General features: G+C 68.9%; 82 protein-coding genes, 2 tRNA genes and 2 pseudogenes. 44 read left to right on the forward strand and 42 right to left on the reverse strand.

What is annotated here, in order from left to right; all coding sequences use genetic code 11:
* From AC1RRW_RS18635 to AC1RRW_RS18680, 10 genes are all read right to left on the reverse strand, one after another.
* A partial coding sequence (locus AC1RRW_RS18635) for a leukotoxin LktA family filamentous adhesin (RefSeq protein WP_492902662.1) occupies nucleotides 1–15,913 on the reverse strand: 15,913 nt, incomplete at its 3' end.
* A gap of 338 nt (nucleotides 15,914–16,251) precedes the next feature.
* Nucleotides 16,252–17,358, reverse strand: coding sequence for a 5-methyltetrahydropteroyltriglutamate--homocysteine S-methyltransferase (locus tag AC1RRW_RS18640; RefSeq protein WP_492902664.1), 1,107 nt, complete (start codon nucleotides 17,356–17,358; stop codon nucleotides 16,252–16,254).
* A gap of 31 nt (nucleotides 17,359–17,389) precedes the next feature.
* Nucleotides 17,390–18,142, reverse strand: coding sequence for an ABC transporter ATP-binding protein (locus tag AC1RRW_RS18645; protein ID WP_492902666.1), 753 nt, complete (start codon nucleotides 18,140–18,142; stop codon nucleotides 17,390–17,392).
* Nucleotides 18,135–18,887 (reverse strand): ABC transporter ATP-binding protein, encoded by a 753-nt coding sequence (locus tag AC1RRW_RS18650; RefSeq protein ID WP_492902668.1) that lies wholly within the window; start codon nucleotides 18,885–18,887, stop codon nucleotides 18,135–18,137. Before AC1RRW_RS18650 ends, AC1RRW_RS18645 begins: the two co-directional genes overlap by 8 nt.
* Nucleotides 18,884–19,930: a branched-chain amino acid ABC transporter permease gene (locus AC1RRW_RS18655; protein ID WP_492902670.1), complete on the reverse strand. Its 1,047-nt coding sequence runs from the start codon at nucleotides 19,928–19,930 to the stop codon at nucleotides 18,884–18,886. The genes AC1RRW_RS18650 and AC1RRW_RS18655 overlap by 4 nt, the downstream gene beginning before the upstream one ends.
* A 1-nt stretch (nucleotide 19,931) precedes the next feature.
* Entirely contained in the window at nucleotides 19,932–20,786 is an 855-nt protein-coding gene (locus AC1RRW_RS18660) for a branched-chain amino acid ABC transporter permease (RefSeq protein WP_492902672.1), read from the reverse strand.
* 83 nt (nucleotides 20,787–20,869) lie between these two features.
* Complete coding sequence (locus AC1RRW_RS18665; RefSeq protein ID WP_492902673.1) at nucleotides 20,870–22,069, reverse strand: ABC transporter substrate-binding protein; 1,200 nt, start codon at nucleotides 22,067–22,069, stop codon at nucleotides 20,870–20,872.
* A 77-nt stretch (nucleotides 22,070–22,146) separates the two neighbouring features.
* The gene (locus AC1RRW_RS18670; RefSeq protein WP_492902675.1) at nucleotides 22,147–23,121 is read right to left on the reverse strand and encodes a PDR/VanB family oxidoreductase; all 975 of its coding nucleotides are present in this window, start codon (nucleotides 23,119–23,121) and stop codon (nucleotides 22,147–22,149) included.
* An 11-nt stretch (nucleotides 23,122–23,132) separates the two neighbouring features.
* Nucleotides 23,133–23,897 (reverse strand): GntR family transcriptional regulator, encoded by a 765-nt coding sequence (locus AC1RRW_RS18675; RefSeq protein ID WP_492902677.1) that lies wholly within the window; start codon nucleotides 23,895–23,897, stop codon nucleotides 23,133–23,135.
* Between the two features lie 3 nt (nucleotides 23,898–23,900).
* Nucleotides 23,901–24,956 (reverse strand): aromatic ring-hydroxylating dioxygenase subunit alpha, encoded by a 1,056-nt coding sequence (locus tag AC1RRW_RS18680; protein WP_492902679.1) that lies wholly within the window; start codon nucleotides 24,954–24,956, stop codon nucleotides 23,901–23,903.
* Between the two features lie 199 nt (nucleotides 24,957–25,155).
* Between AC1RRW_RS18680 and AC1RRW_RS18685 the strand changes: the two genes are divergently transcribed.
* The 4 genes from AC1RRW_RS18685 to cysN all read left to right on the forward strand — a co-directional run bounded on the left by AC1RRW_RS18685 (nucleotide 25,156) and on the right by cysN (nucleotide 29,482).
* The gene (locus AC1RRW_RS18685) at nucleotides 25,156–25,941 is read left to right on the forward strand and encodes an SDR family oxidoreductase (RefSeq protein ID WP_492902681.1); all 786 of its coding nucleotides are present in this window, start codon (nucleotides 25,156–25,158) and stop codon (nucleotides 25,939–25,941) included.
* A gap of 208 nt (nucleotides 25,942–26,149) precedes the next feature.
* Nucleotides 26,150–26,938, forward strand: coding sequence for a phosphoadenylyl-sulfate reductase (locus tag AC1RRW_RS18690; RefSeq protein WP_492902683.1), 789 nt, complete (start codon nucleotides 26,150–26,152; stop codon nucleotides 26,936–26,938).
* Nucleotides 26,935–27,837, forward strand: a complete 903-nt coding sequence (cysD, locus tag AC1RRW_RS18695) for a sulfate adenylyltransferase subunit CysD (protein WP_492902685.1) — start codon at nucleotides 26,935–26,937, stop codon at nucleotides 27,835–27,837. Before AC1RRW_RS18690 ends, cysD begins: the two co-directional genes overlap by 4 nt.
* Nucleotides 27,838–27,853: 16 nt before the next feature.
* Entirely contained in the window at nucleotides 27,854–29,482 is a 1,629-nt protein-coding gene (cysN, locus tag AC1RRW_RS18700) for a sulfate adenylyltransferase subunit CysN (RefSeq protein ID WP_492902687.1), read from the forward strand.
* 53 nt (nucleotides 29,483–29,535) lie between these two features.
* Here cysN and AC1RRW_RS18705 read toward each other — a convergent pair whose 3' ends face one another.
* The 7 genes from AC1RRW_RS18705 to AC1RRW_RS18735 form a co-directional block, all read right to left on the reverse strand.
* Complete coding sequence (locus tag AC1RRW_RS18705) at nucleotides 29,536–29,883, reverse strand: hypothetical protein (protein ID WP_492902689.1); 348 nt, start codon at nucleotides 29,881–29,883, stop codon at nucleotides 29,536–29,538.
* Between the two features lie 182 nt (nucleotides 29,884–30,065).
* Nucleotides 30,066–30,488, reverse strand: a complete 423-nt coding sequence (locus tag AC1RRW_RS18710; RefSeq protein ID WP_492902691.1) for a RidA family protein — start codon at nucleotides 30,486–30,488, stop codon at nucleotides 30,066–30,068.
* 45 nt (nucleotides 30,489–30,533) lie between these two features.
* Nucleotides 30,534–32,171, reverse strand: coding sequence for a benzoate-CoA ligase family protein (locus AC1RRW_RS18715; protein ID WP_492902693.1), 1,638 nt, complete (start codon nucleotides 32,169–32,171; stop codon nucleotides 30,534–30,536).
* Nucleotides 32,172–32,173: 2 nt separating this feature from the next.
* On the reverse strand, nucleotides 32,174–33,382 hold the full coding sequence (locus AC1RRW_RS18720; RefSeq protein ID WP_492902695.1) for an acyl-CoA dehydrogenase family protein: 1,209 nt from the start codon (nucleotides 33,380–33,382) through the stop codon (nucleotides 32,174–32,176).
* 1 nt (nucleotide 33,383) lies between these two features.
* Nucleotides 33,384–34,232 (reverse strand): enoyl-CoA hydratase family protein, encoded by an 849-nt coding sequence (locus AC1RRW_RS18725; RefSeq protein WP_492902697.1) that lies wholly within the window; start codon nucleotides 34,230–34,232, stop codon nucleotides 33,384–33,386.
* A complete protein-coding gene (locus AC1RRW_RS18730) occupies nucleotides 34,229–34,768 on the reverse strand; it encodes a MarR family winged helix-turn-helix transcriptional regulator (RefSeq protein WP_492902699.1) in 540 nt (179 codons plus the stop codon). The genes AC1RRW_RS18725 and AC1RRW_RS18730 overlap by 4 nt, the downstream gene beginning before the upstream one ends.
* 131 nt (nucleotides 34,769–34,899) lie before the next feature.
* Nucleotides 34,900–35,655, reverse strand: a complete 756-nt coding sequence (locus AC1RRW_RS18735; protein WP_492902701.1) for an SDR family NAD(P)-dependent oxidoreductase — start codon at nucleotides 35,653–35,655, stop codon at nucleotides 34,900–34,902.
* A gap of 231 nt (nucleotides 35,656–35,886) precedes the next feature.
* Here AC1RRW_RS18735 and AC1RRW_RS18740 point away from each other — a divergent pair, with 231 nt between their 5' ends.
* The 4 genes from AC1RRW_RS18740 to AC1RRW_RS18755 all read left to right on the forward strand — a co-directional run bounded on the left by AC1RRW_RS18740 (nucleotide 35,887) and on the right by AC1RRW_RS18755 (nucleotide 40,587).
* The gene (locus AC1RRW_RS18740) at nucleotides 35,887–38,211 is read left to right on the forward strand and encodes a bifunctional salicylyl-CoA 5-hydroxylase/oxidoreductase (RefSeq protein ID WP_492902703.1); all 2,325 of its coding nucleotides are present in this window, start codon (nucleotides 35,887–35,889) and stop codon (nucleotides 38,209–38,211) included.
* A gap of 55 nt (nucleotides 38,212–38,266) precedes the next feature.
* Nucleotides 38,267–39,034, forward strand: a complete 768-nt coding sequence (locus tag AC1RRW_RS18745; RefSeq protein WP_492902704.1) for a metallophosphoesterase — start codon at nucleotides 38,267–38,269, stop codon at nucleotides 39,032–39,034.
* 91 nt (nucleotides 39,035–39,125) lie between these two features.
* A complete protein-coding gene (locus AC1RRW_RS18750; protein WP_492902706.1) occupies nucleotides 39,126–39,485 on the forward strand; it encodes a hypothetical protein in 360 nt (119 codons plus the stop codon).
* Nucleotides 39,486–39,639: 154 nt separating this feature from the next.
* Nucleotides 39,640–40,587 (forward strand): ring-cleaving dioxygenase, encoded by a 948-nt coding sequence (locus tag AC1RRW_RS18755; RefSeq protein WP_492902708.1) that lies wholly within the window; start codon nucleotides 39,640–39,642, stop codon nucleotides 40,585–40,587.
* A 26-nt stretch (nucleotides 40,588–40,613) separates the two neighbouring features.
* Here AC1RRW_RS18755 and topA read toward each other — a convergent pair whose 3' ends face one another.
* Nucleotides 40,614–43,274, reverse strand: a complete 2,661-nt coding sequence (gene topA / locus AC1RRW_RS18760) for a type I DNA topoisomerase (protein ID WP_492902710.1) — start codon at nucleotides 43,272–43,274, stop codon at nucleotides 40,614–40,616.
* A 216-nt stretch (nucleotides 43,275–43,490) separates the two neighbouring features.
* On the opposite strand from topA, the gene AC1RRW_RS18765 reads away from it, so the two are divergent.
* The 7 genes and pseudogenes from AC1RRW_RS18765 to dprA all read left to right on the forward strand — a co-directional run bounded on the left by AC1RRW_RS18765 (nucleotide 43,491) and on the right by dprA (nucleotide 48,586).
* Nucleotides 43,491–43,733, forward strand: coding sequence for a FitA-like ribbon-helix-helix domain-containing protein (locus AC1RRW_RS18765; RefSeq protein ID WP_492902712.1), 243 nt, complete (start codon nucleotides 43,491–43,493; stop codon nucleotides 43,731–43,733).
* 68 nt (nucleotides 43,734–43,801) lie between these two features.
* Nucleotides 43,802–44,032, forward strand: a pseudogene (locus tag AC1RRW_RS18770) (type II toxin-antitoxin system VapC family toxin); the annotation flags it as partial.
* Between the two features lie 193 nt (nucleotides 44,033–44,225).
* Complete coding sequence (locus AC1RRW_RS18775) at nucleotides 44,226–45,170, forward strand: aspartate carbamoyltransferase catalytic subunit (protein ID WP_492902713.1); 945 nt, start codon at nucleotides 44,226–44,228, stop codon at nucleotides 45,168–45,170.
* 5 nt (nucleotides 45,171–45,175) lie between these two features.
* Nucleotides 45,176–45,418: a hypothetical protein gene (locus AC1RRW_RS18780; RefSeq protein ID WP_492902714.1), complete on the forward strand. Its 243-nt coding sequence runs from the start codon at nucleotides 45,176–45,178 to the stop codon at nucleotides 45,416–45,418.
* A complete protein-coding gene (gene pyrC / locus AC1RRW_RS18785; protein ID WP_492902715.1) occupies nucleotides 45,411–46,712 on the forward strand; it encodes a dihydroorotase in 1,302 nt (433 codons plus the stop codon). Before AC1RRW_RS18780 ends, pyrC begins: the two co-directional genes overlap by 8 nt.
* A gap of 36 nt (nucleotides 46,713–46,748) precedes the next feature.
* The gene (plsY, locus tag AC1RRW_RS18790) at nucleotides 46,749–47,372 is read left to right on the forward strand and encodes a glycerol-3-phosphate 1-O-acyltransferase PlsY (RefSeq protein ID WP_492902717.1); all 624 of its coding nucleotides are present in this window, start codon (nucleotides 46,749–46,751) and stop codon (nucleotides 47,370–47,372) included.
* 14 nt (nucleotides 47,373–47,386) lie between these two features.
* Nucleotides 47,387–48,586 (forward strand): DNA-processing protein DprA, encoded by a 1,200-nt coding sequence (gene dprA / locus AC1RRW_RS18795; protein ID WP_492902800.1) that lies wholly within the window; start codon nucleotides 47,387–47,389, stop codon nucleotides 48,584–48,586.
* Between the two features lie 8 nt (nucleotides 48,587–48,594).
* Here the strand turns inward: dprA and AC1RRW_RS18800 are convergent, their stop codons facing one another.
* The 3 genes from AC1RRW_RS18800 to AC1RRW_RS18810 all read right to left on the reverse strand — a co-directional run bounded on the left by AC1RRW_RS18800 (nucleotide 48,595) and on the right by AC1RRW_RS18810 (nucleotide 50,297).
* The gene (locus AC1RRW_RS18800; RefSeq protein ID WP_492902719.1) at nucleotides 48,595–48,867 is read right to left on the reverse strand and encodes a hypothetical protein; all 273 of its coding nucleotides are present in this window, start codon (nucleotides 48,865–48,867) and stop codon (nucleotides 48,595–48,597) included.
* A gap of 91 nt (nucleotides 48,868–48,958) precedes the next feature.
* Nucleotides 48,959–49,282, reverse strand: coding sequence for a hypothetical protein (locus AC1RRW_RS18805; RefSeq protein ID WP_492902721.1), 324 nt, complete (start codon nucleotides 49,280–49,282; stop codon nucleotides 48,959–48,961).
* A gap of 100 nt (nucleotides 49,283–49,382) precedes the next feature.
* A complete protein-coding gene (locus AC1RRW_RS18810; RefSeq protein WP_492902723.1) occupies nucleotides 49,383–50,297 on the reverse strand; it encodes an AEC family transporter in 915 nt (304 codons plus the stop codon).
* A 258-nt stretch (nucleotides 50,298–50,555) separates the two neighbouring features.
* Between AC1RRW_RS18810 and AC1RRW_RS18815 the strand changes: the two genes are divergently transcribed.
* A complete protein-coding gene (locus tag AC1RRW_RS18815; protein WP_492902725.1) occupies nucleotides 50,556–50,942 on the forward strand; it encodes a hypothetical protein in 387 nt (128 codons plus the stop codon).
* Between the two features lie 52 nt (nucleotides 50,943–50,994).
* Here AC1RRW_RS18815 and ruvX read toward each other — a convergent pair whose 3' ends face one another.
* The 3 genes from ruvX to AC1RRW_RS18830 all read right to left on the reverse strand — a co-directional run bounded on the left by ruvX (nucleotide 50,995) and on the right by AC1RRW_RS18830 (nucleotide 53,389).
* Nucleotides 50,995–51,498 (reverse strand): Holliday junction resolvase RuvX, encoded by a 504-nt coding sequence (gene ruvX, locus AC1RRW_RS18820; RefSeq protein WP_492902727.1) that lies wholly within the window; start codon nucleotides 51,496–51,498, stop codon nucleotides 50,995–50,997.
* Between the two features lie 56 nt (nucleotides 51,499–51,554).
* On the reverse strand, nucleotides 51,555–52,538 hold the full coding sequence (locus tag AC1RRW_RS18825; RefSeq protein WP_492902729.1) for a tripartite tricarboxylate transporter substrate-binding protein: 984 nt from the start codon (nucleotides 52,536–52,538) through the stop codon (nucleotides 51,555–51,557).
* Nucleotides 52,539–52,624: 86 nt separating this feature from the next.
* The gene (locus AC1RRW_RS18830; protein WP_492902731.1) at nucleotides 52,625–53,389 is read right to left on the reverse strand and encodes a GntR family transcriptional regulator; all 765 of its coding nucleotides are present in this window, start codon (nucleotides 53,387–53,389) and stop codon (nucleotides 52,625–52,627) included.
* A gap of 85 nt (nucleotides 53,390–53,474) precedes the next feature.
* On the opposite strand from AC1RRW_RS18830, the gene AC1RRW_RS18835 reads away from it, so the two are divergent.
* From AC1RRW_RS18835 to AC1RRW_RS18855, 5 genes are all read left to right on the forward strand, one after another.
* Nucleotides 53,475–53,762 (forward strand): UxaA family hydrolase, encoded by a 288-nt coding sequence (locus tag AC1RRW_RS18835; protein ID WP_492902732.1) that lies wholly within the window; start codon nucleotides 53,475–53,477, stop codon nucleotides 53,760–53,762.
* A 245-nt stretch (nucleotides 53,763–54,007) separates the two neighbouring features.
* Complete coding sequence (locus tag AC1RRW_RS18840; protein ID WP_492902802.1) at nucleotides 54,008–55,159, forward strand: UxaA family hydrolase; 1,152 nt, start codon at nucleotides 54,008–54,010, stop codon at nucleotides 55,157–55,159.
* Between the two features lie 25 nt (nucleotides 55,160–55,184).
* Nucleotides 55,185–56,237 carry a YeiH family protein gene (locus tag AC1RRW_RS18845; protein ID WP_492902734.1) on the forward strand — a complete coding sequence of 351 codons (1,053 nt, stop codon included), beginning with the start codon at nucleotides 55,185–55,187 and terminating at the stop codon, nucleotides 56,235–56,237.
* 14 nt (nucleotides 56,238–56,251) lie between these two features.
* Nucleotides 56,252–57,181, forward strand: coding sequence for a hydroxyacid dehydrogenase (locus AC1RRW_RS18850; RefSeq protein WP_492902736.1), 930 nt, complete (start codon nucleotides 56,252–56,254; stop codon nucleotides 57,179–57,181).
* The gene (locus AC1RRW_RS18855) at nucleotides 57,178–58,146 is read left to right on the forward strand and encodes an Ldh family oxidoreductase (protein ID WP_492902737.1); all 969 of its coding nucleotides are present in this window, start codon (nucleotides 57,178–57,180) and stop codon (nucleotides 58,144–58,146) included. Before AC1RRW_RS18850 ends, AC1RRW_RS18855 begins: the two co-directional genes overlap by 4 nt.
* A 135-nt stretch (nucleotides 58,147–58,281) precedes the next feature.
* Here the strand turns inward: AC1RRW_RS18855 and AC1RRW_RS18860 are convergent, their stop codons facing one another.
* From AC1RRW_RS18860 to ade, 3 genes are all read right to left on the reverse strand, one after another.
* Nucleotides 58,282–58,458, reverse strand: coding sequence for a type II toxin-antitoxin system RelE/ParE family toxin (locus AC1RRW_RS18860; protein WP_492902739.1), 177 nt, complete (start codon nucleotides 58,456–58,458; stop codon nucleotides 58,282–58,284).
* A gap of 33 nt (nucleotides 58,459–58,491) precedes the next feature.
* Nucleotides 58,492–58,620 (reverse strand): antitoxin PaaA2 family protein, encoded by a 129-nt coding sequence (locus AC1RRW_RS18865; protein WP_492902741.1) that lies wholly within the window; start codon nucleotides 58,618–58,620, stop codon nucleotides 58,492–58,494.
* 158 nt (nucleotides 58,621–58,778) lie between these two features.
* Entirely contained in the window at nucleotides 58,779–60,494 is a 1,716-nt protein-coding gene (ade, locus tag AC1RRW_RS18870) for an adenine deaminase (protein ID WP_492902743.1), read from the reverse strand.
* Nucleotides 60,495–60,658: 164 nt separating this feature from the next.
* On the opposite strand from ade, the gene gatC reads away from it, so the two are divergent.
* Entirely contained in the window at nucleotides 60,659–60,946 is a 288-nt protein-coding gene (gene gatC / locus AC1RRW_RS18875; RefSeq protein WP_492902744.1) for an Asp-tRNA(Asn)/Glu-tRNA(Gln) amidotransferase subunit GatC, read from the forward strand.
* A gap of 124 nt (nucleotides 60,947–61,070) precedes the next feature.
* Entirely contained in the window at nucleotides 61,071–62,582 is a 1,512-nt protein-coding gene (gene gatA, locus AC1RRW_RS18880; RefSeq protein WP_492902746.1) for an Asp-tRNA(Asn)/Glu-tRNA(Gln) amidotransferase subunit GatA, read from the forward strand.
* Nucleotides 62,583–62,616: 34 nt separating this feature from the next.
* On the opposite strand, the gene AC1RRW_RS18885 is transcribed toward gatA, so the two are convergent.
* Together AC1RRW_RS18885 and AC1RRW_RS18890 are read right to left on the reverse strand one after the other, a co-directional pair.
* A complete protein-coding gene (locus AC1RRW_RS18885) occupies nucleotides 62,617–65,802 on the reverse strand; it encodes an efflux RND transporter permease subunit (protein ID WP_492902748.1) in 3,186 nt (1,061 codons plus the stop codon).
* An 80-nt stretch (nucleotides 65,803–65,882) separates the two neighbouring features.
* The gene (locus AC1RRW_RS18890) at nucleotides 65,883–67,040 is read right to left on the reverse strand and encodes an efflux RND transporter periplasmic adaptor subunit (RefSeq protein WP_492902750.1); all 1,158 of its coding nucleotides are present in this window, start codon (nucleotides 67,038–67,040) and stop codon (nucleotides 65,883–65,885) included.
* A gap of 229 nt (nucleotides 67,041–67,269) precedes the next feature.
* On the opposite strand from AC1RRW_RS18890, the gene gatB reads away from it, so the two are divergent.
* From gatB to AC1RRW_RS18905, 3 genes are all read left to right on the forward strand, one after another.
* On the forward strand, nucleotides 67,270–68,751 hold the full coding sequence (gene gatB, locus AC1RRW_RS18895) for an Asp-tRNA(Asn)/Glu-tRNA(Gln) amidotransferase subunit GatB (protein WP_492902752.1): 1,482 nt from the start codon (nucleotides 67,270–67,272) through the stop codon (nucleotides 68,749–68,751).
* Nucleotides 68,748–69,254 (forward strand): GNAT family N-acetyltransferase, encoded by a 507-nt coding sequence (locus AC1RRW_RS18900; protein ID WP_492902754.1) that lies wholly within the window; start codon nucleotides 68,748–68,750, stop codon nucleotides 69,252–69,254. Before gatB ends, AC1RRW_RS18900 begins: the two co-directional genes overlap by 4 nt.
* A gap of 108 nt (nucleotides 69,255–69,362) precedes the next feature.
* Nucleotides 69,363–69,848, forward strand: coding sequence for a GNAT family N-acetyltransferase (locus AC1RRW_RS18905; RefSeq protein ID WP_492902756.1), 486 nt, complete (start codon nucleotides 69,363–69,365; stop codon nucleotides 69,846–69,848).
* 35 nt (nucleotides 69,849–69,883) lie between these two features.
* On the opposite strand, the gene AC1RRW_RS18910 is transcribed toward AC1RRW_RS18905, so the two are convergent.
* Nucleotides 69,884–70,201: a hypothetical protein gene (locus AC1RRW_RS18910; protein WP_492902757.1), complete on the reverse strand. Its 318-nt coding sequence runs from the start codon at nucleotides 70,199–70,201 to the stop codon at nucleotides 69,884–69,886.
* Nucleotides 70,202–70,420: 219 nt separating this feature from the next.
* Between AC1RRW_RS18910 and AC1RRW_RS18915 the strand changes: the two genes are divergently transcribed.
* Complete coding sequence (locus AC1RRW_RS18915) at nucleotides 70,421–71,125, forward strand: glutathione S-transferase N-terminal domain-containing protein (protein WP_492902758.1); 705 nt, start codon at nucleotides 70,421–70,423, stop codon at nucleotides 71,123–71,125.
* A 67-nt stretch (nucleotides 71,126–71,192) separates the two neighbouring features.
* Here the strand turns inward: AC1RRW_RS18915 and AC1RRW_RS18920 are convergent, their stop codons facing one another.
* A complete protein-coding gene (locus tag AC1RRW_RS18920; RefSeq protein ID WP_492902759.1) occupies nucleotides 71,193–71,585 on the reverse strand; it encodes a DUF2147 domain-containing protein in 393 nt (130 codons plus the stop codon).
* Between the two features lie 356 nt (nucleotides 71,586–71,941).
* Between AC1RRW_RS18920 and AC1RRW_RS18925 the strand changes: the two genes are divergently transcribed.
* Both AC1RRW_RS18925 and ndk read left to right on the forward strand, forming a co-directional pair.
* Entirely contained in the window at nucleotides 71,942–72,211 is a 270-nt protein-coding gene (locus AC1RRW_RS18925; RefSeq protein WP_492902760.1) for a sel1 repeat family protein, read from the forward strand.
* Nucleotides 72,212–72,317: 106 nt separating this feature from the next.
* Nucleotides 72,318–72,740 (forward strand): nucleoside-diphosphate kinase, encoded by a 423-nt coding sequence (ndk, locus tag AC1RRW_RS18930; RefSeq protein ID WP_492902762.1) that lies wholly within the window; start codon nucleotides 72,318–72,320, stop codon nucleotides 72,738–72,740.
* A 66-nt stretch (nucleotides 72,741–72,806) separates the two neighbouring features.
* Here the strand turns inward: ndk and AC1RRW_RS18935 are convergent, their stop codons facing one another.
* Complete coding sequence (locus AC1RRW_RS18935; protein WP_492902764.1) at nucleotides 72,807–73,631, reverse strand: MipA/OmpV family protein; 825 nt, start codon at nucleotides 73,629–73,631, stop codon at nucleotides 72,807–72,809.
* Nucleotides 73,632–73,779: 148 nt separating this feature from the next.
* On the opposite strand from AC1RRW_RS18935, the gene AC1RRW_RS18940 reads away from it, so the two are divergent.
* A complete protein-coding gene (locus AC1RRW_RS18940; protein WP_492902765.1) occupies nucleotides 73,780–75,867 on the forward strand; it encodes a molybdopterin-containing oxidoreductase family protein in 2,088 nt (695 codons plus the stop codon).
* A 109-nt stretch (nucleotides 75,868–75,976) separates the two neighbouring features.
* On the forward strand, nucleotides 75,977–76,339 hold the full coding sequence (locus tag AC1RRW_RS18945; RefSeq protein ID WP_492902766.1) for a hypothetical protein: 363 nt from the start codon (nucleotides 75,977–75,979) through the stop codon (nucleotides 76,337–76,339).
* Here the strand turns inward: AC1RRW_RS18945 and AC1RRW_RS18950 are convergent.
* Nucleotides 76,323–77,048, reverse strand: coding sequence for a glutathione S-transferase family protein (locus AC1RRW_RS18950; RefSeq protein ID WP_492902768.1), 726 nt, complete (start codon nucleotides 77,046–77,048; stop codon nucleotides 76,323–76,325). The two genes, AC1RRW_RS18945 and AC1RRW_RS18950, sit on opposite strands and share 17 nt — an antisense overlap.
* Nucleotides 77,049–77,162: 114 nt before the next feature.
* Between AC1RRW_RS18950 and AC1RRW_RS18955 the strand changes: the two genes are divergently transcribed.
* Nucleotides 77,163–77,939, forward strand: a complete 777-nt coding sequence (locus AC1RRW_RS18955) for a helix-turn-helix transcriptional regulator (protein WP_492902770.1) — start codon at nucleotides 77,163–77,165, stop codon at nucleotides 77,937–77,939.
* Here the strand turns inward: AC1RRW_RS18955 and purN are convergent.
* On the reverse strand, nucleotides 77,873–78,496 hold the full coding sequence (gene purN, locus AC1RRW_RS18960; RefSeq protein ID WP_492902771.1) for a phosphoribosylglycinamide formyltransferase: 624 nt from the start codon (nucleotides 78,494–78,496) through the stop codon (nucleotides 77,873–77,875). The genes AC1RRW_RS18955 and purN overlap by 67 nt on opposite strands.
* Nucleotides 78,493–79,566, reverse strand: coding sequence for a phosphoribosylformylglycinamidine cyclo-ligase (gene purM, locus AC1RRW_RS18965; protein ID WP_492902773.1), 1,074 nt, complete (start codon nucleotides 79,564–79,566; stop codon nucleotides 78,493–78,495). Before purM ends, purN begins: the two co-directional genes overlap by 4 nt.
* A 137-nt stretch (nucleotides 79,567–79,703) precedes the next feature.
* On the opposite strand from purM, the gene AC1RRW_RS18970 reads away from it, so the two are divergent.
* The 3 genes from AC1RRW_RS18970 to AC1RRW_RS18980 all read left to right on the forward strand — a co-directional run bounded on the left by AC1RRW_RS18970 (nucleotide 79,704) and on the right by AC1RRW_RS18980 (nucleotide 82,137).
* Entirely contained in the window at nucleotides 79,704–80,234 is a 531-nt protein-coding gene (locus AC1RRW_RS18970; protein WP_492902775.1) for a CDP-alcohol phosphatidyltransferase family protein, read from the forward strand.
* Between the two features lie 97 nt (nucleotides 80,235–80,331).
* Nucleotides 80,332–81,441 carry an AI-2E family transporter gene (locus AC1RRW_RS18975; protein ID WP_492902777.1) on the forward strand — a complete coding sequence of 370 codons (1,110 nt, stop codon included), beginning with the start codon at nucleotides 80,332–80,334 and terminating at the stop codon, nucleotides 81,439–81,441.
* A gap of 3 nt (nucleotides 81,442–81,444) precedes the next feature.
* Nucleotides 81,445–82,137, forward strand: coding sequence for a P-loop NTPase family protein (locus AC1RRW_RS18980; protein ID WP_492902779.1), 693 nt, complete (start codon nucleotides 81,445–81,447; stop codon nucleotides 82,135–82,137).
* On the opposite strand, the gene AC1RRW_RS18985 is transcribed toward AC1RRW_RS18980, so the two are convergent.
* Entirely contained in the window at nucleotides 82,138–83,391 is a 1,254-nt protein-coding gene (locus tag AC1RRW_RS18985; protein WP_492902781.1) for an acyl-CoA desaturase, read from the reverse strand.
* Between the two features lie 207 nt (nucleotides 83,392–83,598).
* Between AC1RRW_RS18985 and AC1RRW_RS18990 the strand changes: the two genes are divergently transcribed.
* Nucleotides 83,599–85,857, forward strand: coding sequence for an RNA degradosome polyphosphate kinase (locus tag AC1RRW_RS18990; protein WP_492902783.1), 2,259 nt, complete (start codon nucleotides 83,599–83,601; stop codon nucleotides 85,855–85,857).
* Between the two features lie 7 nt (nucleotides 85,858–85,864).
* A complete protein-coding gene (gene ppx, locus AC1RRW_RS18995; protein ID WP_492902785.1) occupies nucleotides 85,865–87,379 on the forward strand; it encodes an exopolyphosphatase in 1,515 nt (504 codons plus the stop codon).
* A 6-nt stretch (nucleotides 87,380–87,385) separates the two neighbouring features.
* Here ppx and rnd read toward each other — a convergent pair whose 3' ends face one another.
* Nucleotides 87,386–88,525: a ribonuclease D gene (rnd, locus tag AC1RRW_RS19000; RefSeq protein WP_492902787.1), complete on the reverse strand. Its 1,140-nt coding sequence runs from the start codon at nucleotides 88,523–88,525 to the stop codon at nucleotides 87,386–87,388.
* Nucleotides 88,526–88,667: 142 nt separating this feature from the next.
* On the opposite strand from rnd, the gene aspS reads away from it, so the two are divergent.
* From aspS to AC1RRW_RS19015, 3 genes are all read left to right on the forward strand, one after another.
* The gene (gene aspS, locus AC1RRW_RS19005) at nucleotides 88,668–90,446 is read left to right on the forward strand and encodes an aspartate--tRNA ligase (protein ID WP_492902804.1); all 1,779 of its coding nucleotides are present in this window, start codon (nucleotides 88,668–88,670) and stop codon (nucleotides 90,444–90,446) included.
* A 245-nt stretch (nucleotides 90,447–90,691) separates the two neighbouring features.
* Nucleotides 90,692–90,985: a hypothetical protein gene (locus tag AC1RRW_RS19010; protein WP_492902788.1), complete on the forward strand. Its 294-nt coding sequence runs from the start codon at nucleotides 90,692–90,694 to the stop codon at nucleotides 90,983–90,985.
* 43 nt (nucleotides 90,986–91,028) lie between these two features.
* Entirely contained in the window at nucleotides 91,029–91,937 is a 909-nt protein-coding gene (locus AC1RRW_RS19015; RefSeq protein ID WP_492902790.1) for a glycosyltransferase family 2 protein, read from the forward strand.
* On the opposite strand, the gene AC1RRW_RS19020 is transcribed toward AC1RRW_RS19015, so the two are convergent.
* Both AC1RRW_RS19020 and AC1RRW_RS19025 read right to left on the reverse strand, forming a co-directional pair.
* Nucleotides 91,891–92,535: a CatB-related O-acetyltransferase gene (locus AC1RRW_RS19020; protein WP_492902806.1), complete on the reverse strand. Its 645-nt coding sequence runs from the start codon at nucleotides 92,533–92,535 to the stop codon at nucleotides 91,891–91,893. The genes AC1RRW_RS19015 and AC1RRW_RS19020 overlap by 47 nt on opposite strands.
* 92 nt (nucleotides 92,536–92,627) lie before the next feature.
* On the reverse strand, nucleotides 92,628–94,532 hold the full coding sequence (locus AC1RRW_RS19025) for an aq_1923 C-terminal domain (RefSeq protein ID WP_492902792.1): 1,905 nt from the start codon (nucleotides 94,530–94,532) through the stop codon (nucleotides 92,628–92,630).
* A gap of 156 nt (nucleotides 94,533–94,688) precedes the next feature.
* On the opposite strand from AC1RRW_RS19025, the gene AC1RRW_RS19030 reads away from it, so the two are divergent.
* The 4 genes from AC1RRW_RS19030 to AC1RRW_RS19045 all read left to right on the forward strand — a co-directional run bounded on the left by AC1RRW_RS19030 (nucleotide 94,689) and on the right by AC1RRW_RS19045 (nucleotide 95,887).
* Nucleotides 94,689–95,159, forward strand: a complete 471-nt coding sequence (locus AC1RRW_RS19030; RefSeq protein ID WP_492902794.1) for a DUF192 domain-containing protein — start codon at nucleotides 94,689–94,691, stop codon at nucleotides 95,157–95,159.
* Nucleotides 95,160–95,290: 131 nt separating this feature from the next.
* Nucleotides 95,291–95,367, forward strand: a tRNA-Pro gene (locus AC1RRW_RS19035).
* Between the two features lie 57 nt (nucleotides 95,368–95,424).
* Nucleotides 95,425–95,730, forward strand: coding sequence for an ETC complex I subunit (locus AC1RRW_RS19040; RefSeq protein ID WP_492902795.1), 306 nt, complete (start codon nucleotides 95,425–95,427; stop codon nucleotides 95,728–95,730).
* An 80-nt stretch (nucleotides 95,731–95,810) separates the two neighbouring features.
* A tRNA-Arg gene (locus AC1RRW_RS19045) sits at nucleotides 95,811–95,887 on the forward strand.
* A 49-nt stretch (nucleotides 95,888–95,936) separates the two neighbouring features.
* Here AC1RRW_RS19045 and AC1RRW_RS19050 read toward each other — a convergent pair.
* The 3 genes and pseudogenes from AC1RRW_RS19050 to AC1RRW_RS19060 form a co-directional block, all read right to left on the reverse strand.
* Entirely contained in the window at nucleotides 95,937–96,251 is a 315-nt protein-coding gene (locus AC1RRW_RS19050; RefSeq protein WP_492902797.1) for a hypothetical protein, read from the reverse strand.
* A gap of 115 nt (nucleotides 96,252–96,366) precedes the next feature.
* Nucleotides 96,367–96,660 (reverse strand): hypothetical protein, encoded by a 294-nt coding sequence (locus AC1RRW_RS19055; protein ID WP_492902799.1) that lies wholly within the window; start codon nucleotides 96,658–96,660, stop codon nucleotides 96,367–96,369.
* Between the two features lie 185 nt (nucleotides 96,661–96,845).
* Nucleotides 96,846–96,932: pseudogene (locus AC1RRW_RS19060) on the reverse strand (amino acid ABC transporter ATP-binding protein); the annotation flags it as partial.

Here is a 96,932-nt window from a genome sequence, read left to right on the forward strand (position 1 = left end):
GTGAGGTCGTGACCGAGACCGCGCCGGTTCCCGTCAGAGCGGCCGCGCCGGCTGCGCTGAGCGTCGCGGCCGTGATCCCGGCATGGCTGGAGCCGACCGTCAGATCGCCCGCCGTCGTGGCGCTGCCGAGCGTGACGCCGTTGCGGCCGGCGAGCGTCGCCGCGCCGCCGGAGGTCAGCGTCGTGATCGCCAGCGTGTCGCCGGACGAGGCCGCCTGCGTGGTCGCGCCGCTGGTCGCGGTCGTAACAGTGATCGCGCCGGGCGCGTTCAGCGCGAGCGCGCCGGCCGCGTCGAGCGTCGTCGCCGTGATGCCAGCGGCGGTCGAGGTGACGACGAGATCGCCTGCCGTCGTCCTCGCGCCGCCGATGGTGACGAGGCCGGCGGCGGCGAGATTGGTGGTTCCGCCGGCGTTCAGCGTCGTGACGGTGAGCGTGCTGCCGGTGGAGGTCGCGCTCGCCGCGCCGCCGCTGGTCAGCGCATCGACCGTCAGCGCGCCGTCCGCGGCGACGGTGGCGACGCCGGTATCCGCCGTGAGGCTGGTGACGCGGGTGGTCGAGGCCGTGCGCAGGTTGACGTTGCCCTGCAGGCTGCGGGCCGAGAGGCTCGGCGCGGCGAAGCTGACGGCGGCGAGCGGCGCGCCGATGCCGTTTCCGGCATTGAGCGCGATCACGCCGCCGGCCTGGGCCGCGTTCAGGTTGACCACGCCGGCATTGCCGGTGATGGCGCCGGTGGCCGTCACGACGATCGAAGCCGTGCCTTGCGGCGCGACGAGCGCGCTGCTGACGCGGCCGAGCGTAACGCCCGTGGCGGATGCGAGGGTGAGCCGGCCCGCCGCCGTCGCGGTCGCGCCCGTTTCCATCACGATCGAGCCGGCTGTGGCGCCGAGCGCGCCCGTCGTCGCGGTCAGGCTGCGCAGCACGCGCAGCTCGGCGTCTGCCGTGAGCGTCAGGCTGTTTGCGGCGGCGAGCGCGCCGATGCGCTGCGCGACCGCCGTCTGCGTCGCCAGCGTCGGGGTCGAGATCCAGCCCGAGCCGCCGATCTGGCCGGAGATCTCTCCGTCGCTCGCGGACTGCACCGCGAACGGCGTCGCCTGGCTGCCGACATTGCCGGAGGCGTTGAGCAGGACGTTCCGCGCCGAGATCGCGACGCCGGGCAGATAGCTCGTGATCGAGCCGGCATTGGCCCTGATCGAGGCCGTGCCCTGCGCGAAGATGCGGCCGATGTCGGCATTGCCGGTCGGCTTGACGAGATAGGCGTCGCCGGCGCCGGCCGAGGCCGAGATCAGCCGGCCGCCGATCTGGTAGGTGAGGGGCGTCGCGGCCGAGCCGATGCCGCCGCCGGCGGCCGAGAGCGTCAGGTCGCCGCCGGTCTCGATCTGGACCGCATTGAGCGGCGTCGAGCTGTTCGGCGCGGTCGTGACCGTGATCGCCTGCGGGGCCTGCAGGTTGATCGCGCCGGTCGCGGTGACGCGGCCGAGATGCAGCGAGCCGCCGCCGGCCTGCCCGACGGTGGTCGACTGCAGATAGATGTCGCCCTGGGCCGAGCCGGAGAAGGTTCCGGTCGCGCTGATGAAGAGCGGCGCGGTCTGGGCGATGTCGACGGAGGTCAGCGTGACGCCGTTCGGGACCGTGTTGATGCTCGAGACGGCGACGCGCTGGTTGCTCGCATTCGTGCCGAACAGCTTGACCGAGCCCGGCGTCGTCGCGACCGCTAGCGCCTGGAGCTCCGCGGTCGAGAGCGTGCCGTTGCGGATGGCGTCGAGATTGACCGTGACGTCAGGGGCGAGCGAGCCGATGCTGCCGCCGATGTTCAGCGTCACGTCCCGGCCGACAATGATCGGCGTGCCGTTGCCGACGACGCCCGAGGCCGGCTGCAGCGCCGCCTGGTCGATCGCGGCGACGAGCTGGCCGGACTGCCAGACCGAATTGGCGGTGATGCTGGAGGCGAGGCCCGGGCGAGCGTCCGCGGAACTCGCGCTGAAAGTCTGGCTGACCTGGCTCGCCCAGCCGCTGCCATAGGCCGCGCTGAAGGTGGCGGCGTAGCTGGCGTAGCGGCTGGCGGCGTAGGCGCTGACCTCGGCCGAGGTCGCGGTCCGGCCGAGCGAGGCGTTCGCCGCGGCCTGATAGCCGCCGATGGCGGCCTGGTTCAGCGTGAAGACGCCGTTCGCCACGGTTCCGCTGCCGATCAGAGCGTTGTAGAGCCCGTAGGTCTCGTTGACATTGCGCTCGAAGACCGTGACGCCGAGTTGCGTGACCGTCGTGCTGGTGGCCAGGCCCGGCCGCGCGTCGGGCGCGGAGACGCTGAAGCTGTAATTGCTTTCCAGCGTGGCTGGCTGGAAGCGCGCCTGGCTGCTCCAGTTGTCACCATAGGCGCTGGCGAAGGTGGCCGCGTAGCTGGCGTAGAGACCAGCCGCATAGGTGCGCACCTCGGTTTCGTTCGCGGTCCGGCCGAGCGCGGCGTTCGCGGCGGACTGATAGGCCGCGACCGCCGGCTGGTTCAGCGTGAAGACGCCGTTCGTCACGGTGCCGTTGGCGATAAGCCCGCTGTAAAGGCCGTAGGTCGTGGTGACGTTGCGCTCGAAGGTGGTCACGCCGAGCTGGCGAACGGTGTTGCTGGCGGCGAGACCGGGCGCCGCGTTCTGCGCGGTCACGCTGAAGCTGTAGCCGTTCTCCAGCGAAGCCGCCTGGAAGCGAGACGTGCTGGCCCAGCCGGCGCCATAGGCCTTGTCGAAGACGCCAGCGTAACCGGCATAGCGCTCGGCGGCGTAGGCGCGCACCTCGTCGGCATTCGCGGTTCGGCCGAGCGCGAGATTGGCGAGCGCCTGATAGAGCGGGATCGCGGCGTCGCTGAGCCGGAAGACGCCGTTGGTCACGGTGCCGTTGCGGACGAGCGAGGTGTAGAGGGTGTAGGTCTCGTTGACGCTGCGCTCGAAGGCGGCGACGCTCGCCTGCGCCGCGGCGTCCGCGCCGTCGGCCTGCGTCAGCTTCAGCTTGCCCGAGATCGCCGAGAGCTGCTCTGTCGAGAGCGATTGCGCCGCGGTCTGGGCCGAGGCCGATTTGAGCGTGCCGCTGACGACGTCGACGCGGATATTGCCGCCCGTGCTGGCGATCTGGCCGATGCGCAGGTTGCCGGAGAGCTGGCGGATGCCGATGTCGCCCTGCGCCGAGATGTTGACCACGCCGCCGGTCTGGCTGCCATTGGCCAGGGTCGTCGCCATCGCCTGGATGCGCAGCGGCGTGTTGATGCCGCCGACAGCGCCGTCGCGGCTGCGGATGGTGATGTTGTTGCCGAGCGCGTGGATGTAGTTCGGATCGGCCCAGCTCGCGACTTCGAGGCCGCCGGCGGCGCGGACATTGATGTCGCCGTAGCGGCCCGAGCCCGCGTCGAGATCGGCGTTGAAGCGCCAGACCTTGGCGTCGGAATCGATGTTCAGGTGGATGCCGCCGGCGCCGGAATAGGCCGCGATCGCCGCGCCCGAGGTCAGCGAGGCCTGGATCGGCGCATCCGCCGTGCCGACCGAATCGCGCCCGATGATGGTGAGATGGTTCGACAGGATCGAGACGTTGGGCGCCTGCGTGAAGCTGCCGGAATAGGCGCTGATCCTGGTCTCGCCGCTCGGATTGACGATGTTGCCCTGTTGGCGGATGCCGGCGTTGGAGGCGATCGTGACGAGGCCGGACGCATTGCCGGCGAAGCTGATCGCGAACGGATTGTCCGCCTTCACCGAAGCCGTGACCTGCACATAGGCCTTGGTGACGTAGTTGTAGTTCCAGAAGCTGTTCGCCGTGCTGCCGGGGGTTCCGCGGAAATCCTCCGAGCAGAAGCTCGGATTGCCGCCGTTGCAGTTCCCATAGGTCTGCATGGCGTTGATGACTTCGGTATGCCCGCCATAGATGCGCTGCTGGAAGGGGATATTCGTCGCCCCGGTGTCGCTGACGATCCTGCCCTGCGGGTTCATCGTGCCGCCGGTCTGGGCGCTGCGGGCCCATTCGCTGAGGCCAGGCGAGCCCGGCGTCGGGGAACTGACGAACTCCCACGGATTGTTCGCGGTGCCGGACGAATAGCGCCAGACGCCCTGCGCGCTGGCGTTGTTGACGATCAGCCCGTCCTTCTGGAGCGTGGCTTGCTGGGTCCACTCGTAGCGCGTGCCGTAGACGGGGTTGTAGCTCGTCCTGTCGCCCGCGACGAAGCTGTACACGGCTGTCGCGTTGGCCCCGCTCAGGATGGGCTGCGCGCCATTCTGCGTCTTGTAGATCGCGATGCCGGAGCCCGGCGTATAGGCGTAGACGGTCGTGTTCGGCCCCGAGGTCACCAGCCTGTCGACGACGGTGATCTTGCTGACGGCGGCGTTGGCTCCGGCGGCCGTGCCGGTGTTGATGCGATTGACGACGAGCTCGCGCCCGCTCTGGTTGTCGACCGTCACGCGGCCGAAACCGCCGTTGACCTTCACGCTGCCCAGCAGGTTCGTGCTGATGATCTGGCCGTCGAGGAGCACCGAGCCGCCGCCCGAGGAGGCGTTGGTGTCGTCGAGGATGAAGAGCTGGTTCACGAAGTCGTAGGAGACCTGCACCGCGTTGCGCGACTTCCAGACCGGCTGGTCCGGAAAGAGCTGCGACATCGCGACGGTGCTGTAGCCATCGCGCAGATAGGCGGCGCGGCTCCCGTCGAGGCTCTGCGCCACCTCCTGGCTGATGGTGATGGACCTGTCGGTGACGCGCCCGGCCTCGATCGAGGCATTCACGTTGATCGTCGTCGCCTTGATGGCGACCTGCGCTCCGTAGATCTGCACGCCTCCGCCCTGCGCCGTGCCGTAGCTCTCGCGGTAGAGCGGCACGGTCGGGATCTGGGCGAAGAAGATGTTGTTGTCGCTGAAGCGATAGCCGCCGACGCAGTTGTAGCCGACATCGCCGACGCGGCCGATGCAGTTGCCGAAATAGACGATGCTCGTGCGCCGGTCCGGTCCGTCGGACTGGCGGCCGTAGAGGTAGAGGCTGGGATCGGCGACCCCGCCCGTCGCGGCGTTGGCCGCCGCATAGACGGTGTTGTTGATGACATACTGGCCCTGCGGCGTGCCGGGAGCGCCGCCGGGATAGCTGATCGCGTAGTCCCACTCGGAGATCGGCGAGGCGCCGGCGTTGTACATGCCGTTGGGCCCGTTCGAGGCGATGGCGACCGCCCCGTTGGGCACCGTGACGTTGAACTGCAGCGCGTCGATGCGCTGGCCCGAGAAGCCGAACGAGCCCTGCGTGTTGTTGATCGAGACAAGCCCGCCGAGATTGGTGATGTCGCCGCCGATCAGCAGCGCGGGGCCGTAGCCGCCGATGTCGTCTCGGGTATAGGCGTTGCTGATGATGACGCTGGCGGTGCCGGTTGGGTTGACGAAGTTGCGGGTCAGGTTGGTCTGGCCCTGCGCCGCGCCGGTGAACAGGATCTGCCCGGTCGAGAGGTCGGGAATATAGGCGCCGCCATCGAGGATCAGATAGGCGGCGCTGTTGTTCCTGACGGAGATGGTCGGACCGCCATTGGCGGTCAGCGAGCCGCTGCCCTGGATGGTGTCGCCATTGACGAAGACGTTGCCGCCTGCCGCGTAGAGCTGGCTGATGCGATAGGCCCAGAGATTTCCTGGCGCGATGCCGCCGACCAGCGTATCGGCGACGGTCGTGTCGGGCAGAGTGCCGGTATAGGTCGTATAGTTGTCGCGGACATATTGCGTCGCGTTGAAGAATTGATCGAAGGCGACCGTGACGGGCGCGCCGCCCGCCTTGACGTAGACGGTCGGCCGCTCGTTCAGCCCGCAGATCGAGGCTCCGGACGCGCCGCAGCCGATGACGATGTCCTGCTCGCGGAAGACGCCGCCGACGGCGCGGCCGTTCATGGCCACCGTCGAGGTCGACGCGGAACCCGGCGATTCGTCGCGCTGCGTCACCGGGATGAAGTAGAGCTGGAAGCCGTGCCCGGCGCCGTCGGTGTTCGGCGTCACCGTGCCGTTATAGGCTCCGAGGGTGACGTTCTGGGCGCTCAGCAGCGCCGCGCCCGTGTTGACGTTGAGCCGGGCATGGTTCTGCAGGTCGGTCGCCGCATCGGCGTCGGGGATGGCGATCAGGCCGCGGACATAGCCGATCGCGGTCGCGTCGCCGTAGATCGCCGTGGTGGCGAGACCGGACGCGTCGCGCCCGGCCGTGACGTTGACGTTGTCGAGGCCGGTCAGGGTGCTGTTGGCGCCGATCGTCACGGTCTGGTCGGTGCGGATGTCGGTGTCGGCCTCGGCGACGCCGACCGCGGCGAGGCCATAGGTGGTGACGAGGGCGTTCGTCTTGACGCGAGCCGTCGTATAGGTGCCGACATTGATCGTTCCGGCCGAGGTCAGCGTGTCGCCGGTCCCGAGCGTGACCTCGTTGTCGACATCGGCGCGGTATTGCGAGGTGACGCCCGCGCCCTGCAGCAGGCCGCCCGTCGTCAGCGTGACCGTGTCGTCAGCCCCGAGTTCCGTGATCGCCTGGATCGCGATCGGGCCCGGCGAGGAGATGGCGTTGCCGCCGCTGGAGAAGACGACGTCGTTGCCGAGCACGACCCGCGAGTTGCCGTCGATGCCGATCGTCGATTTCGCGCCGACGCCGTTGACGCCGCCGCCCGCGCCGGCGCTGATCGTGTCGCCGAGCGAAAGCTGGCGGAAGATGTTGCGGCTTTCGAGCTCGATGCCCTGGATGCAGCTCGTGACGTAGCAGCCGCGCGTGCCGTTGCCGATGGCGGCGAATGTCGCCGTGGCGCCGATATCGACCAGCACGTTCGAGGTCGCGTTGTGGCTGGCGAGCGAGGCGCTTGCGCCGAGCGCCGCCGCCTGCACCGCATCGACCAGGTTGGCGTAGGAATCCGTGTGCTGAGCGTTGACCAGGATTGTGTTGGCGGCGATCTGCGCGCGGGCGCCGACGCGGGCCGTCACCGTCGCCGTGTTGGCGGTGTCGGCCTGCGCGCCCGCGCCGGCGATCAGGCCGCCGCTGCCGGACACCGCCTTGGCGATCTGGGTGTCGCTGCCGGTCGCGGTCAGGCTGAAGCTGCTCGCGCCGGCTCCCGCCATCCGTGCGTCGGAGCCGAGCGTCGCGCTCGTCGTCGCGGTCGAGCGCGCATCGGCCAGCACCGCCCCGACCGAATATTTGCCGGCGATCGAGAAGCCGGTCGACGAGGCGATCTGGCGGGTGGTGTTGGTGGCGCTGATCGCGACGACAGCGTTGGGCAGGCGGACATTGTCGCCGGCCGAGGCGGTCACGGTCGAGGTCGTGCTCGCGGCGGCGTCCGAGCCGACGGCGCTGGCGTAGTAGGCGCCCGAACCTGCGAAGGACCAGGCGGCCGCGCCCGTGCCGCCGCGGCTGAACTGATGCGTCTTGCCGGGCGAGCCGCCGATCGAGGTGACCGGCGTGCCGAAGATCGAGCTGGTGGCCAGGATCGAGAGCGTGCCGGCCGTCAGCGCCCGCTGGGCCGCCGCGCCGCCGTCCATCGCCGCGATCACGGTCTGGTTCACCGTGGCGCGCGACTTGGCCGCGCCGACCGCGAGCCCGCCGGTCACCGAGACGCCGTAAGCTGCGGCCTTGGCGTCGGGCGTCGCGGTCGCCGAAACGGTGATCGCGCCGGTCCCGACATTGACGCTCGCATTGTCGCCGAGGCGGGCCTCGACGCGCGAGGTGTCGGTGGCGCGCGCATCCGCGCCGACCCCGGCGGCCAGCAGGCCACCCGCGCCGGCGGTCGCGGAGGCATAGGAAATGCCGTTGCTGCTGGCGGTGACCGACAGCGATGTCCCGCCGGACAGGGTGGCGTTGCTGGCGAGATTTGCGGTGGCCGTGCCGCTCAGGCTGCTGCTGGCGAGCGAGACGCCGAGCGCGCCGCCGCCGGCCGCGGCCGCGCCGAGCGCATCGGCGCGCGAGCCCTGCGTCGTGCTGGCGCTGACCGTCGTCGCGCCGGTCACCGTCAGCGTGCCGCCGAGCCGGGCCGTGAGCGTGTTCGAGACCGAGCCTTGCGCCACGGCCGCGCCGGCCGCCGCCGTGCCCGCGCCCGCGCCGGCCTCGACCGCGATCCGGGAGGCCGCGCCGGCCGCGCCGTCGATCGCCGCGGCGTTGACGGTGATCGAGCCCGTCGTGACGGTCATCTGGTCGAGCCGGGCGCTGATCGCGTCGGCGACCGTGGTGTAGCCGAGCGCCGCGCCGACGCCGATGCCGCCGACGCCGACGCCGAGCGCGGTGTTGTCGGTCGAGGTCTTCGAGGTCGAGGTGACCGAGACCGATGTCGCCGTGATCGCGCCGCCGAGCGCGGTCGCGCCGGTCTGCGCGCCGGTCGAATCGAGCAGGGCGGTGGCGCTGATCGCGCTCGGCGTCGCCGTGCGGGCGCGGTTGCTGACGAACCAGGCGTATTGCGAGGCGGCGTAGGCGCTCACCTCGCCGAAGGTCGCGGTGCGGCCGAGCTCGGCGTCGGCGGCGGCCTGGTAGACGGCCTGGCCGGACCCGCGCAACGAGTAGAGCCCGTTCACCGGGACGCCGTTGGCCAGGAGCGTGGCGAAGGCGTCGTCGGCCGCGATCTTGACCTGCGCGTCCGTGAGGTTCGGCGTCGCGGCTTCGAGAACCTGCCGGTAGGAGTTCAGCCCGGCCTCGCCGATGACATATTGCAGGTTGGCGGCCTTCAGCGCGGTGTAGCGCGCGGCGGCGTAGTCGCGCACCTGCTGGTCCGTCGCGGGCGTCCCCTGGAACAGCGAGATTGCGGCGTTGGCGCGCAGCGCCTGCACCCCGCTGTCGGTCAGCGTCAGGACGCCGTTGACCACGACGCCGTTCTGGATCAGGGCGAGATATTCGGCGCTGGCCGTGGCGCGGAGCTGGTCGTCGGTCGCGCCCGAGGCATAGGCCCCGCGCAGGGCGCGGTAGGTCGCAAGTCCGCTCGTGCTGAGCAGGAAGCCGGGATCGACGGCGGTGAGCTGGTTGACGCGCGAGAGCGTGCCGTCGCCGCCGATGTTGAGGTCCGCGCCGGCCGGCGCCCCCGTGCCGACGGTGATGACGTTGACCGCCGCGCCAAGGCCGAGCGAGCCGCCCTGGCCGATGGTGAAGGCGTTGGCGTCGACGCTGCGGTCGCTGATCGCCTGGACCACGACCGCGCCTGTCGTATTGACCGTGCTGTTGGTCAGATCGGCGAGCACGCTCGAATCGAGGCTGGCGACATTGGTCGCCGAACCCAGGCCGATGCCGGAACCGCCGATGGCGGCGACGCCCGTCTCCGGCGTGATCGTCGTCGTCTCGCGGGCGATGACGTTCAGCGAGGCGTCGACGGTCTGGCCGGCCAGTTCCTGGATCGAGGTGCGCCGCTGGATCGCGTTCACGCCGTAGAGCCCGGCGCGGGTCGTGTTGGCGACGTCGATCAGGTTGACCATGCCGGCGACGCCGACGATACCCGCGGCGGAGCCGCCCGCCGCCAGCGCGGTGAAGCTGTTGGTGCTCGTCGCCAGCACGTCGACCCGGCCGAAGATGCTCATCGTGGTGACGTTCGCGCCGCCGCCGATCGTCGCCAGCGTCGTGTTCTGGCTGCGGGCCACGACGAAGGCGCTGCCGAGCGCGACGCCGCCGCCGGCGCCGACGCCCGCGACGCCGTAGAAGCCGTTCGTGCTGTCGGCCGTCACGCGCAGCGAGGCGGCGTTGAGGATGCCCTGATCGACCGTGGCGGTCGTGACCGCCTCGAAGCTGTTGACGAGGCCGGTCGCGGCCGCGCCCGCGATGCCCGCCGCGAAGCCGATCGTCTTGCCGGTCGAGGATTGCGAGGACACCGCCGAAACCTGGACCGCGCCGACGCCGCCGAGACCGGCCTGGCTGGTCGAGATCGTGCCGGTGATCGAGTTCGTCAGCGAGGCGCTGGTGCGGCGCTTCAGCGTGGTCTGCGCGTCGGCGCCCGCGCCGGCCGCGCCGCCGATCGCGCCGACGACGATGTAGCTGCCGGCATAGGAATGGCTCGCCGCGTCGACCACGACCGCGGTCGGGTTCTGGCCGCCGGCGAGCCGCGTGTCGATGGTGCTGCCGTCGATCGAGGCCCGTGTCTCGCCGCCGAGGCTGTTGCGGATGGTGACGTAGCCGACCGCGCCGCTGATCGGATAGACGGCGATGCCGGCCGTCACGGCGTTGGCCATCACGGCCTGCCGCGAGGTCGCGATCACGGCCAGGCCGCGCACGCTGCGCGTCGCCATCGCCAGCTCGGGCAGGGTGGTCGAGGGGCCGGTCGGGCTGGAGAGGCTCGGCGGGCTGACGACCGCGCCGCTGCTGATCGCGAGCGAGCCGGTCCCGTTGGCGCGCGCATCGACCGAGCTGGCTTCGCCGATCGAGGCGACCGTGCCGCCGCCGATGCTGTTGCTGACGATCGAGAGGCCGCCGGCGACGCTGGGCGAGCCGCCGGCCGCGCCGAGCGCGCCGGCCGAGACGGCGATGCCGTCATGGTTCGTCGCGATCACGCCGACATTGTTCTCGGCGATGATGTCGGCGCGCTTCACGGTCGCGGCGACGTCGGTGTCGACGCTGCTGGTGGCGACGGAGCCGGCGAGGCCGACCTGGCGCGAGATCGCGATGCCGATGGCGAGCGTATTGATGCGCCCGCTCGACTCCGCCTTAGCCACGACGTCGCGCGAGGACCGCAGCCGCGCATCCTCGATCGTGGCGCCGACGGTGTTGTCGATGCTGTTCTGGACGACCGAGAGGCCGAGTGCGGCCGAGCCGAAACCGAGCCCGAGCGAGCCCGCCGTGCCGCGGATCGTCGCGGTCGTGCTGCCGTTCAGCAGGATGTCGCGGGCGGTGACGATCGTGCCCGTGCCGGTGATCCCGGCGCGCACCACGTTGTCGACCGACTGCAGCGCGACCGAGGCGACGCCGGCGAACTGGCCTGTGGCCCCGCCGAGGCCGATCGCGACGCCGGTGATGCTCGCGCCGTCCTGCGCCCTGACCGAGACGTCGCCGGATGCGGTCAGGACGACGTTGTCGATCGCGGCGATGTGGGACTGCGCCACCTCGTTGCTGAGGAAGGAGATGCCGACATTGTTGCGGCCGACCTGCACGGCGCCGGTGATGGCGACGATCGCCGCCCCGTTCGGGTTGGCGTCGCCGCCGTTGGCGACGGCGCCGCTGAACTCGACCTGGGAGGCGTCGGCCTGCGAGAAAGTCTGGCGGCCGGCGATGATGGCGTCGAAGGTCGCGTCGCGGCTGCTGTCGGAGGTGAGGACGACATTGCCCGCGACCGTGATCGTCGGCGGCGCGGCGGCCGTCCCGGCGATCTCGGCCCTCGTCGAGGTCTTGACCTTGTTGAAGACGAATGCGCCGGAAAGGCCGTTGCCGCCGAGGCCGGCGCTGATCGCGCCGGAGACGATGCGGCTCGAATTCGAGGCGACGACGTTGAGACCGTCGAGATTGACGAGGCTCGAATTGCGGATCGTCGCGCTGACGGCGTCCTGCCCGCTCGGATCGCCGATGCTGGCATAGCTCAGCGACAGGCCGACGCCGGACTGCGCGCCGCCATAGGCCGCGCCGCCGCCGATGCCGATATCGGTGGTCTGGTAGGCGTTGACGCTGGCGATCTGCGAGGCGGACAGGCCCGAGATCGCGGTCAGCGCCGAATTGACGATCGAGGCGTTGACCCGGTTGGTGACGAGCCCGACCGCCGCCGAGATCGCCGCGGCGCCGTTGCCGCCCGCCGAGACGGCGAGGCCGACGCCGACGATCGTCGCCCGGCCGCCGGCGATGGCCTGGACCGAGGTGTCATGGACGCCGGTCAGGCTCGAGCCGCTGATGCGGGAATCGGTGCTGTTGTCGAGGATGCCGATCGCGACCGCGCCGGCGATCGCCCCGCTCGCGCCGGAGGTGCCGGCGAGGTTCGCGGCGGCCGCGCCGGCGCCGACCTCGATGATGGTCGAGTTCAGCGCCCTGACGGAGGTCGTCAGGCCCGCGCCGGCCTTCTCCTGCAGCCGCGCATTGTCGATCCAGGCCGAGGTGCCCATCGTCGTCAGCGCGACGGCCGCCGTGCCGGCGGCCGAGAGGCTGGGCCCGCTGCTCGATGTCTTGGCGAAGGCCGCGGCCATGTCCCTGACGACCTGGCTGGTGCCGGGCGGCAGGGTGATGGCGACGGTGCCGTCCGCGGCTGCGGCGGCCACCGAAGCGGCCGTGATGCGGCCGGTCGTCTCGGCCGCGACGGCGATCGAGCCGGTGGTGATCAGTCCTTGTGGAGCCGTGCCCGCGAGCCGGCCGTCCGACAGGTCGTTGGAATTGTCGCCGACATAGGCGCGCGTCACAGAGCCGGCGTCGAGCACCGCGACCGAGATGCCGATGCCGTTGCCGCCGCCGATCACCAGCGCGCCGCTGAGCGCGAAGACGGAGACGAACTGGTCGGCCTTCACCGAAACCGAGTTGGCCGTGACGATCGCCTTGTTGCTGATCGAGGCGAGCGTCTGGTTCTGGATGCCCGACAGCGAGACCATGCCGTTGAGCGCGATCGTGCCGGCCGAGCGGCCGGACGTGGTCGCGATCACGAACATCTTGTCGGAGGTGTCGGCGGTGACCGACAGGTCGGTTGCGTTGATGGTCGCTCCGGCCGCGACGGCGGCGACCGTCTTGCTGCTGCGCCCGATATCGAGCAGCGAACCCCCCGCGGCAGAGCCCGTGCCGCCGTTGACGCCGCCGGTGAAGCCGAAATTGCCGCCGACATCGATCGAGTGCTGGTCGGTGTCGGCGACGATGCTGACGCCCTGCGACCAGTTCTGGAGATAGTTGTTGGCGAGAGTCGTCGACCAGCTTCCCGTGCCCGTGGTCTGGTTCAGGGTCGCGCCGCTGGCGATGTAGGCGGAGGTGTTGTTGCTGACCCGGAAATAGTCGACCGCGCCGGCGAGTCCGAGATCCGTCGAGGACGAGGAGGCGTTGGCGTAGCTCGTCAGGATGTTGTTGACGATGCCGAGATTGCCGTTGAGGTGCGACAGGACCTCGCCGAGTCCGGACCAGTTGGTCCAGGTGTTGGAGATCGGGATCTCGTTCAGCGCGGCGACGCCGATCCGGTTGGCGTTGATCGTCACGCCGGAACCGACCGAGGCGCTGGCGTCGTGCTTGTAGTTGCCCACCGCGATGCCGAAGGAGAGCGAGATCTGCGCCTCCGGATTGGAGCCGGTCGGATCCTTCGAATTCGAGTTGGTCGACGAGTCGGCGATCATGCGCACGCCGAAATCGCGCTGGCGCGCGGCGACGACGACATTGCCAGAGGCGTTGATGGTCGGCGGCGTGCCGCCGGGATCGGCCGCGATCGCGGCCCTGGCGCTGAGGTCGCTGCTAACGATGGTGACGGCGCTGCCGACCTTGATCGGCACGCCCGAGGACGCGTTCGACAGGCTCCCGAGCAGCTTGCTCAGCAGGTTGGACACGGTCGAGCCGGCAGGCCCCGCGTTGAAGAGCACGTTGTCGCCGGTCGTCGCGGTCGCGCTCGTGGCGTTCTTGCCCGTGTCGGAGACGGCCTGGACGGTGACGTCCTGGACCTTGCTGGCGCTCGTTCCCAGCGATGCGCCGAGCAGCGCGTCGGCCTCCGCCCTGTAGTCGGCATAGGCGACCGAGATGCCGGCGACGCCGCCCGACGCCGCGACCGCCGTCGACGAGGTCGAGAAGGAGTTGGTGTTCTTGGCCGTGACGCTGACGGACCCGATCCCGGCGACGCTGCCGGCCTCGACCGTCGCGCCGGAGTGGACCTTCGCCGCGGTGGTGACGTCGACGAAGCCATAGGCGACGGTCGCGGCCACGAGGCCCGTGCCGACCGAGATGGAGACCGCCGAGACGGCGAGCTTGACGTCGTTCTCGGCCTGGACCGCGAGGTTGCGGCCGACCTTGATCGTCGCGCCAGAGGCGATATCGGCCGTGACCGTTCCGAAGATCTCGCCGATCGACACCGCCGCCGCGAACGGGTTGCCGCCGCTGAGCGTGATCGCCGGCAGCGAGGCCTCCTGCCGGGCCTTGGCGACGAGGGAGACGTCGCGCGCCGCCTCGATCGTCGCGCCGTCGACGACGCGGATGCGGCTCAGAACCCGGCTGCCGACATAGCCGCCGTTCAGGCCGAAGAGGGCGCCGCCGACGCTCTGCGCCGCCAGCGCAGACAGCGGCCCGGCCGACGAGTCGGCATAGGAGGCGACAGCCGTCGCATCGGCCTTCAGCGTGATGTCCCGTCCCGTGACCGTGCCGTGGACGTCGATCGTCGAGGTCGCGCTCGCCATCCCGGCGATGCGGATGTCCGATGTCGTCGCGTCGAGCGTGACGTTGCCGGCGGCAAACGCGCTGCCCGCGCTGACGCCGGCGAGCAGCGAGCCGAACACGGCGATGTTGGGCGCCGTCAGCGTGATCGCGCCCGAATCGCCGGTCGAGGGATTGGACGACGAGAGCACGCCGCCGTTGGCCGAGCGGTTGAACTGACGGGTGTCGATGATGCCGTCGGCCGCGATCGTGATGCTGCTGGTCGCTTCCAGCGACACATTCGTGCCGTTGGTGATCATGTTGGCGCTGCCGCCGGCGCCGATGATCAGGTCCGTCGGGTCGATATAGAGCAGGCCGGCCTTGCCGCCGCGGGCCGAGAGATCGACATCGACCGCGCCGAGCGTCACCGTCTGCCTGGCGCTGAGTTCGGTGAAGCCGCCATCGCCGGTCAGGCCGCCCTTGCCCCGGAAGATCGCGCCGGATTCGACATCGAGATTGGTGCCGGCGAGGACCTTGATCTCGCCGCCCCTGCCGGCCGCGCTCTGGACAGCGCCGACGTCGAGCCTCGCGCCGCGTGCGATCGCGATCGTCGTATCGGAGGTCAGCGAGACCTTGCCGCCGTCGCCGGTGTTGACGGCGGGCCCTCCGGCGCTCGTGTCGGCCGCGCCGCGCGATGAGGAGGCCGTCCCCTGCGCGCTGATCCGCGCCGTGCCGGCGATGACGGTGCCCTTGCCGGAATGGACGGTGATCGTCCCGGCCGGGCGCCGCCCGGTGGCGTTGGCGCTGAGCGTGCCGGAGATCCGCGCCGTGCCGGCCGCGACGATCTCGATGCCGCCGCCGCGCCGCGCCACCATCGCGCCGCCATGGCGGACGCCGGAGGTGTTGACGCTGGCCGCGAACGCGGTCTGGTGCCGCCGCCGGCGTTCGCCAACATCGACCGGCGCCGCGTTGGCGATGATCTGGCCGCTGACGCTGACCGAATTCCCGTGCAGCGTGACGCCGCGCCTGGCGTTGATGCGGCCCTCGATCGAGATCGCGCCATCGGGCGAGATCGGCACGTCGTTGGCGCGAAGCCGCGCGGCAAGCGTCTCGTTGACCACGCCGCCGGGGCTGATCACGCCTTCGAGGAACTCGCGCGTCGGCGTGTTGACCGTCAGCCGGCCGGTGTTGATCGCGCCGGACGGGCCGACGGTGAATCCCGAGGAATCAGAGAAGTAGACGTGGCCGCCGATCGAGCCGTTCTTGTAGGAGTTCAGGATGCCGTTGACGACGACCGGGCCGTTGCGGACGATGTTGACCAGCGCGCCGGTATTCTGCGGCAGCTGCATGTTGACGGTCGAGCCGGCGCCCTGCTCGAAGCGGTTGAACGAGTTGTAGCCGGCGCCGCCGGAGATCGTCCGCGTCGTGATCGTGGTGGTCGCGCCCTCGACCGTGATCGCCGTCTGCGTCCGGCCGTCCGGGGTGATCACGTTTTGCGCGAAGGCCGGCGCGTTCCACAGCGCCAGCGCCATCACGTGACCCACGAAGACCTGGCCGACGAGGCAGCGGTTGCGCAGGGCCCAGACCGTCGCGCCCGGCTCGCGGGCCGGGATCTCGCGCTGCCGCAGCAGGGCAAGCGCCGGCTTAGGCCCACGCCTGTCGCGCGCGGCTGCGGTCGTCGGGCGGGCGGGCTTGCGACGGGCGATGGGCAAAGGCTCGGTCCTCGGGCTCCGACGTCGGCAGCCGGATTGCCGGTCCACCGGCCGGAACCCGGATCGTCACCCTGTCCGCGTCACGAAACGGGACAGGGCGGGCGACCCGACTTCACCATTGGTAAACCTGAGCCTCTTTAGCAAAGCCGCGGAGCCTGTGTGCAACCCCGGGCGAACGCATTGCGAACGATCGTTCGCATTCGAGCCTTCTCGGGCCGAAAGCGCCCGTTCATACGTCATTTACTTTAACAGGCGGGCGCCGCCGACGCTGCGAACCGGCGACGGCGCTGTATCTGGACGCCTTGGAAAAGGCGGTCTTCCGGCCTGTCGGCGCGGGCTCAGCCCCAGACTTCGCGGGCCGTCTCGACGATCAGTTCGAGCTTCTTCCACTGTTCGTCCTCGGCCAGCGTGTTGCCTTCCTCGGTCGAGGCGAAACCGCATTGCGGCGACAGGCAGAGCTGGTCGAGCGAGACGAATTTCGAGGCTTCGTCGATCCGGCGCTTGAGGTCGTCCTTGCTCTCGATCGTGCCGGTCTTGGAGGTGACGAGGCCGAGCACGACATGCTTGCCCTTGGGCAGGAAGCGCAGGGGCTCGAAGCCGCCCGAGCGGTCGTTGTCCCATTCCATGAAATAGCCGTCGACCGGCATGGAGTTGAACAGCACCTCGGCGACCGGCTCGTAGCCGCCCGACGCGATGAAGGTCGAGCGGAAATTGCCGCGGCAGAGATGCATGGTGACGGCGAGGTCGGCCGGCTTGTCCTTCAGCGCCTCGCGGACCATGCCGGCGTAGATCTCGGGCTGATGCGCCGGATCGTCGCCGCGCGCCCGCAGCATCTCGCGCTGCTCGGGGTCGCAGAGATAGGCGAACGAGATGTCGTCGAGCTGCAGATAGCGGCAGCCGGCGTCGTAGAAGGCGTGGACCGCCTTGTTGTAGGCGGAGCCGACATCGGCATAAAAGGCGTCCATCTCCGGATAGACGCCCATGTTGATCATCTTCCGGCCGCCCCGGTAGTGCAGCATGCTCGGGCCGGGAATGGTCATCTTAGGCGTCGAGCCGGGCGAGACGTTGTCGCGCAGGAAGGTGAAGTGCCCGATCATCGGGTGGCCCGAGAAGCCGACCTTGCCGGTGATGCGCAGCGACTTCGAGATCGTCACGCCGCCCTGGAAGTTCATGCCCGAATCGGCCGTGATCGCGTCGATCCCGTCGAGTTCCTCCATGAAGTCGAAATGCCAGAAGGCGCGGCGGAACTCGCCGTCGGTGACGCCCTTGAGCCCGACCGCCTCCTGCCTGGCGATCAGCTTGCGGATCTCGGTGTCCTCGACCGCCTTCAGCGCGGCGGCGTCGATCTCGCCTCTGGCGCGCCTGGCGCGCGCGTCCGAGACCGCCTGCGAGCGCAGCAGGCTGCCGACCATGTCGGCGCGGAAGGGTGGGGTTGTCCTCGTCATGATCGGCATCCTCTGGTCGTTTTCGGCTCGGTCAGGTGTGGTGGGTGGAGGCGCGCGCGCCGCGCCGGGGGCGGACGGGGCGGTCGGCGACGGCGAGATGGGCCGCCATCGCGGCGTCGTCATCGAGCAGGTCGGTCGAACTCGACCGATGCACGATCGCGCCCCGGTCGAGGATGATCGCGTGGTCGGTGAAGGGCAGGATCTTGCGCGCCTTCTGCTCGACCAGGATGGTGGTCAGCCCGGCCTCGCGGTTGAGTTTCGCGATCGCGGCCAGCAATTCGTCGACGATGATCGGGGCGAGCCCTTCCAGCGGCTCGTCGAGCAGCAGGAGCTTCGGGTCGAGCATCAGGGCGCGCGCCACCGCCAGCATCTGCTGCTCGCCGCCCGAGAGCTGGTTGCCGAGATTGCGCCGCCGCTCGGCGAGGCGCGGGAACAGTTCGTAGGCGCGCGCCACGCTCCAGCCGGCGCCGCGCTGCACGGCGGTGAGGTTCTCCTCCACGCTGAGCGAACGGAAAATGTTGCGCTCCTGCGGCACCCAGCCGATTCCGGCCGCCGCCCGCTTCTCCGGCGCGAGCCGCGTGATGTCGGCTCCGTCGAAGCGGATGGCGCCGGCGACATGGCGCGTCAGCCCCATGATCGTGTCGATCAGCGTGGTCTTGCCGACGCCGTTGCGCCCGAGCAGCGCCAGCGCCTGGCCCTGGGCCAGCGACAGCGACAGCCCGTTGATGACGACGGCGTCGCGATAGCCGGCGACCAGAGCGTCGATTTCGAGGAGATCAGACATGGGTGTCCTCCCCGAGATAGACGGCTTTCACGCGCGGATCGGTCGAGATCTCGTCGACCGATCCCTCTGCGAAGAGCTGGCCCTGGACCAGCACCGAGATCCGGTCGGCGAAGGAGAAGACAAGCTCCATGTCGTGCTCGATCAGCAGCACGGTGACGTCGTCGGGCAGCGCCGCGACGCTGTCGAGCACGTCGTGGCGCTCGTCCTCGGGCACGCCGGCGGCCGGTTCGTCGAGCAGCAGCAGTTTCGGCCTGCAGGCCATGCCGAGCGCGAGTTCGAGCAGGCGCTGCTTGCCGTAGGGCAGGGTGTTGGTCGGCCGCGTCATCAGCGCGCCGAGCCGCATGCGCTTCAGCAGCGCCTCGGCCTCGTCGACAACGGCGCTGTCGGCTCCGACGCGGCTCCACCAGCGCGCGCCGGAGCCCTCGCGCTCGGCGATGGCGAGGCTGATCGCCTCGATCGGCGTCAACTGCATGAAGAGCTGGTTGATCTGGTAGGTCCGCGCCATGCCGCGCCGGACCCGGCCCTGCTGGCTGACGCCGGTGACGTCCTCGCCATGCAGCGCGATCGTGCCCGAGGTGACGGGCAGGACGCCGGTGAGCAGGTTGATGAAGGTGGTCTTGCCGGCGCCGTTGGGGCCGATCAGCGCGTGGCGCGCGCCCGGCGCCACGGTCAGCGAGACGTCCGTGTTCGCCTTGAAGCCGCCGAAGGACTTGCTCAGGCCGGTGGTCTGGAGCGCCGCCGTCATGATCTGCGCTCTTCCGGCTTGCGCGCTCCAAGCCGGCTCAACAGCGGCGCGAAGGGGCGGGCGAGCTGCTCCATCAGCCGGTCGCGGCCGATCAGCACGAGGATGACGAGGATCGCGCCCATCCAGAATATCCAGTAGGCCGGCGTGATCGCCGAGAGCGTGTCCTTCATCAGCTTGAAGGCGATCGCGCCGATCAGGCCGCCATAGAGATAGCCCGAGCCGCCGATGACCAGCACGAGCAGCGTGTCGGCCGAGCGGGCGAAGTCGAGCACCTCGAGCGAGACGAACTGGGTCGTCTGGGTCAGCAGCGCCCCGGCCATGCCGGCATAGACCGCCGCGACCGTGTAGATCGCGACGATGCGGCGGGCCGGCGCGATGCCGATCGTGGCGGCCCGCAGCGGGTTCTCCTTCAGCGCCTTGAGGGACAGGCCGAAGGGCGAGTGCACCAGCCGCCGCGCCAGCAGGAAGAGCAGGAAGGTCACGGTGAGGCTGTAGGAATACGCAGCGGTGCCGGCGAAATCGAACGCGAAGCGGCCGAGGATCGGGCCGAGCGAGATGCCGAGCAGGCCGTCCGCGCCGCCGGTCAGCCAGTCGAGCCGGTTGGCGAGCTCGTGGAAGATCAGCGCGACGCCGAGCGTCACCATCAGCCGGGTCAGGTCCGTGCCGCGCAGGATCATGAAGCTCGCCGCGAAGCCGACCGCGCCCGCGATCGCGCCCGAAAGCACGAGCCCGGTCACAGGCTCGGAGATGCCGTTCTTGGCGAGCAGGCCGGCGGCATAGGCGCCGACGCCGAAGAAGGCGGCATGCCCGAGCGAGACGATGCCGGCATAGCCGAGGATCAGGTCGAGCGAGAGCGCGAACAGGCCGAGGATCGCGATCTCGTTGAGCAGGAGATGGCGATTCGGCAACAGAAGAAGCAGCGCGAAGGCACTGCCCCAGAACAGGAATTCGGGCCAGCGCCAGGCCGCCTTGCGACGCAGGAACTCACTTGGCGAGAGGGCCGCGCCGGACTGGACGGCGTCTGGTTCGACGGGCGCGTTCATCTCAGCGCCCCCTCGCGAACAGGCCGTGCGGGCGCAGCATCAGCACCGTGATCATGGTCGCGTAGATGATGAAGGCGCCGAACTGCGGCACGAGGTATTTGCCCATCACGTCGGCGACGCCGAGCAGGAGCGCGGCGAGAAAGGGGCCGGTCAGGCTCGACGTGCCGCCTACCGTGACGACGATCAGGAAGTAGAGCATGAACTTGAGCGGAAAGGTCGGATCGAGCCCGACGATCTCGGTCGCGAGCGCGCCGCCGAGTCCGGCGAGCCCCGAGCCGACCGCGAAAGTGACAGCGAAGACGGTCGGGACCGGGATGCCGAGGCCGCGCGCCACCCGGCCGTCGTCGACGGCGGCGCGGAGCTGGCTGCCGAAGCGCGTCGAGGCCAGGACCCATTGCAGCGCCAGCGCCAAGAGGCCGCAGATCAGCATGATCATCAGGCGGTAGCGGCCGATGCCGACGCCGAAGACCTGGATCTGGCCCTTCAGGAAGTCCGGCAGCTTCAGGAACTGCTGCTGCGAGCCCATCAGATAGTCCGTCGCCGCGATCGACATGAAGACGAGGCCGATCGAGAACAGCACCTGGTCGAGATGCTCGCGGCCATACATCCGGCTGTAGAGCGTCCGCTCGAAGATCAGGCCGAGCGCCGCGCTGGCGAGGAACGCCAGCGGCAGCGCGGCGAGGAAGGGGATGCCGAGCCGGTTCACCAGGATGACCGTGGCGTAGCCGCCGGCCATGGCGAAGGCGCCATGGGCCAGGTTGACGAAGTTCATCAGGCCGAGCGTGATCGAGAGGCCGCAGGCCAGCACGAACAGCAGCATGCCATAGGCGATCCCGTCGAGCAGGATGGTGGCCATGACGAGAATTGTCCCGGGGCGAGGAGGGGTTGGTCGAAGCCGGCAAGGCGCGGCTTCGACCTCGGGTCGGATGACGCCGCCGCTTACTTGCGGCCGGCCTTCACCGGGTCCTTGACGTTTTCGACCGTCGCGAACTCGACATTGTAGAGTTCGCCGTCGATTTTCTCGACCTTGCGGATATAGATGTTCTGGACGATCTCGCGGGTCGCGGCGTCGATCGAGATCGGCCCGCGCGGGCTCTCCCACGCCATGCCCTTCATCGCCTCGATCAGGCCGGCGCCGTCGGTCGCGCCGCCGGTCTTCTTCAGCGCCTCGTAGATCAGGTGCATGCCGTCATAGCCCCCGACCGACATGAAGTTCGGCCGCATGTTGTTGTTGGCCTTCTTGAAGGCCTCGACATAGGCCTTGTTCATCGCGCTCGGATGGGCGGCGGAATAGAGATGCGCCGTGATCGTGCCGAGCGCGGCGTCGCCGTAGCCGTTCAGGATGTCGTCGTCGACGATGTCGCCGGGGCCGATCAGCTTGATGCCGGACTTGTCGAGGCCGCGCTCGACGAACTGCTTCATCAGCACCGCGCCGACGCCCGACGGCACGAAGACGAACATCGCCTCGGGCGCGGCGTCCTTCACGCGCTGCAGGAAGGGCGCGAAATCCGGGTTCTGCAGCGGCACGCGCAGCGACTGCACGACCTCGCCGCCATCGGCCTTGAAGGCCTCGGCGAAGAACTTTTCGCTGTCGTGGCCGGGCGCATAGTCGGAGACGAGGCTGACGACCTTCTTGATGCCGTTCTTGGCCGCCCAGTTCGCCATCGTCACGGCCGACTGAGCCTGGGTGAAGCTGGTCCGCGTGACGAAGGGCGAGGCGTCGACGATGCTCGACGTGCCCGCCGCCATCACCACCATCGGGATCCTGGCCTGGTTCGCGACCGGCGCGGTCGCCATGGCCAGCGGGGTCAGGCCGAAACCGGCGATGACGCTGACCTTGTCGTTGAGGATCAGCTCCTGCGCCAGCCGGCGCGTCACGTCGGGCGCGCCGGTGTCGTCCTTGACCACGAGCTCCAGCGTCTTGCCGGCGACGCTCGCGCCCTTCTGGGCGACGTAGAGCTTGGCCGCGGCCTCGATCTGCCGCCCGGTCGAGGCGAAGGGGCCGGTCATCGGCAGGATCAGGCCGACCTTGACCACCTGCTGCGCCTGCGCCGGCGCGCCGGCGAGGCCGAGCGCCAGCGCCGAGCCGCCGAGGGCGAGCGCCGCGCGACGCGAAAATCCGGATGTCGTCTTCGTCATGATGATCCTCCCAAATTGTGCGATTATCGCACTATTATTCTGAATTCGCACAGTTTTCGGCTGCGCGTCGAAACCTGTCAATCCGGCCGATAGGCGGTGTCGATGGTCAGCGTGCCGTGCGCCCGCGAGACGCAGGCGCAGAGCTTGCGGTTCTCCTGCTTCTGGTGCGCGCTGAAGAAGACGTCGCGATGATCGACCGCGCCGTCGCAGGCGAGGATGTCGACCGCGCAAAGCCCGCACTCGCCGCGCCGGCAATCGGAGATCACGTCGAGCCCGGCCTCCTCCAGCGCCTCCAGCAGGCTGCGCGAGGCCGGCACCGTGATCTCGCGGCCGAAGCGCGGGAGCCTGACCACGAAGGGCTCGGTCGCGAGGTTGCCGCTGGAGCCAAAGGTTTCCCAGCGCAGGTCGGAGGCGGGCCGGCCTTGCGCGTCCCAGGCCCGCTTGGCGGCGTCCAGCATCGGCATCGGCCCGCAGATCGCCGCGAGCCCGCCGGGCGCGAGGCCGGCGAAAGCCGCGGCCAGATCGAGCCGGCCGCCCTGCGCCGACGCATGGAGCCGGTAACGTTCGCCGAGGCAGGATCGCAGCCGCCGCGCATAGGCGGCCTCTTCGCGCTGCCGGACGGCGTGGACCAGGGAGACGTCCGCCCCCTTCGCGACGAGTTCCTCGGCCATGCCGACCAGCGGCGTGATGCCGATGCCCCCGGCGATCAGCAGATAGGCGCCGCGGCCGGGCTCGACCGAGAAGCTGTCGATCGGTTCGCAGATGCTGAGCCTTGCGCCCGGCCGCATCCGCCACATCGCCAGCGAGCCGCCGCGGCTGTCGGCGCGGCGCTTCACCGCGATGCGGTAGCAGGGCTCGCCCGTCCGGCCGACCAGCGAGTAGGAGCGGGTGTCGGGCCGCTCGCCGATGACGAGCGCGATGTCGAGATGCGCGCCCGGCCGGAACCGCGCGACCGGGCGGCCGAGCGGGGCGATCGCGATCTCGCGGACGCCGTCCGCAACCTCGGCGACCGCCGCGATCTCCGCCTCTCCCCAGATCGTCGCGAAGCGCATCGGTCCGCCCCTCAACCGTCGCTCAGGGTGCGGATCAGCGCCGCGCCCGGCACCAGCGCCAGCGCCTCGCGATGGCGCAGCGCCCGGCTGAGATTGCGGCCGGCGAGACGCGAGTGCTCGCGCATCACCTGCTCGGCCCTGGCCCCTTCGCCGGCCGTCAGCGCCTCGAGGATGCAGCGATGCTGGTCCTGAGCCACGATCAGGACCGTGCCGGCGCCGGGCATGTCTGCCTGCGCCATCACGAAGGCGCTGGGCGAGGCGAACGGAAGCGTCATCACCCGCTCGATCTGCCGCTCCAGCGTGCCGCTGCCCGCGAGGGCGACCACCTGCCGGTGGAAGGCGGCGTTGAGGTCGACATAGGCCGAGAAGGCGGCGAGCGAGGTCATGGCCTCCTCGACGACCGCGTCGATCCGGTCGAGCCCGCGCCTGATCTGGTCGAGCGCATGCGGGCTCGGGCCGCGTTCGGCGGCGAGGCGGGCCGCCAGTCCTTCCAGCGCGCCACGCATCTCGATCGAATCCAGCACCTCGCGCTCGCTGAAGGCGCGGGCCGTGAAGCCGCCGTTGGGAAGCGGCTCCAGCAGGCCTTCCTCCGCGAGCAGCAGCAGCGCGGCGCGGATCGGCGTGCGCGAGACGCCGAGCCGCTCGACCATGCCCTGCTCGGTCAGGCGCTCGCCGGCCGAGACCGCGCCGCCGAGCACGAGCTCGCGCAGGGCGAGCTGGGCCTTGACGGTCTGCGAGCCGGCCTTGTCCGCGTCCCGGTCGAGCGCGAGCGACATGGGCTATTCCGCCGCCTGGAGCTGGCTCGGCGCTGTCTCCGCCGCGATCGCCCGCTCGATCAGCCGGCGCGCCCACATCGAGCCTGAATCGATGTTGAGGTTGTAGAAGACCCGGCCCGGATTGGCTTCCATCGCGATCTGCTGCGCCTCCAGGATCTCCTCGTCCTCCTTGAAGATGCTCGAGACGCCCTCGCGCAACTGCGTCGTCAGGGCCTGGTCCCTGAGGCGGTAGTTGCGGGCGAAGGCCCAGAAATAATGGCAGGTTCCGTCGGTCTCGGGCGTGATCGTGTTCAGCACATAGCCGTTGACGCCCTGCGAGCGGTCGCCGGCGGGCGCGCCGGCGCCCGCCGGCGCGACGCCGACGTCGATCGCGATGGTGCAGGGCTGCTCGAAGCGGATGATCTGCCAGCGGTCGACCGGGCCGGGCTTGCCGAGCTGGCCGGCCCAGAACGGCGGCGGCTCGATGCCCTCCATCCAGCGCGTCACCGTGACGGTGCGCTCGCCATGGGTCGTCTCGAACGGGGCTTCGGCGACCGCGCTGTTGCCGATGCTGGAGCCGTGGACATAGGTCTCGTGGGTCAGGTCCATCAGGTTGTCGAGCACGAGACGATAGTCGCATTTCACATGGATCGTGCCGCCGTCGCCGGCCCAGTCCGGATCCTGGTTCCAGTGCAGATCGGGGATCAGGGCGGGGTCGGCGAGCGCCGGATCGCCGGGCCAGACCCAGACGAAGCGGTGCTTCTCGGCGACGGGGTAGGCGCGCACGCAGGCCGACGGATTGATCGTCTCCTGCGACGGCATGAAGGTGCAGCGCCCCTGCGCGTTGAAGGCGAGCCCGTGATAGCCGCAGATCACCGTGTCGCCGTCGAGCCGGCCGCGCGAGAGCGGCGCCAGCCTATGCCAGCAGGCGTCCTCCAGCGCCGCGACCGCGCCGTCGCCCTTGCGATAGAAGACGATGTGCCGGCCGGCGATGGTGCGCGGGAACAGGGCGCGCTTGATCTCGACGTCCCAGGCGGAGGCATACCAGGCATTGAGCGGAAAGCGTGGCGCTTGCGTCATGGCGTGAACCCCATTTCTGTATACCAGAAATGACCATGGACCGATTTTAGTCAATAAAATTCGATATTGCGCCGCACAAACAGGCGCATCTGTATACAGGATAGTCTTGCGGCGGCCAGCCATTCCCTTAAGCCCAGCCAGCCGCTATCAGGCGTGCGGAGGGCAGCGCGGTCGCGCCGCCGAACCGACAGGGCACATCATGGATCTCGGCCTTCACAACAAGCGCGCTCTGGTCCTTGGCGCGAGTCGCGGCCTCGGCGCGGCCATCGCCCGCACTTTGGCGACCGAAGGCGCGTCCGTGATCGCGGCCGCCCGCAATGTCGCAGCCACCGACGCCTGGGTCGCCGAGCTGCCCGAGGAGGCGAGGGGCCGGGTCTTCGCGGCCAGCCTCGACCTGTCGGATCTGGCCTCGGTCGATTCCCTCGTCGGCGTGCTGAAGGATGCCGGCGGCGTCGACATCCTGATCGGCAATTCCGGCGGCCCGCCGCCGGCCGAGGCGCGCGAGGCCGGCCGCGACGACTGGCTCAAGCATTTCGAGGCGATGGCGGCGAACCTGTTCCATCTCGCGCAGGGCCTGCTGCCCGGCATGGCCGAGCGCGGCTTCGGCCGGATCATCACCATCGCCTCGTCCGGCGTCGAGCAGCCGATCCCGCGGCTGGCGCTCTCCAACGGCATACGCTCGGCCGTGATCGGCTGGTCCAAGACGCTCTCGGCCGAGGTGGCGAGCCAGGGCGTCACCGTCAACGTCGTGCTGCCCGGCCGCATCCACACCGAGCGCGTCGACCAGCTCGACAAGGCCGCCGCCGACCGCACCGGCGTCACGCCGGAAGAGGCGGCCAGGGCCTCGCGCGCCACGATCCCGGCCGGGCGCTACGGCACGGCCCAGGAATTCGCCGACGTCGTGACCTTCCTCGCCAGCGAGCGCGCGAGCTACGTCACCGGCGCGAAGATCCGCATCGACGGCGGCGCGACGCGGGGGATTTGATTAGCTCGTCATTGCGAGCGAAGCGAAGCAATGGAAGAGCGTAAAGCGAGGGTTCTGGATCGCTTCGCCGCGCTCGCAATGACAGGTAAAGAAACATTTTTCTCCCTTTGAAGTGAAATAAGAAAAACCACGCTACGGCCTGTGAATTGATCATTCATGCCTTCGGGGCTACGTGAAGCGTTCGATTTACCGAACGCCCGGAGCAGCCATGGCCGCAAGCATTCCGGCCACCATCCCGCCGTCCGCCCCACACCGGCCGAGCGCGGCCGGACTGGCGCAGGCGTTCGCCGGAACGGATGCCGCCGGCCGTCTCGAAGCTCTGCGCGAGGCCGCGCCCGGCCGCATCGTCTTCACCACCAGCTTCGGGCTGGAGGATCAGGTTCTGACCCATCTGATCGTCGAGTCCGGACTGCCGGTCGAGTTCGTCACGCTCGACACCGGCCGGCTGTTTCCGGAGGTCTATGCGCTTTGGGCTGAGACCGAGGCGCGCTACGGCATCGTGATCGCGCCGTTCTATCCGCGCCACGACGCGCTCGAGCTCTTCGTCCGCCAGAACGGGATCAACGGCTTCTACGGCTCGCGCGACGCCCGCAAGGGCTGCTGCGTCATCCGCAAGGTCGAGCCGCTCGGCCGCGCTTTGGCCGGCGCCGACATCTGGATCACCGGCCTGCGCGCCGACCAGTCGGCCGCGCGCGGCGGCGCGGCCTTCGCCGAGGACGACGCGGCGCGCGGCCTGAGCAAGGTCAACCCGCTGCTCGACTGGTCGCGCGAGGAGGCGCTCGCCTTCGCGAAAGGCAACGACGTGCCGCTGAACCCGCTGCACGAGCGCGGTTTCGTCTCGATCGGCTGCCAGCCCTGCACCCGCGCCGTCCAGCCGGGCGAGTCCGAGCGGGCCGGGCGCTGGTGGTGGGAGGACGACGCGGCCAGGGAATGCGGGCTGCATGTCGGGGCCGACGGCAAGCTCCAGCGCAGGACGCTGGCTGAGGCGCACGCATGATCCAGCTCAGCCATCTCCAGAAGCTCGAGGCCGAGGCGATCTTCATCATCCGCGAGGTGGTGGCGACCTGCGACAGGCCGGTGCTGCTCTATTCGATCGGCAAGGATTCCGCCGTCCTGCTGCATCTGGCGATGAAGGCCTTCCATCCCGCAAAACCGCCATTCCCGCTGCTCCATGTCGACACGACCTGGAAGTTCCGCGAGATGATCGCCTTCCGCGACGAAACGGCGGCGCGGCTCGGGATCGACCTGATCGTCCATATCAACCAGGACGGCGTGAAGGCCGGCATTTCGCCCTTCGCCTCGGGCTCGCGCGTCCATACCGACGTGATGAAGACGCAGGGGCTGAAGCAGGCGCTCGACCTGCACGGTTTCGACGCGGCCTTCGGCGGGGCGCGCCGCGACGAGGAGAAGAGCCGGGCCAAGGAGCGCGTCTTCTCGCTGCGTTCGACGGAGCATCGCTGGGACCCCAAGAACCAGCGCCCCGAGCCCTGGCAATTGTTCAACACCCGCAAGCACAAGGGCGAGAGCTTTCGCGTGTTTCCGCTCTCGAACTGGACCGAGCGCGACGTCTGGGACTACATCGCGCTGGAGAACATTCCCGTCGTGCCGCTCTACTTCGCCGCCCCGCGCCCGGTCGTCAGGCGGGGCGAGGCCTGGATCATGCGCGACGACGAGCGCATGGCGCTTCTGCCCGGCGAGGTCGCCGAGACCCGCATGGTCCGCTTCCGCACGCTCGGCTGCTATCCGCTGACCGGCGCGGTCGAGAGCGACGCGACGAACCTCACCGACATCATCGCCGAGATGAGGGCCTCGCGCTCGTCGGAGCGGCAGGGCCGCGTCATCGACCATGACGGCGCCGGCTCGATGGAGCAGAAGAAGCAGGAAGGCTATTTCTGATGCGGGCCTATCTCCCATGAGCGCGCTCGCCGAAGACCGGCGCGTCAAGCCGGCTGCCGCCGCCCCCGCCAATGACAGCACGCAGTCCGGCTCGCTCGGCCGGCCCTCGCTGCTGCGCTTCATCACCTGCGGCTCGGTCGACGACGGCAAGTCGACCCTGATCGGTCGCATGCTCTACGAGGCCGGCGCCGTGCTCGACGACCAGCTCACCGCGCTCGACGCGGAGTCGCGCAAGTTCGGCACGCAAGGAGCGCGGCCCGATTTCGCGCTGCTGGTCGACGGGCTTTCGGCCGAGCGCGAGCAGGGAATCACCATCGACGTCGCCTACCGCTATTTCGCCACCGAAAGGCGCAGCTTCATCGTCGCCGACACGCCCGGTCACGAGCAGTATACCCGCAACATGGCGACCGGGGCCTCGACCGCAGACCTCGCCATCATCCTGATCGATGCGCGCAAGGGCCTGCTGCCGCAGACGCGGCGGCACTCCTTCATCGTCTCGCTGGTCGGCGTGCGCCATGTCGTGGTCGCGATCAACAAGATGGATCTCGTCGGCTACGACGAGGCGGTGTTCGAGGCCATCGCCTCCGACTATCGCGCCGCCGTCGCCGGTCTCGGCTTCGCCTCGATCGCCTTCGTGCCGGTCTCGGCCCGCGACGGCGAGAACGTGCTGCGCCGCTCGGCGCTGACGCCCTGGCATGGCGGGCCGGCGCTGCTGCCGCTGCTGGAGACGGTCGCGGTCGACGAGGCGCAGGCCGACGCGGCCGGCTTCGTGCTGCCGGTGCAATGGGTCAACCGGCCCGATCTCGACTTTCGCGGCTATGCCGGCACGCCGGCGGCCGGACGCGCCCGCGTCGGCGATGCCGTCACCGTGCTGCCGTCGGGCCGCGCCAGCACGATCGCGCGGGTGATCGGTGCGTCGGGCGAAGCGCGGCAGGCGGTGGCCGGGCAGGCGGTGACGCTGACGCTCGCGGACGAGGTCGACATCTCGCGCGGAGACGTCATCGTCTCGGCCGACAGCGATATCGTCGCGACGCGCGAACTGCGCGCGCGCCTGCTCTGGACCGGCGAGCGCGCGCTGATCGAAGGCGGCCAGTTCCTGGTCAAACTGGCGACGCAAAGCGGAAACGCGACGCTCGACAGCCTGCATCACAGCATCGACATCGAGGGTTTTCGCCCCGTGCCGGCCCAGAGCCTGCGCATGAACGGCATCGGGCTCGTGACGCTGCGGCTCGACCGGCCGCTGGTCGCCTTGCCCTATGCGCGGAGCCGCGAACTCGGCGGCTTCATCCTGATCGACCGGATCAGCAACGAGACGGTGGCCTTCGGTTTCGTCGAGCCTGATGAGCGCGCCCCGGAGGGCCTGCCGGCCGGTGAAGACGTTCCGGCGCGGATCGGCCGCCTTGCGCTGCGCCTCGTCGGCCGGCGCGGGACGCCCGATCGCAGGCGCTGGCTCGAGGGCGTGAGCTGGCGGCTGGCGAGCACGGCCGGCCTGTTCTGCGCCGCGCTCGTGCTGACCGGACGGGTTGGCCTCGCCGCCGCATTGGCGCTCGGCGACATCGCGCTGCGGCCGATCTTCCGCCAGCTTCATGCCAGGCTCTGGCGCGCGCCGGCGCGCGACCGGCTTCAGGACGGCGCGGGAATCTGAGGCGCCGGGGCGGCTTCTGCCGGCCGGCGCTCGTGGCGTTCGCAGCCGGCGGCTCAGGCCGCCTGCGCGTAGCTGCCGCTTGTCGCCTGGAGCCGGCCGGCGAGCTGAGAGCCGCTGCCATAGGCCTGCGAGGCTTCCATCGCGATGCGCGAGGGCGGCGGGCCCCGGTCCTGCGCCGCCTTCCGGAAGGCCTGCTGCTCGTTCTTGCCGATCGCGCCGCTGGAATCGGCATCGATCGACTTGAACAGCGCCTCGCTTCTGGCGCTGTCGGCGCCCCTGGGAGCGCCGCTCTTGAACTCGTCGAGGCTCAAGGCCCCGTCGCTGTTGCCGTCGAGTTTCTCGGAACTCGGCGGCTTGCCCGGCGGCGGCCGAAAGCCGCCGACGCTCCCGATGCTGGACATGGATCTACCCTCCTGAACTGGCGCAATGGCCGCCGCCGGACTGGCGGCGGGAGGAGTGTCGCGGGAGCGCGCGGGTAGAAGCCTTAAACGCCAAAGCCGATTTGGTTGCGTTTTGTATCGTCGGCAAAATGGAGACAGCAGGAAACACGATTTCCGACTGGCTTTGCGTCAGACCAGCAGGTTCAGCCCGCGATGACCGCCGTCGCCTCGATCTCGACCAGCGCCTCGCGCTCGACCAGCGCCACCACCTGAACCACCGCCATGGCCGGGAAATGCCGGCCCATCACGGCGCGGTAGACCGGGCCCATCTCCTTCAGGCTGGCGCGATAGGCGTCGATGTCGGTGACGTACCAGGTCAGCCGGACGATGTCCTCGATCCGCCCGCCGCCGGCCTCGACCACCGCCCTTATGTTGGACAGCGTCTGGCGAAGCTGCGGCAGGAAGCCCTCGGCGAACACGCCGGCCGCGTCCCAGCCGACGAGCCCGCCCGTGACCAGCACGCGGCCTTCGGCGACCATGCCGTTGGCGTAGCCGCGCGGGACCGGCCAGCCTTCCGGATTGATCGCGCGGGCAAGCGCCTTGTTGGATTTGGCGTCGTTCGACATGGCGTCGCCTCGGTTTGGCCGTTCCGGCCCGTATCGACTGGGATCTCAGGCCTCGCCTTGCGCCATCTGGCGCAGCGCGAAGCGCTGCAGCTTGCCGGTCGGCGTCTTCGGCAGGGCGGAGACGAACGCGATGGCGCGGGGATATTTGTAGGGCGCGATAGCCGCCTTGACGTGATCCTGCAACGCCTTCACCAGCGCCGCGTCGCCGTGATGGCCATCGCGCAGCACGACGTAGGCCTTCACGATGTTGCCGCGCTCGGGGCAGGGCGCCGCGACGACGCCGCATTCCGCCACCGCCGGATGGGTCAGAAGGCAGATCTCGACCTCGGGACCGGCGATGTTGTAGCCCGAGGAGATGATCATGTCGTCGGAGCGGGCCTGGTACCAGAAATAACCGTCCGCATCGCGCAGATAGGTGTCGCCGGTGACGTTCCAGCCCTCGGTGACGTATTTGCCCTGCCGCGGATCGGCGAGATAGCGGCAGCCGGTCGGGCCGCGCACGGCGAGCCGGCCGGGCGTGCCGTCGGGCACGTCGCGTCCGTCCTCGTCGACGATCTTCGCCTCGTAGCCCGGCACCGGCAGGCCGGTCGCGCCTGGGCGGATCGCCTCGCGCGGGGCGGCGATGAAGATGTGCAGCATCTCGGTCGCGCCGATGCCGTCCATCAGCGGCAGCCCGGTCTTCGCCCGCCAGGCGTCGAAGGTCGGCTTCGGCAGCGCCTCACCGGCCGAGACGCAGATGCGCAGCGAGGAGATGTCGCGTCCGTCGAGCCGGTCGAGCATGGCCCGATAGGCGGTCGGCGCGGTGAAGCAGACCGTGGCGCGCGATTGCTCGATCGCCGCGATCAGGTCCGGCGGGGCGGTCCTGTCGGGCAGGACCATCGCCGCCCCGATCCGCATCGGAAACAGCACGAGGCCGCCGAGGCCGAAGGTGAAGGCGAGCGGCGGCGAGCCGATGAAGCGGTCGTCGGGCGAGGCCTTCAGCACGCGCGCGCCATAGCAGTCGCAGATCGCCAGCAGGTCGCGCTGGAAATGCATCGTGCCCTTCGGCTCGCCGGTGGTGCCGGAGGTGAAGCCGATCAGGCAGACGTCGTCGGACGCGGTGTCGGCGGCGTCGAAGTGCTCGTAGCCGGGCCGACGCATCAGCGCGTCGAGACCGTCTTCGGCATCGCCGCCCCAAATGACGATGCGGGCAAGCTCCGGAGCCTGTGCCCGCGCCGCTTCGAGATCGGCTGCCAGCGCCTCGTCGCAGAGCGCCAGCGCGATCCTCGCTTTCCGGATCGGATAGGCCAGTTCGCCGGCGCGCAGCATCGGCATGGTCGCGACCGCGACGCCCCCGGTCTTGAGCACGGCGAGATAGGCCGCGACCATCATCGGCGTGTTGGCGGCGCGCAGCAGCACGCGGTTGCCCGAGACCATGCCGAGATCGCGGGTCAGCACATTGGCGATGCGGTTAACCCGCTCCGCCAGATCGGCATAGCTCCAGCGCAACTCGCCGGAGATGATCGCGGTCCGCCCGCCGCGACCCTCCGCGACATGGCTGTCGAGCAGTTCGGTGACGACGTTGAGGCGCTCGGGATAGGCGAGCCCCGCCGCCGCGAGATCGAGCGCCGGCCAGCTCTCGACCGGGGGCAGGCTTTCGCGGGAAAATCCGTCCGCATGGCCGGAGCGCAGAAAAGCGGTCATCGTCACCTCCCGGCCCGCTCGCTCCCGGCCTTCAGCAGGTCGCGCGCGATCACGACCTTCTGGACCTCGCTCGCGCCCTCGTAGATGCGCAGCGCCCTGATTTCCCGGTACAGTTCCTCCACCTTGACGCCCTTGGTCACGCCGAGGCCGCCGAAGATCTGGACGGCGCGGTCGATGACCTTCTGGGCGTTCTCCGTCGCGGCGAGTTTGGCCAGCGCCGCCTCGCGGGTGACGCGCGCCGCGCCCTTGTCCTTGGTCCAGGCGGCCCGGTAGACCAAGAGCGCCGCCGCATCGACCTCGCAGGCGCTGTCGGCGATGGCGGCTTGGGAAAGCTGCAGATCGCCGAGCGTGCCGCCGAACAGCTTGCGTCCGTTCGCATGCGAGACCGTCTCGAACAGCGCCCGCCGCGCGAAGCCGAGCGCCGCCGCGCCGACCGTCGAGCGAAAGATGTCGAGCGTCGCCATCGCGACCCTGAAGCCGTCGCCGGGAGCGCCGATGCGGTTTTCCGCCGGAATGCGGCAGGCCTCGAAGCGCAGGGTCGCGAGCGGGTGCGGCGCGATCACGTCGATGCGCTCGGTGACGCTCAGGCCCGGATTGTCGGCCTCGACCAGATAGGCCGACAGCCCGCGCGCGCCGGACGCCTCGCCCGAGCGGGCGAAGACGACGTAGTGATCGGCGATGCCGCCATTCGAGATCCAGCTCTTCTCGCCGTCGATGCGGACATGGTCGTTGCCGTCGGGCACGGCCGTCGTCGCCATCGCCGCGACGTCGGAGCCCGCTTCCTTCTCCGACAGCGCGAAGGCGGCGATCCGCGTGCCGGCGCGGACGCCCGGCAGGATGCGCGCCTTCATCTCCTCCGAGCCGGCGATCGTGATCGAGCCGGTGCCGAGCCCCTGCATGGCGAAGGCGAAATCGGCGAGCCCGTCGCGGCTGCTGAGGATATCGCGGGCGAGGCAGAGCGTGCGCACGTCGAGCGTCTTGCCCGAGCCGCCATAGGCCTCCGGCACGACTGCTTTGAGGAAGCCGGCCTGGCCCAGCGCCGCGACGCGGGCGCGGCAGGCGGCGTCGACTTCCGTATGGGGCAGGTCGGGCAGATAGGAATCGGCCCAGGTGGTCAGCTCGGCGGCGAAGGCGCGGTGGCGCTCCTCGAAGAAGGGCCAGGCGAGCGTATCGCCGAGAATGCCGATGCCGAGGGCAGCAGAGCCAGCCATCTCAGTTGCCCTCGAAGACCGGCTTACGCTTGTCGGCGAAGGCATGGTAGGCGCGGGCGAAATCCTCGGTCCGCATGCACAGCGCCTGCGCCACGGCCTCGGCCTCGATCGCGCTCTCGACCGACATCGCCCACTCCATCTCGAGCATGCGCTTGGTCATGGCGTTGGCGAAGGTCGGTCCGTCTGCGAGTTCCGCCGCGAGCGCCTGCGCCTCCGTCAGAACGGCCTCGGGCGCGCAGAGCCGGTTCAAAAAGCCCCAGCGCTCGGCCTCCTCGCCCTTGAGGATGCGGCCGGTGTAGAGCAACTCGGCCGCGCGGCCCTGGCCGACGATGCGCGGCAGCATCGCGCAGGCCCCCATGTCGCAGCCGGCGAGCCCGACGCGGTTGAACAGGAAGGCGATCTTCGTCCCCGCCGTGCCGAACCTGAGATCCGAGGCCATCGCCATGATCGCGCCGGCGCCGGCGCAGATGCCGTCGATCGCCGCGATCACCGGCTGCGGGCAGGCGCGGATCGCCTTGACCAGTTCGCCGGTCATGCGGGTGAATTTCAGGAGATCCCCGGTGTCCATCGCGACCAGCGGCCCGATGATCTCGAAGACGTCGCCGCCCGACGAGAAATTGCCGCCGGCGCCGGTGATGACGATCGCCTTGACGGCTTCCTCCTTCTGCGCGGCGAGGAAGAAATCCGTGAGTTCCCGGTAGCTTTCGAAGGTCAGCGGATTCTTCTTCTCGGGCCGGTTCAGCGTCACGGTCGCGACCTTGCCGCTGACCGAAAGCTGGAAATGCGCCGGCGTGAAGCCGGCCAGGGGAAGCGCGGTGGCGTTGGCGATCGACTGGACGGAAAGGCTCACGGCGTCTCTCCACGGCTGGCGTCGTCGGCCCGCTGCGCGATCGCCTTGTGCAGCGAGATCTTGGTCTGGCCGAGCAGGCGGAAGAGCTGGACGGTGTCGACTCCGCTCAGGCCGGCGAACAGTTCGGCGATCCAGCCCTCATGGCGCTCGGCCATCGCCCTGAAGGCGCGCCGCCCTTGCGCCGTCAGCGTCAGAACCTGCACGCGCCGGTCCTGCGTCGCGGCGCGCTTGTCGACCAGCCCGTCGGCGAGCAGCCCGGCGACCACGGCCGTGACGTTGCCGTTGGAAACCATCAGGCGCTGCGAGACCTCGCCGACCGTCATGCCGGTGGTCGATTTCTCGAGCTGCGCCATCAGGTCGAAGCGCGGCAGCGTCGTCCTGAACTCCTCGCGCAAACGGTTGCGGATATCGGTTTCGATCAGCGTCGAGCAGGTCAGCAGCCGGAGCCAGAGCCTGAGCTCGTCCTTGTGGTCGCCGGGGCGTTCGCTGGCCTTGGTCTCGCGGTCGAGCACCAGCGCAGGCGAGGAGTCTTCCATGGGACTATCGCGCCTTCCGTCGGCCTTGCGCGTCATCGCTAGCGCAGCGGAGCAATCCGGAGGTCTCGCGCAACCCTCTGGATTGCTTCGCCATGCTCGCAAGGACGGCCGGGGTTGCATCGACCATGGCTTCAGAACTCCCCGCCATTGATCAGGAGCGATTGCCCCGTGACCGAGCCGCTGTTGGGGCCGCAGAGATGCAGCACGGCCTGCGCGATCTCGTCCGGCGAAATCAGCCTCCCCTGCGGGTTGGCCTTGACCAGTTCGGTGAGCGCCTGCTCGCGCGAGATGCCGGTCTTGGCCGTGATGGCGTCGACGCTGTCGGAGACCATGCCGGTCTCGGTATAGCCGGGGCAGACGGCGTTGACGGTGACGCCCGAGCGCGCCGTCTCCAGCGCCAGCGAGCGCACGAGCCCGACGACCGCGTGCTTGGCCGCGACATAGGCCGAGACGTAGGGGTAGCCGCGATGGCCCGCCGTCGAGGCGATGGCGATCAGCCGGCCATGGCCGCGCGCGACCATCCCGGGCAAAGCCGGGCGGAAGGCGTTGATCGTGCCGATCAGGTTGATCTCATGCATGCGCCGGAAGCGCTCGGCGTCGCTGCGCTGGAACGGCCCGGTCTCGACCGCGCCGGCATTGGCGACGACGATGTCGAAGGGTTTTTCAGCGGCGAGCCTGTCGAGGCAGGCCGCCATGGCGGCCTCGTCGCGCACGTCGCAAGGCGCAAAGCCGTCGGCGGCGCCGGCGGCGACGGCATCCGCCAGCACGGCGTCGTCGCGCCCGACGATGCTGACGCGCGCGCCGGCGGCCCGCAGCGCGACCGCGACAGCGCGCCCGATGCCGCGTCCGCCGCCCGTCACCACCGCATGCCGCCCGGCCAGGACCATCCCGCATCGCCTCCCGATGAAGCCAATATATTTTAGGTCTAAAGCATTTGGCAAGTGTGCTTGCGCGGCGGGGAGACCATGGAAAAACATCACCAAAATCGCGGATGAGAGGGCAAAATCCGCATTCGGCGCTTCGCCATGTGAGCCAACGGGAGCCGGGCGCATGCCACTTGAGATAAAATTATTTCAGACCTAAAATAATTTCTCGACGGTTCGGACAGGAGCTTCCAGATGCGCATCGCGGTGGTCGGCGGCGGGCCCGCCGGGCTCTATTTCGCGCTCCTGATGAAGCGTGACTGGCCGATGCTCGACGTCACGGTGTTCGAGCGCAACCAGGCCGACGACACCTTCGGCTTCGGCGTCGTCTTCTCCGACCAGACGCTCGACACCTTCAAGGCGGCCGACGCGGCGAGCTATGCCGCGATCCGCGACAATTTCGCATATTGGGACGATGTCGAGGTCCATTTCAAGGACAGCGTCCATCGCGTCTCCGGCAACGGCTTCTGCGGCTGCTCGCGCCGCTCGCTGCTGCTGCTCGTGCAGGCCCGCGCCCGCGAACTCGGCGTCGCCTTGCGCTTCAGCGAGGAGGCGCCGGACGTCGAGACTCTGAAGGCCGATTACGACCTCGTCGTCGCCGCCGACGGCATCAACAGCCGCATCCGCGAGGGCTGGCGCGAGCGCTTCGAGCCGCGGACCGATCTCAGGCCGAACCATTTCACCTGGATGGGCTCGACCCGGCCGTTCGCGGCCTTCACCTTCTTCTTCAAGGAGACCGAGTTCGGTCTCTTCATCGCCCATTGCTACCAGTACGAGGCCGGGCGCTCGACCTGGGTGCTGGAGACCGATCCCGAGACCTTCGCGCGCGCCGGCCTGGGCGCGACGACGGAGGCCGAGTCCGCCGCGTTCCTGGAGGGCATCTTCGCCGACGAGCTGCAGGGCCACCGGCTCTTCACCAACCGCTCGCTCTGGCGCAATTTTCCGATGATCCGCTGCGGGAACTGGGTCGTCGACAACGTCGTGCTGATCGGCGACGCCAAGGCGACGGCGCATTTCTCGATCGGCTCCGGCACCAAGCTCGCCATGGAGGACGCGATCGCGCTGCACGCGGCGATGGGCAAGGCGAAGCTCGACGTCGCGGAGGGGCTGGCGCTGTTCGAGCGCACCCGGCGCGAGGAGGTCGAGAAGACGCAGCACGCGGCCGACGTCTCGCTGGTCTGGTTCGAGCAGCTGCGCCGCTTCTGGGACTTCGATCCGCTGCGCTTCGCCTTCGGACTGATGACCCGCTCCAAGGCCATCACCTACGACAATCTCGCTCTGCGCGCCCCTGCCTTCGTCGCCGCGATCGACCGGCTCGTCGCCGACGAACTCGGCTCCGAGGCGCGGCGGCGCAAGGACGGCTCGCCCGTGCCGCCGGCCTTCCAGCCGTTACGCCTGCGCGCGATGCGGGTCGAGAACCGCATGGTGCTGTCGCCGATGTGCCAGTATTCGGCGCAACAAGGCCTGCCGGGCGACTGGCACCTGATGCATTACGGTTCGCGCGCCATCGGCGGCCCGGGCCTGATCGTCACCGAGATGACCTGTGTTTCGGCCGACGCCCGCATCACGCCGGGCTGCGCCGGGCTCTATGACGACGCGCAGGAGGCGGCCTGGAGCCGCATCGTCGATTTCGTCCACGCCCATTCGGCGGCGAAATTCTGCCTCCAGCTCGGCCATGCCGGTCGCAAGGGCGCGACCAGGCTCATGTGGGACGGCATGGATCGGCCGCTGGAGCAAGACGCCTGGCCGATTCTCTCGGCCTCGCCGCTGCCCTACTATCCGGAGAGCCAGATTCCGCGCGAGATGGACCGCGCCGACATGGAGCGGGTCAAGGCGCAGTTCGTCGAGGCGGCGCGGCGCGGCGAGCGCGCCGGCTTCGACATGCTCGAACTGCACTGCGCCCATGGCTATCTCCTGGCGAGCTTCCTCTCGCCGCTGACGAACCGGCGCAGCGACGACCATGGCGGCAGCGTCGAGAACCGCCTGCGCTATCCGCTCGAAATCTTCCGTGCGCTCCGCGAAACCTGGCCGCGCGAAAAGCCGATGTCGGTGCGCATCTCGGCGACCGACTGGAAGGCCGGCGGCGTGACGCCCGACGACATGGTCGCGATCTCCCGCGCCTTCGCGGAGGAGGGCTGCGACCTGATCGACGTCTCGACCGGCCAGACCGTCAACGACAGCCGCCCGGTCTATGGCCGCATGTTCCAGACGCCGTTTTCCGACCAGATCCGCAACGAGGCGAGGGTCGCGACGATGTGCGTCGGCAACATCACCTCGGCCGACCAGGTCAACACCATCGTCGCCTCGGGCCGGGCCGATCTCGTCGCGCTCGGGCGCCCGCATCTCGCCGACCCGTCCTTCGTGCTGCGCGCCGCCGCCTGGTATGGCGTCGATGTCGCCCAGCCGGTGCAGTATGCGCCGGGCCAGGACCAGCTCATGCGCAATATGCCGCGCGAACGGCAGGATGTGGAAGAACTCAGGCTCAAGGCCAAGCCGAGCCGCCACGCCGCGGCGTCATGAACGGCGCGCAGCGGCGCGGCTTGCGCGGGGCCGGGCGACGCGTCACAAGCGCCCGATGGATACCGCTTCCGCCTTGCCGCCGCTCGCCGGCCGCAGGCCCGTCATTCCCGACGGCATTCGCATCTATGCCGTCGGCGACGTCCATGGCCGGCTCGATCTCCTGCGCGAACTCGAGGCGATGATCGCCGCGGATGCGGCCTCCGCCGGCGATCGCCGCGTCATCCAGGTCATGCTCGGCGACTACGTCGATCGCGGCCCCGACTCGCGCGGCGTCATCGCTCACCTGATCGCACGCGCCGGCGAATGCGAACTCGTGACACTGCGCGGCAATCACGAGGCCTACATGCTCGACGCGCCCGATATGCCGGCGACCTTCGCGGACTGGTGCCGGTTCGGCGGCCGCGCGACGCTGTTGTCCTATGGGCTCGATCTGTCCGACGTCGACGATCCGACCCTGGAGACGGACAGGCTGTCCTTGAGCCGCCTTGCGCTCGACGTGCTCCCGCCCGAGCACGCCGCCTTCCTGGCCGGGACGAGGCTGCACTGGTCCTGCGGCGACTATCTCTTCGTCCATGCCGGCATCAGGCCGGGCGTCCCGCTGGCGGAGCAGGCGGAGCGGGACCTGATCTGGATCCGCCGCGACTTCCTCGACAGCGATGCCGATCACGGCTGCGTCGTCGTGCATGGCCACACCCCGGCCGATGCGCCCGAAATCCGCGCCAACCGCATCGGCATCGACACGCGCGCCTTCGCCTCAGGCGTGCTGACCTGCCTGGTTCTCGAAGGGACGAGCCATCGCTTCCTCGCGACGGGGCGCGGCTGAAGGCGGAACAACCGGGCCCGCGGCCTGTTCTCATTGCTGTCAGTTCTCATGCGCGCCGTCCGCCGGGACGCACCGCCGAAAGGTTTCAACGATGACGAGCCTCGCGACCGCCTCCAGCCTGCTGCGCGCGCCCCTCGCGGCGACCCTTCTGTCGCTGGCCGCGACCGGCGCGCTGGCGCAGGCGACGCCGACCCCGCCGCAATCGCCGCCTGCCGCCGCGCCGCAGTCGAACACCGGGCTTGGCCCGACGACGACCGATCCCGCCCAGATCGACAAAGGGCAGAACATGATCCTGCCCTCGGCCGGGCAATCCGGGCCGTCGGCCGCGCCGACCATGGTCTATGACTGCAAGGCCAAGCCGCAAGACTGCACCACGCCGGCGACGCCGGCCGACAAGGCGACCGCGCCGGACGTCTCGGCTCCGCCGGCGACATCCACGCCCAAGCCCTGATCCGGCGAATGGCCAGATGCGTCTCGTCGACCGGATCATTGCAGAATTGCAAGGGTCCGGTTGGCGAGGCAGGGCTGTCATGGCGGCGCGGGCTCTCTATCTGAGGCTTTGAAAGCGGACCATAGGCCACCGCTTGCGATCGAAAGCCCAGAAAATGACCCTGACCGGCATCCACCACGTCACCGCCATCACCGCCAATGCAGCCGGGAACCACCGCTTCTACACGCAGGTTCTCGGCATGCGCATGGTCAAGAAGACGGTCAACCAGGACGACGTGTCGGCCTATCACCTGTTCTATGCCGACGGCGCCGGCTCGCCCGGCACGGACCTGACCTTCTTCGACTGGCCGGCCCAGCCGGCGCGGCGCGGCACGAACGCCATCACCCGCACATCGCTGCGCGTCGCGAACGAGGCCTCGCTTGGGTGGTGGCGCGCGCGCCTGCTCGCCGCGGGCGCAAGACCCTCCGCGATCCGCGAGGTCAACGGCCGGATGGCGCTCGACGTCGAGGATCCGGAAGGCCAGCGCCTGACGCTGCTGGCCGACGGCGGCGCGATCCCTTTCACCGTATGGGAGAAGAGCGGGGTTCCCGCCGAGCACCAGATCCACGGGCTCGGGCCGGTGACCATCTCGGCGCCGGCGCTGGAGCGGACGGAGGTCGTGCTGACGCAACTGCTTGGACTGGAGCGCGTCGGTCGCTATCGCGACGAAGCTCATGCCACCGGCGAGATTCATGTGTTCAGGATCGGCGAGGGCGGCCCGGCGGCCGAACTCCATGTCGCGGTCGAGCCCGGATTGCCGCAGGCGCGCGAAGGGGCGGGCGGGGTGCATCACCTGGCGCTGCGCACGCCGACCTTCGCCGACTACGACGCCTGGGCGGAGCGGCTGAAAGCGGCCGGCTATCCCAACAGCGGCAAGGTCGACCGCTTCTATTTCCGCTCGCTCTATCTGCGCGAGCCGAATGGCATCCTGATCGAGATCGCGACCGACGGGCCGGGCTTCTCCGCCGACGAGCCGGCCGAGACGATGGGCGAGAAGCTGGCCCTGCCGCCGTTCCTGGAGGGCAGGCGGGCCGCGATCGAGGCCGGACTCAAGCCGCTTTAGCCGGCATCGAACGGCCGTCGCCGGAGTCAGCTCCCGGCGGCGGCCTTCCTTGCCGCGACCTTGGGCTTGCCCGCCGCCTTGGCCGCGGCCTTCGGCTTCGAGGCGGCCTTCGCCTTGGCCGGAGCCTTGGCCTTCGCCTTGGCCGGAGCCTTGATCCCGCTCGATTCCGCCTTGGCGTTGACGAGTGCGACCGCCTGTTCGAGCGTGATCGCCTCCTGCGTCAGCGTCTTGGGCAGGGTCGCGTTGACCTTGCCCCAGTTGACGTAAGGCCCGTATTTGCCGGCGCGGACCACGAGCTTGCCGCCGGACGGGTGCTCGCCGAGATCGCGGCCGGGCGCCGTCGATCCGCGGCCGAAGCGGCTGCCGCCGCCGCCGTTCTCCTTGGCGACGATCAGGTCGATGGCGCGGTTGCCGCCGATCTGCAGGATGTCGTCGTCCTTGTCGATGTTGGCGTAGGTCCTGCCATGCTGGACGTAAGGACCGTAGCGGCCGATGCCGGCGAGGATCGGCTCGCCGCTCTCGGGATGCCTGGCGACCTCCTTGGGCAGCGAGAGCAGCAGTAGCGCCTTGTCGAGGTCGACGCTGCCGGCGCTCATGCCCTTGGGCAGGCTGGAGCGCTTGGGCTTCTCGCCCTCGCCGAGCTGGACGTAAGGACCGAAGCGGCCGTCGCGGATCGTCACGTCCTGGCCGCTCGCAGGGTCCTTGCCGAGGACGCGCACGCCCGGAGCGCCCTGACCGCCCTCGGCCGTCGCCTCGCCATCGGCAGCCGAGACGGTGAGGGGCCGCGTATAGCGGCATTCGGGATAGTTCGAGCAGCCGACGAAGGCGCCGAACTTGCCGAGCTTGAGCGAGAGCGTGCCGGCGCCGCAGACCTGGCAGGCGCGCGGGTCGCCGCCGTCCTCGCGCGCCGGGAACACATGCGCGCCGAGCACGCCGTTCAGCGCCTCCAGCACCTCGGTGACGCGCAATTCCTTGGTGTCGCCGATCGACCTGGCGAACTCATCCCAGAACTCGCGCAGCAGCGCCTTCCAGTCGATCTCGGCATTGGAGACGCGGTCGAGCTTCTCCTCGAGATTTGCGGTGAAGTCGAACTCGACATAGCGTTTGAAGAAGCTCTCCAGGAACGCCGTCACCAGCATGCCCTTGTCCTCGGGGACGAGGCGCTTCTTCTCGATGCGGACGTATTCGCGGTCGCGCAGGGTCGAGAGCGTCGCGGCATAGGTCGAGGGCCGGCCGATGCCGAGCTCCTCCATGCGCTTGACGAGGCTCGCTTCCGAATAGCGCGGCGGCGGCTCGGTGAAGTGCTGGTCGGCCGCGACCGCGCGCTTCTCCAGCGCGTCGCCGGCCTTCATCGCAGGCAGCTTCTTGCTGTCCTCGTCCTCTTCGTCGTCGCGGCTTTCCTGGTAGAGCGTCAGGAATCCGTCGAAGAGGGTGACCTGCCCGGTTGCGCGCAGTTCGAGGTTTCGACCCGCCACGGTCGCGGCGATGTCGACCGTGGTGCGTTCCAGCGAGGCCGATTCCATCTGGCTCGCGATGGTGCGCTTCCAGATCAGCTCGTAGAGCCTGGCCTGGTCGGGTTCGAGATGGCGCGCGACCATGGCGGGCAGCCGGCCGAGATCGGTCGGGCGGATCGCCTCGTGCGCCTCCTGGGCGTTCTTGGCCTTGACCGTATATTTGCGCGGGACGCCGGGCACATAGGCTTCGCCGAACTCCCGGCCGATGACGCGGCGGGCGGCGGCGATGGCGGAGCCGTCCATGTCGACGCCGTCGGTCCGCATATAGGTGATCAGGCCGACCGTCTCGCCGCCGATGTCGACGCCCTCGTAGAGCCGCTGCGCCAGCTGCATGGCGCGGGCAGGCGCGAGGCCGAGCTTGCGCGAGGCCTCCTGCTGCAGCGTCGAGGTCTGGAAGGGCGGGTAGGGGTGGCGCTTGACCGGCCTGGCCTCGACCTCCGCTACCGAGAATGCGGCGGTGTCAAGCGCGGCCTTGAAGGCATGCGCCTGCTCGCCGGCGCCGATATCGAGCCGGGCGATCTTCCTGCCGTCGGCGCCGGTCAGCCGCGCCTCGAAGACGCCGCCGGCCTTCGTCGCCAGCGTCGCGACCAGCGACCAGTATTCGCGGGCGCGAAAGGCCTCGATCTCGCGCTCGCGGTCGCAGACGATGCGCAGCGCCACCGACTGGACGCGCCCGGCCGAGCGCGCCCCGGGCAGCTTGCGCCAGAGCACCGGCGAGAGCGTGAAGCCGACGAGATAATCGAGCGCCCGGCGCGCCAGATAGGCGTCGACCAGCGCCTGGTCGACCTGGCGCGGATTGGCCAGCGCCGTCTGCACCGCGTCCCTGGTGACGGCGTTGAAGGTGACGCGCTCGACCGGAATGCCCTTCAGCGCGCGCCTGGCGTTCAGCGCCTCCAGCACATGCCAGGAGATCGCCTCGCCCTCGCGGTCCGGGTCGGTCGCCAGGATCAGCTTGTCGGCGCCCTTCACGGCGCGCGCGATCTCGGCGACCTGCTTGGCGCCGCGCCCCTCGATCTCCCACTTCATCGCGAAGTCGTGCTCGGGCTCGACCGAGCCGTCCTTGGCCGGCAGGTCGCGGATATGCCCGAACGAGGCGATGACCTCGTAATCGGAGCCGAGATATTTGTTGATCGTCTTGGCCTTGGCCGGCGACTCGACGACGAGGAGCTTCATGGGGCTGATCAATCTCAAAATGGCGAAATCTGCGCAGGCACGAGTTGTGCCGGCCGAAACGGCCCGACGCGGAGGCAGGTGATAACGGGAAGGGCGCGGCGGCGAAAGTGGGGAGAGCGCGCCGGGATGTCAAACGGCGCCGGCTGTTGCGCCGATGTCGACGGGCGGCAAGGCTCGTGCTAGCACTGCTAGCGCTTCTTGCGAGGGAGAAGCGGGATGGTCACCGGCCTTCACGTCCGCAAACTGGACGAAGAGATAGTCAGACGCCTGAAGCGTCGCGCCGCGGCCAACAACCGTTCCATGGAAGCGGAGCATCGGGCGATCCTCGCCGAGGTGCTGACGCCCGAGCCGACGACATCCTTTGAAGAAATGGCCGCCGAGCTTCGAGCCAAAACCGCTGATCGAAAGCATACTCCTTCGGAGGTTTTGTTGCGCATGTCGCGCGAGGAAGCGCGTTGAGGCGTTTTGTCGTCGATGCCAGCGTGGCGATGAAATGGCTGATCAATGAACCGGAAACGCCGCAGGCTATGGACCTCGCGACGAGCAACCGTCTGATCGCGCCAGAACTTCTCGTTGCTGAATGCGCGAAGGTGTTGCGCACCAAGATCCGCGCTGGCGAATTCGATCTGGATCTGGTCGATGAAGCCGCCGAAGTTCCATCGCGCGCCAACGTATCGTTCAAGCCGATGGAGCCCTTGTGCACTGATGCAGTCAGTATTGCGACCAAGCTCCGGCATCCGGCTTACGACTGCTTCTATCTGGCGCTCGCCCTGACCGAGGCATGTCCGCTCGTCACAGTCGACGAGCGCTTTCTTCAGGCTGTGGCGCGCCATGGCGATTCCGAACACCGCTCCGCTGTATTCCGCTCGCTGCTGCCGTCATTGCGAAACCGAAAGGCGACTGACTTGGCCTTGCGCGCGCCGCAACTCACGCCTACACACCCGTCTTCAAATGACAGCGCCGGCCCCGCATTATCCGCACCGCCACCTCCTCGGCATCGAGGGGTTGTCCCATCTGGATATCGAGGCGCTGCTCGACCGGGCGGACGCCTATGTCGCGCTTTCGCGACAGGTCGAGAAGAAGACCGCGACGCTGCGCGGGCGCACCCAGATCAACCTGTTCTTCGAGCCCTCGACGCGCACCCAGGCTTCCTTCGAGCTCGCCGGCAAGCGGCTCGGCGCCGACGTCATGAACATGTCGGTCGCCTCCTCGTCCGTAAAGAAGGGCGAGACGCTGATCGACACGGCGGCCACGCTCTATGCGATGCGTCCCGACATCCTCGTGGTGCGCCATCACGCCGCCGGCGCGGTCAATCTGCTGGCGCGAAAAGTCGGCTGCTCGGTGGTCAATGCCGGCGACGGCGCGCATGAACACCCGACCCAGGCGCTGCTCGACGCGCTGACGATCCGCCGCAACAAGGGTGCGATCATGGGGCTGACGGTCGCGATCTGCGGCGACATCCTGCATTCGCGCGTCGCGCGTTCCAACATCATCCTGCTCAACGCGCTCGGCGCGAAGGTCCGGCTGATCGCCCCGTCCACGCTGCTGCCGGCCGGCATCGGGCGCATGGGCGTCGACGTCTTCACCGACATGAAGAAGGGTCTGGAAGGCGCCGACATCGTGATGATGCTGCGTCTCCAGCTCGAGCGGATGCATGGCGCCTTCGTGCCGTCATCGAAGGAGTATTTCCGCTATTACGGCCTCGATCGCGCCAAGCTCGACCTCGCGGCGCGGGACGCGCTGGTGATGCATCCCGGGCCGATGAACCGCGGCGTCGAGATATCCTCGGACGTCGCCGACAGCGCCCAGTCGCTGATCCGCGAGCAGGTGGAGATGGGCGTCGCCGTCCGCATGGCCGTGCTCGATGCGCTCGCGCAGCACTTGCCCAATGGGTGAGCGCGGTGGACACCGTCATCGCCGTGCTTCTCGGGCTGATGCGACGGGCGCGCTTCGTCTTCGTGGCGGTGTATCTGGTGGTCGCGGCGGGCTTCCTCCTTGCCGATCCGCGCGCCGGCTGGACCTGGTTCATCGTCGTCGCCGGAGCGCTGCTCTGCATGGTGTTCTGGGCGCTGGTTGCGTTCTGGACGCATGTCTTCACGCAGAAGCAGGGCCGTGACGGCGCGGGCGGGAACGGGCATGGCTGACCTCATCGACCTCGCGATCCTCGACGCACGGCTCGTCGATCCGGCCAGCGGGCGCGACGGGCGCGGTTCCGTCCTGATCCGCGAGGAGGCGATCGCCGACATCGTCTGGGGCGCCGCGCCGACGCCGGGCGAGGGCGTGCGCCTCATCGACGGACGCGATCTCGTCCTGGCGCCCGGCCTCGTCGATCTGCGCGCCTTCCTCGGCGAGCCGGGCGCGGAATTCCGCGAGACGCTCGGCAGCGGCTCGCAGGCGGCGGCGGCCGGCGGCGTCACCACCGTCGTGTGCCGGCCCGATACCGACCCGCCGATCGACGACCCCGCGATCATCGACTTCATCAAGCGCCGCGCCCGCGACAAGGCGGTCGTCAACGTCCTGCCCTGCGCCGCCCTGACCAAGGGCATTCTGGGCAAGGAGATCACCGAGTTCGGGCTCTTGCTTGAGGCCGGCGCCGTCGCCTTCGGGGACGGCGCGAAGGCGGTGCGCAATCCGCAACTCATGCGTCGCGCCATGATTTATGCGCGCGATTTCGACGCGCTGCTGATGAACCATGTCGAGGACCCGGAGCTGCGCGGATCCGGCGTGATGAACGAGGGCGAGTTCGCCAGCCGCAAGGGCCTGCCGGGCATTCCGCGGGAAGCCGAGACGGTGATGCTGGAGCGCGACATCCGCCTCGCGCGGGCGACCGGCGCGCGTTACCACGCCGCGATGATCTCCTGCGCGGAGTCGGCCGACCTGGTGCGCCGCGCCAAGGCCGACGGGGTCCGCATCACCTGCGGCGTCTCGATCAACAACCTGACCCTGAACGAGAACGATGTCGGCGAATACCGGACCTTCTGCAAGGTTTCGCCGCCCTTGCGTCACGAGGACGAACGCCTCGCCATGATCGCCGCGCTGGCCGAAGGCGTCATCGACGTCGTCGTCTCCGACCACGATCCGCAGGATGTCGAGACCAAGCGCCAGCCCTTCGCCGAGGCCGCCGACGGCGCGCTCGGCATCGAAACTTTGCTGCCGGCGGCCTTGCGCATGGTCCATGCCGATCAGATCGGGCTGCCTGTGCTGCTGGCTGCGCTGTCGACGCGTCCGGCCGGACTGATCGGCCTGTCCTGCGGGCGGCTCGCCATCGGCGCGCCGGCGGACCTGATGCTGCTCGATCCCGACGCGCCCCATGTCGTCGACAAGCGCAAGCTGAAATCGCGCGCCAAGAACTCGCCTTTCGACGAGGCGCGCCTCGCGGGACTGGTCCGGATGACGCTGGTCGCGGGCCGGGTGGTCTATGATGCGCAAGACGGCTAGGCTCGCTTCACGGGTGGGTTGGGCACGAGGGGCGGCATGCCGGAATTGACGACTCTGGGCCTGTCATGGCCCGCGATCCTGGCGGCCCTGTCGATCGGCTATCTGCTCGGCTCGATTCCCTTTGGCGTCGTGCTGACGCGCCTGACCGGCGGGCCGGACCTGCGCAGCATCGGCTCCGGCAATATCGGCGCGACCAACGTGCTGCGCACCGGCAACAAGACGCTCGCGGCGGCGACGCTGGCCGGCGACATGCTCAAGGGCACCGCCGCGGTCCTGGTCGGGGCCTTCCTGCTCGGCGGGCGGGAGGCGGCGTTGCTGGCGGGGCTTGGGGCCTTCGTCGGGCACTTGTTTCCAGTCTGGCTCGGCTTCAGGGGCGGCAAGGGCGTCGCGACCTATCTCGGCGTGCTGATCGGCCTGAAGTTCTCGATCGCGATCGTCTTCGCCGCCCTCTGGCTCGGCGTCGCCTATCTCAGCCGCTATTCCTCGCTCTCGGCGCTGCTGGCGAGCCTGCTGACGCCGCTGCTGCTCTGGTTCTGGGTCGGCGATCCGAGGGCGGCGCTGCTGATGGCCGCGCTCACCGTCCTGCTCTGGCTCACGCATCGCGGGAACATCGCCCGGCTGCTGAAGGGCAGCGAGGGCAAGATCGGCCAGAAGGGCTGAACCACATGGCCGGCATCGTCCTCAGCGATCGCCAGCGCCTCGACTGGCTCCGGCTGATCCGCAGCGAAAGCGTCGGCCCGCGCACCTTCCGCAGCCTGATGAACCGCTTCGGCGGCGCAGCCGCCGCGCTCGACGCACTTCCGGATATCGGCCGTCAGGCCGGCCGCCAGCTGAAGCTGTGCTCGCCGTCCGAGGCCGAGCGGGAGTTCGTCGCCACGCAGAGGCTGGGCGCGCGCTTCATCGCACTCGGCGAGGCCGGTTATCCGAAGCCCCTCCAGGCGATCGATTCGGCTCCGCCGCTCCTGACCGTGGTCGGCGCGGCCGAGGTGCTGCTGCGCCCCTGCGTCGCGCTGGTCGGCTCGCGCAACGCCTCCGCCGGCGGCCAGAAATTCACCGCCAGGCTGGCGCGCGATCTTGGCGACGCCGGCTTCGCCATCGTCTCGGGGCTGGCGCGCGGCATCGACACAGCCGCCCATCAGGCGAGCATCGAGTCCGGCACCGTCGCGGTCCTGGCCGGCGGCCTCGACGAAATCTATCCGCCGCAGAACCTGCCGCTGCTACGGGCGCTGATCGGGCGCGGCGCGGCCGTGACCGAGATGCCGCTGGGCTGGGCCCCGCGCGGGCGCGATTTTCCGCGCCGCAACCGGCTGGTCTCGGGTCTTTCGCTCGGCACGGTCGTGGTCGAGGCGGCGCGCAAGTCCGGCTCGCTGATCACCGCCCGCTTCGCCAACGAGCAGGGGCGGCAGGTTTTCGCCGTGCCCGGCTCGCCGCTCGATCCGCGCGCCGAGGGCGGCAACCATCTGATTCGCGAGGGCGCCACGCTTGTCAGCGAGGCCGCCCATGTCATCGAGGCGCTGCGGCCCTTGCTCGGCCACGGGATCGCCTCCCCGGATTTCGGCGGAGCTCGCGAAGAGAGCGGGCCAAGCGGGTCGGAATCGCTCTGGGACGAGCTCGATCTGCCAGACGTGGCGCCGGCTCCGGAACTCGACCTTTCGCCGGCGTTCGCTCCGTCGCAGCCTCCGGCCCCACCGGGCGCCAGCGAGGATGCCCGCTCCGCCTTGCTGCGACTGATGGGAACCGCGCCGATCTCGCTCGACGATCTCGTCCGCGCCAGCGGCATGCCGGCGCGCGACGTCAGCCGCGCCGTGCTTGAACTGGAGCTGTCGTCGGCCGTGCTGCGCCATCCCGGCGGCCTGCTGAGCCGGCAGGCCTGACCGCCCTCTCAACCGTCGGCCTGGCAGCGCTTCGTCTGGTCGCGGGCTTCCTGGCGCGTGAGCTCGATGAAGTAGCGCAGATGTTTCAGCTCGGCGGCCTTGGCCATGGTCGCGAGTTCGCCGAGCAGAAGCTCGATATAGCGCGAAACCTCGAACTGGAGCTGGCGATGCTGAGCCCGGCAGGCGGCAGCGGAAGCGCTGTCGAAAACGGCGTCGAGCATGGCTGGATCACCCGGCGATGCGTCGGGGCGAAGTTCGTCGCTGGGGAAGTGAACCGTCATGATGCGTCTCCGGATTGCATCAGCTAATGATGCAACCCAGAGTTTAATATTCGGTGAGAGGCGACGACCTGGGGTTGAAGAGCGATCAGGCTCAGATGCGGTCGAGCCGCAACGCCCGACGCTCGACCTGGAGCGACGCCTCGATCCGCGCCATCTCCAGAAAATAAGCAAGGCTTTCGAGCCGGTTTTCGCGCGCCATCGTCCGCAGTTCGGCGCTGATGCTCTCGATGTAAAGAACTACCTCAAGTTGCAAGTCGTCGAGAGTTTGCGCCGGCTGCGCCTGCGAAGATGGCGAGGCTTTCCACATCCGCTCCGGCATTCGGGAAGCATCCGGCTGTTCTTCGGGCATCGCATCGCCGCCATCGGGGTCGGTAAAGCGCTTTCGGGAGCTCATCTTTTCGCCAACCTCACGCATCCGCGGCCTTTGGACGCAAAGCGCAAGCCGCAGCGGACATACTCTACATTTTATGAAAACAATGCAATCTTAGCGTGCATATGGTTCCGCCACGTGCCGTTCAGGTCAGGAGCAGCACCGCGAGCGGCAGCGTGATCAGCGCGAGCAGGGTTTCCAGCGTCGTGATCTCGGCCATCAGCGGCGCGTCGCCGCCGAGGTCGCGCGCCAGGAAATAGGCGGCGGTCGCCGTCGGCACCGCCGCGGCGACGACGGTCATGGTCAGGGCCGGCCCGGCGAGGCCGAACTGCCTCGCCAGCGTCCAGGCGATCAGCGGCATCAGCACCAGCTTGAACGCGCAGGCGACGCCATGGGCGAGGCGTGGCTGCGCCAGCCGGCGCAGATCGAGCCCCGCCCCGACGACCAGAAGGCCGACGCCGAGCGCGGCCCGCCCGAGGATGTCGACGAAGCCCGTCACCGCGACCGGCAGCAGCCACTGCACCTGATTCAGCGCGAGGCCGAGCGCGGAAGACCAGATGAAGGGATTGAAGGCGATCGAGCGCAAGGTCGTCGAGGCGCTCGTCTGGCGGCCGCCGGCATAGCGCGCCAGCACGAGGACGCACATCACGTTGAGCAGCGGGATCATGGCCGCGACCGCGATCGCCATCAAGGTCGCGCCGGTCTTGCCTTCGAGCCCCGCCGCCAACGCCAGCGCCACGAAGGTGTTCCAGCGCACCGAACCCTGGAAGATCGAGGTGAAGGCCGGCCCGTCGACGCCGCCGCGCGCCAGCAGCGGGCGCGACGCGAGCAGCATCGCGGTGACGATCAGGATCGCGAGCACGAGGCTGAAGCCCATGGCGAGAACCGGCAGACGGCCGAGGTCGGCCAGCGCGAGCGTATGCACCACGACGGCGGGAAACAGCACCTGATAGGTCAGGCGCTCGACCCCGTTCCAGTGCTCCGGTGAGACGAGGCCGCGCGCTTTCAGGGCCCAGCCTGTCGCGATGACGAGGAAAACGGCGATCAGGCTATCGAGCATGGGAAAGGACGTGTCGGCTTCCAAATGGAGCGCCACGCGGGGCGGGGCATGGCGGCTGCGGAACAAATCGGGATGCGCATCGTTGTTGATGCGATCGCGGGTACCCCTTTCACGCCCGCTCAGAACCAGCAAGCGCTCCGGACGGGGGGACGTCTTGCACCTGCCGCAATCCCGTCGCGATTGGTTCAGGCCGCGTTCAACCGCCCGGACCTAGCGTGTCGATCAATCCCGGCTCGTCCGGGGCATAGGAGGTTCGTCATGAACTCGCTCAGGAAGACAGCCATCATCGGTCTGACCTCGCTCGGCGTCGTGTCCGCCGGCATCGTCTCGCCTGCGCTCGCCGCGCCGCCGAAGCCGGCTTTCGATGCCGCGCGTCTGGATGCGACGGCGGCCGACTACTCGCAGTATCGTCGCTATCGCGGCAATGCCGGCCGCAACGCCGCCATCGCCGGCGCGGTCGGCCTCGGCATTCTCGGCGCGGCGGCGATCGCGTCGAGCCGCAGGACGTATGCCGATCCCTATTACGACGACGGTTACTACGCGGCACCGGTCTATGCCGAGCCGCGCTACTATGCGCCGCAGCCCTATTATGCCGCTCCGCGCGGGTACTACCGCGAGCCCTATGATTTCCGCAATTATCGCTGAGATCGCCGATTGAGACGTCAAGTCCCGCAGGCCTCAGGGCCCGCGGGGTTTTTCATGGCTGGTCGGTCGCGTCGCCGAACTCGTCCGGCTCCATGCGCATCAGCCGGTCGAGCGCGCCCTGCAGGATGTAGGCGGCCGCCATCCTGTCGACGACCTCCGCCCGTCTCGCACGGGACGCGTCGGCGTCGAGCAAGGCTCGAGTGACGGCCTGCGTCGACATCCGCTCGTCCCAGAAGGCGATCGGCAGGTCGGTCAGCGGCGTCAGGTTGCGCACGAAGGCCTTGGTTGACTGGACGCGCGGGCCGGCCGAGCCGTCCATGTTGAGCGGCAGGCCGATGACAAGCCCGGCGATCGCGTGCTTTTCGGCGATCTTGAGCAGGGCCGCGGCATCCGCGCCGAACTTGACCCGCCTGATCGTCTCCAGCGGCGTCGCGATCCGACGCCAGACGTCCGACAGCGCCAGTCCGATCGTCTTGGCGCCGAGATCGAGGCCGAGCAGGCGCGCCTGCCCGGGCAGCGAGAGGAAGTGTTCGAGCGGCACGAGATTGGCTGACATGCGCCCGCCGGTAGCATGCGCGGCCCGATGAGGCGAGCGGCGCACCTGGCGCATCGTCAGCCCTGCGGCTTGATCCCGGCCGCCTTCAGCGCCGCCGCCCATTGGTCGATCTCGGCGATGAAGCGCTTGCCGTGCGCTTCGCGGGTCCATTCGGCCTCGGGAAAAACGGTGGTGCCGAAGGCCTTGAACTTGTCGAGTACGGCCTGCTGCTTCAGCGCGGCGCGCAGCGCGCCGTTGAGCTTGTCGAGCACGGCGACCGGCGTGCCTTTGGGCGCGTAGAGCCCGTGCCAGATCGTCATCTCCAGCTTCGTCCCCGTCTCGATCGCGGTCGGCACGTCGGGCAGCACGTCGAGCCGCTCGGTCGAGGTCACAGCATAGGCGCGGATCTTCTCGCCGAGGATCTGCGACACGGCCGAGGTCGACTGGTCGCAGAGGAAATCGATCTGCCCGCCGACGAGATCGTTCATGGCGGGTCCGGTGCCGCGATAGGCGACCTCGGTGAACCTGACGCCGAGCAATTGCGACATCAGCACGCCGCAGAGATGCGAGTTCGAGCCGACGCCGGCATGCGCCAGCGAGAGCTTGTCGGCATTGGCCTTGGCATAGGCGAAGAAACTCTTCGCGTCCGTCGTCGGCAGACCGAGCCTGCTCGCGACCACCATCGGCCCGGTGTTGACGAGACCGACCGGCGCGAAGTCGGTCCTGGTGTCGTAGCCGAGATTCGCGTAGAGCGCCGGCGCCGCCGCCAAAGCGAGATGGTGGATCAGCAGCGTGTGGCCGTCGGGCTCGGCCGACGCCAGGCGCTTGGCGCCGGCCGTGCCGCCCGCGCCCGCGACGTTCTCGACGACGACCGGCTGGCCCAGCGTCTTGCTCATCTGCTCGCCGAGCAGCCGCGCGATCACGTCGCTCGGCCCGCCGGCGGCGAAGGGGACGATGATGGTGATCGGCTTGGTCGGGAAGGTCTGCGCGGCAGCGGCTCCCGCCATGCCCAGCGCCAGCATGCCGGCCAGCGCGATGCGTCGAGTCGTCTGCAAGATCATGAGTGTTCCTCCGGTTGTGTCGAGAAGCGCCGATCTGCGTCGGTTTGCGTGGATGGTCTGTAGCTTACGGACGCTGTGCCCGTCCGTCAGCGAAGATCGGAAAGGTAGTGCGCCCCCTCCGTCAGGCACAGGCTGAGCCGCCGCTCGACCGGCGCGCCGTCGAGCGACAGCGCGAGACGATCGACTTGCAGGGCAGGGGCGCCGGGCGCGACCGCCAGCAGCGTGGCTTCCGCGGTCGGGAGCGCGACCGCCTTGAGCTTCTCGCGGGCATTCGCGACCGTGACGCCGTAGCGCGCCGCATAGAGGCTGTAGAGATTGTTCGGCACCGGTCCGGCCTCGATGCCCCCGAACAGACGGCGCGGCAGGCTCACCGTCTCCAGCACCAGCGGCGCGGCGTCGAGCGAACGGATGCGCCTGATCCGGATCACGCCGTCGCGGGGTCCGAGATCGAGCGCCCGCCGCTCGTCCGCATCGGCCTCGTCGACCGTCACCGACAGCACGGCGCTGTCCGGGAAGCGTGCGACGCCGTCGTCGGGCACCAGCTTGAAGAACTGGAACAGGATGCGCCGCTCGTCATGTTCGGCGACGAAGGTGCCGCGGCCCTGACGGCGCACCAGCAGGTTCTCGGCGGCGAGTTCGTCGAGCGCCTTGCGCACCGTGCCCTGGCTGACGCCGATCTCGGCGGCGAGCTGGCCCTCGCTCGGCAGGCCCGCGCCCGGGGCCCAGACGCCGTCGACGAGACGACGCACGAAGATCGCCTTGACCTGCGCGTAGAGCGGCCGGAAGCCGAGCGGCTCCATCCTGTCGGCATGGCCGGGGCGATCTGCGTTTTCGCGCTTGTGCACAGTCATATGTCTTATATAAGACTTGCCGACAGGCGCGTCGAGCCCCGATTGCGAGGGCATGCGCCGGACAGCATTCGATGGAGGGACCAGAATGAGCAAGCCGCATCTCCTGGTGCATGAGGCCAGGGACACCGTCGGCGTCGTCGTGGTCGAGGGACTGAAGGCCGGCACCGACATGCTGTGCGTCGTCACGCACGACAACTCGGACTTCCGCCTGACCGCGAAGATGGACATCCCCATCGGCCACAAGGTCGCGCTCAGGGACATCAGGTCCGGCGACACGATCTGGAAATACGGCCAGGACATCGGCAAGGCCGTCGCCAATGTCGGCAAGGGCGAGCATCTTCACGTCCACAACGCCAAGACCAAGCGCTGGTGACCACCAAGCGCCTGTGAACCGGCTGGCACGGCGGTCGAGCTGACGGCTACAACCGACTCCCGAGATTCATGCATCGGCTCCCGACAAGGTCGAGCCAACCAGACAAAGGAAACGCCATGTCGATCGTCGCCAACTTCGATCTCGTCAAGGGCAAGCTCGCCCGCATCAAGGGCCGCAGGATCGAGGCGCCCGAGTTCAGGACGCCGCAGCTCAAGCGCCCGAGCGGGCGCGCGCTCGACAGCTTCATGGGCTGGCGGCGCGAGAACGGTCGCGTCGGCGTGCGCAACCACGTCCTGCTGCTGCCGCTCGACGATCTCTCCAATGCCGCATGCGAGGCCGTCGCCAACAACATCAAGGGCACGCTGGCGATCCCGCACGCCTATGGCCGGCTCCAGTTCGGCGAGGATCTCGAAATCCATTTCCGCACGCTGATCGGCACGGGCTCGAACCCGAACGTCGCGGCCGTCGTCGTCATCGGCATCGAGGATGGCTGGACCAGGCGCGTCGTCGACGGCATCGCCAAGACCGGCAAGCCGGTGGTCGGCTTTGGCATCGAGGGGCATGGCGACATCGCCACGATCGCGAAGGCGTCCTATGTCGCGAAGGAGTTCGTGCAGTGGGCGACCGAGCTGCAACGCGTCAAATGCGGCATCGAGGAGCTCTGGGTCTCGACCAAATGCGGCGAGTCCGACACCACGACGGGGCTGTCGTCCTGCCCGACCGTCGGCAACATGTACGACAAATGGATCCCGCGCGGCGTCTACGGCGTCTTCGGCGAAACCTCGGAGATCACCGGCGCCGAGCATCTCTGCAAGGCCCGCGCCGCGACCCCCGAGGTCGGCGAGCGCTGGTACAGGATGTGGAAGGCCTATCAGGACGACGTGATCGAGGCCCACAAGACCGACGACCTGTCCGATTCGCAGCCGACCAAGGGCAACATCGCCGGCGGCCTGACCACGATCGAGGAGAAGGCGCTCGGCAATCTCGAGAAGATCGGCCGCGAGTGCAGGTTCATCGACATCCTGCAGCCGGCCGAGGCCCCGGCGAAGGGGCCGGGCCTCTACTACATGGACACCTCCTCGGCGGCGGCCGAATGCGTCACGCTGATGGCGGCGGGCGGCTATGTCGTCCACACCTTCCCGACCGGGCAGGGCAACGTCATCGGCAACCCGATCGTCCCGGTGATCAAGATCACCGGCAACCCCAAGACGATGCGGACGATGCCCGAGCATATCGACGTCGACGTTTCCGGCATCCTGCGCCGCGACCTGACGATCCCGCAGGCGGGCGACGCGCTGATCGAAAACATCGTGCGCACGGCGAATGGGCGCTTGACGGCGGCCGAGGCGCTGGGCCATCGCGAGTACTCGATGACGAAGCTGTACCGCTCGGCCTGAGCCGGGCGCGGGCCGGAGCCGCAACTTGCCACACAGCGCGACCCTGTTTTCGCCGGTGGCCTGGCGCACGCTCGCGGCCGGCATCCTGCTGTCGACCGCCGTGGCGATCGCCTCGGTCGTCGTCGAGCCGCTGCTGAAGGCGGCGGCCGGCGGCCGCGTCGGCATCCCGGCGATCGTCGTCGCGCTGATCATCGGGATGCTGCTGCATCCCTTCGCCAACGCCGCCCGCTTCGAGCCGGGCCTGGCCTTCTGCGTCAAGAAGCTGCTGCGCTGGGCGATCGCGCTTTTGGGCCTCCGCATCGCGTTGGGCGATATCGTGGCGCTCGGCGCGACGACGGCGCTGCTGGTGATGGTTTCGATGGCGCTGACCATCGCATCGGGCTTCGTCTTCGCCCGCTGGCTCGGCCGCGAGACCGGGATGGGCGCGCTGGCCGGCGTCGCCACCGCCGTATGCGGCGCGTCGGCCGCGCTCGCGACCGCGACGGTGGTGCCCGACTACAAGAGCAAGGCGGCGGATGTCGCCTTCACCGTCATCGCCATGAATGCGCTCTCGACGCTGGCGATGCTGGCCTATCCGCTGCTCTGCGCCTGGCTCGACCTGTCTCCGGCGCAGACCGGCATCATGCTGGGAGCGACCATCCACGACGTCGCGCAGGTCGTCGGCGCGGGCCAGTCGGTCTCCGACGAGGCCGCCAACGCCGCCGTCATCGTCAAGCTGTTTCGCGTCTTTCTGCTGCTGCCGGCGGTGCTGATCGTCGGCTGGTGGCTGGTCCGCGACGGCGCGGCGGCAGGCGACGCGAAAGTGCCGGTGCCGGTCTTCGCCATCGTCTTCCTCGGCTTGTGCCTGCTGAACAGCGCGCTCGCGCCCCAGGCGGCGCTGGCCGGGATCTATCTGCCGCTGCGGAGCGCCTTGCTCGAAGCGTCGCGCTGGGGTCTGCTGATCGCCATCGCGGCGCTGGGCTTGGGCACCTCGATGGCGGCGATGGCGCGGCTCGGCTGGCGCCATCTCGTTCTGGTGACGGGTACGAGCCTCGTCATCCTGGCTTTCGTGGCCGGCGGCCTGCTGGCGCTGGGCTGATTTTTTGGAGCGTCATGACCGACATCGTCATCACCGAATTCATGGACGAGGCCGCGGTCGCGACGCTGAGCGCGCGCTACAAGGTCCATCACGACCCCGACCTCTTCGGCAAGCCGGATGAACTCGCCAAGCTGGTCGCCGCCGTGCCTGCCCTGATCGTGCGCAACCAGACGCAGGTGAGAGGCGACGTGCTCGCCGCCGCGAAAAAGCTGACCGTGGTCGGCCGGCTCGGCGTCGGACTCGACAATATCGACATGGAGGCCTGCACGGCGCGCGGCATCAAGGTCTTTCCCGCGACCGGCGCCAACAGCCTCTCGGTGGTCGAATACGTCATCTGCAGCGCCATGGTGCTGCTGCGCGGGGCCTATTTCGCCAATGCCGCGATGGTGGCGGGCGAGTTCCCCAAGACGAAGCTGATCGGCCGCGAGATCGCCGGCAAGCGCCTCGGCCTCGTCGGCTTCGGCGCGATCGCCCGCGACGCGGCCAACCATGCCCGCCTGCTCGGCATGGAGGTCGTCGCCTACGACCCCTATGTGCCGACCGACCATCCGGCCTGGCAGACGACGCAGCAGCTCGATCTCGACGCCGTGCTTTCGAGCGCGGACGTGATCAGCATCCACCTGCCGCTGACGGCCGAGACGAAGGGTCTGATCGGCCAGGAGGCCTTCGCGCGGATGAAGCCCGACGCCGTGCTGGTCAACGCCGCGCGCGGCGGCGTCATGGACGAGGCCGCGCTGGTCGCGGCGCTGAAAAGCGGAAAGCTCGGCGGCGCCGCGATCGACGTCTTCGCGGAGGAACCCCTTCGGAAGGGCGGCAAGCTGTTCGAGGACGCGCCCAACCTGATCCTGACCCCTCATATCGCCGGCAACACGGTCGAATCGAACGGCCGCGTCTCCGGCCTCGTCGCCGAGCGGGTGATGGCGGCGCTGGAGGGCAGGGCATGAGACTGTCGTTCACGGAGGCCGAGGCGAGGCTGACCGAACTGTTCGCGGAGGCGGGAGCCTCGCCGGCCAACGCCGCCTCCGTCGCCTGGGCGCTGGTCATGGCCGAGGCCGACGGGCTGAAAGGCCACGGCCTGTCGCGGGTGCCGACCTATCTCGCCATGCTGAAGGCCGGCAAGATCGACGGCAAGGCGGTGCCGATCGCGCGCCAGCCGAAACCCGGCGTGCTGGCGATCGACGCCGCGCACGGCTTCGCCTATCCGGCGATCGACCTCGCCGTGATCGAACTGCCGGCGATCGCCCGGGCGCAGGGCGTGGTCGCGGCCCCGATCCGGCGCTCGAGCCATTGCGGTGCGGCGGGCCTGCATGTCGAGCGGCTGGCCGGGCAGGGGCTGATCGCACTGCTCTTCGCCAACACGCCTGCCGCGATCGCGCCCTGGGGCGGCGCGAAGCCCGTCTTCGGCACCAACCCGATCGCCTTCGCCGCGCCGCTGCCCGGCCGCGAGCCGCTGGTCGTCGACATGGCGCTGTCGAAGGTCGCCCGCGGCCCGATCGTCGCGGCGAAGCAGAAGGGCGAGGCGATTCCGGAAGGCTGGGCGCTGGATTCCGCCGGCAAGCCGACGACGGACGCGGGAGCCGCGCTCGCCGGCACGATGCTGCCGCTCGGAGACGCCAAGGGCGCGACGCTGGCGCTGATGGTCGAGGTGCTGGCGGCGGCGCTGGTCGGCGCGCATTTCGCTTTCGAGGCCTCGTCCTTCCTCGACGACAAGGGCGGCCCGCCCGACACCGGCCAGCTCATCCTCGCCATCGACCCGCACGCAATGGGCGGCAACTGGTTCGACGAGCGCATGCGGCTGCTGGCCCATGCGATCGAGGATCAGGACGGGACGAGGCTGCCCGGCACGCGGCGGTTGGCGCTGCGGGCGAAGGCGTGGGCGGAGGGGATCGAGGTGGGGGAGAATTTCTAGCCGAATCAGGTTTGGTTTCAGCCGATGCTCTGGCGAAAAGCCCGATCCAGATCGCGGCCGCCATAAAGCACGCGTTCAACGACGACTTTCTTGTCATGACTCGCGCTTCGAGCCCGATCAACCGCAAGCCCGGCGTCAGATCGTCTCGTCATGTTCCGCGAGCCGGGAATGTTGAAGCGAATGGATCCGTTGCTCGATACGATCGACAAAACCACGGGCCGTTCTGATACCGGATTGATCGGCAATCCAATCGGCGACCGACTCCAGATCCGCTTCGGCCAGCGGCGACAAAACGACGCTATAGCGCGTCACGTTCTCTCGCCTCGCGTTCGTCAAGGCGAGCTCTTAACCTGCAAAAACTTGATCTGCCGGAATCCAGGGCCGCGGATCGGCGAGCGCCTCCTCGACTTTTTCCTTCAACACCGCATTGAAAGCGCGCTCTTCGCGTTCCAGCGCCTCGAGCCCCGCACGCACGACCTCGCTTGCGGAGTCGTACTCGCCCGAGCGGATACGCTGCTCGACATTTCGGCCAGATCGCCGAGGGTAACGGTCATCGTCGTGCTGGGGTCATCCATCGCGGACCTCCAGTGTCGAGATGGCCGATTTTAGCACGCGATACGGGGGCGGGACAGTCAGAGGAAGTCGAACGCGTCGACATCGACCAGCCCCTTGTCGGTGATCTTGAGATGCGGGATCACCGGCAGGGTCAGGAAGGCGACCTGCAGGAAGGGCTCGGCAAGCACGACGCCGAGGCCCTCGGCGGCCTGGCGCAATTCCTCCAGCGCGAAGCGGACCGCCTCGAAAGGCTGTTCGCTCATCAGCCCGGCTACGGGCAGGGCCAATTCGGCGACGACCGCCCCGTCCTCGGCGACGGCGAAGCCGCCGCCGGTCGCGATCAGCCGGTTGGCGGCCGCGGCCATCGAGGCCTCGTCGACGCCGACGACGCAGAGGTTGTGGCTGTCATGGCCGACCGAGGAGGCGATCGCGCCGCGCCGCATGCCGAAGCCGTGGACGAAGCCGGACGCGATGCCGCCGCTGCGGCCATGCCGCTCGATCACCGTGACCCTGACGGCGTCCTGCGCCAGATCGGGCAGGGCCTGCCCGTCCCGCGCGGGCAGCGTCATCGCGAGCCGTTCGGTGATGATCCGGCCGGGCACGACGCCGATCACCGGCGTCTCGCCCTCGCGCGCCTTCGCGACGAAATCCTGCGGCGTCAGCGGATGGCTCTTCACGCTACCATGGCCGACCGCCACCACCTGCTTGCGACCCTTGAACAGCTTGTCCTCGACCAGCCTGCCGCCGGCGAAGACCTCCCGGACCGAGCAGCCTTCGAGATCGTCGAGCAGCACGATGTCGGCGCGCTTGCCCGGGCCGATGAAGCCGCGGTCGAACAGGCCGAAATTGCGCGCCGCCGAGAGCGTCGCGACGCGATAGGTCGCGAGCACGTCCGCTCCATGCGCGATCGCGGTGCGGATCATGTGGTCGAGATGGCCTTCCTCGGCGATGTCGAGCGGATTGCGGTCGTCGGTGCAGAAGCCGAGGAAGGGCGAGGCGTCGCGGGTGATCAGCGGGATCAGCGCGTGCAGGTCCTTCGAGACCGAGCCCTCGCGGATCAGGATCGCCATGCCCTGCCGCAGCTTTTCGCGGGCCTCGTCCTCCGTCGTCGTCTCGTGGTCGGTGCGGATGCCGGCGGCGAGGTAGCCGTTCAGGTCCAGACCCCGCACCAGCGGCGCGTGGCCGTCGATATGGCTGTGCGAGAATGCCGCGAGCTTGGCGAGGCAGCCGGATTCGCGTGCCAGCAGGCCGGGAAAATTCATGAACTCGGCGAGCCCGATCACCTTGGGATGATCCATCAGCGCGACGAGATCGGCGGCCTTGAGCGTCGCCCCGCTGGTCTCCAGATGCGTCGCCGGCACGCAGCTCGAGAGCTGGACGCGCAGGTCCATCCGCATCGCCTCGGCGCAGTCGAGGAAATAGCGGATACCCTCCGTGCCGAGCACGTTTGCGATCTCGTGCGGATCGCAGATCGCGGTGGTGACGCCGTGGGGCAGGACGCAACGCTCGAACTCGAGCGGCGTCACCAGCGAGGATTCGACGTGGAGATGGGTGTCGATGAAGCCGGGCGCCGCGATCAGTCCGGAGGCGTCGAACTCGGCCTTGCCCTCGTAGCGGCCATGCGTGCCGACGATGGTGTCGCCGCAGAGCGCGATGTCGGTCTCGACGCGATCGCCGGTGACGAGGTCGAGCAGTCTCGCGCCCCTGATCACGAGATCGGCCGGCTCGTCGCCGCGCCCCTGCGCGATCCGGCGGGCGAGGGTTTTTGCGGAGGCGCGGCTGGCATCGGTCATGGCTGATTCCGGAACGTTCACTACGCGGAAGCCTGCACGCGCGCCCGGCGGTTGTCGACTTGCCCGATCGCGCCGGAGCCGGCTTCTTGCGAGTGCGTGACGCGGCGCTTATAGCCCTGACCACAACCGGCGCATTGCGCCGCAGACCTTTTCAGGAGCCCGCCATGTCGGTCGATCTCGCCACCGTCAGACGTGTCGCGCATCTGGCGCGCATCGCCGTGCCAGAGGCCGACCTGCCCAGGCTCCAGGGCGAGCTCAACGCCATCCTCGGCTTCGTCGAGCAGTTGAACGAAGTCGATGTCGCGGGCGTCGAGCCGATGACCTCGGTCACGCCGATGGCGATGAAGCAGCGCGAGGATGTCGTCACCGATGGCGAGATCGCCGACCGGATCGTCGCCAACGCGCCCGCCTCGGACGACAACTACTTCATGGTGCCGAAGGTGATCGAATAAGCGTCGCCGTCATGCGAGCGCAGCGAAGCAATCCAGTGTTTCGCCCGGCGCCCTCCTTCGTCGCCTTCGCTCCCCGCATGACGGGTGACGATTTGACCGCCCATACAACCGCCGGATGCCCAACGTGACCGACCTGACCAGCCTGACGCTGACCGAAGCCCGCGACGGCCTCGAGGCGAAAACCTTCTCGGCGACCGAGCTGACGGCGGCCCACATCGCCGCCGCCGAGCGGGCGCGCGCGCTCAACGCCTATGTTCTGGAAACCCCGGAGCATGCGCTGAGGCAGGCGGCTGCCTCGGACGAAAAGCTCGCGAAGGGCGAGGGCGGTCCGCTCGAGGGCCTGCCGCTCGGCATCAAGGACCTGTTCGCGACGCAAGGGGTTCGCACCACCGCCTGCTCGAAGATCCTCGGCGACTTCGTGCCGCCCTATGAGTCGACCGTGTCGAGCCAGCTCTGGCGCGACGGCGCGGTCATGCTCGGCAAGCTCAACAACGACGAATTCGCCATGGGTTCGTCGAACGAGACCTCCGCCTTCGGCAATGTCGTCAATCCCTGGCGGCGCAAGGGCTCGAATGTCGGGGCGGGAGGCGGGGGCGCGGTCGAGGGCGCGCATCTCGTGCCCGGCGGCTCGTCGGGCGGCTCGGCCTCGGCCGTGGCCGCGGGCCTGTGCCTCGCCGCGACCGCGACCGACACCGGCGGCTCGATCCGCCAGCCCGCCGCCTTCACCGGCACGGTCGGGATCAAGCCGACCTATGGCCGCTGCTCGCGCTGGGGCATCGTCGCCTTCGCCTCCTCGCTCGACCAGGCCGGGCCGATCGGCAAGACGGTCCGTGACTGCGCCGTGATGCTGCGCTCGATGGCAGGCCACGATCCGAAGGACACGACCTCGGCGGACCTGCCCGTGCCGGATTACGAGAAGGCCGTCGGCCGCTCCGTGAAGGGCATGAAGATCGGCATCCCGAAGGAATACCGTCTCGACGGCATGTCGCCCGAGATCGAGGCGCTCTGGCGGCAGGGGGTCGGTTGGCTGAAGGCGGCCGGCGCGGAGATTCTCGACATCTCCCTGCCGCATACGAAATACGCCCTGCCGGCCTATTACATCGTCGCCCCGGCCGAGGCCTCCTCCAACCTCGCCCGCTATGACGGCGTGCGCTACGGACTGCGCGAGGGCGGCCGCGACATCGTCGACATGTACGAGAAGACCCGCGCCGGGGGCTTCGGGGCCGAGGTCAAGCGCCGCATCATGATCGGCGCCTATGTGCTCTCGGCCGGCTACTACGACGCCTATTACCTGCGCGCCCAGAAGGTCCGGACCCTGATCAAGCGCGATTTCGACGAGGCCTACGCCGCCGGGGTCGACGCGGTGTTGACGCCGGCGACGCCGTCCGCCGCCTTCGGCATCGGCGAGAAGGGCTCGTCCGATCCGGTCGAGATGTATCTCAACGACATCTTCACGGTGACGGTGAACATGGCCGGCCTGCCGGGCATCGCCGTGCCGGCGGGGCTGGATGCGCAGGGCCTGCCGCTGGGCCTGCAGCTGATCGGAAAGCCCTTCGACGAGGAGACGCTGTTCGCGCTCGGCGAAGTGATCGAGCAGGCGGCCGGGCGGTTTTCGGTCGGGGAGAAGTGGTGGTGAATCCTTTCCTGCCCGTGGGGAAGAAGGGACAGGCTCAGCGCGCGGCCGGCTTGGCGTCTGCCGAGGCCTGATCGGGCTTCTTCTCGAAGAGCCCGGCGAGCCAGCGCACGACGACGTAGAAGACCGGCGTGAAGATCAGCCCGAACAGCGTCACGCCGATCATCCCCGAGAACACCGCGACGCCGAGCACCTGGCGCATCTCCGCGCCGGCGCCGATCGAGATCGTCAGCGGCAGCACGCCGAGGATGAAGGCGAGCGAGGTCATCAGGATCGGCCGCAGCCGTGTCTTGGCGGCGGCGATGGCGGCCTCGCGCCGGCTCATGCCTTCCTCTTCCGCCTGCTTGGCGAACTCGACGATCAGGATCGCGTTCTTCGCCGCCAGGCCGACCAGCACGACGAGGCCGATATCGACCAGAACGTTGCGGTCGAAGCCCTGGTAGCCGACCCCGATCATCGCCGCGAGGATGCACATCGGCACGATCAGGATGACGGCGAGCGGCAGGGTCCAGCTTTCGTAGAGAGCCGCCAGCAGCAGGAAGACGAAGACGACGGCGAGGCCGAAGGCGATGATCGCGGTGTTGCCGGCGAGCTTTTCCTGCAGCGCGATCTCGGTCCATTCGAAGCCGAAACCGGCCGGCAGCACCTTGCCCGCGATCTCCTCCACCGCCTTGATGCCCTGGCCGGTCGAGAAGCCGCGCGCCATCGAGAGCTGCACCTCCGCCGCCGGATAGAGATTGTAGCGCGGCACGCGATAGGCGCCGGTGGTGTCGGAAAACGTCGCGACGGAGCCGATCGGCACCATCTCGCCATCGGCGTTGCGCGTCTTCAGGGCGGCGACGTCGCGAATGTCGAGCCGGAAAGGGTTGTCGGCCTGCGCCGTCACCCGGAAGGTGCGACCGAGGATGTTGAAGTCGTTGACATAGGCCGAGCCCATATAGACCGACAGCGTCTCGAACACCCGCGTCACCGGCACGCCCAGCATCTCCGCCTTGGTCCGGTCGATATCTGCGAAGATCTGCGGCGTCTTGGTCGAGAACAGCGTGAAGGGCTGCTGGATGCCGGGAGATTGTCCGGACGCGCCGGCCACGGCCCAGGTCGCGCCCTCGAGCGCGGAGAGGCCGCGGCCGCTGCGATCCTGGACATAGCCCTTGAGACCGCCGCCGGTGCCGATGCCCGGCACGGCCGGAGGCTCGATCACAAGCGCGAAGGCTTCGGGAATCTGGAAGAGCTGCGTGCGGAGATCTCCCAGCATGCCCTGCGTGGTGAGGCCCGCCTTGGCCCGCTCCTTGAAGTCCGAGAGCGTGACGAACATCACGCCGGCATTGGGCGCGAGCGTGAAGGTCGCGCCGTCGAGTCCGGCGAAGCCGACGACGTGAGCGACGCCCGGCCGCTTCAGCAGCATCTCCGTCGCCCGGCGCATGACCTCGTCGGTTCGCGGCAGCGAGGAGCCGGCCGGCAACTGGATGACGGCGATGAAATAGCCGCGGTCGAGCTGCGGGACGAGCCCTGTCGGGATCGCGGCGAGACGCTGGCCGGCGACGGCGATCAGCGCGGCGTAGACCAGCAGCATCACGACGCTGAAGCGGATCAGGCGCGCGGTGGCCCAGCCGAAGCTGCGCGAGAGCCAGTCGAACGCCTTGTTGAAATACTTGAAGAACCAGCGCAGCGGCGCGCCCAGCGCCGCGAGGAAGCCCTTGGGCTTCTCATGGCTGTGCGGCTTCAGCAGGATCGCAGAGAGCGCCGGCGACAGGGTCAGCGAGACGAAGCAGGAGATCATGGTCGAGGCCGCGATCGTCACCGCGAACTGCTGGTAGAAGGTGCCCTGCAGTCCTGTGATGAATGCGGTCGGGATGAACACGGCGCAGAGCACGAGCGCGATCGCCAGCAATGCGCCGCCGACCTCGTCCATGGTCTTGTGCGCGGCCTCCCTGGCGCTCATGCCCTGGGCGAGATAGCGCTCGACATTCTCGACCACGACGATCGCGTCGTCGACGACGATGCCGATGGCGAGCACAAGCGCCAGCAGCGAGATCGTGTTGAAGGAGATGCCGACGGCGCTCATCACCAGGAAGGTGCCGACCAGCGAGACCGGGATCGCGATGATCGGGATGATCGCGGCGCGCCAGGTCTGCAGGAACAGGATCACGACGATGACGACGAGAACGACCGCCTCGAACAGCGTCGTCACCACGGCCGAGACCGATTCCGAGATGAACTCCGTCGGGTTGTAGACGATCGTGTGCTGGACGCCGGAGGGAAAGTTCTTCGACAGCCCCTGCATCGTCTTGATCAGCGTGTCGGCCGTCGTCAGGGCGTTCGAGCCGGGGCGCTGGAAGACGGCGATCGCGACCGCTTCCTTGTTGTCGAGATAGGAGTTCGACAGATAATCCTGCGCGCCGAGCTCGACGCGGGCGATGTCGCGGACGCGGACGGTGCCGCCATTGGCGTCGGCGCGCACGACGATGTTGTAGAATTCGTCGACGCTGGTCAGGCGGCCAAGCGTGTTGACCGACAGCTGGAAGGCGCTGTCGGACTTCGCCGGCGGCTGGTTGATCGCGCCGGCGGCGACCTGGACGTTGGCCGCGCGGATCGCCGTGATCACGTCGCCGGCCGTCAGGTTGCGGGACGCGACCTTGGCCGGATCGAGCCAGACCCGCATCGAGTAGTCGCGCGCGCCGAAGACCTGCACGTTGCCGACGCCGTCGACGCGGGTGAGCACGTCCTTCACGTTCAGCGTCGTGTAGTTCGAGACGTATTGCTGGTCGCGCGAGCCGTCCGGCGACAGCATGTGGATGACCATCAGGAAGTCGGGCGAGGCCTTGCGGACCTGCAGGCCGAGCGTGCGCACGTCCTGCGGCAGGCGCGGTTCGGCCGCCGAGACGCGGTTTTGCACCAGCACCTGGGCCTGATCGACATCGGTGCCGGCCTTGAACACGACGTTGATCGTGACGCGCCCGTCGCCGGTCGACTGCGACGAGATGTAGAGCATGTCGTCGACGCCGTTGACCTCCTGCTCGATCGGCGCGGCGACGGTCGAGGCGACGACCTCCGCGGAGGCGCCCGGATAGGTCGCGGTGATCGTGACGGTCGGCGGCGCGATCTCCGGATATTCGGCGATCGGCAGGCTGCGCTGCGCGATCGCGCCGGCGATCGTCAGGAGAACCGACAGCACGGTCGCGAAGATCGGCCGGTCGATGAAGAAATGGGCGAAGCGGAACATGATCTGGTCCTGGCCGGGAGGGCAGGGCGGACGGCAAGGGCCGTCCGCGTCCATTCTGGGATGCGCGTGTCGTCAGGCCGTCAGTTCGTCGCGACCTTGATCTCGCCGGGCTGCGGCGTGACGGTCGCGCCGGGGCGGACCATGGGGTTGGCGAGCCCGTTCACCACGACCTTGTCGTCCTTGGTCAGCCCGCTGGCGATGACCCGCAGGCCATCGCTGATCTGGCCCAGGGTCACCGGCTTCGGCACGACCTTGTTGTCGGCCCCCACCGTCAGCACGATCTTGCTCGCCTGGTCCGACACGATCACCGCGTCGGGCACGAGCAGCGCATCGGCCTGGCCGGCGCGGACGCGCACGCGCCCGAACGTGCCCGGCGTCAGGAACTGATCCGGGTTCCCGAACACGGCGCGACCGCGGATCGTGCCGGAGCGCGCGTTGAGCGCATTGTCGATGAAGTCGATCTTGCCGTCGCGCTTCCAGGCCGTCTCGTCCGAGAGCCTGACCTGGGCCGGCGTGCCTTCCTCCCGCCCCACCAGTTTCCGCAGATCGGCGGTCAGTCGGGTATAGCGCAGATAGTCGGCCTCCGACGCGTCGAAGACGAAGTAGATCGGGTCGCTGGCGACGATCGTGGTCAGCAGCGTCGCGCCCGACTGGCCGCCGGCGATCAGGTTGCCGGGGTCGACGCGGCGGTTCGAGATGCGGCCGCTCAGCGGCGCGCGCACCTGCGTCCACTCCAGATTCAGCTCGGCCGTCTTGAGATTGGCCTCGGCGCCCTGCTGCGAGCCGAGCGCGCTGTTGAGGTTGGCGCGGCGCTGGTCGATGTCGCGGGCGGTGATGGTGCGGTTCTGCGTCAGCGCCTCGGCGCGCTCGACCTCGCTCTGCGTCAGCTCGACCTGCGCCTTGGCGCGGGCGACCTCGGCGCGCGCCGCGTCGACGGAGAGCTGGTAGGGCCGCTGGTCGATGGTGAAGAGCAGATCGCCCTTCTTGACCAGCTGGCCGTCGCGGAAATGCAGCGAATCCAGGAAGCCGGAGACGCGGGCGCGCACCTCGACCTGCTCGCTCGCCTCGAAGCGGCCGGTGTATTCGTCCCAGTTGGTGACGCGCTTGGCCAGCGGAGCCGCGACCTGGACCGGCGGCGCGGGCGGCGGGCCGCCCTGGGCGATGGCCGCGCCCCCCGTCAGGGTGAGCGCGCTCAGCCATGCGGCGCGGGCCAGACCTTTCGCAAGGCGGTTCGACATGTCGGAACTCCGGATACGGGGGGCCAGCGCAACCCTGGCGGGGTTCCGGCCGTGGATGCAAGAAGGTCCCGGAGCTGACGATTGTCAAGATCCATCACTCGACACTATGACGCAGCGGCGGCACGATAGGCCAGATTTCGCCACAAGGTGACAGGAGAGCAACAGCCGCTTGCCGCCGGCGCGGCGAAATCGTAACCCGTGTGCCAGATTTTGCATCCGGAAGAGTTCGATGAACCCGCATGTCCGTCCCGCCGACCCGAAGAAGCTGATCAGGGGCGCGACCGGCGACTGGGAGGTGGTGATCGGCATGGAGATCCATGCCCAGGTCACCTCCAACGCAAAGCTGTTCTCCGGCGCGGCGACCGCCTTCGGCGCCGAGCCCAACGCCCATGTCAGCCTGGTCGACGCGGCGATGCCCGGCATGCTGCCGGTGATCAACGCCGAATGCGTGCGCCAGGCCGTCCGGACGGGGCTGGGCCTCAACGCCCGGATCAACAACCGCTCGGTCTTCGACCGCAAGAACTATTTCTATCCCGACCTGCCGCAGGGCTACCAGATCAGCCAGTACAAGAGCCCGATCGTCGGCGAGGGCGAGATCGTCGTCGATCTCTCGCCGACCGAGCAGATCACGGTCGGCATCGAGCGGCTGCATCTGGAGCAGGACGCCGGCAAGTCGATCCACGACCAGCACCCGACCATGTCCTTCGTCGACCTCAACCGCTCGGGCGTGGCGCTGATGGAGATCGTCTCCAAGCCCGATCTGCGCTCGGCCGACGAGGCCAAGGCCTATGTCACGAAGTTGCGGACCATCCTGCGCTATCTCGGCACCTGCGACGGCGACATGGAGAAGGGCAATCTGCGCGCCGACGTCAACGTCTCGGTGCGCAGGCCCGGCGCCGAGCTCGGCACGCGCTGCGAGATCAAGAACGTCAACTCGATCCGCTTCATCGGCCAGGCGGTCGAGACCGAGGCGCGCCGCCAGATCGGCATCCTGGAGGATGGCGGCGCGATCGACCAGGAGACGCGGCTCTACGACCCCGGCAAGGGCGAGACGCGCGCCATGCGCTCCAAGGAAGAGGCGCATGACTACCGCTATTTCCCCGATCCCGACCTGCTGCCGCTCGAATTCGACGATGCCTTCGTCGCCGGGCTGAGGACGCATCTGCCGGAGCTGCCCGACGCCAAGAAGGCCCGCTTCATCGCGGAGTATGGCTTGTCGCCCTATGACGCCTCGGTGCTGGTGGCGGAGCGCGAGCAGGCGGATTACTTCGAGGCGGTCGCGAAAGGCCGCGACGGCAAGGCCGCCGCCAACTGGGTCATCAACGAACTCTTCGGCCGCCTGAACAAGGAGGGTGGAGACGTCACGACCTCGCCGGTCTCCGCCGCCCAGCTCGGCGGGCTGGTCGACCTGATCGGGGAGGGCGTCATCTCGGGGCGCATCGCCAAGGATCTGTTCGAGATATTGTGGTCCGAGGGCGGCGATCCGCGCCAGATCGTCGAGGCGCGGGGCATGAAGCAGGTCACCGATACGGGCGCGATCGAGAAGGCGGTCGACGCGCTGATCGCGGCCAATCCCGACAAGGTCGAGCAGGTCAAGGCCAAGCCGACCATGCTCGGCTGGTTCGTCGGCCAGGCGATGAAGGCGTCCGGCGGCAAGGCCAACCCGCAGGCGCTGAACGACATCCTCAAAGCCAAGCTCGGGATCGAGTGACGATCGGCGGTCTCATCATCCGCGACGCCGAGGCCGCCGACCTGCCGGCGGTCCGGGCCATGCTGGTCGAGACCTGGCACGCCACCTATGACGGCATCTACGGCTGGCGGCGCGTCGCCGAGATCACCAATGCCTGGCATTCGCTGGAGAACCTCTCCGCGCAGCTCGGCCGCGAAGGCGGAGCGTTTCTCGTCGGGCTGATCGGCGCGGAGATCATCGCCACGTCCTCGGCCCGGCTGGAGCCGGACCGGGCGGCGCTGCTGACGAGGCTCTACGTCCTGCCGCCGCGCCAGGGCGTCGGCATCGGCCGGACCCTGCTGCAGGTGACGCTCGCCTGCTTTCCGCGGGCCCCGGTGGCGCGGCTCGAGGTCGAGAGCCAGAACGAGCCGGCGATCGCCTTCTACGAGCGCATGGGCTTCTTCCTGCAGCGCCAGGCGCGCTTCGACGGCCGCGACGACACGCCCAACACGCTGATGATGGCGAAGCGGCTGTTCGCGGAGTGACGCGGGCGGCGGCCGACGCGACGGCGACGATCGTCACGTCGACGATCGTTCCGTTCCCTGAGCTGGTCTGATAGAGCCGCGTCTCGCAACAATCTGACGGGGCGCGGCATGAGCGGGAAGATCGATGCGGGCGAGATCGTCATCCGCGAGGCCACGCGCGAGGATGTGGCGCGGATCGCGGCGCTGATCCTGCACGGCGCGTCGAGCCAGACCCTGAGCCCGGCCGAGATCGAGGCCGAGGCCGCCCATCCCGATCATCTGCTCGCCTTCGACGAGATCGAGGCCAGCCCCGCCAACCATCTCTTCGTGGCCGAGAAGGCGGGTCGCGTGCTCGGCACCTTCCAGCTCACGCTGATTCCCGGCATCGCCGCGCGCGGACGCAGGCGCGCCAAGATCGAGAGCGTCCATGTCGCGCCGGAAAGCCGTGGCCTCGGCATCGGCGCGCGGATGGTGGCCGCCGCGGTGGACTTCGCCAAGGAGCGCGGCGCGGGGCTGGTCGAGCTCACCTCGAACAAGAGCCGCGTCGACGCGCACCGCTTCTACCGCACTCTCGGCTTCGAGCAGAGCCATGAGGGCTTCAAGATCACCGTGTGACCGGAGCGCCGGCTACCGACGCTCCGGCCGCTCGCTCACTGACCCTGCGCGGCGAGGCGCTTGCGGCACTCGGTCGAGTACTTGATCCAGTTGTAGCCCTTCTTGGTCAGGTCGGCCTTGTTGGCGCGCCATTCCGCGCCGCAGGCGCGCAGGCGGTTGTCGTTCTTGAGCTGCGCCTCGGAACGCGCGCGCTTGGGCTTCGTCGCCTCGGTGGCGGGAGCGGCCGGGGCGGCCGTGGTCGCGGGCGCGGTGCGTGCCGGCGCGGACGGTCGTTGCTGCAGCGGATTGGTCTGGGCGGCGGCGGGCAGGGCGAGCGCGAGCGCGCAGGCGGCGGCGAGGAGGTGAAGGCGCATGGCGGTGATCCTCAGGCAACCGGCGCGGGGCGACGGGCTCAGTCCGTAGGTCGCCCGGCCGATCGTGCAGTCTCGGCCGAATTCATGGCGGAAGACAAGCGCTCATCGCCCGTCGCGACATGGCGAGCCCGCGCGGCTCGCGGATCGCGGCCCTTTCGGGGCGGGGTGGCCCGGCCTACATCTGCGCCCGGCACTCTCAAACGCGACAGGACCAGCGCCATGCCTGCCAGCCAGACCAAGCCGATAGACCTGTATTACTGGCCCACGCCGAACGGCTGGAAGATCACGATCATGCTGGAGGAGTGCGGGCTGCCCTACACCATGATCCCAGTCAATATCGGCAAGGGCGACCAGTTCAAGCCGGAGTTCCTGGCGATCTCGCCGAACAACCGCATGCCGGCGATCGTCGATCCGGAAGGCCCGGACGGCAAGCCGATCTCGGTCTTCGAATCCGGCGCGATCCTGCAATATCTCGGCCGCAAGACCGGACAGTTCTATCCGGCCGACGAGCGCGGCCGCGTCGCGGTCGACGAATGGCTGTTCTGGCAGATGGGCGGTTTCGGCCCGATGCTCGGCCAGACCCATCACTTCCGGCTCTATGCGCCCGAACGGATCCCCTATGCGGTCGAGCGCTACACGAACGAGGCTAACCGGCTCTATGGCGTGCTGAACAAGCGGCTCGACGGCCGCGACTACATCTGCGGCGGGTATTCGATCGCCGATATGGCCTGCATCGGCTGGGCGCTGGGCTGGGAGCGGCAGGGCCAGGACATCGGGCAGTTCCCGAACGTCGCGCGCTGGATCGAGACGATGAAGGCGCGCCCGGCCGTGGCGCGCGGGCTCAAGGTCGCCGAGGAGCTGCGCACGGGCGGCATCCGCACGCCCGAGGAGAGGGCGATCCTGTTCGGGCAGAAGGCGCGGTAGAGGGCAGTCGGCAGGCGGTCGGCGGTCGCCTCTCGCCTGCGGCCGCCTACTGCCCGCTTCCTGCCGCCTAATTCGACCGCGCCCACTTCACCGAGCGGCAGATCAGCCCGCCCATGACGCAGCCCGAGGTCGTCAGGCTGTCGCCTGACAAGGTCATCGTGCCGGAATAGGTCTTGCCGTCCTCCGGGTTGAAGGCGCTGCCCTTCCACTTGCCCGCGCCGTCGGGCTTCATGTCGTAGAAGATGCGCTGGCCGACCTTGGCCGGGCCGTTGGTGTCCTTGAGCCAGGCCAGCGTGCCGCACATCGCCTCGCCGCATTTGGCGAAGCGCACCCGCGAGGCGCCGGTGTCGCGCAGCCAGGTGCCCGTGACGTCCTGCGCGAAGGCCGGCGTCGCGGCGCCTGCCGTCAGGAAGCCGAGCGCGACGAGCGCGCCCTTCAGCATGGTCGAAGTTCCGGACATCGGCATCCTCCCGCGTTGTGACCACGCTGTGCTGCATGGTTCTGATGTGAACCATATCGGAGATCGCGCGCGCTTCAAGCCGCCGTCACGGCGGGATGAATCGGGCCGGCCGTTCCGCAAGGTGAACGCCCCGTCAATGGCGGGTTGAGGGCCGATGCCAGAAGCGCGTTGAAATCGTTAGCTTATTCGCCCGCGGACGCTGAATCGATCCTTGCTTTAACCGCTCGATTAGACATCGTTGAGCTTCGATTCATCGCGATTTTTAGCGTCGCCTTTAAGGACCGCGGCCAAATCTCGTCCTCACGGACCGGGGCCTTGGACGGGTGGCCGGCGACAACAGGACAGGGTGGTTTGTCATGGCACGCATGGAAATGAGCGCGATCCCCGCTTCGCTGACGGTCCCGAGCGAGACCTCGGCCGAGGCCTATTACCAGCTCGGGCTGATGTATGCGGCGGGGCGCGCCGCCCCGGTCGACCTCGTCGCGGCCCAGACCTGGTTCAACGTGGCTCTGGCCCGCGGCTGTCGCCAGGCCGCCGCCCATCGCCAGGAGCTGGCGTTGGAGATGACCGCCGAGCAGCTCGCCAGGGCGCTGCGCGAGGCCCGCGCCTTCCTGACCCGCCACTGAGCGGGTCGGGCCCCGGCAACTCATCGGATCCTGCAAGCCTTGTGGGGCGGGGAGGCGGCTGCTATGAGCGCGCCGATTCCCGCACGAAATCCCCAAGGATCGACCGATGGCTGTCCAGCGTACCTTTTCCATTCTCAAGCCCGACGCGACCAGGCGCAACCTGACCGGCGCGGTCAACGCGGTGATCGAGAAGGCCGGCCTGCGCATCGTCGCCCAGAAGCGCATCCGGATGACCAAGGACCAGGCCGAGACCTTCTATGCGGTCCACGCGGCGCGGCCGTTCTTCGGCGAGCTCGTCGCGTTCATGACCTCGGGCCCGGTCGTCGTGCAGGTGCTGGAAGGAGAGAACGCGATCTTCGCCTATCGCGACGCGATGGGCGCGACCAACCCGGCCAACGCCGCAGAGGGCACCATCCGCAAGCTCTTCGCCCAGTCGGTCGGCGAGAACACCGTCCACGGCTCGGATGCGCCAGAGACCGCCGCGATCGAGATCGCGCAGTTCTTCTCCGGGAATGAGATCGTCGGCTGATCGGCCTCGCCACCCGGCTTCGAGGGCGGTCCTTGCGGGCCGCCCTTTTTTTGGCTTCGGCCCGTGTCAGAAGCCGAGATCGAAGGCGTAGCTCGCCGAGATCCCGAGCGTGACCGAGTCGCGCGAGCCGAAGGTCCGCACGATCGGCGCCTTGGCCGCGTCGCCGACGAGGCGCTTGTACTCGACATAGGCCGTGGTCGAGAGTTTTTCGCTCCAGTGATAGGTGACCTGCGCGAGCGCGCCGACCGAATGGACCCCGGCATTGTAGCGCTGCAGCAGGCCGCCCATGCCGGCAAGCCCCGGATTCGGGCCGAAATAGGTGCGGACATAGTCGGCCCCGACCACGCTCATGCGCGGCCCGGCGCCGATGCTCCAGGCCTGTCCGATGCGCGTGAAGGCGTCGAGCTTGAAATCGGCGACGAGCGCGTCATGGGCGACGAAGCCGCGGCGCAGATCGGCCCGCGCCCTGAGCCAGGACGCCGGATAGAACTCGACGAAGCCGCCGGCCTCGGCCCCGAACTTGGTGTTGGGCACGCCGATCAGCGCGGGATTGGTGCTGGCCTTGCGCTCCCAGAGCAGGTTGCCGGAGAAGCCGACCCGCCAGGCCGTGCCGGAGAAGAAGCCGATCGAGAGCGCGTCGTCCTCGGCCGACCACCAGGTGCTCTTGATGCCCTTGCCGAGCGAGATGATCGGGCGCGGCCGGAAGACGTAGTCGTTCGAGCCGGCGTAATCTGGCTGGTAGCGCAGGCCCGCGCCCAGCGTCAGGTGCCAGTTCTGCGCGGATGCAGGCGAAGTGAGCTGCGTATACTCGCTCGACTGGGCCAGGGCCCGGTTCGGCGACGCCAGGACGAGCCCGGCCACGAGGCCGAGGAGAAACGCGACGCAACGCATAGGCGCACAAACTCCGGATACGTTGGCCACAGGCTTGCGCCATGGCCGATCCAGGCACTCTGAAGCGTTAGCGTTAACCCCGGGTTGACGTCGGCGGGATTGACCGCCGCGCCGCGGCGCGGCACGACTGGCGCCCGAGGATCCTCCCATGACCGAACTGCCGCGCGTCGCGCATCTGCCGTCCGTCTGCCCGCATGACTGCCCCTCGGCCTGCTCGCTCGAGGTCGAGGTCATCGACGGCCGCAGCATCGGCCGCGTGCGCGGCAGCAAGCGCCAGAGCTACACCGACGGCGTGATCTGCGCGAAGGTCGCGCGCTATTCCGAGCGCATCCACCATCCCGACCGGCTGACGCACCCGCTGCGCCGCACGGGTCCGAAAGGCTCCGGACAGTTCGAGCGCGTCGGCTGGGACGAGGCGCTCGACGAGATCGCCAGGCGCTTCCTCGCGATCGAGGCCGAGCACGGCGCCGAGGCCGTCTGGCCCTATTACTATGCCGGCACGATGGGGCTGGTGATGCGCGACGGCATCAACCGGCTGCGCCACGCGAAGAAATACTCCGGCCAGTATTCCACGATCTGCACCACCATGGCCTGGACCGGCTTCATCGCCGGCACGGGTCGGCTCGCCGGGCCCGATCCGCGCGAGATGGCCAAGTCCGACTGCGTCGTGATCTGGGGCACGAACGCCGTGCACACGCAGGTCAATGTGATGCACCACGCCATCAAGGCGCGGAAGACGCGCGGGGCGAAGATCGTCGCGATCGACATCTACCGCAACGCCACGCTCGACCAGGCCGATCTGGCGCTGGTGCTGCGGCCCGGCACCGACGCCGCGCTCGCCTGCGGCGTGATGCACATCCTCTTCCGCGACGGCCACGCCGACCGCGATTATCTGGCGCGGCACACCGACGCGCCGGACGAACTCGAAGAGCACCTCGAGACCCGCACGCCGGAATGGGCGGCTTCCATCACGGGTCTGAGCGTCGCCGAGATCGAGGAATTCGCCGCGCTCGTCGGCACGCGCAAGAACAGCTTCTTCCGTCTCGGCTACGGTTTCGCCCGCCAGCGCAACGGCGCGGTCTCGATGCATGCGGCGCTCTGCGTGCCGACCGTGACGGGCGCCTGGCGGCACGAGGGCGGCGGCGCCTTCCACAGCAACAGCGGCATCTACAAATGGCGCAAGACCCTGATCGAGGGGCTCGACGTCGCAGACCGCGAGGTCCGTCAGCTCGACCAGTCGCAGATCGGCCGCGTGCTGACCGGCGACGCCGAGGCGCTGCGCCACAAGGGGCCGGTCAAGGCATTGTTCATCCAGAACACCAACCCGGTCTCGGTCGCGCCAGAGCAGGAGCTGGTCAAGCGGGGTTTCGCGCGCGACGACCTGTTCACCGTCGTCCACGAGCAGTTCATGACCGAGACGGCCGCGGCGGCCGACATCGTGCTGCCGGCGACGCAGTTCATGGAGCATGACGACCTCTATCAGGGCGGCGGCCACCAGCACATCATGTGGGGCGGCAGGCTGGTCGATCCGCCGGGCGAATGCCGCTCGAACCACGAGGTCGTCTGCGCGCTCGCGGACCGGCTCGGCGCGCGGCATCGCGGCTTCGCCATGACCTCGCGCGAGATCGTCGACTGGACCCTGCGCGAGAGCGGGCGCGGCACGCTCGACGAGCTGATCGCCAATGATTTCCATGATGTGCAGCCGGATTATCGCACGGCGCATTATCTCGACGGCTTCGGCTATCGCGACAAGAAATTCCGCTTCAGGCCGGACTGGCCGAAGGTGCCAAACGCCAATGACGGTCCGGTCGGTCCCTGGGAGGCGATGCCGGCGCTGCCCGATTACTGGGACGTGCTGGAGCGCGCCGACGAGAGCCATCCCTTCCGGCTGGCGACGAGTCCGGCCCGCAGCTTCCTGAACTCGACCTTCAACGAGACGCCGGGCTCCCTGAAAAAGGAAGGCCGGCCGACGCTGATGCTGCATCCCGACGATGCGGCGCAGCTCGGCGTCGCGGCCGGGCAGGAGGTCGTCATCGGCAACCGGCGCGGCAGCGTGCATCTCCATGCCGTGCTGTTCGAGGGCGTGGTGCGCGGCGTCGTCATCGCCGAGTCGATCTGGCCCAACGCCGCCCACAGGCATGGCCGCGGCATCAACACCGTCACCGGGGCCGATGCGGTCGCGCCCTTCGGCGGCGCGGCCTTCCACGATAACAAGGTCTGGATCAGGGCCGCCTGAGACGTTGTGACGCTTGACCTTTCGGTGCCGCTGTGGCCCATCCGCAGGGCGGCGCGGGCATGAATCATGCCCCATGGCCGGGTATGGCTTTCTAGGGATCGGCGGACAGATGACGATGCGGCGGATGGGTGCGGCTGTTCTGGCCGCGGGTGTTTCTCTTGCGATCACGGTCGCGGCGCATGCGGCGAGCGGCACCAGCGCCCTGCCGCCGCCGGATCCGACGGCGAAGAACCTTTCGCCCTACATGATCCAGCTGCGCGCCTTCGACGCCTGCCTGGTGACGCAGTCGCGCCTGATGGGCACGACCCGCGAGGCGGTGAATGCGCCATGCAGCTGCTACGCCAAGGGTACGGTCAAAGCGATGAGCAAGGACGAGATCCAGGCTTTCCGCGACACAGGCTATTTCAACGACAGCGCCCGCGCCAAGGGCCTCGATTTCGTCGACCGCTGCAAGCTCAAGCGGCCGGTCTGACGGCTGCCGGTTCGGCGGGATAGAAGCGCGCGTTGATGCGCGCGGCATAGGCGACGAGGCTGGAGTGTTCCTCGATCGCGCTGCGCAGCGCGGAGTCGAAAAACGGGCTGACCCCGCTGATCATGAAGGCCCCGAGCGTCGCGTCCGCGCCAGCCGGCTCGTCGCCGCCGAGATAGGATTTCTCGCCGAGGATCGCCGCGATCGCGCCCAGCGCGCGCTTTGCGAGGACCAGCCGTTCGGCGTCGCTGTGGCGGCCGATGCCCTGGCCGTGCAGATTGCGCTTCACCTTGCGCCTGATCATGGCGACGACGATCGGGCGCAGCGGGGCGGGAACCGGCTTGAAGAAATGCGCCGGGCCACGCGCGAAATTGGCGTCGTCCATCCAGCGCTCGTTCACCACGAGCCAGTAGAACTGGTCTTCCAGCATCTTCTCGACCGCCCAGGCGACGCCGCGCTGCTCGGGGTTCAGCCCCTTGTCGAAATCGATCCCGTGTTTCGCCTCGAGATGGAAGCGGATGAAGCTCGAATCGGCGATCGTCCGGCCCTCGTCGACGATGACCGGCAACTTGCCTTTCGGCGCCTTGCGCAGGTCGCCCCGGGTCCGTCGATAGGGCAGGCCCGACATCTGCAGCAGGATATCCGCCTTGATGCAGAACGGGCTCGGATCGGGCAGGTCGAAAAAGGGGCCGAAGCTGTGCAGGACAATCATGACGGACTTCCCTTGCGCTCTCGATGACGAGGAGCCTACTGACACGCCGCTGCCAATATCTGTCAGCAGGATGCGTCATGGTGCTTCGGCTCAAGCCGGTTGGGAAGTGTCGACATGCAGCGCGCCGAACGATTGCTCGATCTGATCCAGGGGCTGCGCCGCCGGCGGCGGCCTGTTACGGCCGACACGCTCGCGGCCGAGCTCGACGTCTCGGTGCGCACCGTCTATCGCGACATCGCGGCGCTCGCCCGCCAGGGCGTTCCCGTGCGGGGCGAGGCCGGCATCGGCTATGTGCTGGACGCCGGCTTCGACATGCCGCCGCTGATGCTGTCGCCGGACGAGATCGAGGCCGTGCTGGTCGGCATGCGCTGGCTGACGGAGCGCGCGGACCCGGTGCTGGCGCGTGCCGCCGAGGACGTCGTCAGCAAGGTCGCGGCGGTGCTGCCGGTGCATCTCAAGCCGATCCTGCTCGACGGCGCGCTGTTCGCCCCGGTCTATGGCCGCGACCTGCCGGCCGACCAGGTCGATGTCGCGGCCGTGCGCGCCGCGATCCGGCTCGGCCGCAAGCTCGATGTCGGCTATCGCGACGAGGCCGGGCAGGAGACCCGCCGGATGATCTGGCCGATCGGGATGACCTTCTACGACCGCGTCCGCATCGTCATCGCCTGGTGCGAACTGCGTCAGGCCTTCCGCCACTTCCGCACGGATCGGATCACCGATCTCGTCGCCCGCGACGAGCGCTATCCCGCGCGCCGGGCCGACCTGTTCCGGCGCTGGCAGAATGAGGAGGAGGTCCGCGCCGCCAATGCGGCCTGCGAGCTGCCTCAGGAGCGCCGCAGCGCGCCGTCGACCAGCATCGCACGCCCGGAAGCGACCTCCGCCAGCGCCTGAGGATAGAGCACCAGCTCCCGCGCCAGCACGCGCTCCGCCAGCGTGTCCTCGTCGTCGCCCGGCAGCACCGGCACGCGCGCCTGTGCGATGACCGGGCCGGCGTCGAGTTCCGGCACGACGAAATGCACGCTGCAGCCATGTTCGGCGACGCCGGCCTCCAGCGCCTGCCGATGCGTGTGCGTGCCTTTGAACAGCGGCAGCAGCGACGGGTGGATGTTGATCATCCGGCCTTCCCAGCGCCGCACGAACCAGGGCGTCATGATCCGCATGAAGCCGGCCAGCGCGACCAGCTCGATCTGCTCGACGCGCAACGCCTCGTCCATGGCGCGCTCGAAGGATTCGCGGTCCTTGCCGAAGGCGCGATGATCGACGATCGCTGTCGCGATGCCCATCGCCCGAGCCCGTTCGAGCCCGCCAGCGTCGGGCCGGTTCGACAGGACGAGCCCGATCTCGGCCGGGAAATCCGGCGCCTGCGCCGCCTGCGCCAGCGCCACCATGTTGGAGCCGCGCCCGGAGATCAGGACGCCGGTGCGCCGGCGCGGGGAGGGCGTGCTCACAGGCCGAGCTTGCCGCGATAGGAGACCTGCTCCTCGCCGGCGCTCGCGGGAATGATCTCGCCCAGCCTCACGGGAGCCTCGCCCGCGGCCGTCAGCGCCGACTCGACCTCGTCGGCCTTGGCCGCGTCGGCCGCGACGATCATGCCGATGCCGCAGTTGAAGGTGCGCAGCATCTCGCGCTCGGCGACGCCGCCCACGCCGGCGAGCCAGCCGAAGACCGGCGGCACGGGGATCGCGGGAAGGTCGAGCGCGACGCCGAGCCCGTCGGGCAGCACGCGCGGAATGTTGTCGGGGAAACCGCCGCCGGTGATGTGGGCCAGCGCCTTGATGCCGTCGGTCGCCCGCAGCGCCCGCAGCAGAGGCTTCACGTAGATCCGCGTCGGAATCAGCAGCGCCTCGGCGAGGCTGGCCTCCGGGGCGAACGGGGCAGGGGCGTCCCATGCCAGCCCGCTCAGCGAAACGATGCGCCGCACCAGCGAATAGCCGTTGGAATGCACGCCCGAGGAAGGCAGGCCGAAGACGACGTCGCCAGGCACGAGGCCGGCGCGCGGCAGCAGCGTGCCGCGCTCGGCCGCGCCGACGGCGAAGCCGGCGAGATCGTAGTCCTTCTCGGCATACATGCCGGGCATCTCGGCCGTCTCGCCGCCGATCAGCGCGCAGCCGGCCTGGCGGCAGCCATCGGCGATGCCGCGCACGATCTCGACGCCGACCTTCGGATCGAGCTTGCCGGTGGCGTAGTAGTCGAGGAAGAGCAGGGGCTCCGCGCCCTGCACGATCAGGTCGTTGACGCACATCGCCACGAGGTCGATCCCGATCGTGGAATGCAGCCCGCTCTCGATCGCGATCCTGACCTTGGTGCCGACGCCGTCATTGGCCGCGACCAGGATCGGATCGCTGAAGCCGGCCGCCTTCAGGTCGAACAGCCCGCCGAAGCCGCCGATCTCGGCATCCGCGCCCGGCCGGCGCGTGGCGCGCACCAGCGGCTTGATCTGGTCGACCATGGCGTTGCCCGCGTCGATATCGACGCCGGCCTGGGCATAGGTCAATCCGTTCTGGCCCGGCTTGGTCATGATCCCCTGCTTTCACTCGAAGTCAGGCGAGCGATAGGCAACCGGGCCGGCCCTTGCAAGCCGGCAGGTCGCTTCCGCGGATTTGCTCCATCGGTTCAGGGCTGGCGCCACCGTCGCGTTTGCGCGAAGCTCGCGCCATGACGCTGCCCAACCTCATCACCATCGGCCGGCTGATCCTGGTCCCGCTGGTGATCGTCATGATCGTCAACCAGCGCTGGCAGGCCGCCTTCGTCCTGTTCGTCGCGGCGGGGGTCTCGGACGCGATCGACGGCTTCATCGCCAAGCGCTTCGACATGGCGAGCGAGCTCGGGGCCTATCTCGATCCGGTCGCCGACAAGGCGCTGATCGTCTCGATCTACATCACGCTCGCGGTGATCGGCGTGATCCCGGTCTGGCTCGTCATCCTGGTCGTGGCGCGCGACCTGATGATCGTCTCGGCCGTGATCCTGTCCTGGGTGATGGAGAAGCCCGTCGTGATCTCGCCTTTCGTCGTCAGCAAGCTCAACACGGCGGCGCAACTGGCCTTCGCGGCGCTGGTGCTCGGGACGCAGGCCTTCGGCGTCGATCCGGGCCAGGCGATGCAGCTCGGCCAGTTGCTGGTCGCGCTGTTGACGGTCGGCTCGATGGCGGCCTATCTCGCCTTCTGGCTGCGGCACATGGCGGCTTGAGGCAGACGCGCGTCATTCCAGCGCCGCGGCTTGGAACCTCCGCCGCCGCCACCCATTTCTGCACGCGCGCAAGCGCCGGCGCGAGAGACCCTGATCGATGACATTGCAACGTCAAATCGGCTTCTGGCTCGGCTCGCTGGTCGTCCTCGTGCTGCTCCTCGTGCTGCTGCGCGATATCATGTTGCCCTTCGTCGCGGCGCTGGTGCTGGCCTATCTGCTCGACCCGCTGGCCGACCGGCTGGAGCGCATGGGGCTCGGCCGGCTGACGGCGACGATCGTCATCCTCTGCCTGTTCCTGCTGGTGATCGCGCTCGCGCTGATCCTGCTCGCGCCGCTGCTCGGCCAGCAGCTCGTCGGCCTCGTCGAACGACTGCCGACGCTGGCGTCAAGGCTGCAGGCTCTGGTGCTGGAGCAGGGCGCGCCGCTGCTGGAGCGTCTCGGCGGCAGCAAGCTCGCCGAGGACGCGCAGAGTTCGTTCGGCAATCTCGTCGGCGAGGGCACCAGATGGGCCGGCAGCGTGCTGGCCTCGCTCTGGACCGGCGGCACAGCGATCGTCGGCGTGGTCTCGCTCTTCATCCTGACTCCGGTGATCGCATTCTACCTGCTGGTCGATTGGGACCGGATGTGCGCCACTGTCGATGGCTGGCTGCCGCTCGACCATCGCGACACGATCCGCGGCCTGCTGCACGAAATGGATGTCGCCATCGCCGGCTTCCTGCGCGGCCAGGCGCTGGTCTGCCTGCTGCTCGGCGTGTTCTACGCGGTCGGCCTGAGCCTGCTCGGGGTCAATTTCGGCGCGCTGATCGGCATCATCAGCGGCGTGCTCTCCTTCATCCCGTTCGTCGGCTCGCTGATCGGCCTCGTGCTCTCGGTCGGCGTCGCGCTGGTGCAGTTCTGGCCCGACTGGACGCTGCCGCTGGCGACGCTGACGGTCTTCGCCACGGGCCAGTTCCTCGAGGGCAACATCTTTCAGCCGAAATTCGTCGGCGATTCGATCGGCGTCCATCCGGTCTGGCTGATGTTCGCGCTGCTCGCCTTCGGCTCGCTGTTCGGTTTCGTCGGCCTTCTGATGGCGGTGCCGCTCGCGGCCGTGGTCGGCGTGCTCTGCCGCTTCGCGCTCAGGCAATACATGGCGAGCCATCTCTACCATGGCGGCGACGTGATGAAGGCCGTGGGCGTCGAGGCGCCCGTCGACTCCGACAGCTGATTGATGTCGGACCTGCCCGCCCGCCCGCGCCAGCTCGCCTTCGACCTGCCGGTCGACAGCCGCCACGGAATCGAGGATTTCCTGATCGGTCCGTCCAACGAGGCCGCCTACAACCAGATCGAGGCCTGGCCGGCCTGGCCCGACGCCTGGCTCAGGCTGGTCGGCCCCGAAGGGGCGGGCAAGACCCATCTCTCTGCGATCTGGGCACGGCGCGCCCATGCCTGGATCGTGCCGGTCGCGGCGGTGACGGACGAGAGCGTCCAGCATCTCGCCTCGAACGGCGCGCTCGCGGTCGAGGATTGCGACCGGGGCCCGCGCGACGAGGCGGCCCTGTTCCATCTGATGAACGCGCTCAAGGCCCGGGACGGCACGCTGCTGCTGACCGCCCGCACGGCGCCGGACCAGTGGGGCGTGAGACTGCCCGACCTGCTGTCGCGGCTGCGGCTTGCGCCTCACGCGACGATCGAGCCGCCGGACGATGCGCTGCTGCGCGCCGTTCTGGTGAAGCTCTTCATCGACCGGCAATTGATCATCGACACCGGCATCGTCGAGATGCTGGCCCTGCGCATGGAGCGTTCCTTCGCCGCCGCGCGCGCGCTGGTCGACGCGCTCGACAGGCTGTCGCTCGAGCGCGGCCGGCGCGTCACCCGCGCTCTGGCGGCGGAAACGCTGGCCGTCCTCTTCCCGGACGAGTGATCAGCCGCGCGACGGTTCCGCCGCAGGCCGCGCGACCAGGCGCGCATGCATCGCCTCGGTCAGCAGGTCGTGGGCGCGCGTCACGATCGCGTCGAGCGAGGGCGTGCGCGCGAACATCGCGGCGGCCGTCTCGGTCAGCTCCTCGCGGCTCGGCAGCACCGGCAGCGCGGGCATGGCCGGCAGATGCAGCTGCGCGAACGCATCCTGCGCCTGCTGCTGCATTTCGGCCAGGCGGTCGCCGGCGCGGTGCTGGAGATCGGTAAGCGCGGCGCGCAGATCGGCCAGCGTCATCGTCGGCAGATGCAGGTCGGACAGGCTCGGCGTCGCCGCATAGGCCTCCCAGAACGCGGCGACCGCGCGTTCGAGCGGCACCGACGCGGCCAGCCGCTCGGCCGAACGCTCGATCACGCGCGGCGGCAGCCCCTGCGAGCGCTCGACGATCGCCTGCGGCGGCGCCTTCAGGTCCCAGAACAGGCCGAGTTTGGAGGCTCCGAGGATGATGTACCAGGTCGGATCCCACTGCCACCAGCGGAAGCCCTGCCGGACGCTGTACTGATAGGCATGGTGGTTGTTGTGCCAGCCTTCGCCCATGGTGATGACCGCGAGCCACCAGTTGTTGCGGCTCTCGTCGCCGGTGACATAGTCCTTGTCGCCGTGCACATGCGCCAGCGAGTTGATGCAGAAGGTGCCGTGATAGACGGCGACGGTCGACCAGAAGAAGCCGACGAAGAGCCCGGCCCAGCCGTCGATCGCAAAGCAGATCAGCGCCAGCACGATCGCCGGCGCGAGCTCGAAGCGATGCAGCAGCCGCAGCTCCGGGAATTTCGTCAGGTCCGTGATGGTCGAGGTGTCGAGGCGGTGGTGCTGCTTCGAGAAGATCCAGCCGAGATGCGAATAGACGAAGCCCGTATGCACCGGCGAATGCACGTCGAGCTCGGTGTCGGCATGGCGGTGGTGGTGCCGGTGCTTGGAGGCCCACCACAGCACGCTCTTCTGCGCCGTCGACTGCGCGAGCACGGCCAGCGCGAACTGCATGAACCGGCTGGTCTTGTAGGTCCGGTGCGAGAAGTAGCGGTGATAGCCGCCGGTGACGGCGAACATGCGCAGCCAGTAGAGCCCGATCGCGAGCCAGACCGAGGTCGCCGTGACGCCGCTCCAGAGCGCCCCGAAGCAGGCGAGATGGACGAGGACGAAGGGAACGGCGGAGGGGTAGACGATGTCGCCGTCGTCGAGCGGGGTCGCGCTGTCGGTCAAGAAGGCCTCTGTCGGATGCGGGTGGCGGAAGGACGGTTTTCCGGCGGCGGACGACGGATCGACGCCGGATCGTTCATATATGCACGAAACAGGAGAGCCTGTCGCGGCGCAAGGGGACTCCTCGCCGCGGACCGGCGCGCACATCGCCGGCGCTTCGCGCGATCATGACGCGAAAGACAGCGCGCGTCATCGAAACGTCACGCTAGGATGGCTTCAACAAGCCCAGAGGAGAGCGGCGTGGCCAAGGCAGCGATCAGGACGACGGAACAGCCGATGCACGTGGACCCTGTTCAGCTCAAGGTCGCCGAGCCTGCCGGCGGGGAGGCGCTCGATCCGCGCCATTCGCCCTCGCGCTTCATGAACCGGGAGCTGTCCTGGCTGCAGTTCAACCGCCGGGTCATGGAGGAGGCGTCGAACCGTCACCATCCGCTGCTCGAGCAGTTGCGCTTCCTCTCGATCTCGGCCGCCAATCTCGACGAGTTCTTCATGGTCCGCGTCTCGGGCCTGCGCGAGCAGCACAAGGCCGGCGTCGTGACGCCGAGCCAGGACGGGCTGACGCCGGCCGAGCAGCTCGTCGCGCTCGGCAAGGCCGTCACGGCCCTGACCGGCGACCAGCAGGCGCGCTGGGTCGAGCTCAAGCACGATCTGCACGAGAACCGCATCCACCTGCTGGCGCCCGGCGACATCGGCCCGCGGGAGCGGCTCTGGCTCGAGGACTATTTCCTGCACTACGTCTTCCCCGTGCTGACGCCGCTCGCGATCGACCCGGCCCATCCCTTCCCGTTCATTCCCAATCTCGGCTTCACCCTGGCTCTGGCGCTGGAGCGGTCCAGCGACGGGCGCCAGCTCGACGCGCTGATCCGCGTGCCGATCAAGATGGACCGCTTCATCGAACTGCCGGACCTGGCGCGCGAGGGGCTGCACCGCTTCATCACGCTGGAGGACACGGTCTCGCTGTTCATCAGCAAGCTCTTCCCCGGCTACGACGTGAAGGGCACCGGCTCGTTCCGGGTCATCCGCGACACCGATCTCGACATCGAGGAGGAGGCCGAGGATCTGGTGCGCGTCTTCGAGACCATGCTGAAGCTGCGCCGCCGCGGCGTCGTGATCCGGCTCGAGGTCAGCGCCGCCATGCCGGCGCATCTGCGCCGGCTGATCGTGCGCGAGCTCAAGGTCGGCCAGGACGAGGTCGTCGAGATCGAGGGCATGATCGGCCTGAACGAACTCTCGCAGCTCGTCGGGGTCGACCGCTCCGACCTCAAGTTCAAGCCCTACAACGCCCGCTTTCCCGAGCGCATCCGGGAGCATGGCGGCGACTGCTTCGCCGCGATTCGCCAGAAGGACCTGATCGTCCACCACCCCTATGAGAGCTTCGACGTCGTCGTGCAGTTCCTGCAGCAGGCGGCGCGCGACCCGTCGGTGGTCGCGATCAAGCAGACGCTCTATCGCACCTCCTCGAACTCGCCGATCGTGCATGCGCTGGCGGAGGCCGCCGAGGCCGGCAAGTCGGTCACCGCGCTGGTCGAGCTCAAGGCGCGCTTCGACGAGGAGGCGAACATCCGCTGGGCCAAGGATCTGGAGCGCGCCGGCGTGCAGGTCGTCTACGGCTTCATCGAGCTCAAGACCCACGCCAAGCTCTCGATGGTGGTGCGCCGCGAGGCCGGACAGCTCGTCAGCTACTGCCATATCGCGACCGGCAACTACCACCCGATCACGGCGCGCATCTATACCGACGTGTCCTTCTTCACCGCCGACCCGGTGATGTCGCAGGACGTCGCCCGCGTCTTCAACTTCATCACCGGCTATGCCGAGCCGGCCGAGCTGGAGAAGATGTCGGTCTCGCCGGTCGGCCTGAAGCAGCGCCTGCTCGCCGACATCGCCGAGGAGATCGCCCATGTGAAGGCGGGCCGCAAGGGCGCGATCTGGGGCAAGTGCAACTCGCTGGTCGACCCCGAGATCATCGACGCGCTCTACGATGCGAGCCGGGCCGGCGTCGAGATCGACTTCGTCGTGCGCGGCATCTGCTGCCTCCGGCCGGGCGTGCCCAACCTGTCGGAGAACATCCGGGTCAAGTCGATCGTCGGCCGCTTCCTGGAGCACACCCGCGTCTATGCCTTCGGGGCGGGCCACGGCCTGCCGTCGCCCAGGGCCAAGGCCTACATCTCCTCGGCCGATCTCATGCCGCGCAACCTCGACCGCCGCGTCGAGGCGCTGACGCCGATCCTGAACGCGACCGTGCATCAGCAGCTCCTCGAACAGATCATGCAGGCGAACTTCCTCGACAACGAACAGAGCTGGACGATCTTGCCCGATGGCGGTTCGCGACGCATTGTCCCGGCCCCGGGCGACGAGTCGTTCAACGCCCATAAATATTTCATGACCAATCCGAGCCTGTCCGGACGTGGAAAATCGCTTTCTAACTCCAGCCCCCGCAGTCTCGCCCGCAAATCGGGCAGGAAGGGCTGACCAGTTCGTGCTGCCGGGCTTCGCGCCCGGGCGGCTCGGCTTCGGCGAAACCATCGCGATCGTCGATATCGGCTCGAATTCCGTCCGTCTCGTGGTCTACGAGATGCTGGCGCGCGCGCCGGCCCAGGTTTTCAACGAGAAGGAGATGGCGGGCCTGGGCAAGCAGGTCGCCACCACCGGCCGCCTCGCCGAGGACGCCATGGCGCGCGCACTGGAGGCGCTGGTGCGCTTCCGCATCCTGTGCGACGCGATGCAGGTCGGCTCGATCCGCGTCATCGCGACGGCCGCCGCGCGCGAGGCCGCCAACGGTCCCGAGTTCCTGAAACGGGCGGAGAACGCGATCGGCCAGCCGATCGAACTGATCTCCGGCGATCGCGAGGCCTTTCTCTCCGGGCTCGGCGTGATCTCCGGTTTCGCCGAGCCCGAAGGCGTCGTCGGCGATCTCGGCGGCGGCTCGCTCGAACTCGTTTCGGTCGATGGCGACAGGGTCGGAACCGGCGTCAGCATGCCGATCGGCGGGCTCGCGCTGATGGACCGCTCCAAGGGCTCGCTCAAGGCGGCCGAGAAGATCGTGCGCGATCAGCTCGACGACCTGCCGCAGGTCGCGGCGATGCGCGGCAGGGACTTCTTCGCGGTCGGCGGCACCTGGCGCGCGCTGGCGACGCTGCACCAGCGCCAGGCCGGCTATCCGCTCAACGTCATGCACGGCTACACGGTGCCGGCTCGCGACCTGACCGATTTCACCCGGCTGGTCGAGCGGGCGGACGCCGCCGTGCTGGAGGCGATCGACACGGTCTCCTCGGCGCGCCGGCCGCTGCTCGCCTACGGCGCGCTGGTGCTCGACCTCCTGATCAAGCGCGGCCGGCCGCGAGCCGTGGTGATCTCCGCCAGCGGCGTGCGCGAAGGCATGCTGCACGACCTGCTGCCGGGCCACGAGCGAAGGGTCGATCCGCTCCTGCGCGGCGCGCAGGACTACAACCAGCTGCGCGCGCGCGAGCCGCGCCATGCCGCCGACCTGATCGCCTGGACGCGAAAGCTCGTCGCCAGCGCCGGCCTGCCCGAGGAAGACGGCGCGCGCAGGCTGGAGGAGGCCGCCTGTCTGCTCTCCGACATCGGCTGGCGGGCGCATCCGGACTATCGCGGCGAGCAGAGCCTCAACGTCATCGCGCATGCCGCCTTCAGCGGCGTCGACCATCCCGGCCGCGCCTTCCTGGCGCTGACGGTGTTCCACCGCTATGCCGGCGCGAAGACGGATTCGCCCTCGGCCGCCGGCCTGCGCCGCCTTCTGTCGCCGCGCCAGCTCGAAATGTCGCAGATTCTCGCCGGCGCCTTCCGCGTCGCCTATCTGCTCTCGGCCGGGATGCCCGGCATCCTGTCGCGCACCACGCTGACCTGCCTCGACAGCCGGCTGGTGCTGCGGTTGCCGTCCGACCTGACGGCCCTGGCCAGCGACCGTGTCATGGGCCGGCTGAAGCAGCTCGCAAAACTGCTCGGCCGCGAGCACGACATCGTCGCGGGTTGAATCCGGCTACGCGACGGTCACGCGTCCGCGCACGATCTTCAGGCTCAGTGCGCCGTTCTTCAGCGCCAGCGCCTTCTCGCCGAAGACCTCGCGCCGCCAGCCCTGCAGCGCCGGCACGCCGGCCTCGTCGTCGAAGGCGATCGCCTCCAGATCGTCGGAGGAGGCGATGATCTTGGGCGCCACGCGCTCGGCGTCGGCGACCGCCTTGAGCAGCACTTTCAGCAGGTCGAGCACCGCGCCGTTGCCGCCGCGGCCGCGCTCGCGCTCCAGCCGGGGCAGGGTCTTGGGATCGAACTCCAAACCCCGCTCGATCGCCGTCAGGACCTCGCCCCCGACGCGCGAGCGCTCGAAGCCGTTGGGCACCGAGCGCAGCTCGGCCAGCGCCTCGACCGAGCGCGGGCCGCGCTGGACGATGTCCATCAGCGCGTCGTCCTTGAGCACGCGCTGGCGCGGCACGTCGCGGCTTTGCGCCTCGCGCTCGCGCCAGGCGGCGAGCTCGATCAGCAGCGCCAGCTCCTTCGGCTTGCGGATGCGGCCCTTCAGCCGCTGCCAGGCGTTCTCCGGCCTGACCTCGTAGGTGCCGGGCGAGTTCAGCACCGACATCTCCTCGGCGACCCAGGCCTCTCGGCCGCTGGCGGCGATATCGGCCGAGAGCGCGAGATAGATGTCGCGCAGATGGGTTACGTCCGACTCGGCATAGGTGAGCTGCGCCTCGCTGAGCGGACGGCGCGACCAGTCGGTGAAGCGCGACGACTTGTCGATGCGGGCCTTGGCGAGATCGTTGGCGAGCTGCTCGTAGCCGACCGAATCGCCATAGCCGCAGACCATCGCGGCGACCTGCGTGTCGAACAGCGGCGCCGGAATCAGTCTGCCGATGATCCAGACGATCTCGAGATCCTGCCGCGCGGCGTGGAAGACCTTGACCACATGCTGGTTCGCCATCAGCAGCAGGAAGGGCGCGAGGTCGAGATCGGGCGCGAGCGGATCGACCAGCACGGCCTCGTCGGGCGAGGCGAGCTGGATCAGGCAGAGTTTCGGATAATAGGTCGTCTCCCGCAGGAACTCGGTGTCGACGGTGACGAAAGGGTGCCTGGCCAGCCGCGCGCAGGCGTCGGCGAGGGCGGCGGTCGTGGTGATGAGGCTCATGGCCGGCCTCTTAGCAGACGAAACGCCGTCATGTCGCGGGCGTTCTTGACAATCCGCCTATGGGCGTGTGCTTAACCCGCGAGCCGCCGCTTGCGCGTTGCGCGGCCGTGCGCAACGCCCCAACGAGACCCGTTCCGTGACCCTGCACCGCTATCGTTCGCATACCTGTGGCGCCCTTCGCGAGAGCGATGTCGGCCGGCAGGTCCGCCTCTCGGGCTGGTGTCACCGCATCCGCGACCATGGCGGCGTGCTTTTCATCGATCTGCGCGACCATTACGGCATGACGCAGGTCGTGATCGACCCGGATTCGCCGGCCTTCGGCGATGCCGAGGCCGTCCGCTCGGAATGGGTCGTCCGCATCGACGGCAAGGTCAAGCCGAGGCTCGCCGGCACCGAGAACGCCAACCTCGCGACCGGCGCCGTCGAGGTCTTCGCGACCGCGATCGAGGTGCTGGGCCCGTCGGCCGAACTGCCGCTGCCGGTCTTCGGCGATCTCGAATACCCCGAGGACACGCGGCTGAAATACCGCTTCCTCGATCTGCGCCGCGAGAAGCTGCACAACAACATCATGCTGCGGGGCAAGGTGATCGACTCGATCCGCATGCGCATGAAGAATTCCGGCTTCAACGAGTTCCAGACGCCGATCCTGACGGCGTCCTCGCCGGAAGGCGCGCGCGACTTCCTCGTGCCGAGCCGGCTGCATCCCGGAAAATTCTACGCGCTGCCGCAGGCGCCGCAGCAGTACAAGCAGCTCCTGATGATGGCGGGCTTCGACCGCTATTTCCAGATCGCGCCCTGCTTCCGCGACGAGGATCCGCGCGCCGACCGTCTGCCGGGCGAGTTCTACCAACTCGACGTCGAGATGAGCTTCGTCGAGCAGGACGACGTCTTCGCCACCATGGAGCCGGTGATCTCCGGCGTCTTCGAGGAGTTCGGCGGCGGCAGGTCGGTGACGAGGACCTGGCCGCGCATCCCCTATGCCGAGGCGATCGCGAAATACGGCTCGGACAAGCCGGATTTGCGCAACCCGCTGGTGATGCAGGACGTCTCGGAGCACTTTCGCGGCTCCGGCTTCAAGGTCTTCTCCCGCATCCTCGAGGACGAGAAGAACCGCGTCTGGGCGATCCCCGGTCCCAAGGCCGGCTCGCGCGCCTTCTGCGACCGGATGAATTCCTGGGCGCAGGGCGAGGGCCAGCCGGGGCTCGGCTACCTGATGATCAGGGAGGATGGCGAGGGGCAGGGGCCGATCGCCAACAACATCGATCCGGAGCGCGTCGCCGCGATCGTCGCCCAGATGGGTTTGCAGCCGGGCGACGCCTGCTTCTTCGCGGCCGGCAACCCCGGCAAGTTCCACAAATTCGCCGGCAGCGCCCGCAACAAGGTCGGCTCCGAGCTCGGGCTGGTCGACGAGAACGCCTATGCCTTCGCCTGGATCGTCGATTTCCCGATGTACGAATACGACGAGGACGAGAAACGGGTCGACTTCTCGCACAACCCGTTCTCGATGCCGCAGGGCGGGCTGGAGTCGCTGAGGAGCGACGACCCGCTGACGATCAAGGCGTTCCAGTACGACATCGCCTGCAACGGCTACGAGCTGGCCTCGGGCGGCATCCGCAACCACCGCCCCGAGGCGATGGTCAAGGCCTTCGAGATCGCCGGTTACAGCGAGGCGACGGTGATCGAGCGTTTCGGCGGCATGTACCGCGCCTTCCAGTACGGCGCGCCGCCCCACGGCGGCATGGCCGCCGGCATCGACCGCATCGTCATGCTGCTGGCGGGCGCGACGAACCTGCGCGAGGTCGCGCTCTTCCCGATGAACCAGCAGGCCGTCGACCTGCTGATGGGCGCGCCCTCAGAAGCCTCGCCGAAACAGTTGCGCGAGGCGCATCTGCGCGTCAACGCCCCGGAGAAGAACGGCTGATCCGCGATGTGCGCTGCCTCTGTCGCCCGGCCGCTTCCTCGCGTCCGAGGCGCAGCGCGGCGCCACGCCGGAGCCTCTCGCCAGCGTCCGCTCGACCTACATCACGGTCTCGGAAGCCCGGACGACCAATCAGGGCATCCGTCCGGAAGCCTGCGAGCGCGAGGAGCGCGCCGCCCTGCGCGAGCGCGCATGGACGGCATCCGCGCCGGACGATTCGACGGGCTCTGAGCGCGATCACGATGCCCTTGACGAAGCTCCGCCTTGCCGCGACGGTCGCGCTCGGCCTGTCGGCCTGCACCGCCATGGGGCCGCTGCCCGGCACGCCTGAATATGCGGCCTCAAAGGTCTCGCGCGGCTTCGATTGCGGCGTCAGGGTCGATCGCGGCCGCATCGTCGCAAGACTCGATCGCGAGGAGCGGGCGCGCTTCGCGGCCGCGAGCTCTGGCTTCGCGGTGAAGGCCTACAAGGCCCCGAAATCCTGCGATGCGAGCGAGCGCGCCGATATCCAGCGCGAGCTCGGCCATCTCGCCCGGCGCTGAATTCAGCTTGCCTGCGCCTGTCGATCCCGGCGACAAGGCCGACATGCCCGAAGAGACCCTCGCCAGCATCGCGGACCGCGTCACCGCCATCGTGGTGAGCCATGACAGCGCCGCCGTGCTGGGCGAGTGTCTGGCCGCGCTGCGCATCGAGGGCGTCCCGGCGATCGTCGTCGACAACGCCAGCGCCGACGCCAGCCGCGCCATCGCGGCGGATCATGGCGCGCAGCTCGTCGCCAACGCGCGCAACGAGGGCTATGGCCGCGCCAACAACGCCGGCGTTCAGGCGTGCCGCACGCCCTATGCGCTGATCGTCAACCCGGACCTCGTGGTGCGGCCGGGCGCGATCGCGGCCCTGCTGGAAGCGGCCGCGCGCTATCCCGACGCCGGGCTCTGCGCGCCGCGCATCGTCGAGCCCTCGGGGCGGGTGTTCCTGCAGCCGCGCTCGCTGCTCTCGCCGGGCCATCTCAATCTCGAGGGCGCGATGGCGCTGCCGGAGGGCGACGCCTGTCTGCCCTTCCTGTCGGGTGCCTGCCTGCTGGTCCGGCGCGACCTGTTCCTGGCGCTCGGCGGCTTCGATCCGGCGATCTTCCTGTTCTACGAGGATGACGACCTCTGCCGCCGGATGCGCGACGCCGGCCACGCGCTGGTGCATGTCGACGGAGCGGCCGCGCTGCACGGGCGAGGGCGCTCCAGCGAGCCGAGTTCCGCCCGTCGGTTCACCGCGCGCTGGCACCTTGCCTGGTCGCGTCGCTACGTCGCCGCCAAATACGGGCTGCCTCGTCCGGGGCTTGGCGCGATCCTAAAAGATGCAGCCAAGACAGTCGGTTATGGCCTGATCCTGAATCGGAATCGCATGATGGCGCACGCCGGAAGCGTCGCTGGGGCGCTCGCCTGGCGGCGTGGGATCAGCGCGCTCCGGCGTCAGGGTCTGGAGCCGGATCCGCGCGGCTGACGGCCGCGACCAGTTCCTCGATACGCTCCGACATCAGCAGCGGCAGCTGCGTCCTGATCCTCGCCTCCGGCAGTGCCCACCAGCGCGACGCCAGCAGGGCTGCGATCCGTTCTTCCGAAAAGCGCTTGCCGACCTCGCGCGCCGGATTGCCGGCGACGATCGCATAGGGCGGGACGTCCTTCGTCACGACGGCGCGCGCGCCGACGACCGCGCCATGGCCGATCGTGACCCCGGAGAGGATCAGGCATTGCGAGCCGAGCCAGACATCGTGGCCGATGACGACATCGCCGCGCGTGGTATCGCTGCCGGCCTGGTCCGCGACTTCGGGCCATTGCGCGGGGAAAGCCGGGAAGGGATAGGTCGTGACCCAGTCGAGCCGGTGGTTGCCGCCGAGCAGGATCTCGACGCCGTCGGCGATCGAGCCGTAGCGGCCGATCACGAGCCGGGCGCCGCTTTCGGCAAAGCGCACCTTGGGGCGCCCGTAGGTGTAGGCGCCGATGGCGATCTGTCCTGGCCGCCGGGCGATCAGATGGGCCAGATGCAGCCGCGTCTGGTTGTCGGGATTGAACGTCCGGGCGAGCCAGCCGCGTGGCGCCAGTGGCAGGCCGGCCCACAACGCGGCGAGCGCGCCGGGCCTCCAATCGGCATCCTCGGGCAGCAGGAGATCGCCTGGCTGACGCGCCGCCTGCGTCACTCGGCGCTGGCCTTGAGGTCGATCTTGTCGAAGATCTGTGTCGGCTCGGTGATCGTCAGCACGTCGGCGAGGCCTAGCCCCGCTCCCGACTTGGCGGTCGCCTGGACGGTAAGCCCGCGCGGCTGCGCGGCGAAGCGCGAGATCGCGGCCGTCAGCGTCTTTGCGGCGTCGGAGGGGCCGAGGATCGCCGACAGGCCGAGGCTCGCCATCATCGCATATTCGCGGCGCATGTCCTCGGGCTTGCGGTTGGCCTTGCGGGCCTCGTTCTCGACCAGCTTCTCGAACAGGCCGAGATTCTGCAGCTTCGCCTCGACGCTGCGGATCGTCGCGCCGAGCGCCGCGACCTGCGCCAGCGCCATGTCGCTGGCGAAGAGGTCCTTGGTGACGTTGCCGAGGATGCCCGAGATGTCGAGCTTCGCCATGTTGGCGCCGCCGAGCGAGACCGAGCGGACGCCGAGCTCGCTCTTGGCCGCGTCCCAGGCCATGTCGAGCCTGGCCGAGAGGTCGAGCGTCCGGTAGCCCATGGCGATCATGTCGCGCGCGGCCGGATTGCCCGGCCCCTCGACGACCGGCACGAGCAGATTGTCGAGCGTCAGGCTCATGGCGGTCGGCACGCCGTTGAGCTGCTCGCCGACCTTCAGCTCCATCACGCCGAGCCCGATCTTCATCGCCGGCTGCGGCTGGCCGCGGCGGGGCGGCTGCGGCGCGTCGACGGTCATGCCCGTCATGCGGACCGTGCCGATGGTCGGGATGAACTTGCGGAAGTCGATGTTGTCGAGGTCGGCGTCGGGCCTGGCGAGCAGCGCCTTGAGCTCCTCGATCATCGGCGAGAGCGAGAAGCCGGAATAGGAGATCGTCTCGAACTGGCCCTTCGCGCCGCCGCCGGCGAAGCTCATGCCCTCGAGCGCGAAGCCGCTCTTGGCCGGCGCGGTCTCGCCATAGCTGATCCGGGCGACCTTCATGTCGACGGTTTCGGCCTTGGCGCCCGGCGTCGGCGGGGTCGTGACCGTCATCGCGAAATCGCGCAGCTCGCCGTTGCCGTAGGAGACCTGGTCGTAGAGCGAGAGCAAGGCGAGCCCGATCCGCTTCTCGTCCTCGGTCTTGGGCTGCGTTGCCGATTTCGGCGCGCGCGCGTTCTTATCGGCCGCCTCGCTCAGGGCGGCGAGCCGCGACAGCACCTCGCCCAGCGGCTCGGGGCCGACCTTGGCGGCAAAGTTGGAGCCGCTCGACTTGCCGAGCGAGATCTTGCCGGCCTTGCCCATGTCGAGCGTGTAGCCGTCCTGCTCGAAGCGGGCGAAGAGCGGCTTGAGCGGCTCGCTCGCGCCGGGCTGCGCCTTCTCGGTCAGCACGCGCGCGAGATGGCGCGCATCGAACGCCTCGAAGCTGGTGCGCAGCAACTGGCCCGAGATGGCGGTCGCGCCGCCGCCGACCGCGCCTGCGGCCGAGCCGAGCGCGCCGCCGGCCGAACGCGGCGGCGTCGCTTCGCCGGTCGCCGCCGGGATCGCTCCAGATATCGTCGCGCTCGCCGCCGCGCCGCGTCCGATCAGCCCCTCCCTGACGTCGCTGAAGCGGACATCGCGATAGCGCGTCACCTGCTTCTGCGGTCCGAGCATCTGCTCGAACACGATTTCGGGCGCGCTGATCTCCGCCGCGTTGAGCTTGCCCAGACGAGACGTCGCGCTCTCGCCGCCGGCTCCGAGCAGCGCGGCGAAAGCCTCGCGCTCCAGCGTCGATCCCTTGACGTCGAGCTTCGGCGCCGAGATCACCAAAGCGCCGAAATCCAGCTTCACATTGTCGAGCTGGAAGTCGGCCGCGTGCGACGGGCTCGCCGCGACGCCGATCAGCAGGGCGCAGGCCAGCGGAACGGAGCGCGTCTGCCAAAGGCGTTTTGAAGCGAACATGATCATCTCCCGGTTCAGACGTGCGACCCTGCCGCAAGGGCGCGACGAAGGAAAGACGCAAACTCGGTCGAGGGTGCTGCAAATGCTTGACCGCAAGCCGAGGATCGTCGGTATCTGTCGCCTTTGCGGCGGTGCCGCGCGGTGGAGTGTCCGTCGATGAACGCCTTCAGACGCCTGTTCCTGGCCTGGTTAGCCAGCGTTGTGCTCGCCTTCGCGCCGCGGGCGGCGAGCGCGCAAGGCGCGCCGGCCGGGCTGGAGGCGCTGACCATCGTCAGCGGCGGCAAGCGCCATGCCTTCCAGGTCGAGGTGATGCGGACCAGCGAGCAGCGCGCCAAGGGGTTGATGCACCGCAACTATCTTCCGCCCGACCGCGGCATGCTGTTCGATTTCGGCCGCACCGAGCCTGTCGCGATGTGGATGGAGAACACCTTCATCCCTCTCGACATGCTGTTCATCCGGGCCGACGGCACGATCGCGCGGATCGCCGAACGGACCGAGCCGCTGTCGCGCCGGACGATTCCCTCGGGCGAGCCGGTGCTGTCGGTGCTGGAGATCAATGGCGGCATCAGCGAGAGCCTCGGAATCAAGGCGGGCGACAGGGTCGAGCACGGGCTGTTCAAGCGCTGAGAGGGCCGTGCCGGCGGGTCACTCGGCTGTTCCCATGCAAGGCGTTCGATGCTATGCGGAACGCCGTCGCGGCAGGCTGTCGAGAAGGTCGCGCGACGGGGGCTGAGGTCTTTGCGACCGATGACCATGTTCGGGGTATAGCGCAGCCCGGTAGCGCATCTGCTTTGGGAGCAGAGGGTCCCAGGTTCGAATCCTGGTGCCCCGACCATTTCTCGTGAGGATGCGGCCTGTCCGGCCGGCGACCCGTGGAGCGACGAGCGAGACCATGACCGCACGCATCTACCGCCCGGCCCGCACCGCGATGCAGTCCGGCACGGCCCAGACCGAGCGCTGGCTGCTCGAATACGAGCCGGAGCGGCCGCGCGAGATCGAGCCTCTGATGGGCTGGACCTCGTCGGGCGACATGAAGAGCCAGCTCAAGCTCTGGTTCGACAGCCGCGACGAGGCGGTCGCCTACGCCACCCGCAACGGCATCCCCTTCCGGGTCGAAAAGCCGCACGAGGCCAAGCGTCGCGGCCTGGCCTATTCCGACAATTTCAAATTCGGCCGCGTCGGCCAGTGGACGCATTGACCGGAACGGCGGTCGAACGCATTGAATCGAGCAGGACGCGCTCGCGCGTCTTTCCGGATCGGCGGAGTTTCCGCCGCGACGGGCCCGTAGCTCAGATGGATAGAGCAGCAGCCTTCTAAGCTGCTGGTCGCTGGTTCGAATCCAGCCGGGCTCGCCACTTTCCTGTCGCGCCGCGTCCGCGCTATCGGGGCGCACCGCGCCGGCGCTCAGTCCTCGCGTTCCCGGTTGCGCGGCTTTGCGATGCTCGCCTTCGGATGGCCGGACGCCTGCGCCACAACTGTCGCCGATCCGAACAGGACGAACGCCGCGAAGCCCGGCGGCGCGATCGCGATCGGCGCGGTGACGAGGCCCATGGCGCAGCCCCCCGAATCGCCGGCGCCGCATTTCGGATCGAGGATCATCGCCCCGACCACCAGCGCGACCGCGCCCGGCGGCCCGGCGATGAGGCCGATGAGCCCGATCTTGATTGCGCTGAGAGCGATCGTGGCCGTGCGGCGCTTTTTCCGCAGGGCATGCGACATCGAAGGAGGCGCGCTTCCTGGCCGCACGCGAAAAACCGGCCGTCGGTCCCGCGGGAACGACGGCCGGCTGTTCTCGGTGTCGATCAGGTGGCGGCTCCTAACCGCCTGAGGCGGATCAATCGCAGACGCGGGTCTCGCGGCGGACGACGCCGCGCCGGGTTTCCTCGCGCGTGGTCACGGTGCGGCAATTGCGGCCGCGGCGCTCGCGGAACTCGCGACGCTCGGCCCGGCGCTCGTAACGATCACGCTCGCGGGCCCGCTCCTCGCGACGGATGTCGCGATCGATGGCGCGTTCGCGCGGCGATCGCGTATCGACGCTGACGCCGCCGGGGCCGAGATTGATCGACTGGGCATAGGCCGAGCCGCTGACCAGCATGGCGGCGAGAATGGCCGGAATGATACGCTTCATGAAAGATGTCCTCCCTTTGACAGCCGACAACCGACGACGGCCGCGTTTGTTCCTGCGGGAGGGCGGCGGCGCTGCGGGCCGATGCCCGAATGCGCCGCCATGACGACGGGACGGCGCGCCGGGATGCCGGCGCGCCGCTTGAAAAACAATCCGGAGGCGCGCTCCCCGCGGAGCGCCGAGCGGCCTCAGTGCAGAATCTGGCTGAGGAAGAGCTTGGTTCGCTCGTGCTGCGGGTTCTTGAAGAACTCGTTCGGCTCGTTCATCTCGACGAT

It is taken from the genome of Allobosea sp. GW821-FHT12C12 (assembly GCF_058807355.1).

Coding starts and splice junctions, on each gene's coding strand:
- AC1RRW_RS18640 (WP_492902664.1), bottom strand. CDS start 17,358: ATGACGAGGACAACCCCACCCTTCCGCGCCGACATGGTCGGCAGCCTG.
- AC1RRW_RS18645 (WP_492902666.1), bottom strand. CDS start 18,142: ATGTCTGATCTCCTCGAAATCGACGCTCTGGTCGCCGGCTATCGCGAC.
- AC1RRW_RS18650 (WP_492902668.1), bottom strand. CDS start 18,887: ATGACGGCGGCGCTCCAGACCACCGGCCTGAGCAAGTCCTTCGGCGGC.
- AC1RRW_RS18655 (WP_492902670.1), bottom strand. CDS start 19,930: ATGAACGCGCCCGTCGAACCAGACGCCGTCCAGTCCGGCGCGGCCCTC.
- AC1RRW_RS18660 (WP_492902672.1), bottom strand. CDS start 20,786: ATGGCCACCATCCTGCTCGACGGGATCGCCTATGGCATGCTGCTGTTC.
- AC1RRW_RS18665 (WP_492902673.1), bottom strand. CDS start 22,069: ATGACGAAGACGACATCCGGATTTTCGCGTCGCGCGGCGCTCGCCCTC.
- AC1RRW_RS18670 (WP_492902675.1), bottom strand. CDS start 23,121: ATGCGCTTCGCGACGATCTGGGGAGAGGCGGAGATCGCGGCGGTCGCC.
- AC1RRW_RS18675 (WP_492902677.1), bottom strand. CDS start 23,897: ATGTCGCTCGCGCTCGACCGGGACGCGGACAAGGCCGGCTCGCAGACC.
- AC1RRW_RS18680 (WP_492902679.1), bottom strand. CDS start 24,956: ATGACGCAAGCGCCACGCTTTCCGCTCAATGCCTGGTATGCCTCCGCC.
- AC1RRW_RS18685 (WP_492902681.1), top strand. CDS start 25,156: ATGGATCTCGGCCTTCACAACAAGCGCGCTCTGGTCCTTGGCGCGAGT.
- AC1RRW_RS18690 (WP_492902683.1), top strand. CDS start 26,150: ATGGCCGCAAGCATTCCGGCCACCATCCCGCCGTCCGCCCCACACCGG.
- cysD (WP_492902685.1), top strand. CDS start 26,935: ATGATCCAGCTCAGCCATCTCCAGAAGCTCGAGGCCGAGGCGATCTTC.
- cysN (WP_492902687.1), top strand. CDS start 27,854: ATGAGCGCGCTCGCCGAAGACCGGCGCGTCAAGCCGGCTGCCGCCGCC.
- AC1RRW_RS18705 (WP_492902689.1), bottom strand. CDS start 29,883: ATGTCCAGCATCGGGAGCGTCGGCGGCTTTCGGCCGCCGCCGGGCAAG.
- AC1RRW_RS18710 (WP_492902691.1), bottom strand. CDS start 30,488: ATGTCGAACGACGCCAAATCCAACAAGGCGCTTGCCCGCGCGATCAAT.
- AC1RRW_RS18715 (WP_492902693.1), bottom strand. CDS start 32,171: ATGACCGCTTTTCTGCGCTCCGGCCATGCGGACGGATTTTCCCGCGAA.
- AC1RRW_RS18720 (WP_492902695.1), bottom strand. CDS start 33,382: ATGGCTGGCTCTGCTGCCCTCGGCATCGGCATTCTCGGCGATACGCTC.
- AC1RRW_RS18730 (WP_492902699.1), bottom strand. CDS start 34,768: ATGGAAGACTCCTCGCCTGCGCTGGTGCTCGACCGCGAGACCAAGGCC.
- AC1RRW_RS18735 (WP_492902701.1), bottom strand. CDS start 35,655: ATGGTCCTGGCCGGGCGGCATGCGGTGGTGACGGGCGGCGGACGCGGC.
- AC1RRW_RS18740 (WP_492902703.1), top strand. CDS start 35,887: ATGCGCATCGCGGTGGTCGGCGGCGGGCCCGCCGGGCTCTATTTCGCG.
- AC1RRW_RS18745 (WP_492902704.1), top strand. CDS start 38,267: ATGGATACCGCTTCCGCCTTGCCGCCGCTCGCCGGCCGCAGGCCCGTC.
- AC1RRW_RS18750 (WP_492902706.1), top strand. CDS start 39,126: ATGACGAGCCTCGCGACCGCCTCCAGCCTGCTGCGCGCGCCCCTCGCG.
- AC1RRW_RS18755 (WP_492902708.1), top strand. CDS start 39,640: ATGACCCTGACCGGCATCCACCACGTCACCGCCATCACCGCCAATGCA.
- topA (WP_492902710.1), bottom strand. CDS start 43,274: ATGAAGCTCCTCGTCGTCGAGTCGCCGGCCAAGGCCAAGACGATCAAC.
- AC1RRW_RS18765 (WP_492902712.1), top strand. CDS start 43,491: ATGGTCACCGGCCTTCACGTCCGCAAACTGGACGAAGAGATAGTCAGA.
- AC1RRW_RS18775 (WP_492902713.1), top strand. CDS start 44,226: ATGACAGCGCCGGCCCCGCATTATCCGCACCGCCACCTCCTCGGCATC.
- pyrC (WP_492902715.1), top strand. CDS start 45,411: ATGGCTGACCTCATCGACCTCGCGATCCTCGACGCACGGCTCGTCGAT.
- plsY (WP_492902717.1), top strand. CDS start 46,749: ATGCCGGAATTGACGACTCTGGGCCTGTCATGGCCCGCGATCCTGGCG.
- AC1RRW_RS18800 (WP_492902719.1), bottom strand. CDS start 48,867: ATGACGGTTCACTTCCCCAGCGACGAACTTCGCCCCGACGCATCGCCG.
- AC1RRW_RS18805 (WP_492902721.1), bottom strand. CDS start 49,282: ATGCGTGAGGTTGGCGAAAAGATGAGCTCCCGAAAGCGCTTTACCGAC.
- AC1RRW_RS18810 (WP_492902723.1), bottom strand. CDS start 50,297: ATGCTCGATAGCCTGATCGCCGTTTTCCTCGTCATCGCGACAGGCTGG.
- AC1RRW_RS18815 (WP_492902725.1), top strand. CDS start 50,556: ATGAACTCGCTCAGGAAGACAGCCATCATCGGTCTGACCTCGCTCGGC.
- ruvX (WP_492902727.1), bottom strand. CDS start 51,498: ATGTCAGCCAATCTCGTGCCGCTCGAACACTTCCTCTCGCTGCCCGGG.
- AC1RRW_RS18825 (WP_492902729.1), bottom strand. CDS start 52,538: ATGATCTTGCAGACGACTCGACGCATCGCGCTGGCCGGCATGCTGGCG.
- AC1RRW_RS18830 (WP_492902731.1), bottom strand. CDS start 53,389: ATGACTGTGCACAAGCGCGAAAACGCAGATCGCCCCGGCCATGCCGAC.
- AC1RRW_RS18835 (WP_492902732.1), top strand. CDS start 53,475: ATGAGCAAGCCGCATCTCCTGGTGCATGAGGCCAGGGACACCGTCGGC.
- AC1RRW_RS18840 (WP_492902802.1), top strand. CDS start 54,008: ATGGGCTGGCGGCGCGAGAACGGTCGCGTCGGCGTGCGCAACCACGTC.
- AC1RRW_RS18850 (WP_492902736.1), top strand. CDS start 56,252: ATGACCGACATCGTCATCACCGAATTCATGGACGAGGCCGCGGTCGCG.
- AC1RRW_RS18855 (WP_492902737.1), top strand. CDS start 57,178: ATGAGACTGTCGTTCACGGAGGCCGAGGCGAGGCTGACCGAACTGTTC.
- ade (WP_492902743.1), bottom strand. CDS start 60,494: ATGACCGATGCCAGCCGCGCCTCCGCAAAAACCCTCGCCCGCCGGATC.
- gatC (WP_492902744.1), top strand. CDS start 60,659: ATGTCGGTCGATCTCGCCACCGTCAGACGTGTCGCGCATCTGGCGCGC.
- AC1RRW_RS18885 (WP_492902748.1), bottom strand. CDS start 65,802: ATGTTCCGCTTCGCCCATTTCTTCATCGACCGGCCGATCTTCGCGACC.
- AC1RRW_RS18890 (WP_492902750.1), bottom strand. CDS start 67,040: ATGTCGAACCGCCTTGCGAAAGGTCTGGCCCGCGCCGCATGGCTGAGC.
- gatB (WP_492902752.1), top strand. CDS start 67,270: ATGAACCCGCATGTCCGTCCCGCCGACCCGAAGAAGCTGATCAGGGGC.
- AC1RRW_RS18905 (WP_492902756.1), top strand. CDS start 69,363: ATGAGCGGGAAGATCGATGCGGGCGAGATCGTCATCCGCGAGGCCACG.
- AC1RRW_RS18910 (WP_492902757.1), bottom strand. CDS start 70,201: ATGCGCCTTCACCTCCTCGCCGCCGCCTGCGCGCTCGCGCTCGCCCTG.
- AC1RRW_RS18915 (WP_492902758.1), top strand. CDS start 70,421: ATGCCTGCCAGCCAGACCAAGCCGATAGACCTGTATTACTGGCCCACG.
- AC1RRW_RS18920 (WP_492902759.1), bottom strand. CDS start 71,585: ATGTCCGGAACTTCGACCATGCTGAAGGGCGCGCTCGTCGCGCTCGGC.
- AC1RRW_RS18925 (WP_492902760.1), top strand. CDS start 71,942: ATGGCACGCATGGAAATGAGCGCGATCCCCGCTTCGCTGACGGTCCCG.
- ndk (WP_492902762.1), top strand. CDS start 72,318: ATGGCTGTCCAGCGTACCTTTTCCATTCTCAAGCCCGACGCGACCAGG.
- AC1RRW_RS18935 (WP_492902764.1), bottom strand. CDS start 73,631: ATGCGTTGCGTCGCGTTTCTCCTCGGCCTCGTGGCCGGGCTCGTCCTG.
- AC1RRW_RS18940 (WP_492902765.1), top strand. CDS start 73,780: ATGACCGAACTGCCGCGCGTCGCGCATCTGCCGTCCGTCTGCCCGCAT.
- AC1RRW_RS18945 (WP_492902766.1), top strand. CDS start 75,977: ATGACGATGCGGCGGATGGGTGCGGCTGTTCTGGCCGCGGGTGTTTCT.
- AC1RRW_RS18950 (WP_492902768.1), bottom strand. CDS start 77,048: ATGATTGTCCTGCACAGCTTCGGCCCCTTTTTCGACCTGCCCGATCCG.
- AC1RRW_RS18955 (WP_492902770.1), top strand. CDS start 77,163: ATGCAGCGCGCCGAACGATTGCTCGATCTGATCCAGGGGCTGCGCCGC.
- purM (WP_492902773.1), bottom strand. CDS start 79,566: ATGACCAAGCCGGGCCAGAACGGATTGACCTATGCCCAGGCCGGCGTC.
- AC1RRW_RS18970 (WP_492902775.1), top strand. CDS start 79,704: ATGACGCTGCCCAACCTCATCACCATCGGCCGGCTGATCCTGGTCCCG.
- AC1RRW_RS18975 (WP_492902777.1), top strand. CDS start 80,332: ATGACATTGCAACGTCAAATCGGCTTCTGGCTCGGCTCGCTGGTCGTC.
- AC1RRW_RS18980 (WP_492902779.1), top strand. CDS start 81,445: ATGTCGGACCTGCCCGCCCGCCCGCGCCAGCTCGCCTTCGACCTGCCG.
- AC1RRW_RS18990 (WP_492902783.1), top strand. CDS start 83,599: ATGGCTTCAACAAGCCCAGAGGAGAGCGGCGTGGCCAAGGCAGCGATC.
- rnd (WP_492902787.1), bottom strand. CDS start 88,525: ATGAGCCTCATCACCACGACCGCCGCCCTCGCCGACGCCTGCGCGCGG.
- AC1RRW_RS19015 (WP_492902790.1), top strand. CDS start 91,029: ATGCCCGAAGAGACCCTCGCCAGCATCGCGGACCGCGTCACCGCCATC.
- AC1RRW_RS19025 (WP_492902792.1), bottom strand. CDS start 94,532: ATGTTCGCTTCAAAACGCCTTTGGCAGACGCGCTCCGTTCCGCTGGCC.
- AC1RRW_RS19030 (WP_492902794.1), top strand. CDS start 94,689: ATGAACGCCTTCAGACGCCTGTTCCTGGCCTGGTTAGCCAGCGTTGTG.
- AC1RRW_RS19040 (WP_492902795.1), top strand. CDS start 95,425: ATGACCGCACGCATCTACCGCCCGGCCCGCACCGCGATGCAGTCCGGC.
- AC1RRW_RS19050 (WP_492902797.1), bottom strand. CDS start 96,251: ATGTCGCATGCCCTGCGGAAAAAGCGCCGCACGGCCACGATCGCTCTC.
- AC1RRW_RS19055 (WP_492902799.1), bottom strand. CDS start 96,660: ATGAAGCGTATCATTCCGGCCATTCTCGCCGCCATGCTGGTCAGCGGC.